This window comes from Calidifontibacillus erzurumensis (assembly GCF_013303125.1).
Classification (GTDB): domain Bacteria; phylum Bacillota; class Bacilli; order Bacillales; family Bacillaceae_J; genus Calidifontibacillus; species Calidifontibacillus erzurumensis.
Genome location: NZ_JABTTE010000006.1, coordinates 1 through 115343 on the forward strand (window position 1 = coordinate 1; position 115343 = coordinate 115343).

107 protein-coding genes, 2 pseudogenes, 2 riboswitches and 1 other annotated feature are annotated in these 115343 nt (G+C 36.1%); of the genes and pseudogenes, 36 read left to right on the top strand and 73 right to left on the bottom strand.

What is annotated here, in order from left to right; translation table 11 throughout:
- The 3 genes and pseudogenes from HR057_RS16965 to HR057_RS06355 form a co-directional block, all read left to right on the top strand.
- A pseudogene (locus HR057_RS16965) lies at positions 1 to 200 on the top strand (YVTN family beta-propeller repeat-containing protein); the annotation flags it as partial.
- A 123-nt stretch (positions 201 to 323) separates the two neighbouring features.
- Positions 324 to 443: pseudogene (locus HR057_RS16970) on the top strand (YVTN family beta-propeller repeat-containing protein); the annotation flags it as partial.
- A gap of 136 nt (positions 444 to 579) precedes the next feature.
- Complete coding sequence (locus tag HR057_RS06355) at positions 580 to 864, top strand: FAD/FMN-containing dehydrogenase (protein ID WP_173730598.1); 285 nt, start codon at positions 580 to 582, stop codon at positions 862 to 864.
- Between the two features lie 521 nt (positions 865 to 1385).
- On the opposite strand, the gene HR057_RS06360 is transcribed toward HR057_RS06355, so the two are convergent.
- The 3 genes from HR057_RS06360 to HR057_RS06370 form a co-directional block, all read right to left on the bottom strand.
- The gene (locus HR057_RS06360) at positions 1386 to 2258 is read right to left on the bottom strand and encodes a hypothetical protein (protein WP_173730599.1); all 873 of its coding nucleotides are present in this window, start codon (positions 2256 to 2258) and stop codon (positions 1386 to 1388) included.
- A 54-nt stretch (positions 2259 to 2312) separates the two neighbouring features.
- The gene (locus tag HR057_RS06365) at positions 2313 to 2807 is read right to left on the bottom strand and encodes a flavodoxin domain-containing protein (protein ID WP_173730600.1); all 495 of its coding nucleotides are present in this window, start codon (positions 2805 to 2807) and stop codon (positions 2313 to 2315) included.
- Between the two features lie 277 nt (positions 2808 to 3084).
- Positions 3085 to 4197, bottom strand: a complete 1113-nt coding sequence (locus HR057_RS06370; protein WP_173730601.1) for a cupin domain-containing protein — start codon at positions 4195 to 4197, stop codon at positions 3085 to 3087.
- Positions 4198 to 4420: 223 nt separating this feature from the next.
- Here HR057_RS06370 and HR057_RS06375 point away from each other — a divergent pair, with 223 nt between their 5' ends.
- Entirely contained in the window at positions 4421 to 5176 is a 756-nt protein-coding gene (locus HR057_RS06375) for an IclR family transcriptional regulator (RefSeq protein WP_173730602.1), read from the top strand.
- A 115-nt stretch (positions 5177 to 5291) separates the two neighbouring features.
- On the opposite strand, the gene HR057_RS06380 is transcribed toward HR057_RS06375, so the two are convergent.
- Entirely contained in the window at positions 5292 to 5726 is a 435-nt protein-coding gene (locus tag HR057_RS06380) for a MaoC/PaaZ C-terminal domain-containing protein (RefSeq protein WP_173730603.1), read from the bottom strand.
- A gap of 182 nt (positions 5727 to 5908) precedes the next feature.
- Between HR057_RS06380 and HR057_RS06385 the strand changes: the two genes are divergently transcribed.
- From HR057_RS06385 to HR057_RS06405, 5 genes are all read left to right on the top strand, one after another.
- On the top strand, positions 5909 to 7282 hold the full coding sequence (locus tag HR057_RS06385; RefSeq protein WP_173730718.1) for a sigma-54 interaction domain-containing protein: 1374 nt from the start codon (positions 5909 to 5911) through the stop codon (positions 7280 to 7282).
- 203 nt (positions 7283 to 7485) lie between these two features.
- On the top strand, positions 7486 to 9033 hold the full coding sequence (locus HR057_RS06390) for an AMP-binding protein (RefSeq protein WP_230474372.1): 1548 nt from the start codon (positions 7486 to 7488) through the stop codon (positions 9031 to 9033).
- Positions 9034 to 9210: 177 nt separating this feature from the next.
- On the top strand, positions 9211 to 10002 hold the full coding sequence (locus tag HR057_RS06395; protein ID WP_173730604.1) for an enoyl-CoA hydratase: 792 nt from the start codon (positions 9211 to 9213) through the stop codon (positions 10000 to 10002).
- Positions 10003 to 10091: 89 nt separating this feature from the next.
- Positions 10092 to 11555, top strand: coding sequence for a GntP family permease (locus HR057_RS06400; protein ID WP_173730605.1), 1464 nt, complete (start codon positions 10092 to 10094; stop codon positions 11553 to 11555).
- 543 nt (positions 11556 to 12098) lie between these two features.
- On the top strand, positions 12099 to 12299 hold the full coding sequence (locus HR057_RS06405) for a YgaP family membrane protein (protein ID WP_173730606.1): 201 nt from the start codon (positions 12099 to 12101) through the stop codon (positions 12297 to 12299).
- Between the two features lie 51 nt (positions 12300 to 12350).
- Here HR057_RS06405 and HR057_RS06410 read toward each other — a convergent pair whose 3' ends face one another.
- Entirely contained in the window at positions 12351 to 12830 is a 480-nt protein-coding gene (locus HR057_RS06410) for a DinB family protein (RefSeq protein ID WP_173730607.1), read from the bottom strand.
- Complete coding sequence (locus tag HR057_RS06415; RefSeq protein WP_173730608.1) at positions 12830 to 13780, bottom strand: fumarylacetoacetate hydrolase family protein; 951 nt, start codon at positions 13778 to 13780, stop codon at positions 12830 to 12832. Before HR057_RS06415 ends, HR057_RS06410 begins: the two co-directional genes overlap by 1 nt.
- A 474-nt stretch (positions 13781 to 14254) precedes the next feature.
- Here HR057_RS06415 and ahpF point away from each other — a divergent pair, with 474 nt between their 5' ends.
- Positions 14255 to 15781, top strand: coding sequence for an alkyl hydroperoxide reductase subunit F (gene ahpF / locus HR057_RS06420; protein WP_173730609.1), 1527 nt, complete (start codon positions 14255 to 14257; stop codon positions 15779 to 15781).
- 186 nt (positions 15782 to 15967) lie between these two features.
- Here ahpF and HR057_RS06425 read toward each other — a convergent pair whose 3' ends face one another.
- From HR057_RS06425 to qhpC, 9 genes are all read right to left on the bottom strand, one after another.
- Positions 15968 to 17440 (bottom strand): aldehyde dehydrogenase family protein, encoded by a 1473-nt coding sequence (locus tag HR057_RS06425; RefSeq protein WP_173730610.1) that lies wholly within the window; start codon positions 17438 to 17440, stop codon positions 15968 to 15970.
- A 45-nt stretch (positions 17441 to 17485) separates the two neighbouring features.
- Entirely contained in the window at positions 17486 to 18205 is a 720-nt protein-coding gene (gene qhpE, locus HR057_RS06430; RefSeq protein ID WP_230474373.1) for a subtilisin-like serine protease QhpE, read from the bottom strand.
- Between the two features lie 210 nt (positions 18206 to 18415).
- Positions 18416 to 20152, bottom strand: coding sequence for an ABC transporter ATP-binding protein (locus tag HR057_RS06435; RefSeq protein WP_173730611.1), 1737 nt, complete (start codon positions 20150 to 20152; stop codon positions 18416 to 18418).
- Positions 20149 to 21141: a peptidase U32 family protein gene (locus HR057_RS06440; RefSeq protein ID WP_173730612.1), complete on the bottom strand. Its 993-nt coding sequence runs from the start codon at positions 21139 to 21141 to the stop codon at positions 20149 to 20151. Before HR057_RS06440 ends, HR057_RS06435 begins: the two co-directional genes overlap by 4 nt.
- Positions 21142 to 21244: 103 nt before the next feature.
- A complete protein-coding gene (locus tag HR057_RS06445; protein WP_173730613.1) occupies positions 21245 to 22174 on the bottom strand; it encodes a hypothetical protein in 930 nt (309 codons plus the stop codon).
- A gap of 12 nt (positions 22175 to 22186) precedes the next feature.
- The gene (locus tag HR057_RS06450; RefSeq protein ID WP_173730614.1) at positions 22187 to 23266 is read right to left on the bottom strand and encodes a YncE family protein; all 1080 of its coding nucleotides are present in this window, start codon (positions 23264 to 23266) and stop codon (positions 22187 to 22189) included.
- 32 nt (positions 23267 to 23298) lie between these two features.
- Positions 23299 to 24759 (bottom strand): quinohemoprotein amine dehydrogenase maturation protein, encoded by a 1461-nt coding sequence (gene peaB / locus HR057_RS06455; RefSeq protein ID WP_173730615.1) that lies wholly within the window; start codon positions 24757 to 24759, stop codon positions 23299 to 23301.
- A 44-nt stretch (positions 24760 to 24803) separates the two neighbouring features.
- On the bottom strand, positions 24804 to 26447 hold the full coding sequence (gene peaA, locus HR057_RS06460) for a quinohemoprotein amine dehydrogenase subunit alpha (RefSeq protein ID WP_173730616.1): 1644 nt from the start codon (positions 26445 to 26447) through the stop codon (positions 24804 to 24806).
- Positions 26448 to 26461: 14 nt separating this feature from the next.
- Positions 26462 to 26779, bottom strand: coding sequence for a quinohemoprotein amine dehydrogenase subunit gamma (qhpC, locus tag HR057_RS06465; protein ID WP_173730617.1), 318 nt, complete (start codon positions 26777 to 26779; stop codon positions 26462 to 26464).
- Positions 26780 to 26963: 184 nt separating this feature from the next.
- Here qhpC and HR057_RS06470 point away from each other — a divergent pair, with 184 nt between their 5' ends.
- Both HR057_RS06470 and HR057_RS06475 read left to right on the top strand, forming a co-directional pair.
- On the top strand, positions 26964 to 27692 hold the full coding sequence (locus tag HR057_RS06470; RefSeq protein ID WP_173730618.1) for a response regulator: 729 nt from the start codon (positions 26964 to 26966) through the stop codon (positions 27690 to 27692).
- Entirely contained in the window at positions 27664 to 29823 is a 2160-nt protein-coding gene (locus HR057_RS06475; RefSeq protein WP_173730619.1) for an ATP-binding protein, read from the top strand. Before HR057_RS06470 ends, HR057_RS06475 begins: the two co-directional genes overlap by 29 nt.
- A gap of 220 nt (positions 29824 to 30043) precedes the next feature.
- On the opposite strand, the gene wrbA is transcribed toward HR057_RS06475, so the two are convergent.
- Positions 30044 to 30673 carry an NAD(P)H:quinone oxidoreductase gene (gene wrbA, locus HR057_RS06480; RefSeq protein ID WP_173730620.1) on the bottom strand — a complete coding sequence of 210 codons (630 nt, stop codon included), beginning with the start codon at positions 30671 to 30673 and terminating at the stop codon, positions 30044 to 30046.
- Positions 30674 to 31077: 404 nt separating this feature from the next.
- Between wrbA and HR057_RS06485 the strand changes: the two genes are divergently transcribed.
- The gene (locus tag HR057_RS06485) at positions 31078 to 32217 is read left to right on the top strand and encodes an IS110 family RNA-guided transposase (protein ID WP_173730621.1); all 1140 of its coding nucleotides are present in this window, start codon (positions 31078 to 31080) and stop codon (positions 32215 to 32217) included.
- Between the two features lie 152 nt (positions 32218 to 32369).
- On the opposite strand, the gene HR057_RS06490 is transcribed toward HR057_RS06485, so the two are convergent.
- Positions 32370 to 32768, bottom strand: coding sequence for a DoxX family protein (locus HR057_RS06490; RefSeq protein WP_173730622.1), 399 nt, complete (start codon positions 32766 to 32768; stop codon positions 32370 to 32372).
- 251 nt (positions 32769 to 33019) lie between these two features.
- Here HR057_RS06490 and HR057_RS06495 point away from each other — a divergent pair, with 251 nt between their 5' ends.
- On the top strand, positions 33020 to 33634 hold the full coding sequence (locus tag HR057_RS06495; protein WP_173730623.1) for a nitroreductase family protein: 615 nt from the start codon (positions 33020 to 33022) through the stop codon (positions 33632 to 33634).
- Positions 33635 to 33736: 102 nt separating this feature from the next.
- Here HR057_RS06495 and HR057_RS06500 read toward each other — a convergent pair whose 3' ends face one another.
- Both HR057_RS06500 and HR057_RS06505 read right to left on the bottom strand, forming a co-directional pair.
- Positions 33737 to 34348 (bottom strand): trimeric intracellular cation channel family protein, encoded by a 612-nt coding sequence (locus tag HR057_RS06500; protein ID WP_173730624.1) that lies wholly within the window; start codon positions 34346 to 34348, stop codon positions 33737 to 33739.
- A 66-nt stretch (positions 34349 to 34414) separates the two neighbouring features.
- Positions 34415 to 34494, bottom strand: a riboswitch (glycine riboswitch).
- Between the two features lie 2 nt (positions 34495 to 34496).
- A riboswitch (glycine riboswitch) is annotated at positions 34497 to 34593 on the bottom strand.
- A gap of 139 nt (positions 34594 to 34732) precedes the next feature.
- Entirely contained in the window at positions 34733 to 35347 is a 615-nt protein-coding gene (locus HR057_RS06505; RefSeq protein WP_173730625.1) for a PH domain-containing protein, read from the bottom strand.
- A 611-nt stretch (positions 35348 to 35958) separates the two neighbouring features.
- Here HR057_RS06505 and HR057_RS06510 point away from each other — a divergent pair.
- Positions 35959 to 36999 carry a zinc-dependent alcohol dehydrogenase family protein gene (locus HR057_RS06510; protein WP_173730721.1) on the top strand — a complete coding sequence of 347 codons (1041 nt, stop codon included), beginning with the start codon at positions 35959 to 35961 and terminating at the stop codon, positions 36997 to 36999.
- Positions 37000 to 37104: 105 nt separating this feature from the next.
- On the opposite strand, the gene HR057_RS06515 is transcribed toward HR057_RS06510, so the two are convergent.
- The gene (locus HR057_RS06515) at positions 37105 to 37665 is read right to left on the bottom strand and encodes a phosphatidylglycerophosphatase A family protein (RefSeq protein WP_173730626.1); all 561 of its coding nucleotides are present in this window, start codon (positions 37663 to 37665) and stop codon (positions 37105 to 37107) included.
- Positions 37666 to 37861: 196 nt separating this feature from the next.
- Between HR057_RS06515 and HR057_RS06520 the strand changes: the two genes are divergently transcribed.
- From HR057_RS06520 to HR057_RS06530, 3 genes are all read left to right on the top strand, one after another.
- Positions 37862 to 38383: a 2'-5' RNA ligase family protein gene (locus tag HR057_RS06520; RefSeq protein ID WP_173730627.1), complete on the top strand. Its 522-nt coding sequence runs from the start codon at positions 37862 to 37864 to the stop codon at positions 38381 to 38383.
- Positions 38384 to 38809, top strand: a complete 426-nt coding sequence (locus HR057_RS06525) for a GNAT family N-acetyltransferase (protein WP_173730628.1) — start codon at positions 38384 to 38386, stop codon at positions 38807 to 38809. It abuts the gene before it with no gap.
- Between the two features lie 521 nt (positions 38810 to 39330).
- Positions 39331 to 40005 carry a YetF domain-containing protein gene (locus HR057_RS06530; RefSeq protein WP_173730629.1) on the top strand — a complete coding sequence of 225 codons (675 nt, stop codon included), beginning with the start codon at positions 39331 to 39333 and terminating at the stop codon, positions 40003 to 40005.
- 191 nt (positions 40006 to 40196) lie between these two features.
- On the opposite strand, the gene csaA is transcribed toward HR057_RS06530, so the two are convergent.
- From csaA to HR057_RS06590, 12 genes are all read right to left on the bottom strand, one after another.
- Positions 40197 to 40529 carry a chaperone CsaA gene (csaA, locus tag HR057_RS06535; protein ID WP_173730630.1) on the bottom strand — a complete coding sequence of 111 codons (333 nt, stop codon included), beginning with the start codon at positions 40527 to 40529 and terminating at the stop codon, positions 40197 to 40199.
- Between the two features lie 97 nt (positions 40530 to 40626).
- Positions 40627 to 40914 carry a hypothetical protein gene (locus HR057_RS06540; protein WP_173730631.1) on the bottom strand — a complete coding sequence of 96 codons (288 nt, stop codon included), beginning with the start codon at positions 40912 to 40914 and terminating at the stop codon, positions 40627 to 40629.
- Between the two features lie 209 nt (positions 40915 to 41123).
- A complete protein-coding gene (gene rbsB, locus HR057_RS06545; protein WP_173730632.1) occupies positions 41124 to 42068 on the bottom strand; it encodes a ribose ABC transporter substrate-binding protein RbsB in 945 nt (314 codons plus the stop codon).
- A gap of 37 nt (positions 42069 to 42105) precedes the next feature.
- Positions 42106 to 43047, bottom strand: coding sequence for an ABC transporter permease (locus tag HR057_RS06550; protein ID WP_173730633.1), 942 nt, complete (start codon positions 43045 to 43047; stop codon positions 42106 to 42108).
- A gap of 1 nt (position 43048) precedes the next feature.
- Positions 43049 to 44545: a sugar ABC transporter ATP-binding protein gene (locus HR057_RS06555; protein ID WP_173730634.1), complete on the bottom strand. Its 1497-nt coding sequence runs from the start codon at positions 44543 to 44545 to the stop codon at positions 43049 to 43051.
- Positions 44545 to 44940 (bottom strand): D-ribose pyranase, encoded by a 396-nt coding sequence (gene rbsD, locus HR057_RS06560; RefSeq protein WP_173730635.1) that lies wholly within the window; start codon positions 44938 to 44940, stop codon positions 44545 to 44547. The genes HR057_RS06555 and rbsD overlap by 1 nt, the downstream gene beginning before the upstream one ends.
- 62 nt (positions 44941 to 45002) lie before the next feature.
- Positions 45003 to 45902, bottom strand: a complete 900-nt coding sequence (gene rbsK / locus HR057_RS06565; protein ID WP_268990194.1) for a ribokinase — start codon at positions 45900 to 45902, stop codon at positions 45003 to 45005.
- Between the two features lie 22 nt (positions 45903 to 45924).
- The gene (locus HR057_RS06570) at positions 45925 to 46902 is read right to left on the bottom strand and encodes a LacI family DNA-binding transcriptional regulator (protein WP_173730636.1); all 978 of its coding nucleotides are present in this window, start codon (positions 46900 to 46902) and stop codon (positions 45925 to 45927) included.
- 561 nt (positions 46903 to 47463) lie between these two features.
- A complete protein-coding gene (locus tag HR057_RS06575; RefSeq protein WP_173730637.1) occupies positions 47464 to 47820 on the bottom strand; it encodes a DUF1360 domain-containing protein in 357 nt (118 codons plus the stop codon).
- A gap of 80 nt (positions 47821 to 47900) precedes the next feature.
- Positions 47901 to 48314 (bottom strand): hypothetical protein, encoded by a 414-nt coding sequence (locus HR057_RS06580; RefSeq protein WP_230474374.1) that lies wholly within the window; start codon positions 48312 to 48314, stop codon positions 47901 to 47903.
- A gap of 46 nt (positions 48315 to 48360) precedes the next feature.
- Positions 48361 to 49059: a peptidoglycan recognition protein family protein gene (locus tag HR057_RS06585; protein WP_173730638.1), complete on the bottom strand. Its 699-nt coding sequence runs from the start codon at positions 49057 to 49059 to the stop codon at positions 48361 to 48363.
- Positions 49043 to 49249 (bottom strand): hypothetical protein, encoded by a 207-nt coding sequence (locus HR057_RS06590; protein WP_173730639.1) that lies wholly within the window; start codon positions 49247 to 49249, stop codon positions 49043 to 49045. Before HR057_RS06590 ends, HR057_RS06585 begins: the two co-directional genes overlap by 17 nt.
- A 193-nt stretch (positions 49250 to 49442) precedes the next feature.
- Between HR057_RS06590 and HR057_RS06595 the strand changes: the two genes are divergently transcribed.
- Complete coding sequence (locus HR057_RS06595; protein ID WP_173730640.1) at positions 49443 to 50057, top strand: CotY/CotZ family spore coat protein; 615 nt, start codon at positions 49443 to 49445, stop codon at positions 50055 to 50057.
- Between the two features lie 183 nt (positions 50058 to 50240).
- On the top strand, positions 50241 to 50804 hold the full coding sequence (locus HR057_RS06600; protein WP_173730641.1) for a CotY/CotZ family spore coat protein: 564 nt from the start codon (positions 50241 to 50243) through the stop codon (positions 50802 to 50804).
- 146 nt (positions 50805 to 50950) lie between these two features.
- On the opposite strand, the gene HR057_RS06605 is transcribed toward HR057_RS06600, so the two are convergent.
- The 7 genes from HR057_RS06605 to mgtE all read right to left on the bottom strand — a co-directional run bounded on the left by HR057_RS06605 (position 50951) and on the right by mgtE (position 60643).
- A complete protein-coding gene (locus HR057_RS06605; RefSeq protein WP_173730642.1) occupies positions 50951 to 51616 on the bottom strand; it encodes a DUF2642 domain-containing protein in 666 nt (221 codons plus the stop codon).
- Positions 51617 to 51635: 19 nt separating this feature from the next.
- Positions 51636 to 52985, bottom strand: coding sequence for an arsenic transporter (locus tag HR057_RS06610; protein WP_173730643.1), 1350 nt, complete (start codon positions 52983 to 52985; stop codon positions 51636 to 51638).
- Positions 52986 to 53100: 115 nt separating this feature from the next.
- A complete protein-coding gene (locus HR057_RS06615) occupies positions 53101 to 53868 on the bottom strand; it encodes a hypothetical protein (RefSeq protein WP_173730644.1) in 768 nt (255 codons plus the stop codon).
- A 167-nt stretch (positions 53869 to 54035) separates the two neighbouring features.
- Complete coding sequence (locus HR057_RS17305; RefSeq protein ID WP_173730645.1) at positions 54036 to 55889, bottom strand: CotO family spore coat protein; 1854 nt, start codon at positions 55887 to 55889, stop codon at positions 54036 to 54038.
- Between the two features lie 424 nt (positions 55890 to 56313).
- On the bottom strand, positions 56314 to 57087 hold the full coding sequence (gene fabI, locus HR057_RS06625) for an enoyl-ACP reductase FabI (protein ID WP_173730646.1): 774 nt from the start codon (positions 57085 to 57087) through the stop codon (positions 56314 to 56316).
- A 265-nt stretch (positions 57088 to 57352) separates the two neighbouring features.
- On the bottom strand, positions 57353 to 59194 hold the full coding sequence (locus HR057_RS06630; protein WP_173730724.1) for a monovalent cation:proton antiporter family protein: 1842 nt from the start codon (positions 59192 to 59194) through the stop codon (positions 57353 to 57355).
- A gap of 84 nt (positions 59195 to 59278) precedes the next feature.
- The gene (gene mgtE / locus HR057_RS06635; protein WP_173730647.1) at positions 59279 to 60643 is read right to left on the bottom strand and encodes a magnesium transporter; all 1365 of its coding nucleotides are present in this window, start codon (positions 60641 to 60643) and stop codon (positions 59279 to 59281) included.
- A 171-nt stretch (positions 60644 to 60814) separates the two neighbouring features.
- Here mgtE and HR057_RS06640 point away from each other — a divergent pair, with 171 nt between their 5' ends.
- Together HR057_RS06640 and prpE are read left to right on the top strand one after the other, a co-directional pair.
- Positions 60815 to 61999: an FtsW/RodA/SpoVE family cell cycle protein gene (locus HR057_RS06640; RefSeq protein ID WP_173730648.1), complete on the top strand. Its 1185-nt coding sequence runs from the start codon at positions 60815 to 60817 to the stop codon at positions 61997 to 61999.
- Positions 62000 to 62080: 81 nt separating this feature from the next.
- The gene (gene prpE, locus HR057_RS06645; protein WP_173730725.1) at positions 62081 to 62821 is read left to right on the top strand and encodes a bis(5'-nucleosyl)-tetraphosphatase PrpE; all 741 of its coding nucleotides are present in this window, start codon (positions 62081 to 62083) and stop codon (positions 62819 to 62821) included.
- A gap of 96 nt (positions 62822 to 62917) precedes the next feature.
- Here the strand turns inward: prpE and HR057_RS06650 are convergent, their stop codons facing one another.
- The gene (locus tag HR057_RS06650) at positions 62918 to 63808 is read right to left on the bottom strand and encodes an RluA family pseudouridine synthase (RefSeq protein WP_407926119.1); all 891 of its coding nucleotides are present in this window, start codon (positions 63806 to 63808) and stop codon (positions 62918 to 62920) included.
- 501 nt (positions 63809 to 64309) lie between these two features.
- The gene (locus tag HR057_RS06655; RefSeq protein WP_173730650.1) at positions 64310 to 65143 is read right to left on the bottom strand and encodes an NAD kinase; all 834 of its coding nucleotides are present in this window, start codon (positions 65141 to 65143) and stop codon (positions 64310 to 64312) included.
- Between the two features lie 141 nt (positions 65144 to 65284).
- Between HR057_RS06655 and HR057_RS06660 the strand changes: the two genes are divergently transcribed.
- Positions 65285 to 65881, top strand: coding sequence for a CYTH domain-containing protein (locus HR057_RS06660; protein ID WP_173730651.1), 597 nt, complete (start codon positions 65285 to 65287; stop codon positions 65879 to 65881).
- On the top strand, positions 65878 to 66534 hold the full coding sequence (locus tag HR057_RS06665) for a lytic transglycosylase domain-containing protein (protein WP_173730652.1): 657 nt from the start codon (positions 65878 to 65880) through the stop codon (positions 66532 to 66534). Before HR057_RS06660 ends, HR057_RS06665 begins: the two co-directional genes overlap by 4 nt.
- Positions 66535 to 66579: 45 nt before the next feature.
- On the opposite strand, the gene pssA is transcribed toward HR057_RS06665, so the two are convergent.
- A complete protein-coding gene (pssA, locus tag HR057_RS06670; RefSeq protein WP_173730653.1) occupies positions 66580 to 67278 on the bottom strand; it encodes a CDP-diacylglycerol--serine O-phosphatidyltransferase in 699 nt (232 codons plus the stop codon).
- Between the two features lie 255 nt (positions 67279 to 67533).
- Here pssA and HR057_RS06675 point away from each other — a divergent pair, with 255 nt between their 5' ends.
- A complete protein-coding gene (locus HR057_RS06675) occupies positions 67534 to 68388 on the top strand; it encodes a ClpXP adapter SpxH family protein (RefSeq protein ID WP_173730726.1) in 855 nt (284 codons plus the stop codon).
- 609 nt (positions 68389 to 68997) lie between these two features.
- On the opposite strand, the gene pepF is transcribed toward HR057_RS06675, so the two are convergent.
- From pepF to mecA, 5 genes are all read right to left on the bottom strand, one after another.
- Positions 68998 to 70815, bottom strand: a complete 1818-nt coding sequence (gene pepF, locus HR057_RS06680) for an oligoendopeptidase F (RefSeq protein WP_173730654.1) — start codon at positions 70813 to 70815, stop codon at positions 68998 to 69000.
- Positions 70816 to 70901: 86 nt separating this feature from the next.
- Entirely contained in the window at positions 70902 to 71624 is a 723-nt protein-coding gene (locus HR057_RS06685) for an AAA family ATPase (protein WP_173730655.1), read from the bottom strand.
- A 110-nt stretch (positions 71625 to 71734) separates the two neighbouring features.
- Positions 71735 to 72934 carry a competence protein CoiA gene (locus HR057_RS06690; RefSeq protein ID WP_173730656.1) on the bottom strand — a complete coding sequence of 400 codons (1200 nt, stop codon included), beginning with the start codon at positions 72932 to 72934 and terminating at the stop codon, positions 71735 to 71737.
- Between the two features lie 68 nt (positions 72935 to 73002).
- A complete protein-coding gene (gene cls / locus HR057_RS06695; RefSeq protein ID WP_173730657.1) occupies positions 73003 to 74517 on the bottom strand; it encodes a cardiolipin synthase in 1515 nt (504 codons plus the stop codon).
- Between the two features lie 124 nt (positions 74518 to 74641).
- Positions 74642 to 75343, bottom strand: a complete 702-nt coding sequence (gene mecA, locus HR057_RS06700; protein WP_173730658.1) for an adaptor protein MecA — start codon at positions 75341 to 75343, stop codon at positions 74642 to 74644.
- Positions 75344 to 75625: 282 nt separating this feature from the next.
- On the opposite strand from mecA, the gene HR057_RS06705 reads away from it, so the two are divergent.
- Positions 75626 to 76291, top strand: coding sequence for a TerC family protein (locus tag HR057_RS06705; RefSeq protein ID WP_173730659.1), 666 nt, complete (start codon positions 75626 to 75628; stop codon positions 76289 to 76291).
- A gap of 8 nt (positions 76292 to 76299) precedes the next feature.
- Here HR057_RS06705 and spxA read toward each other — a convergent pair whose 3' ends face one another.
- Positions 76300 to 76695 carry a transcriptional regulator SpxA gene (gene spxA / locus HR057_RS06710; protein WP_173730660.1) on the bottom strand — a complete coding sequence of 132 codons (396 nt, stop codon included), beginning with the start codon at positions 76693 to 76695 and terminating at the stop codon, positions 76300 to 76302.
- Positions 76696 to 77008: 313 nt separating this feature from the next.
- Here spxA and HR057_RS06715 point away from each other — a divergent pair, with 313 nt between their 5' ends.
- The gene (locus HR057_RS06715; protein ID WP_173730661.1) at positions 77009 to 77191 is read left to right on the top strand and encodes a hypothetical protein; all 183 of its coding nucleotides are present in this window, start codon (positions 77009 to 77011) and stop codon (positions 77189 to 77191) included.
- A gap of 191 nt (positions 77192 to 77382) precedes the next feature.
- Here the strand turns inward: HR057_RS06715 and HR057_RS06720 are convergent, their stop codons facing one another.
- The 6 genes from HR057_RS06720 to HR057_RS06745 form a co-directional block, all read right to left on the bottom strand.
- Positions 77383 to 78675 carry a putative glycoside hydrolase gene (locus HR057_RS06720; protein ID WP_173730662.1) on the bottom strand — a complete coding sequence of 431 codons (1293 nt, stop codon included), beginning with the start codon at positions 78673 to 78675 and terminating at the stop codon, positions 77383 to 77385.
- A 138-nt stretch (positions 78676 to 78813) separates the two neighbouring features.
- Entirely contained in the window at positions 78814 to 79731 is a 918-nt protein-coding gene (locus HR057_RS06725) for an ABC transporter ATP-binding protein (protein ID WP_374724181.1), read from the bottom strand.
- Positions 79732 to 79779: 48 nt separating this feature from the next.
- Positions 79780 to 80790 carry an ABC transporter ATP-binding protein gene (locus HR057_RS06730; RefSeq protein WP_173730664.1) on the bottom strand — a complete coding sequence of 337 codons (1011 nt, stop codon included), beginning with the start codon at positions 80788 to 80790 and terminating at the stop codon, positions 79780 to 79782.
- A gap of 12 nt (positions 80791 to 80802) precedes the next feature.
- The gene (gene opp3C, locus HR057_RS06735) at positions 80803 to 81774 is read right to left on the bottom strand and encodes an oligopeptide ABC transporter permease (RefSeq protein WP_374724182.1); all 972 of its coding nucleotides are present in this window, start codon (positions 81772 to 81774) and stop codon (positions 80803 to 80805) included.
- Complete coding sequence (gene opp3b, locus HR057_RS06740; RefSeq protein WP_173730666.1) at positions 81723 to 82652, bottom strand: oligopeptide ABC transporter permease; 930 nt, start codon at positions 82650 to 82652, stop codon at positions 81723 to 81725. Before opp3b ends, opp3C begins: the two co-directional genes overlap by 52 nt.
- A gap of 42 nt (positions 82653 to 82694) precedes the next feature.
- Positions 82695 to 84326: a peptide ABC transporter substrate-binding protein gene (locus HR057_RS06745; RefSeq protein WP_230474376.1), complete on the bottom strand. Its 1632-nt coding sequence runs from the start codon at positions 84324 to 84326 to the stop codon at positions 82695 to 82697.
- Positions 84327 to 84478: 152 nt separating this feature from the next.
- Positions 84479 to 84651: a binding site (T-box leader), on the top strand.
- A gap of 149 nt (positions 84652 to 84800) precedes the next feature.
- Between HR057_RS06745 and trpS the strand changes: the two genes are divergently transcribed.
- Positions 84801 to 85787 carry a tryptophan--tRNA ligase gene (gene trpS / locus HR057_RS06750; protein ID WP_173730668.1) on the top strand — a complete coding sequence of 329 codons (987 nt, stop codon included), beginning with the start codon at positions 84801 to 84803 and terminating at the stop codon, positions 85785 to 85787.
- A 100-nt stretch (positions 85788 to 85887) separates the two neighbouring features.
- Here trpS and HR057_RS06755 read toward each other — a convergent pair whose 3' ends face one another.
- Both HR057_RS06755 and HR057_RS06760 read right to left on the bottom strand, forming a co-directional pair.
- A complete protein-coding gene (locus tag HR057_RS06755) occupies positions 85888 to 86631 on the bottom strand; it encodes a YjbA family protein (protein WP_173730669.1) in 744 nt (247 codons plus the stop codon).
- Positions 86632 to 86709: 78 nt separating this feature from the next.
- Positions 86710 to 86922, bottom strand: coding sequence for a hypothetical protein (locus HR057_RS06760; RefSeq protein ID WP_173730670.1), 213 nt, complete (start codon positions 86920 to 86922; stop codon positions 86710 to 86712).
- Between the two features lie 232 nt (positions 86923 to 87154).
- On the opposite strand from HR057_RS06760, the gene HR057_RS06765 reads away from it, so the two are divergent.
- The gene (locus HR057_RS06765; RefSeq protein ID WP_173730671.1) at positions 87155 to 88213 is read left to right on the top strand and encodes an LCP family protein; all 1059 of its coding nucleotides are present in this window, start codon (positions 87155 to 87157) and stop codon (positions 88211 to 88213) included.
- A 29-nt stretch (positions 88214 to 88242) separates the two neighbouring features.
- Here the strand turns inward: HR057_RS06765 and fabF are convergent, their stop codons facing one another.
- The 5 genes from fabF to HR057_RS06790 all read right to left on the bottom strand — a co-directional run bounded on the left by fabF (position 88243) and on the right by HR057_RS06790 (position 92789).
- On the bottom strand, positions 88243 to 89481 hold the full coding sequence (gene fabF / locus HR057_RS06770) for a beta-ketoacyl-ACP synthase II (RefSeq protein ID WP_173730672.1): 1239 nt from the start codon (positions 89479 to 89481) through the stop codon (positions 88243 to 88245).
- 69 nt (positions 89482 to 89550) lie between these two features.
- Positions 89551 to 90483, bottom strand: a complete 933-nt coding sequence (locus HR057_RS06775; RefSeq protein WP_173730673.1) for a beta-ketoacyl-ACP synthase III — start codon at positions 90481 to 90483, stop codon at positions 89551 to 89553.
- Positions 90484 to 90594: 111 nt separating this feature from the next.
- The gene (locus tag HR057_RS06780; RefSeq protein ID WP_173730674.1) at positions 90595 to 90780 is read right to left on the bottom strand and encodes a ComZ family protein; all 186 of its coding nucleotides are present in this window, start codon (positions 90778 to 90780) and stop codon (positions 90595 to 90597) included.
- A 20-nt stretch (positions 90781 to 90800) separates the two neighbouring features.
- Entirely contained in the window at positions 90801 to 91754 is a 954-nt protein-coding gene (locus HR057_RS06785) for a BMP family ABC transporter substrate-binding protein (protein WP_173730675.1), read from the bottom strand.
- 105 nt (positions 91755 to 91859) lie between these two features.
- Complete coding sequence (locus HR057_RS06790; RefSeq protein ID WP_173730676.1) at positions 91860 to 92789, bottom strand: NAD-dependent epimerase/dehydratase family protein; 930 nt, start codon at positions 92787 to 92789, stop codon at positions 91860 to 91862.
- A 656-nt stretch (positions 92790 to 93445) separates the two neighbouring features.
- Between HR057_RS06790 and HR057_RS06795 the strand changes: the two genes are divergently transcribed.
- Positions 93446 to 93760, top strand: a complete 315-nt coding sequence (locus HR057_RS06795) for a DUF3997 domain-containing protein (RefSeq protein WP_173730677.1) — start codon at positions 93446 to 93448, stop codon at positions 93758 to 93760.
- 90 nt (positions 93761 to 93850) lie between these two features.
- Positions 93851 to 94039 carry a YjzD family protein gene (locus HR057_RS06800; protein ID WP_173730678.1) on the top strand — a complete coding sequence of 63 codons (189 nt, stop codon included), beginning with the start codon at positions 93851 to 93853 and terminating at the stop codon, positions 94037 to 94039.
- Between the two features lie 110 nt (positions 94040 to 94149).
- On the opposite strand, the gene clpB is transcribed toward HR057_RS06800, so the two are convergent.
- The 9 genes from clpB to argC all read right to left on the bottom strand — a co-directional run bounded on the left by clpB (position 94150) and on the right by argC (position 107397).
- Complete coding sequence (gene clpB, locus HR057_RS06805) at positions 94150 to 96768, bottom strand: ATP-dependent chaperone ClpB (protein WP_173730679.1); 2619 nt, start codon at positions 96766 to 96768, stop codon at positions 94150 to 94152.
- A gap of 249 nt (positions 96769 to 97017) precedes the next feature.
- Positions 97018 to 97200 carry a YjzC family protein gene (locus tag HR057_RS06810; protein ID WP_173730680.1) on the bottom strand — a complete coding sequence of 61 codons (183 nt, stop codon included), beginning with the start codon at positions 97198 to 97200 and terminating at the stop codon, positions 97018 to 97020.
- A 604-nt stretch (positions 97201 to 97804) separates the two neighbouring features.
- Positions 97805 to 98764, bottom strand: a complete 960-nt coding sequence (gene argF, locus HR057_RS06815) for an ornithine carbamoyltransferase (RefSeq protein WP_173730681.1) — start codon at positions 98762 to 98764, stop codon at positions 97805 to 97807.
- The gene (locus tag HR057_RS06820) at positions 98765 to 101902 is read right to left on the bottom strand and encodes a carbamoyl phosphate synthase large subunit (protein ID WP_173730682.1); all 3138 of its coding nucleotides are present in this window, start codon (positions 101900 to 101902) and stop codon (positions 98765 to 98767) included.
- On the bottom strand, positions 101895 to 102980 hold the full coding sequence (locus HR057_RS06825; protein WP_173730683.1) for a carbamoyl phosphate synthase small subunit: 1086 nt from the start codon (positions 102978 to 102980) through the stop codon (positions 101895 to 101897). Before HR057_RS06825 ends, HR057_RS06820 begins: the two co-directional genes overlap by 8 nt.
- Before the next feature lie 98 nt (positions 102981 to 103078).
- Positions 103079 to 104236: an acetylornithine transaminase gene (locus HR057_RS06830; RefSeq protein ID WP_173730684.1), complete on the bottom strand. Its 1158-nt coding sequence runs from the start codon at positions 104234 to 104236 to the stop codon at positions 103079 to 103081.
- A gap of 18 nt (positions 104237 to 104254) precedes the next feature.
- Positions 104255 to 105034: an acetylglutamate kinase gene (gene argB, locus HR057_RS06835; protein ID WP_173730685.1), complete on the bottom strand. Its 780-nt coding sequence runs from the start codon at positions 105032 to 105034 to the stop codon at positions 104255 to 104257.
- Between the two features lie 51 nt (positions 105035 to 105085).
- Positions 105086 to 106318 (bottom strand): bifunctional glutamate N-acetyltransferase/amino-acid acetyltransferase ArgJ, encoded by a 1233-nt coding sequence (gene argJ, locus HR057_RS06840; RefSeq protein ID WP_173730686.1) that lies wholly within the window; start codon positions 106316 to 106318, stop codon positions 105086 to 105088.
- A 41-nt stretch (positions 106319 to 106359) separates the two neighbouring features.
- Positions 106360 to 107397 carry an N-acetyl-gamma-glutamyl-phosphate reductase gene (argC, locus tag HR057_RS06845; RefSeq protein ID WP_173730687.1) on the bottom strand — a complete coding sequence of 346 codons (1038 nt, stop codon included), beginning with the start codon at positions 107395 to 107397 and terminating at the stop codon, positions 106360 to 106362.
- Positions 107398 to 107675: 278 nt separating this feature from the next.
- On the opposite strand from argC, the gene HR057_RS06850 reads away from it, so the two are divergent.
- Positions 107676 to 108374 (top strand): Crp/Fnr family transcriptional regulator, encoded by a 699-nt coding sequence (locus HR057_RS06850; protein ID WP_173730688.1) that lies wholly within the window; start codon positions 107676 to 107678, stop codon positions 108372 to 108374.
- Between the two features lie 204 nt (positions 108375 to 108578).
- Entirely contained in the window at positions 108579 to 109274 is a 696-nt protein-coding gene (locus tag HR057_RS06855; RefSeq protein ID WP_374724183.1) for a Crp/Fnr family transcriptional regulator, read from the top strand.
- Positions 109275 to 109425: 151 nt separating this feature from the next.
- Here the strand turns inward: HR057_RS06855 and HR057_RS06860 are convergent, their stop codons facing one another.
- The 3 genes from HR057_RS06860 to HR057_RS06870 form a co-directional block, all read right to left on the bottom strand.
- Positions 109426 to 110748 carry a short-chain fatty acid transporter gene (locus HR057_RS06860; RefSeq protein WP_173730690.1) on the bottom strand — a complete coding sequence of 441 codons (1323 nt, stop codon included), beginning with the start codon at positions 110746 to 110748 and terminating at the stop codon, positions 109426 to 109428.
- 161 nt (positions 110749 to 110909) lie between these two features.
- Positions 110910 to 111281 carry a VOC family protein gene (locus HR057_RS06865; protein WP_173730691.1) on the bottom strand — a complete coding sequence of 124 codons (372 nt, stop codon included), beginning with the start codon at positions 111279 to 111281 and terminating at the stop codon, positions 110910 to 110912.
- 227 nt (positions 111282 to 111508) lie between these two features.
- Complete coding sequence (locus HR057_RS06870) at positions 111509 to 112639, bottom strand: TIGR04053 family radical SAM/SPASM domain-containing protein (RefSeq protein WP_173730692.1); 1131 nt, start codon at positions 112637 to 112639, stop codon at positions 111509 to 111511.
- Positions 112640 to 112848: 209 nt separating this feature from the next.
- On the opposite strand from HR057_RS06870, the gene HR057_RS06875 reads away from it, so the two are divergent.
- The 3 genes from HR057_RS06875 to HR057_RS06885 all read left to right on the top strand — a co-directional run bounded on the left by HR057_RS06875 (position 112849) and on the right by HR057_RS06885 (position 115279).
- The gene (locus HR057_RS06875) at positions 112849 to 113550 is read left to right on the top strand and encodes a Crp/Fnr family transcriptional regulator (RefSeq protein ID WP_173730693.1); all 702 of its coding nucleotides are present in this window, start codon (positions 112849 to 112851) and stop codon (positions 113548 to 113550) included.
- 147 nt (positions 113551 to 113697) lie between these two features.
- Positions 113698 to 114948 (top strand): heme-copper oxidase family protein, encoded by a 1251-nt coding sequence (locus HR057_RS06880; protein WP_173730694.1) that lies wholly within the window; start codon positions 113698 to 113700, stop codon positions 114946 to 114948.
- Between the two features lie 19 nt (positions 114949 to 114967).
- Entirely contained in the window at positions 114968 to 115279 is a 312-nt protein-coding gene (locus HR057_RS06885; protein WP_173730695.1) for a metal-sulfur cluster assembly factor, read from the top strand.
- Positions 115280 to 115343: the final 64 nt, after the last annotated feature.

Consider the following 115343-nt stretch of genomic DNA (forward strand, 5'->3'; position numbering starts at 1 on the left):
GAGAAAAAATTAAAGTCGGATCAACCCCTGTTACAACCGGAATTAAATTTGATGGAAAAACTTTAGTTGTCACATTAAAGAGTGAAAACAGCTTCGCAATTGTTAATTTAGCCAATGACGTAGTTACAAAGGTTGAGGTAAGTGTTGGCCCTGCACAAGTTTTTATCCAAACAGATAATGAAGTATGCCTTTATTGCTAACCAAGGAACTGCAGAAAACCCATCAAATTTAGTAACAAGAGTTGATTTAGAAAGCAAAACAGTTACTGCAACGATCGATACAGGAAAAGGAACACAAGGGTTGTTGTTAGACCTGACAATAAATTTGTTTACGTAACAAATATGTTAGATAATACAGCTAGAGTTATAGATAACGAACAGAATAAATTAATCAAAACCGTTGAGAGTGGTGAAATTCCAAACGGAATTGCCATTATACCATAACAAGCAAAAAAACCGGCTCTCTTGCATTGTTTTCTTTGTGAGCCACCATTTTTTTTTAAAAAAGTCACATAATCTGCAAAATTTCTTGAAATATACGAGCTATAATTTGGATAAATAAAAAAGGAGGTCGATGACTATGGGAAATAAGAAAGTAATGGTTGGAATCTTAACAGTAGGTCTTGCATTTGGCACTGTTAGTACTGTCGCACTAGCAAGCGTTCCTCCATCTAAAGAATCTATACAAGAACTTTTCCGAGACAGTATTCCATCATTTGAAGAGATGCTGCCTTTCATGAAAAAAATGCATCCAAATTTAACTGATGAACAATTAGAGAATATGTATAAATCTTGCCATGGTGAAGGTGGAATGATGAGAAACCCTAATGCTATACCACGGCAAACGAACGTGATTAATCTTTAAGGAATTACTATTATAAAAAAATGAAAGGCTCCAATTACCTTTCATTTTTTTGATTATCTATTTATCTACCTAATTAATAATACTAAAGGGTTTGAAATAATTATCCAATTTTTCTTTAACTGTTTTCAGGATGAAGCAATTCAAAGATGTTGTGACAAAACATTAATGACTATGATACAGGAGTCATTAAAGAAGGCGAATTTTCAACTTTTTGAAAGAAAAAGTCGTGCTCCATATACTTTACAGCTATAGGAAACAAACGATTATCAAATAATTGAATGAAAACCTTTATATTGAAATTTCCGCATACTGGAGTTGAGTTCGATGTAGTGTCCCAATAGTCATTACTAAGTCAAGTTCTCTCTTCTGTTAAGGACACATCATTTACCATTCGCATTATTCCGAAAGAAAACTTCATGTCTCGTTTTTTTTTTTTGTAATTTCACTTAAATTTTAAGAACTTTTTAGAAATCAATTTATTACATGAAAACCTTTTAAAGAGCAGGAAAACGGTCTCCATACTATATTTCAACCACCCGCTCATTCACATTTTTCCACACCAATATAACGCACCATATTGAAATTAAATTAATCAATGGAATTACTATGACCGCCGGACCTCCTGACGTTCCAAGTAAGGACATCCCGATAATTTTTGAAGATAGAGCAACCATTAACAATGCTAAAAAATGAATGTAAACCGGTGCGAGCAAAAAACCTAAAGGCTTTTCTTTCAACAACAAAACACCGGATATAAAACCTAAAGGCAACAAGAGCGCTAAATCTAATCCCTGTACTACTAGGGTAGTATAATGTTCTACCTGTGGAGGAAACATTCCTTCCAATAAAGGCGGGACCACTACCCCTAACCATAATAGTCCCATCATGACTGAAGTAAAGATCAGAAAAGCACCAACTACTTTCATTGCTCGGCTTTTATTAAAGTGGGAACATAATGTACTGAAGTCAAACGAAAAAAGTGTCAATGCTAATGCAAAAAAGCTAAAAGAAGTTAAGGCAACATATATAAGGAAGAAATTATTGTACATTCCCATCAACATATATAAAAGATAGGTAACAAAAAAATAACCGAGTGTACCTCCAAGTAAGATTTTTCCTCTAAGCATCCCTTTTCTTGTTAATAAAAGAGAAAGGATCAACAAAGGAACCCCAATGCACAAGGTAACTACGTCCTGTGCGATACCTTGTGGAGCCATTTCTTGCGACATATGCTGATAAATCCCTTTCCCATAAATCATGATCGACTGTCCCCGGATCGTTTCATATTCATACGGACCAGGACCTTGATTAGAAAATATCCCAGCTAAAGTGGCAGCCATTGAAAATAAAACGATACAAATGACAAGAATGCTTATTGCCTTTATATTCCTCATTTTTAATCACTTCCATTTAAAGGGATTTGTCCTTACTTTTTTTAAGAACTGTAATTACACTTCACAAAGACATTCTTTGTTAAATTGATTAGCAAATTCTTTAATTACATCGACATCCAGCTTCGAAATATCTTCACTTGCACCACTCACTTTTTTAATAATTTGTCTTTGTAAGAAATTCATTTTAGAGAAAATTAACTCTCCGCCGAACAACCCACCAGCAATTGCATGGTTTCTCAACACTTCCGGAAAAGCCTTATTAAACTGGTGAATAGCAATTTCTCCTTCATTCATGCAACAAAGGAAAAGGGCGATTTTTTTAGATAATAATATATGAAGATTTTTAGCAATAAAGTTTTTCTCTTTACGAGAAATTAAACCACCATGAATGGAAGCCCCAATTATAATGGCATCATATTGTGATAAGTCAGGATGTCTATTCACATTTAAATCTACAATTTCTACGTCACCCTCAACGAAGTCACTTAAAATATGTGCAGCTTTTTCAGTAGTGCCATGAGAGGAAACAAAAACAATTAATACTTTCATTTCAATCTCCCCCTTCTTCATTTCAAAAGCACTTATCTATAGGACTATTGTACTGAAAATTTTTGCATTTCACGTGGCTTTTCGTGAGAAATAATTGACTTATATGTGAACTTTTAACAATACAAAAAGGGCATTTCTATCTGATTATCCCTATTTGCCAATACTGTAAAATCGTAAAACATAGAAAAACCCCTTAAGGAAAACAGATTTGTTTCTGTCTACCTTAAGGGGTTCCCCCTCAAATACTATATTGTTTCTAAACAAAAAATCTATATAATTAAAGAGTTTTTGGTTTGAATTCACTTTTAATTTCTTGGCGACCGTTACCTGTATCTAACGCTTCAGATCTTTCTAAATTAAATTTCTCCATAATAGGCAAATCACTTGTTGAGAACAAGAAAGTATCTTCGTAAGCAACATGTTCATGTAATGCCCAGTTCGGAATTACGAAGTAATCGCCTTCAGTCCACTCAAATTTTACACCATCGATAACACTGTATCCAGAACCTTTAAATACGTTGTAAATAACAGCATGTGTATGACGGTGCGCTTTTGTATGGAAGCCTTTTGGAAGTTTTTGCATCCAAGTCGCCATCGTCGGGTTAGCTGTTTCTCCATTTGATGGGTTATAGTATTCTACCGCATAACCATCGTAAGGATCTGGCTCAAAACGGCTTAACCCTTCGATCGCTGCAAGTGTACCTTCCCAACGATAACAGCCAACTGGTGCAATATGTGAATGACGATCTGAAATCGGTCGTACAACTCCGCCTTCATAACGTTGAGATCCAAAGTCGTCAGGCAGTGATGGTTGTTCTAATAAATCTGGATAATGATCGAAGAAAGTACCACCAATAGAATAAACCATCGGAATATCAAGAATATCCATCCAGATCATCGGTTTATCTCCAACATGTTCATGACCATGCCATAGTCCACCTGGCGTAATTAAGAAACTTCCTTCTTTCATAAAAATCCGTTGCCCTTGAACGATTGTATATGCTCCTTCACCATGTGTGACAAACCGTTGAGCATTTTGCCAATGGCGATGTGAAGGCGCTTTCTCACCTGGTAATAGCAATTGTACCGCTGCATAAAGCGTTTGTGTCGTAGATGCCCAGCCCCATGGTTGACGATACTTTAGGCCTGGATTTTGAAGATAAATGGCCCGTCTTTCCCCACCACGTTCAGGTGTGAAAATATTAGCAGCCTCCATTAATTTTTTTTGTAAAACTTCACCTTTCCACAAATATGCTTCTGCCTGTGGCTTCGGACGATGATGCATTAATTCTGGAATCGCTTCCCATAAAGGACCTAAATCATATTTCTCTAATTCCTGGTTGAAATCTTTAACTTCTTTTGTTTGTAAAAAATCAAATTTCTCCGCCATTTTATCCCAACTCCCTATTATCTAATTAGATAACAATGTTCACTATTATGATAGCAAACTATTCTGACAATTGTCAACATTTCTCTTTAGTAAATTTAATAATTAACTATTTTCAAAGAATTTTGTATAAACTATGCTATACTTTTATTACATTTATAGGTAACATAGTTTACAGAATGTTGATTGAACGTTTAAGGTTTTTTGTTCAACAGGAGGATTATGAATGGAAGTTATTAAAAGTAATACTACAATTCAAGCTTTACAAACCGGAATAGGAATTTTAGAAGTGATCGCAAAACATGATAAACCACTTAAGTTTTCTGAAATTGCCGAGCTTACAAATATTTCAAAGAGCAACCTTTATAAATATTTAAATACATTTATCCAATTAGGCTTTCTTTATCGCGATCAAGACAAAGGTACGTATGAACTTGGAAGTAAATTAATCGAATTTGGGATGATTGCAGCTGACCGGGAAAATGTCGTTGAAAGAATTACACCTTATTTAAGAGAAATTAGTAAACATTCATCTTGTACGGTTACTTATTCCATTTGGACCTCAAATGGGCCAATGATCATTAACATATTTAACAGCTTTCAAGGGATTAACATAGGGGCACAAGTAGGAACGATATTGCCAATTACGTCGGCGGCAGGAAAAATCTTTTTAGCTTTTCATGATCATGACATCATTAAAGAATGGAAAGAAGCTGAATTTAAAAAACTTTCCCCTGCCGAAAAGGAAAAACTAGAAAATGAATTAGAGCATATTCGCAGAAGTGAATTTTCTTTTGCAAAGGAACCAATTATCGCATCAGTCTCGTCCGTTTCTTTTCCAGTGTTAAACTTTAAAAATAATTTATTGGGAGCAGTGGCAGTCGTGGGTTTTAGCGAACAAATTTCTGATGATGAAAATGATGAATTAAATGTTTTTATAAAGGAAATGAGAAGGAAAATAAACGATATTTTTGGGCATTGAATGACCTAGTTCAGACCTATCCTTGATTAAATGTAATTTCTGGGTATCTAAAACAAAAAACCAAAAGAAATAGGAATCCGTAGTGGAACCCTATTCTTTTGGTTTTAGGGTTTCTTTAAGGTCTTTTATTTATTAACATTTTCATTTGATTAACTGCCACTGTTGCACCTGTTTGCTTTTTAATATCCACTTTTATTGTAATAATTCCTGTTTTTTCATCCTTTTCTAAAATATCTATAACCTCAGTTTCTAAATGAATGGTATCACCAATAAAAGTAGGTTTTACAAATCGAACCCTTTCCATCCCATAAAAGGCAACAACAACCCCTTTTTCAAAATGTAACAAGCCTGTTGATACCGATAAAATTAGCATTCCGTGAGCAATCCGTTGCTTATATATTGTATTTGCTGCATATTCTTTATCTGTATGTAGAGGAAACCAATCCCCACTAAATGCTGAGAACATCACTAAGTCGGCCTCTGTTATCGTACGTGAATTTGAAATCCATCTCTCTCCCACTTCATAATCTTCCAGATACTTATTAAACATTGAATTTCCTCCTTCCAAGTTTTATATCATTTTTGATGCAAGAGTTGTTCCAAAATTTTATTATTTAAAGAATATTTGTAATTTTCTTAATCAAGAGATACGATAATATAGAAAATTCCTTTTATTGAAAACACTATTAAAAATCCTACTTGTATATAAAGAATATATGAATAGGAGGATCAATATTGAATGCAGAAGAGATTTTTAATACTAAATTGTTAGATATCTTGTTTGCAAGTACAAATTATGGAACTGTCATTGTCAATAGCAGCGGAATCATTCAGTATATGAGTAATAACTATTGTAAATTTTTAGGGGTTGAACGATCCGAAGTGATTGGTAAGCACGTGACCGATATAATTGAAAATACAAGGATGCATCTTGTTGCACGAACAGGTAAGTCTGAAATGGCTGATTTACAGTTTCTAAGAGGAAATTTTGTAATAGCTAATCGATTACCAATTATTTTAAATAATGAAATAATCGGTGCAATTGGGTACATTATTTTTCGTGATATTGAAGATTGGAACAAAACGCATATCCATATTAAAGAATTACTTTCAAAACACAATTACTTTAGAAATGAGCAAAGTATCACAAAGGGAGTAAAGTATACTTTAAGCAATTTTATTGGAGAATCACTAGAAATTAAAAAAATAAAAGAAAAAATTAAAAAGATAGCTAGTGGTGATATTTCTGTTTTAATTAGAGGGGAAAGCGGAACAGGCAAAGAAATAGTTGCCCATTGCATACACCAGTATAGTAATCGCAGTGATAAACCTTTTATAAAAGTAAATTGTGGTGCAATTCCAGAACAATTAATAGAATCAGAGCTTTTTGGGTATGCAGAAGGTGCATTTACTGGTGCAAAAAGGGGTGGGAAAAAAGGGAAATTTGAACTAGCTGATGGCGGAACTATTTTCCTCGATGAAATTGGTGATATGCCTTTACATATGCAAGTTAAGTTATTACGAGTTTTACAAGAAAAGGAAATTGAACCAGTAGGTGCACTTCACCCTAAAAAAGTAGATGTCAGAGTGATTGCAGCAACAAATTGCCCTTTGGAAAAATTGATTGAAAAAAAACAATTTCGTGAAGACTTATACTATAGAATTAACGCAATCCAAATATTCATTCCCCCTTTACGGGATAGAACTGAAGATATCCCTTTACTTGCTAATTATTTTTTAAAGAAATATACAGTACGAATTGGGAAACGAATTACTAGTATTGATTCCGATGTTTTTTCATTATTGGAGAAATATGATTGGCCTGGTAATATCCGAGAGCTTGAAAATGTAATTTATGCAAGTGTTCACCTCACAAATGATGAAATATTAAGAATAGAAGCTTTACCAGACTATTTAAAAAGCTTTAATAATAAGAAATTTGATGATAAAAGGTTAAAGGATATAGTAGAGGAAACAGAAAAAAGGGTCATTGAAAAGACATTAAAGAAATTTAATTTTGATAAAAAAAAGGCCGCAAAATCTCTTGGATTAGGCATTTCTACACTTTATGACAAAATTAAAAAATACCAAATAATAGACCAATAAATAAATCCAGAAATTCAGAATACATTCCGAATTTCCGGATTTATTTTTTTGGACATCTTTTCACTAATTTCCGGAAATCAAGAAAATTTATAAATATTTAACTTTTGCGTTAAATCATAAAATTATAAACTTTTATTGTTTTTTTGTCTTGGTACAGAAATTGCTTAATACATAAAGTGAAATATTAAAAAGGGGGAATTTCATTGGATATTAGTATTATTACAAGAAAGATGGCAAATGATTTTAAAACTGAAAATGCCAGTAAAATAGCGATAAAAGAAGAGGTAGGAAGATCATGGACCTATAAAGATCTCCACCTAATATCAAATTCATACGCCAATAAACTTTTAGAAATTGGAGTTGAAAAAGGAGATCGAGTCGGTATTTTACTATATAACTGTCTTGAATATTTTGCCCTATATTTTGCAATTGCCAAAATTGGTGCAATTGCTGTCCGGCTTAATTTTAGACTTACATGTTCAGAACTAGAATATGCATTAAACGATTCACAGACAAAAATCCTCTGCTTCCATTCAAATTTAGCAAAGCAGCTTGAGCCTATTTATAATCAAGTTTCTGTTGAACGGTATTTTTGTCTACAAAAAAATCAAGATGATGATATTCCTAATTGGTCTGAGCCTTGGAGTGTCTTAGAAAGTGGTCCAGTTGACGAAATTACTAAAAATAACATTAATATGAATGATCCAGTTATGTTGATGTACACTTCTGGAACAACAGGAAGACCTAAAGGCGCAATTTGGACCCATGGAACAACACTTTGGTTTTCGAGTATTCAAGTAATGAAATGGAAATTCACTGGACAAGAAATTGGAATGACAACAGGACCATTATATCATGTTGGAGCAATGGAAGATATTGCACTTCCTATATTGCTAATGGGCGGCACAGTAATCATTACTAAAAGCCAAGGGTTTGAGATTAAAAGAATCCTTGATGTTATTGAACACGAAAATGTTACAGACTGCTTCCTATTTCCATTTATGATTTATGAAATGCTAAATTTATCTGATATTGATGATTATAAATTAAAATCTTTAAAAACGATTTATACCGGTGGTGACCCATTAATGCCATGGGCATTAGAAACATTAAAGAAAAAATTCCCTCATCTTGGGGTAGTTCAAGTCTATGGGTTAACAGAAGGTCAGCCAATTGCTGCTTCCCTTGATCCACAGGATGCTTTTAAAAAAGGACATACTGTTGGAAAACCGATGCCACTAACAGAAATTAAAATCATCGATGAGAATGGGGAACAACTTCCACCAGGCGAAGTTGGTGAGATTGCTATTAAAAGTCCAGGAGTTTCAGAGGGATACTGGAAGAATACTGCGGCTACATTAGAAACCTTTGTTAACGGTTGGTGCAAAACTGGTGATTTAGGGAAATTTGACGAGGAAGGATATCTAACAATTGCCGGAAGAAAGAAAGACATGATCAGAAGTGGTGGAGAAAATATTTATGCAGCAGAGATTGAAGATGTTTTGTATCGTCATGATTCTATAAAAGATGTTGCTATAATTGGAATTCCAGATCCAAAGTACATTGAGGCTGTATGTGCTGTCATAGTGAAAAAAGAAGGATCGCAACTTACCGAAGAAGAAGTGATCGATTACTGTAAAAAATATCTTGCCAGTTACAAAAAGCCTAAAAAGGTTGTTTTTGTGAATGAATTACCACGAACTCCATCAGGAAAGGTTCAGAAGTTCATTCTCCGAAAGCAATATAGTTGAGTTATTTAACTTTTATACAGCGGAGTTCTTCTACTTCTAAAAGTGACGAGTTCAATGCAAATTAGAATTTCAGATAGATACAAGAAGCAGCTATAAAAAAGATATTGCCCCTCCCCTCCTTCAAGTTTTGGTATTTATTTATTTTTAAAAAATTAAAAGCTAGGAGAATGATTGAAGATGAGTAATGTTTCAGTTGTTTCATGGTCCAAACAGAATAATATTGCAACCATTATTATTAATAATCCCCCTGTTAATGTGCTTAGTGCTCATGTTGTAGAACAATTATCTATTGCCGCCGACGAAATTGAAAAAGATTCAGAAGTAAAGGTCGTTATTCTTACAGGCGCTGGAGATCGAGCATTTATGGCAGGAGGAAATATAAAAGAATTTCCAGCTTGGATGGGAAAAGGAGTTGAAGAGGCAAAACAAAAATCTCTTTGGCTTCAAGAACCTTTAAATAAAATTGAAAATATTTCTTGTCCAACAATTGCTGCAATTAACGGAGTTGCTTTAGGTGGAGGCTGTGAGCTTGCGTTATGTTGCGATATTCGAATTGCAGAGGAACATGTTTTCATTGGGCTTCCTGAAATAAAACTGGGATTATTTCCAGGAGCTGGAGGAACACAAAGACTTCCAAGATTAATTGGAAAAGCGAAAGCAAAGGAAATGATTTTTACGGGTGAGCCATTATCTGCAGAAGAAGCAAAACAGATTGGTCTTGTAAATCATGTTGTACCAAAAGGAAAGTCTTTAGAAAAAGCATTGGAACTTGCTAATGTAATTAATAATTACTCTTTACCATCATTAATTTTAGCTAAACGTTCTATTGATGAAGGGTATGAAAAAATACTTAATGATGGACTCTTAATTGAAGCTGAAAATTTTGGCCGTGTATTTCAGACGAAAGATGTTAAGGAAGGTGTAGAAGCCTTTATACAAAAAAGAAATCCTAATTTTATAGATAAATAATTTTTTGAAATGAAAGCGCTTTATTATTTGTTAAGATAATTGTTTTTTTGAGGATATACAACTACCCAAATAAGCAAGGGGGAGAATACATGGATGTATTAATAATTATCCTAGCACTTGGATTACTTATGTTTTTAGCTTTTCGTGGTTTTTCAGTTATTCTTTTTGCACCATTGTGCGCATTATTCGCGGTTTTCTTAACCGATCCTACCCATGTTCTACCTTATTTTTCTAATATTTATATGGTAAAGCTGGTTGACTTTGTTAGGCTGTATTTCCCAGTTTTTATACTTGGTGCTTTATTTGGAAAATTAGTTGAAATAAGCGGTGTTGCTAAAAGTATTGCAAAAATAATTGTTCAATTTATCGGACCGAAACAAGCAATACTAGCGATCGTATTAATGGGTGCCATCTTAACCTATAGCGGGGTAAGTTTATTTGTTGCAGTATTCGCTATCTATCCATTTGCAAATCAGCTTTTTCGTGAAGCAAATATTCCAAAACGGTTAATTCCAGCAACTATTGCGGTTAGTGCTTTTACTTTTTCTATGGATGCACTTCCTGGGTCTCCACAAATCCAGAATGTTATTCCAACGACATTTTTTAACACAAATATATATGCTGCTCCGTTGTTGGGGTCTATTGGTGCTATTTTTATCGCAACCTTCAGCCTATTATATTTGAATCATTGTAGAAAAAAAGCAGCCAAAATTGGCGAAGGATATTTCGGAATTGGGGATAAAGCTATAAATAAAGAAGCTGAGGCTGAATTAGCGGCAACTAGCATAGCTGCTATGGAATCAACAATGCCTTCTGAAAGTATTGCCGGAAATAAGATTACTAGAAGAGATTGGCTTGCGTTTATCCCCCTGCTCATAGTGGGAGTAATGAATAAGTTTTTTACCGAATATATTCCTGTCTGGTATGCTAATGGATTTGATTTTGCTGCTATTGGACTAGAGACATATGGAAGTGTCAATATGTCCCAGGTAATTGGAATTTGGTCGGTTGAGTTGGCTCTAATTATGGGAATATTAGCGACAATTTTAGTGAATGTTCAAGCTGCTAAACTAAATTTTAAATCATGCATGCAAGTAGGAATAAGCGGTTCATTGCTTGCAACAATGAATACAGCATCAGAATATGGTTTTGGCGGTATTATTGCAGCATTACCGGGATTTTCTGCTATACAGGACTTTTTAACAGGATTCTTTTCCAACCCCCTCTTAAATGGAGCGATTATGACAAACGTTTTATGTGGTATCACCGGTTCAGGTTCTGGTGGATTAAGTATCTCTTTAGGGCTGATGGCAGATACGTATATTCAAGCAGCTCAAGAATATGGTATTCCATTGGAAGTATTACATCGTGTACTTGCCATGTCAGCAGGAGGCTTTGATACATTGCCACATAACGGTGCTGTGATAACCCTCCTTCTTGTTTGTGGTCTTACTCATCGTCAAGCTTATAAAGATATTTTTGCAATTACTGTCATAAAGACACTTGCAGTATTCTTTATTATTGGTGTTTTCAGCTTGTTTGCAATTGTATAAAGGAAATGCAGGACTCAATTATGAAAATGGATCTTTAATAGATCTTTTACTTGAGATGAAATACAGATGTTAGGAGTTGAATGAAGCCAATTTCCAGCGGAATTAATAGACCTTTTTCTAATCAAAAAAGAGAAAACCACAGCCTGAAAAAAGCCAAAATAAAGAGAGTGGAGAATTAATTTTTACTCCACTTTCTTTTTCTTTTCCTGAGAAACTGGAAGGTGCCTTTTACTTTTAGAATATTTTGGACAATGAAGCGATTATAAACTCAACAATATATCAACCGAAATTCTACGAAACAATTAATTGGACGAGCACTAAAAAATTAAAAGAAATCCTTAAAGCAGTCAGTTTAAATACCAATTAAATTATTGCCACCATTTCCGCATCAATTAAGCATTTTTTTGTTGCTTGCTTTCAAATTATGATTGAATGTTTTTCCATTCTTCCTTAAAAAATTCCAATTAACTTTTGATTTTTTGTCACGATTTAAACAAGAAAGTTCTAGAAAAAATAGTAAAATATTGGCAGGGAGGTGAGCTTATGAAAGCGAATGTTGGTCCTGTAGATAGATTGGTTCGAATTATTCTTGGATTAATCTTGTTATCATTATTATTTATTTTAGATGGTACCATAAAATACATTGGCCTAGTAGGAATTGTCTTATTGATTACAGCATTTATAAAGTTTTGTCCACTTTATCCAATCTTTAAAATTAACACAAATAAAGACGCGAAAATGTAAGTGAAAAAGGTCAACTCATAAAGCAGTTGACCTTTTTCACATAAAAATTTCTTATTGTAATTTTGATAAATTCCGTTGAATCTGACCAAAATGTTTGCTGACATGTTCTACAATTAAATGATCAACAATAAAAGAGATCGGCTTTGTTCCGAAATTAGGATTACGACTTGGAGATTCGATCGCTAAAGTTGCCTCATCTAGCCCACCTAATTTTTCTTCAACTAATGGGCGCAATGCTTTTAATTCATTCACTACATCTGAAACAGCACGAGCTTCCGTATTAGTAACAGCTGCAAGCCGTCCTGCATGTGTAAAATGTCTTCCCCATTCTGTTCCTGGGGCAGCTTTAATATTTTCGATTTCACCGATCCAATATGGAACTGCTTCAGCTACATGGCAAATAATTTGCATAATTGACCATTCTTCTGGTGTTGGATTTTTGCGAATAATATCTTCTGATAGATTTTCAACGGTTTCTATGATTTTATCTAATGATTTTTGCACAGATTGAATTGATTCTTGAATCGTCATTAGCATTTCACCTCAACCGCCACTTTTTTTACTTTATTTTCAAGTACCCCGATCTTATCAATCTCAATTCTCACTATGTCCCCATCTTTTAAGAACACTTGTGGTTCCATTGCAAATCCTACCCCACCAGGTGTTCCAGTTAGAATGACATCTCCAGGTTCTAATGTCATTAAATTTGATAAAAACTCTACTAAATATGGAACATCGAATACAAGATTTGCAGTATTTGTGCGCTGTCTTTCCTCACCGTTAACTGTTAAAACCATCTCCAAACCAGATGGGTTTGTCAATTCATCTGTTGTTACAAGCCATGGACCCATAGGTGCGCTGCCTTCAACCGTTTTCCCTTGCAACCATTGAAGTGTTCTACGTTGAATATCTCGGTACGTCACATCATTAACAATCGTATAGCCAGCTACATAATCAAGTGCTTCCGCGCGAGAAACATTTCTTGCCCTTTTGCCAATGACAAAAGCAAATTCTGCTTCATAGTCCAATTGTTCAGAAATTGGGAAAAATGGAATATCATCTTCTGGACCAATAACTGTATTCGCAAACTTAGCAAATATAACTGGAAATTCAGGCAATTCCCGTTTCATTTCTAAAATATGTTCACGGTAATTATGTCCAACGCAAATCATTTTGCCAGGTTGCGGTACAGGTGCTTCAACCTTTACATCATTTTTTGCAAAAACAAGCTTCCGTCCTTTATATTCATTATTTTCACAAGCGAATTTAATTGCTTCTTTAGCATATTCCATGCTTTCTTTTCCACCTTGTAAAAATCCAGTCATATCGCTAGGAACGAAAGCTTCTGCGATTTGTTTTGCTCGGATTTTTCCTTGGGAATCTAGTAAAGCTTCAAAAGCAGCATGTAAATCAACAATATTCTCATTTGTTACTGCGCCAATTCTAGATACTCCTACAGCATTAAAAGTAATTAATTTCAATTTTCCTAATCCCCCTTCAAAAGATTTATTATCTTTTGCTCACAAATAGAAAACATTATTCACTATTTCGAAAACGATAATTACTTATAAGATAAAACACTATATAGATTATTGTCAATAATTATATTTTTTATATTTTAAGTATATTTTGTTAAATGAGTTAAGTATTTTATTTAAACAACGTTCACTATTTATGTGCTTTTTATTAATTAAAAGTGTTTATCCTACTAGTTTCTTTTTTTGAACGAAATTTTAAGCAATGAACGTCAATCTCTTACTAAGTTTTATTCAACATCACGGAAAGAATTCTTTGATGTATGAATGCCATTACACTTTGGGAACAGTTAAAAAGTAAACAAAAAAATTTGTTTGCGGAAACAATTGACAAAAAAATCTTTTTATATGATAATAATTATAGTTTTAGAATTATTTTAAATAAGAAGTAAATTTCTTTTCAATAAGGAGTGCAATAGGATGTTAGATGCAGAAATTAAAGCTCAGTTATCGCAATATTTACAGCTAATGGAAAATGATATCGTTATTAAATTAAGTGTAGGAAATGATCATACTTCTAAAGATATGACAGCTTTAGTTGAAGAATTAGCTGCTATGTCTTCTAAAATAAAAGTTGAAAAAACAACATTGGAAAGAACGCCTAGTTTTAGCATAAACCGCATCAATGAAGATACTGGAATTACATTTGCAGGTATTCCTCTTGGACATGAATTTACTTCATTAGTATTAGCTCTATTACAAGTAAGTGGTCGAGCACCAAAAGTGGATGAGAAAACACTCGATCGAGTGAAAAGCTTGCAAGGAACCTATCGTTTTGAAACTTATGCAAGTCTAAGCTGCCACAACTGCCCAGATGTTGTACAAGCATTGAATGTGATGAGCCTAGTAAATCCAAACATTACCCATACGATGATTGACGGTTCAGTCTTTAAAGAAGAAGTAGAAAGCAAAAATATTATGGCTGTGCCAACTGTTCATTTAAATGGAGAATTTTTTAGCAGTGGACGAATGTCTCTAGAAGAAATTTTAGCTAAACTAGGAAGTACAGAAGATCTTTCTGATTTTGCTGAAAAAGAACCATATGATGTCCTTATTATCGGAGGCGGCCCTGCAGGTGCTAGTGCTGCTATTTATTCAGCAAGGAAAGGTATTCGTACAGGAATTGTGGCTGATCGCTTTGGCGGACAAATTTTGGATACACTCGGTATTGAAAACTTTATCAGTGTCAATTACACGGAAGGCCCGAAACTTGCTGCTAGTCTTGAAGAACATGTCAAACAATATGATGTTGATATTATGAATTTGCAGCGTGCCACCCATCTAGAAAAGAAAGATGATTTTATTGAGATAACATTGGAAAACGGTGCAGTATTAAAAAGTAAAACAGTTATCCTATCAACCGGTGCACGTTGGCGGAACCTAGGTGTTCCTGGTGAAGCTGAATTTAGAAATAAAGGTGTTGCCTATTGTGCACACTGTGACGGTCCACTCTTTGAAGGAAAACATGTAGCGGTCATTGGTGGAGGAAATTCAGGGGTAGAAGCAGCGATTGATTTAGCTGGAATTGTAAAACATGTTACCCTTTTTGCACGATCAGGCTTAAAAGCAGATCCTGTTCTAAAAGAACGTATACGTAGTCTTCCTAACGTAACGATTATCGAAAACACGAAAATTAAAGAAATTACCGGAACAAATAAAGTAAACGGTATTGACTATATCGATTGTGATACAAATGAAACTCGACATTTAGATGTTGAAGGGGTTTTTGTACAAATCGGTCATGTACCAAATACCGAATGGTTACAGAACATCGTAGAACTTAATGAACACGGAGAAATTAAAATCGGAAAGAACGGTGCTACGAATATTCCAGGGGTTTTTGCAGCAGGAGATTGCACCGATACCCCATACAAGCAAATCATTATTTCAATGGGTTCAGGTGCCATTGCCGCTTTAGGAGCATTTGATTACCTTATCCGAAATTAATGGTATCTCCTTAAAAATAAATGCAAAAAGTGAGGGAGAATTCAGAAATCATGAACTTGATTTCTAAATTTCTCCCTTTTTTATTAAGTGTTCTACAACAATCTTTTCAATTATTAATAATTTTGTTTAATGCTTCTATATTGGTTATTAATAGATTGATAGATCATTTATACTTTCATTCCAATTTTATAAACCATACCAATTCAATGCTTGCGGACTTAAATCAACCCAGACGTGCTTTGTCTCTGTATACATATTCATAGCTTCCATGCCTAATTCACGGCCGAATCCGCTTTGTTTTGTACCTCCAAATGGAGCTGCACTGTCAAGCATACTGAATGTATTGACATACACTGTACCTGCTTTTAATCCTCTTGCCATACGGAAAACCCGTTTAATGTCCTTCGTCCATACACCGGAAGCAAGGCCATAAATTGTATCATTAGCTTTAATTAAAGCATCTTCTTCATCTTTAAAGCGGATGACAGAAACAACTGGTCCAAAAATTTCTTCGCGGGCAATTGTCATTTCATTGGATACGTTTTCAAAAATGGTTGGTGTAAAGTAGTTTCCATTTAATCCGATATCAGGACGACTTCCGCCAATGACAAGTTTCGCTCCTTCATCTAGTCCAAGTTGTACATATTTTTCAATTTTGCCAAGATGTTCTGCAGAAATTTGAGGTCCCATCTGTGTTGTTGGATCTAATGGGTTCCCTACACGAATTGATTTTGCCTTGTCAACAAATGCCTGCATAAATTTATCATAGACAGATTCTTGAACAAAAAGCCGAGACCCGGCAGCACAAACTTGACCTTGAGCAAAATAGATGCCAAATAGTGATCCATTGACCGCATCTTCAATATTTGCATCATCAAAAATAATATTTGGAGATTTTCCACCTAATTCTAACGATACAGGTTTTAGATTTTTGCTTGCAGCTTGCATGATTAATTTTCCAGTATCGGTAGAACCAGTAAATGCAATTTTATCGACTCCTGGGTGTGAAGCTAAAGCTTCCCCGGCAATATGTCCATAACCATTTACGACATTGATGACACCGTCAGGAATACCTGCTTCTTGGAATAATCTTGCTAACTCTAGCACACTAATTGGCGTTTCTTCTGACGGCTTAATAACAATTGTATTCCCCGCTGCTAGTGCAGGCGCAAGCTTCCACATCGTCAACATAATTGGGAAATTCCATGGTACGATTGCACCAATTACTCCCAACGGCTCACGAATGGTAATATTCAAACGGTTTTTAGGTGAGCTTAATGTTTCGCCTTGAATTTTATTAGCAAGTCCTGCATAAAATTCTAAAACATCAATAGAAGCTGGGATCGCAATATGTTTTGTTTCATTAATCGTAAGACCATTATCTCTTGATTCTAATTCTGCTAAATAATCTAAATTTTCCCATAATTTTTGGGCTGCTTTATATAATAATCGGCCGCGGTCACTTGGAGCCATTTCAGACCATGGTCCACTTTCAAAAGCTCTTCTAGCAGCTTTAACTGCTAAATCAACATCTTCCGCACCAGCTTCAGCAATAATTCCGTTTAGTTCACCATTTGCTGGATTATAAGATTTAAAAGTTTTCCCAGAAATAGAATCAACCCATCGTCCATCAATAAATAATTTGTATTCTTTTACCATATATCTTCCCCCATTTCAAATATCTGTATAAATTTATTACTCATTTCAAAAGTTATGATTGATACTAGAATAGACATGTTCCCATAATTCACGGGACGTCCATGTCGGATTTTCCTCAAAGATGAGTGCCAAGTGGGCGGTAAAATGCGCTGCCGCAAAACTGTGGCCGTGCATATTATAGAGCTGCGCATTCCCTTTTAATTCACGAGGAAAACCGCAAGCTATGAATGTATTGTTATGATCTATAGCCCATTCGTCCCGTTTAACTTCACCTGCCTGAACGGCAAAAACGCCAGGATAGACACCAGGATAAATAATTCCGCGGCTTCGGTCGATTGCAGAAACAATCGCTATATTTTTTTCGCAAGCAGCTTTACAAGCAGTTCTTATCATCTCATAATCTTGGTCGAGGCCAAGACTTAAATGGATAATTTGCACGTTGTTTTCGATAGACCACTCAATGGCTTCAGCCAAAACGGACGGATAAGCCGCTAATTTATCATCAAATATTTTTACTCCAATTAGATCAGCATCTTTTGCAATGCCTTTGATCGCAGCAGCAACAGCTGTGCCATGCCCAAGTCTATCGCGGAAGTCATGATGATATTCAATATACCGCTCTCGGTTCACTCGTATTTGTATACCGTCTTTGACTCCTTGGACATGAGAATGATATTGGTTGATTCCACTATCTATGACAGCAATCGTTACACCTCTACCTGTATAGAAACTATTCATTTTATGCACATTTTTTGTTTCAAGCAAAATTTTTGCACCTCCCTACTCTTTTTCCTCTTTGTTTCATTGCTTACGTGCAAAAACTGCTTTTCATATTGAAAAAATAAAAAGTTTAATTTATATTTTGGTGCCATTCACCTCCTTAAAAAGCAGCAATATTTTCGTACAGATCCGCTATCAGTTCTCCATTCGCTTGTATATATTCCACAGTAGAAAATCATCCAAGCCCAATGGTTTTCAACTTTTTATCAACTCTCGATAGAACATGGAACGGTTTTCAAGAATATGATGTGTTCCTTGCTCGACTATTTTTCCATTATTAAATAGAAAGATTTGATCCATCATCTTCATAGCTGCAAGGCGATGCGAAATGATTAATATACCTTTACAATTAGAACTCTCTCTCATCCATTCTTTTAACCTTTGAAACAACTGACGTTCGGCAAGCTGATCGATACCGGATGTTGCTTCATCTAAAATGAGTAGAACAGGATTTTTTAGAAGCGCTCTTGCAATGGCAAGCCGCTGTTTTTCACCGCCGGATAACATCATTCCCTTTTGGCCAACATAAGCATCAAATTGGTCCGGGAGTGATTGAATAACTTCCAATATGCCGGCGCATTTACAACAAGCTTCAATTTCCGCATGTGTAAGCTTCTTTCTTTCATCTTCTGAAAAACCAATGAAAAGATTATCCATAATGGTTCCACTTAACATTTCCTGTTCTTGAGAAACGATTACAATTTCTTTCCGCAACCGATGAATGGGAATCCGGTTTATATCTTCACCACAAAAACGGATGACACCACTCGTAATCGGCGTTAACCTTACCAATGCATCGACTAAAGTCGTTTTACCAGACCCGCTTGCACCTATTAAAGCTGTCATCGTATCCGGCTGCATTGTAAAAGTCACGTCATCTAAAATTCGCCCTTTAAAAACTTGATCAAACTCAAGTAAAAAATGAACCGGTTCATTTTGTTTAGCAGGCATCACATTTGGCATATCCGTCTCTTTTTCCGAGTTAAAAACAAATTCGTAAATTCGATCGATTGAAGCACGTACCCGTTGAAGACGTAAATATAAACTTGCTAAACTTTGAATTGGACTGTAGAAACGTCCTAAATAGGTTGTAAAAGCTAACAAGCTGCCTAGAGACATCGTATCTTGAATGACCTTTGTTCCGCCTACTAAAAACACAAGCCCTGTTGAAATACCGATTGCCATACGCGGGATTCCTTCTGCTAAACTATGAATGATTGAAAGTGTAACAGTCTCTCGATTTAAGCCGGCTATCTTTTGATCTAACTTCATCTCTTGCTCATGTTCTGCTTGTGATAACTTAATAAGCCTAATATTAGTAAAAGTTTCAATCATATGGGCTTGAATATGACTATGATGTTCTCGAATTTTTTTCGTTCTCCTAATAATTTTCGGACGAAAATAGATGAGAGACCCTAGAAGGATTGGGATAAAAACGAGTGCATACAATAACAATTTCCAATCTAAATAAATGAGCATACCAGTAATAAAGAATAGCGTTAGCAAATTTACAATGAATTGCAAGGCGCCGTCTGTTACAAAACTTTGAATTTCGTTTAAATCACCATTTAATCTTGTAGTTATGTCACCAACCTTATTTCGAACGAAAAAATCATAAACATTTCTTTGTATTCGTTGAAAAAAGTGGACCCTTAAAGACTTCAAAATTGATAAAGTTACTTTTAAATAAATATAACTATTCACTGCCTGCAGGATGACACCTATAACCATCATTCCTACACCAATCAAAAGAACAGCTTTCAATTCATACTTTTTATTTAAAAATACATCATCAATTAAAACCTTTGACAAAAATGGATATGACAAGGTTAAAGCTGTGCTAATAATTGAAACGATAATAATGAATACAATAATGAACCTGTAAGGTTTAAAGAATGGAACAATCCATTTAAGAGAATGCAAAGTCTTCATCGGTAATAACACATATATCCTGATTGACAATGCTCAGGAGTTTTTCGAATTCGTTTCGCTTTTGCTTTAACCTCTTCATCTTCCATTCCTGCCCGTACGGATTTAACGATGGAACTTACTAGCTGAACACTGGCAAGCTTTCTATAGGAATCTGCTTCTCTGCCGACAATTTTTAGAGAATCAATGCCTAAGCGATAAATATCCGGCAAGGCGCATAATCCACACGGTCCAAGTGGAATTCCGTGGTTTGATACAGAACAACCGCAGCTATGTGTATACCAAACATAGTCTTCATAATCTTTCAAATGGCGTCCAAGTGCAGTTTGTTCATGAAAATTCAGTTGCTTGCCTTTGGAAGACATAAATTGGTATTCCCAATTCGTTGTCGAGCAAAAAGCCCCAACCTGATTATGAGTTGTAAAACAAAAGCCTTCTTCATAAATACAGCCGTCATTTAAAATAAAAATTTCATATTCAAGTTCTCTTCCGCCCTCATCAATGATTTCTTTCATTTCATGGAGCGAAAGGCTCCTTGGGAAAACAATTCTAGATGCGCCCAATTCACGATACAGATGAATACTGGAACTATTGATCGGTGTTGCCAAACTGCTCACATGAATGGTTGCATCAGGAAAGCGATCTTTTATTGCAATCATTAATCCAATGTCTGAGACAATAAACCCGTCTGTTCCTGCTTGTAAAGCCCTGTGAACAATTTCCAATAATATCGGGTATTGGACTTCTACATAATACGGTGCATTCAATGTCATAAAGACTTCCACCCCGTACGTATGGGCACGATCTACTAAACTTGCAAATTCTTCGAAGCTTGGGATGCTTGCTTGGGGAGCTCTGCGATTCATCCAAATACCGCTTGTAAAGGAAGTCACCCATTCATACGGAATAAAACCGACATAAAATTCTTCTGCCCCACTAGAAACAAGCATATCTACTTCCTCAAGTCTACTGATGGGCGCCAACACTTTCATCTTCCTCCCCCTTTCCTTTGATATATAGTCGTTTATTTTTCAAGGACAATTGTTGGAAAAATCAACAAGCAAATGAGCACTTCAATTTCATAAAGTCCACGAACTAAACAGGAATTTTCGGACTGACGACGATCCGGTTGACGTTTTTTTCTTTTGCCCATTGAAGACCTTTGACTATTAATTCCATTGTTTGTTGATAAAAGACGGAATTTCCTTTTTGGAAATTCCTCGTTGGAATTGTACCAAGTTTTTCTTTTTTTAATACGAGTTCCACTTGATAATGCCGGCATTGCTGTTTGCACTTGATTTCACCTTTAAACTTTTCTTCTTTTGGCTTATGGAGTGTGCCGACGATACATGACCTGCCTGAAGCAATACACCCAAATCCTAAATGAAGGGAAGAAGAAAAATCTTCTTCCAACGGACTTTCCATTTTTTGAATTAAATTATCAAATTCAATTCGGTTCACACGATTTTTCTTTAGAAAATTTTTGAAATACGAAACAGATACGGCTGATGATTGCAAAACAGATTTTGCTTTTTGCGGTGCATCTTCCCTGTCGTATAGGTGGGCAACTCTTGGATCGCGAATCATTTTATTTAACAGACGACCGATCACCGGTTGAAAATTTGAGTAATTTTGTTTCACTTCATATAAAACGCCCCAGTCATTGACAACAATTTCAATCATTTTTTTATCCCTAACCGCCTCTTCGTGGAGAACAGCAAACAACTGCTTCAACTCATTCAAACCTCTTTCAGTGACATAAGGGGTGACAAACGTAAATGAATACCCCAAATCAACTGCTTTCTCATATGCTTTTATCACTTCTTCAGGCTTTGGAAGCCGGTATTGGCAAAATTCAGACCCAAAGTAGAGACGGGTAAATACAGGCGAATTATAATAAGACCTTAATGCTTTTTGAACATTCGCAAATGTTTCCCGTTCGACATCTGTAAAATCATTAAAATCCGATAGTTGATCTAAAACTTTTAGTTGATCGGAAGACTGAACCGCAAGTGAAAATTCCATATCTCATTTCTCCTATTGTTGAATTTGAATGACACGAACATCCATTGTATCGGTTGAAAGCTCAATCGTTTCCTTCAGTTCTAAAGTTTCAGCATCGTAAAAACTAATATCCGGCCCTGCTCCTGAAACATATAACGTTTTTCCATCACCGCTTAAATTAAATCCATATGAAGTTCCCGGTACATTCGGAACGACTTTCTCATACTTTCCTGTTTCCAAGTTGGCTTTTGCAATAAAATTCATACCAAGGTAAGCTGTTTTTCGATCTTTAGTCATCGCACCTGAGAAAACGCCGATCATTTCATTAAATTCTACTTCTTTATATTCACCTGTTTCTAAATCAAAAAGAATGACCCCTTCTGTTACTTCACCAGTTTCCGGATAAAATTTGTAATTCGTTGCAAGAGCTACGTCATGATTGTCTTCTCCTCGCACCCAGAAATATAAATAGTTTCCAATTCCATCTTTAGGATCTGCATTCATCACTGGTGTATGAAGTTTTAATTCATCTTTTTCAATGTCATACACATAAATGTCTTTCGCCCAAACAAGGAGCTTTTTCCCATCTTTGAAAAATTGCAGCGTGTGCGTACCCCATGGCACCTTAATCTCTTTAACGACCTCTTTGGTTTTAACATCCATTACTTGAATAACCGGTTCAAGCGCTTTTAATTCAGTTTTTTCTACTTTCGAGCGCATTAACGTTGCATACAACTTCTCCCCAGTTGGATCAATAGCTAACCCATAGATCCGTGCCACATAATCTTTCGTACTAAAAGTCAATGTATCAATCACTTTATTTTCTCTCGTGTCAACAACAGCGACCTTTGTTCTTCCTTCACTGTTAATGTATAAAGTGCGGCCGTCCTTCGTCCAAGTCATATCCCGGTTAGGGCCTTTAATCGGTATTTCTGTTACCTTTTTTGTGACCGGGTCAACTGCAAAAGTTACGTCTAACCCACCAATGTATAACATTTCTTTTGTACTTTCCGCTTTTCCAAATGGTCCAGATGCCAAAAAAAGCAAACTGGCAATGACGAGAATAAGAAAAAACTTTTTCAATAAATGAAAATAGGTGCTGCTATAATTCATCCATTTGTTACCTCCTTTTCTTTGTTATTTTCCTAACTTGTGTGGCAAGAAGATGTAAGACCTGCAATACGATCAATAAAAGTAGGGTTTTCTTTCATAATTCGGACATATGTTTTAAGCCCGATTTTGTACCACTTTTTCATCCACTGACAGTAATGAAGATTAGGAGATGTTATTTCTCCCATCCTTTCTAAAGCTTCGTAATAGCACCCTCCAGAACATGTATGCTTTAATGCACATGATGAACATGTTGTTTTATTGTCAACATGAAGGGAACTTAATAATTCAGCCTGGAAATTTCTATTGATGCCTTGGTAAATATCACCGATTTTATACTCCTTTTGTTCATTAAAGCGATGGCATAAAAATAATTCACCAGAGGGGCTGACTGCCATAAATCCAATGCCTGCCCCACATGCATAACCTTTATTTATACCAAAGTGCAGCTCAACAAGAATATTGGAAAGATTTGAGAAACCTAAATATCGGTTATTGTTTGCTGCTTGTACGTAATCTTCTGCCAACTGTTCAAAATCATCAAGCAAACGCCATAATTCAGGTGAGTTTAAAACAAAAGCTTCATCTGCCGCTGATACAGGAGCAAAGCCAACTTCATGAAAACCAATGTCTAAAAAGTGGTAAAATAAATCTTTTACAGACGGAAACCCTTTATTGACAGTAACTCTTACTGCTACAGGTTTTTTCGGACGCATTTCAATTAATTTTTTGGCATTTTTTAAGACAATATCATAAGAACCTGCACCATTATTAAAAATGCGGAACTGATCTTGCCATTCTTTAGGTCCATCCATACTAACGGTGACGCCAACATGATTTTCTGTTAAAAATTTAATGCGTTCGTCATTCAATAACGTTCCGTTTGTAGTCATTGAAAAATCGATCGTTTTTTGAACCTTTTCGGACATCTTTCTTCCATATTCAACGATTCTTTTGATAAGAGGCCAATTCATCGTAGGCTCCCCACCAAAAAGAACGACCGAAATTCTTGGCTCATCTCCGCTTTGTTGAATTAAAAAATCGATCGCTTTTTCTGCTGTTTCAATACTCATTAGCTTCATCGGTTTTCCGTAGTTGCCTCCGCCGGCATAGCAATAGGTACAACTCAAATTGCATTCATTAATAAGATGAAAAACTAATGTTTGCAAAGGAATTTTTTCGACATTGGGGATCCCAGGCGTTAGACTATGGATCCCTTTGACGTCGTTTTCGATAAGAATTTCCATCTGAACTAATTCATCAATCGCTTGTTCAATAGCCCTTTCATCAATAGTATCTTTGATTTTGGACAGGAGCTCTTGCCTAGTGATTGTGTCTTGCTGCTGAAACATATTTAACACGCTTGCACTAATTTGATCTAATTCGGTAATGACACCACTTAATCCATGGTAAATATACATTTTTCCATCTACATGAAAAGTAAGTGCATTCGAAAGTTTTAAGATGCTTTCCTTCGCAATGTTTGTCGGCTGCACTCCATACACTTCCCCTCTTTTACTTAAAAGAAATTAAAAACAAATTATTTAACATAGACAAAATCAGGGATTGTAACGAGTAAGAATGTTTCACCTACTAATTTTTCTCCGCTATGTGGATCTACATAGGTTGCAACAACCGTTACATTTCCAGCATTATTCGTATTCCATTCCCGCTTAATATTTGGTCCTCCATCACTTGGAATAAATAGACCAGTATTTTCATTAATGGAACCTACGTACTTAACATCTTCATCTTCAATTCCCATTAACTTGTATTCTTGCAACTTCCATTTCGCATTCACCGGCCCAAGCTCGATATCATCTTCCGTATTGGCCTTTCCATCCTTACCATTTGCATAAGCAATCGCTTCAAATTGAACACTTTGTTTTCTGCCGTCATATGCCAATCGTGCAAGCCCATATTCCGGTGTAACTTTCACGTAATCTACTTTTTGATAGAAGTTAATGGAAGCCGCACCTTTTTGATCAACGAATGAAATTTCTCCAGTCGGAATATCCGTATTTGCAGGTGCCTTAACTTTTAATTGCACTTCGTCATTATTTTGTTTTACAACTTCCACGATTTCGAGACCATTCGTTGTTTGGAAGTTTTCTTTTTTCAAATTTTGAGGGAAATCTGTTCCAAAAACAGTAATCGTTTGTTCAGTACCTTTTTTAATAGACTTTGGCCATACCGCAAGAACTTGCGGTTGTCCTTTTTTGTAATACGTTTCTTTTGCGTAAATTCCCATGTCATTTACACGATTCCATTGTCCTGTGATAATCTCCCCGTCTCCTTGTACATTAAAAACACCACGGATTTTTTCATTTTCGTTGCCTAAGCTGCTCCGGAGCGAATATCCGGTAAACATTCTCACATTGCCTTCATAATTTGTTGCTTTACCTGCTAGATTTAAAGTTCTTTTTTCATAATAAAGATCATCTTTAGCAGTGATTGTTGCATCACCTGAATACAACCCGGTGCTTGGGCTATAGCCGATGATTTTCCATTCACCTGTAATATCATATTTTTTTCCGTTTTCTTTCCAATTTTTCCATGCTTCCGTTTCCATTGGATTTGTTTTCGCTAAATAATCAGCAATTTTGTCTGCATTTCCGATCCAATCGATGGCCCTCATTTGGTAAACCATTGATGGATTCATACCGATATGAAAATCTTTCAGTTTTTTCCACTCATCTTCGGTCCGATATTGTGCAAGGACTCTTGCGCCGGCATGACATTGTACACAGCTTTCTTGCATGAGCTCATTTTCCATTGGAGCTTCCACGATCGAGCCTGTATCTGTTAACCAGTACATAATTTTTTCAGTTTCCTCAGGTGCAAGACCGTTTTTTTCGCTTAATTCAGCAACAATCCTTGCAGCCTCTTCACTTGAAAGTTCCACTCCCCATGTTCTTTGCATCCGCAATATCGTTTGTTCCCAGCCTTCAGGTGTTTTTCTTATATCGCTAATTCGTGCAATTTTTCCATTTTCATCGACGGCATGGCAAGTTAAACAGGCTTTTTGAAATGTTTCGCTCCAATCTCCTACATTTTTGGATGCTGCTTTTTGCACTACATTTTCCCCTGTTGCAGTCTCTTTAGTGGAGCTATTTGTACATGCACTTAGAGTAACAATAACTATAGCTAATAGGATGAATATCCAGCTCTTTTTACCTCCCATTCCATTTCCTCCTCTTACTCATCAACAAATTTTAATTTCTGCCAATCGCGAACGGCTGCCGGACAGGCTTGGTGCCATTCTGGATATTTATTCATACCGTCAGGCACCTGGGCCGCCCACCAGCAGTCCCCGTAACAACCATATAAATCCCTCTCCATTGGCTGACAGCCACCTGCCACACCTAAACCTGAATTATCAGCTTCCCAGCCGGGATCGAACACTGTCGTACAACCAAAAGGAAGCTGCAGTCCTTGCACGTCCATTTTTTCGTTTTCCTCAATTTTTCTTAACATTTTTTTCCCTTTACGATTCAATGGTTGAAGATGCTCCATTTTGCCTCTCCTTTCATACACATGTATTTTTCCGTTATTTTAAAGGTAAATATTTAAAATATTTAAAAATTAAAGTAAAAATAAAGTAAATTCTTAATTTTTTTAAATTTTTATGCAAATATCTTTAAAAACTAAGTGGACGAGCATACAATGAAGGTAAGCATTTGTCAAAAGGGGGATGATTATGGAGAAACGTTCGGTCCTTGTCATTGATGATGAAGAGGAAATCCGTGAACTAATAGAAATGTATCTTGTAAAAGAAGGGTTTCATTATCTTGAAGCAAAAAATGGGAAAGAAGCTATCGAACAAATTCGGGAAAATTCACCTGATTTAATTTTATTAGATATATCCCTTCCGGATTCAAGCGGCTTCGACATCTGTCCCCATATAAAAAAAATGACAGACGCTCCGGTTCTGATGGTAAGTTGTAGAGACTCTGAAATAGATAAGGTTCTCGGATTAACAGTTGGCGGCGATGATTACATTAGTAAACCTTTCAGTCCTAATGAACTTGTAGCACGAATAAAAGCTCATTTACGAAGAATTGAGCAAATGCGAAGCAATCATGCGGTAGACCATGTAGACAAAGATGAAATACTTTCTTCTAAATCGATCACGATTAATAGAAAACAATTTGATTGCTTTGTGAAAGGAAAAAAAGTATTTTTATCTGCCAAGGAGTTCAAGCTTTTGGAATTTTTTATGATGCATCCATTTCAAGTTTTTAATACGGACCATTTAATTGAGAGGATTTGGGGGTTCAATTCAGATATTGATTGTAAAACAGTGAGTGTCCATATCGGAAACATTCGTAAAAAAATCGGAGACAGTCCGAAAAATCCGACGATTATTTTGACTATAAGAGGAGCAGGTTACAAATTCAATGAAGAAGTTATTAAACAATCTGTATAAAAAATGTGAACGATTTTTCCCAAAAACTTACCGCGCCCATATCTTGCTCTCTTTTTTATTTTTATCATTTATTCCACTCCTAATAGTAGGCGTTTATACGTATCATGGTGTTCAAAGGGTTGTTATAAATACGAGTTCTGATATTCAGCAAGCCATTATTAAAGATATTATTCAACTTCATCAGTCACATTTGAACACGCAAGCTGGACTCATTCAGCAAAAAATTGAAGAAGCGAAAAAGAAAGTTTTAATTGGCCGAAGAATGGCTGAAGATATATTTTTGAATAATAACCTACCCATTGAATCAGAGCTCAATTTAATTAAAGAAAAAGAAGGGTATTATTGGACAAAACCGTCTCAATATGAATCGAATGTTATCATCAGCTCCCGGACGAAAGTTACAGAAAGTTTGCTAGAAGATTTATCAAAAACAGCTTATCTTGAAACATTCTTTAGAGAAACGGTTTCTTCAACATCACATATTGCTGCCATGTATATTATTTTAGCGGACTCGGCATCAAGAATTTATCCACCTTTAGATTTTCCCCAAGAAATAAAGGATGGATATTTTAAACCAGATATTGATTTTACAAAAGAATTATTCTACAAAATAGCTGTTGATTCGAATGAAAATGAAGCACCAGCCGTTTCCATCACCGATCTTTATCAAGATATTACACATCGGAATCGAGTATTTACATTGTCAACACCGCTAATAGTTAATGATAAAAAAATTGGAATTATTGGCGTCGATATTACGATTCCAAGTGTACTAAACCACATTCTCAATTTTAAATTCCGAGAAAAAGATGCTTATGCAGTTTTAATGAATGAGAATCTGAAATTTATTGCCTATCAAAAAGAAGCAATGAACGACCTAAACTTTTTTACCTTTGATTTCCGCGAGACAATATATAATAGCGAGAAACCATTTACTTCTATATTAAATAACGAAGAAAAATATATTTTGATTTCTCCAATCAAAGGTACAACTTGGAAACTGATATATGTCATTCCAAAAAGAGAAATTATTTCAGCTGTGACTGAAATAACGAATGAACATATTGAAGCAAACAGCAATCAATTTTATCAGCAATATACATCTTTTGTTGTAATTATTTTTATAATTATTTTGATATTAACATTTAGGTTATGGCAATATGCTATAAAACCATTACAACATTTATTATTTGGCATTCAAGCCTTAACGGCAGGAAAGTTAAATACGACGATTATGGTAGACAATCTAAAGGAATTCAAGGCAGTGAGCCAAGCATTTAACCGGATGACCGTTGCGCTGAATCATTTAATGAATGAATATATCGATTTGACCAACGATTTAGAGAAAAAAGTAAAAGAACGAACAAAACAACTAGAGCTTGCAAATCAATCTCTTTCCGAAAAAAATGCGTTATTAAAATCAATTGATGAATCCCGGCGGGAATTGTTTTCAAACATTTCCCATGATTTAAAAACACCGATCACTATTTGCATCGGTTATTTGGAAGCGATCAAAGACAAAATGATTCCGGAAGAAAAAATTGATATTTATTTAAACAAAATTTATCGACATTTAAACTCACTTCAACATTTATCAAGAGGACTTCTTGAGTTAAGTACGATTGAATCAAAAAAAAATTCGTACAATTTTCAGCTGACCAATCCTACTGAATATTTTAGAAATCTGTTAAGCCATTATGATGGTAATAAGGCAAATAGACTTCATACCATGGTCGAAGATTCATTATCACCGATCATGGCCGATCCGGAATATTTAAAAAGAGCCATCTATAATCTGATCGATAATGCTATTAAATACTCTTCTAATGATGACTTGCCTGTAGAAATAAAAGTATTTGAAGAAAATGATCATCTATTTTTTGAAATAAAAGATTATGGAATCGGTATACCAGAAACTGAAATTCCATTTATATTTGAAAGATTTTATCGTGTTGATAAATCGCGGAACTCGACGATTCCAGGCAATGGTCTTGGACTAGCCATTGTTAAAGAAATTGTAGAGGAGCATCGAGGTAAAATTAAAGTCAAAAGCGAACTTAATAAAGGAAGTGTTTTTACAATTTCATTGCCAACCGAAAAAATGAAGAAGTTGGAAAGCAAAAAGAATTAAAAATATGGAAGCGCGCGATTCACTGAATGTCCACCACATAAAAAAAGAAGCTGGGGCCTGTTTCAAGCCCCAGCAAATTTTTGCAACTGTTTTTATTAGCAAATACCTATATGAATTAAATATTCGTACGTTTCTTATTTATGTGATATAAAATTGCAGAAGATGCCATTCAATCCTCTATTGCAAACTTTTTTATCGAAAAAACGAAACAGCTTCTACCCTAGCTTCTCACAGGTTCTTTTTGGTTTGCTGTTTTCACCCAATTGGCAACTGTTACTGTACGCTTCGCTTGATGTTTAACGGCTTCTTTAACATCTTCGATCATTTTTCCGTTTTGGTCAATTGTTACACTTGTTCCATATGGGTTGCCGCCAGCCGTAAATGCTGATTGATCAGTGAAACCTGGTGCTGCAACAATAGCTCCCCAATGATACATCGATGTATATAGGGATAAAATAGTTGCTTCCTGTCCCCCATTAGGATTTTGAGCACTAGCCATTGCACTAACAACTTTGTTCACAAGTTTCCCATTAAACCAAAGACCACCAGTAGTATCTAAAAATTGTTTCATTTGTGATGGCATATTTCCAAAACGAGATGGCACGCTGAAAATTATCGCATCAGCCCATTCCAAATCTTCCAATTTCACTTCAGGGACATCTTTTGTTGCTTCGATATGAGCTTTCCATGCTGGATTTTGATCGATAACTTCCTGTGGTGCAAGTTCAGGTACTTTTAACACTTTCACTTCAGCACCAATTTCTTTCGCTCCTTCTTCCGCCCATTTTGCTAATTGGTAGTTCGTACCAGTCATACTATAATAAATGACAGCTAATTTTACATTTGACATGTTCCATTCTCCTTTTCATTTTTTACAATTCATTTTGCTTCGCCAATAGTATTTCTTACAATTGATTTCCTGATTCGTCATAACATAAAAAGAATAAGTGAAAATTCTATTAATCTGTAATTCTCAAATTCAAGATTTTTTAAAATAAACATTCATGGCCGTTTTGGCCACAACCCCGAATGAAAATAAATATCTCTCGTCCATAATGTAGATAACACAACAGTGAGTATATGACGTGCATTTTAATGGTGGTTTTAACCCTGTAAAATAAACTGTTGGAGTGGATTTGCCGCACAACCCAATGTGAGCTCCCTTGAATGGTGGGATGACTACGTACAGAAAAATGATGAACTTACAAATCCACTCCACTGTTGTGGAATCTAAAAAGAAAGGTTGAGAGGTGTATGGATGTATTATTTAAACGATGTGCAGGTTTAGATGTGCATTCTGAATCCATTGTTGCTTGTGTTCTTATTGAGAATGAGAACAGTGAGATTACTAAAGAAATTGAAACCTTCGGGACGTTAACAAAAGATTTGTTTCACCTATTAAAGTGGCTGGAAGACCATAAAGTCTCACATATCGCCATGGAAAGTACAGGCATTTATTGGAAGCCTGTTTACAATATCCTTGAAGATTTCTTCGATATTACTTTGGCAAATGCTCAACGAATTAAGAACGTCCCAGGTAGAAAAACAGATGTTTCGGATGCAGAATGGATTGCAAAATTATTGAGACACGGACTTATTGAAAAAAGCTTCGTTCCGCCAGAAGATATCCGTCAACTTCGTGACTTAACACGATATCGGAAGAAATTAATGAATCATATCACTGCAGAAAAAAATCGAATTCAAAAAGTCCTAGAAGCATCAAATATTAAACTAGCAACAGTCATTTCAGATGTGTTTGGAGCTTCCGGAAGAAAACTTCTGGCACACCTAATTTCACAAGGGTATATTGATGAAGCTGATGTAGAACAAAAAATTCATAAGCGGATGGTCCATAAGAAAAAGCAAGTGACGGATTCCTTATTTGGTACTTTAAATGATCACCAATTATTTTTAATTAAACAATCATGGGATCATATTGTGTACTTAGAAAAATCTATTCAGGAAATTGACGAACGAATAGATCAAATACTGATCAATTATCAAGAGGAAATAGATCTTTTAGATAGCATTCCAGGAGTTAATCGTGAAGTAGCTACTGTCCTTATTGCAGAAATGGGCGTCAATATGGAGCAGTTCCCGACTGCAAAACATTTAGCCTCATGGGCTGGACTAGCTCCTGGAAATCATGAAAGTGCTGGAAAAAGAAAAAGTACCAAAACAGTAAAAGGCAATCCGCATATGAAATCCGTGTTATGTGAAGCAGCTTGGGCAGCATCTAGAAGTAGAAATACATTATTAGCAGCTAAATATTGGTCTTTAGCTTCAAAAAGGGGAAAGAAAAAAGCACTCATCGCGATCGGCCGACGAATGCTTTCCATTGCCTATCGAATATTGATCGATAAGGCTCCCTATAAAGAAATGTTAACAAATTAATTAGTTTTGACCAATTTTAGGAAAGATATACGAGAAACCGTAAATAACGGTAGCTCTGCTTTCCTATTGCCAAAATTAGTCTATCAATATTATTAACAAAAGATTTTGGCTTTATTCCCATTGATTTGTGGAGAACCTAAGTAATTTTATTTTCACAGAAAAAATGCATCTAAAGCATACCGACCAGGACCAATTAATGCTATCCCAATCGCAACAGCTATCAAAGTAAGGTTGTATTCATATCCATTCGCTGTGATCCAAAGCCCGTTAGGACCATGGACTTTAATAATAGCAACGACCATTGTTCCTGCAATTAATACTCCTGCAAATGGAGTTAACAATCCTAAAGCAAATAAAGCTCCACCGATAAACTCTGTTAGCCCTGCGAGAACAGCCATCGTTGTTCCAGGTTTCATTCCAATCGATTCAAACCACCCTCCTGTTCCTTTAATTCCATAACCACCAAACCAACCGAACAATTTTTGAGCTCCATGTCCGATAAATAGAATACCAATGACTAATCGGATGATTAACAAACCAAAATCCACCAATTTTAATTCCCCCTATTTATTTTATCTCGAATTCGAGATATGATTATAAAAAAAATTTCGAGGCCTCGTTTATTTTATAATTAATTATTTTTTCTCAAATTAATTTATCTCGATTTCATGATATTATCATAAACGACATTTCAATTGGTGTCAATCATTTTTATTTCGATTTAAAAATGTTATAATATGTATATCTCTAATTTGAGATTCTTTATATAAAAATATTCATACATAAAAGGAGAACAACTATTATGGAATTTGTAGAATTGGCCAAAAGTAGACGTTCAGCAATAAATTTTCAATCAGATGTGAAAATCACTGTTTCTGAGTTACAAGAAATTTTCGAAATCGTTAAAACTCACCCATCTTCTTATAATCTTCAAACAACCCATTATTATGTTGCCACATCTGAGGAAAAGAAAGCACAAGTGAAAGCCGCTTCATTTAATCAACATAAAACATTAAGTGCTTCAGCAACCATTATTGTTTGTGGGGATCGTGAAGGATACAAAAAAGCCCCTGACTTATACGAAAGCATGAAGTTACTTGGAATTATCGATGAATGTGAATATAAAGAAACGATTGAAACAATCAAAAACCTTTATGAAAATAACCCTACATTGATTGAAGAAGATAATATTCGAAATGCTTGTTTATCTGCGATGCTTTTCATGCTAGCTGCCAAAGACAAAGGATGGGATACTTGCCCGATGCACGTTAAAAATGTCGATTTGATAAAAAATATCTATAACATCCCTGAAAACCACGAGCCTGTTCTAATGATTACAATAGGAAAATCCGATGAAAAAATTAGACCAAGAGGGTATCGGAAACCGATTGGAGAATTTGTTCATTTCGTTGATTAATGTTAAAAAAGTCTAAGATTTCCTTTGATCATCAAACAATTTTAGGTTAAAAACTTAATATCTATTAAAAAAGCTGGGGTTCCATTACCCCAGCATTTACTTTTAGTTTTCTTGTAATTTCGTAACTGTTCTTATAGGCAAACACCAGCCTAAACGATATGACATAACACGCAAAACGAGAATGACACCAAATAGTATGTAAAGCTGATATGGCTTTTCTGCCCAGCCCATACCGATGATAAACCCGGCAAGCATTGCCCAGAATAAATAAACTTCTTTTTGAAACACGATTGGTTTTTGCTGGGCGAGTACATCACGAATGATCCCCCCACCAGCACCTGTAATTGCTGCGGAAAACATAATTGCAAGAATAGGAAGATCATTGGAATAAGCATGCATTCCACCTTGAACTGCAAATGCAGAAAGACCAATTGCATCAAAGAGATTCCATTTTTTCATGCGATGAACAGTTTCTGCCGGCAATAGAAAAACAATCGTAATAGTTATGAGTGCAATGATAAATAGTGGAGTCTGCTGCCATAAATTTTCAATAGGAATGCCGATCAATAAATTCCGGACCGCACCACCGCCAAAGGCAGTAATCATCCCTAATGCATAAGTTCCAATGATGTCGTATTTTACTTCCATGGCAATAATAGCTCCGCTTATTGCAAATGCGATCGTTCCAATAACATTTAAAACATCCCAAACCATAAAAAACCTCCTACCATTAAGTAAAACATCAGCAAGTTACAGTACTCCCGCCGCATGCGGATTGTTTCTCTGTCCTTGTACCTGAGAGTTTTACCTCATGTTAGAAGGTGTTACCCCTTTGGTGGCTTTGATGCGCTCTCCAGAGATGCGTCCTACAGTAGTCCTTTTACCTGAGAGATTCATCTTCCAATGAAGATTTGCCCCTTCGGCGACGCACTATGTACGTTCTCTCCCACTGCAGTCTTTCGCCCAATTCATCGTATTCAATTTTTTACATTAATAAAATGTAATGGATAACAACTTGTTCTGTCAATACAAATTTATGAATGGGATGTTTATATAGTAAGGCTCTTTCAAATCTTATACACCCGTCCATTGAGAAAATCAGTTATTAATATATTTTTCAAATACATCGCCAAAATCTTTAACGATATATTTTTTCTTGCTTTCTGAAAGAACATTAAAGACATATTCATTGATTTCCTTAAACTCTTCAGACACACGTCGGTCTCCCACAGGTGCTCGACCTAATACGTTGACTGCCATGTTTAAACTTTCATTCGTATAATTGATATAACTATCATTTTCAAACTGAATTTCTGAGATTTTAACTAATGCTTTATATAAATCTTTTAATTCATCAAGATGTTTTTTATGCACATCTATTGAGAAGTCTTCCGAACCGATCCTAAATTTTATTTCAATATCTAAATCAATAGTTCCCGCTGTTTCAAGGGCAACATTCGAAATATAATTGCGATAATAATCATAACGGCGAAGCATACGCTTTTTGCTGACAGCACTAGTACCATCCACATGAATAAGAGCTCTATTTGTAAAGCAATATTCATCTGATTTTGATTTGATTAGAAAATAAATCTTTTCATCATCTTCATGCATGACGAAATCATCAGCTTCAACCTTGTCGTAATCTTGAGGTTTAATGACACTCCCAATATCACTCAATCCTAGGGCATCCGCAGCAATTTTTTTGAACATTTGTTTCATCCTTTCTCTAATAAAATTCACCCACATTAATATTAACGTATGAAATAACAAAAAAGATTCAATTATTTTGAATTTCCTTAAAATATACAGCAAAAAAACTTATCTATCTTATACTATGGTATCATCGGTTAATGGTTGGCATGTATATATCTTAGCGGAATAAAATGCTAAAATACCTAAAATCGCAAAGAATACAAAGATCATAAACACTATTAATAATATTTTATGTAACTTTTTCATTGATCCTTTTTCATTGATCCCCTCCCATTGTTTACAGTAAAATACATCCATTTCCATTGCATGTACTGTAGGCCACACTTGCTTTAACAATAACTGCCGCCGAATAAATTTATTACATACATAAAATGTAATTTTCTATACTTGGTTTATTTAAATTATGAGACGGTAATAATCATTATCATTTTTGAAAAAATTGTCGAAATTTTCTTTCTATTATTTGTCCAATTTTCATTTATAATAAAACTGTAATATTTTGTAAGCCTCTTTTTTGTAAGGGCTTACATTTATTTCATTTTTAAATGGAGGGGATTTTAATGAAAACTCAAGAAATGGGTGAAGTTGTAAAAACAAACCAAAGAATGATGAAAGCACTTGTCTACCGAGGACCGGGCATGAAAGAATGGACCGACGTCCCAATGCCGACGATCCAAAAACCAACGGATGCAATTGTAAAAATTGTCAAAACAACTATTTGCGGAACGGATCTTCATATTTTAAAAGGAGACGTACCAACTTGTGAAAGTGGACGAATTCTAGGACATGAAGGTGTAGGTATCATTGAAGAAGTTGGCTCTGGCGTTCAAAATTTCAAACGTGGAGACAAAGTACTCATTTCTTGTATTACCTCTTGTGGTAAATGTGAGAATTGCAAAAAAGGTCTGTATGCCCATTGTGAAGATGGTGGTTGGATTTTAGGTCACACGATTGATGGAACACAAGCAGAATATGTGCGAATCCCATATGCTGATACAAGTTTACACCCTGTCCCTCCTACTGTTGATGAAGAAGCTATGGTGATGTTAAGTGACATTTTGCCGACAGGCTTTGAAATTGGTGTTCTAAATGGTCGTGTGAAACCAGGAGATACAATTGCTATTATCGGAGCAGGTCCAGTTGGTTTGTCAGCGTTGTTAACTTCACAATTTTACTCCCCATCCGAAATTATTATGGTTGACTTAGACGATAATCGTCTACAAGTATCAGAAAAACTAGGTGCTACAAAATTAATTAACAGTTCCGATGGAAAAGCTATCGAAAAAATTATGGAAATAACCGGCGGCAAAGGTGTAGATGTTGCTATAGAAGCAGTCGGTATTCCAGCAACGTTTGATATTTGCCAAGAAATTGTGAAACCGGGTGGAACGATTGCCAATGTAGGGGTTCATGGAAAAAGCGTAGAACTCCATATCGAAAAACTTTGGATACAAAATATTACTTTAACAACCGGTCTTGTCAGCACCAATTCCACACCTATGTTGTTAAAAGCAGTGGCAGCTAAAAAAATAGAGCCTCTTCAATTAGTTACACACCGTTTCCATATAAATGACATTTTAGAAGCCTACAATGTTTTTGAAAATGCTGCAAAAGAACAAGCGATTAAGGTTATCATTTCAAATGAATAAATAGAAGTAGAGACGGTATGTTTGTTCGATGAAATGAATGGAACAAACGAACCGTCTCTTTTTTCCTTCTTCACTAATCTAAGCAATTAAATAATGAGGAAGGATTTACCCTATATTTTCTTCATAATCCTTGTCGATTTCTTTTAATGCCATATCTTCTTCTACTTCTTCAATATCACGCATTTGATGGGCAATTCGAGAAGCAGCGCAAGCACATACGCTAGCAACAAGATCATCTAAAAACGTATGTACACCTTTTCCAGATTTTGTATCCAAATTTTTAATAATACCTATTTTATTTTTATCCAAAAAGCCGTACGTTGTCACTGCAATACTTCCATAAGTAAGAACAGCACCTAAACCAAGTGTTTCATCAATACCAAATAACCCCTCATCATTTTCAACGATAGATTGCAGAGGCTCTGACAACATTTTTTTCTCTGCAAGTCGATCCAGTTCCACTCCAACTAAGATCGCATGTTGAACTTCCCGCTTTCTAAGCACCCGTTCCACTGAAAAAATACAATCTTCAAGGGTTAATCCATGATTAAACGGCAATTGCATTTTATAAACAATCTTAGCCATGTCTTCAACTGTAACCCCGCGTTCTTCCAGAAGTTTTTTAGTAGCTTTTTGAACATCACGGCTATGTACTCTTTTTGCCATTCCTAGTTTATCTCCTCTCAAAAACATAATAGTAACATTATACACTATCAATTTGTAAAATTGAGGATACCATGACGATCCTTTTTATTAAGCTTCTCTTTTTTCAAAAAATCAAAATCCTGCAAGTATTAAATAATTTGAATTTTTGCTATAATAATACAGTATTGAACTAAGATTATAAAGGAGGAAGCATCCTATGAAATATGGCATTGTCATTTTTCCATCGAAAAAGCTTCAAGATTACGCAAATTCTTTTCGTAAACGGTACGATCCTCATATTGCTTTAATTCCTCCACATGTAACATTAGTGAATCCATTTGAATTACCGGATGAAATGGTTAAAGAATTCATCCAAAAATTGCACCAAGTTGCAGCAAGCATCAAGCCGTTTTCCCTAGAAGTTTATAAAGTAAAAACTTTTCATCCTGCCGTAAATAAAATTTATCTTGCCATTAAGAAAACCGATGAGATTTTAGATCTACATCGCAAACTCAATACTGACATATTAGCAAATAATGAAAAAACAGAAAGCTTTGTCCCTCACATTACGATTGGACAAAAACTTTCAAATCGGGAACATTCTGATATCGTTGGACAGCTTACGATGATGGAAGTCTCCCATTCTGAAATCGTTGACCGTTTTCATCTATTATATCAATTGGAAAATGATCAGTGGACGACATATGAAACATTTCATCTTGGAAAGGAATGTCAATAAGTGTTTGTAAAAATTGTAACTACAGAAAAAGAACTAGAAGATGCTTATTTCATTCGTAAAAAAGTGTTTGTTGAAGAACAAAATGTGCCAGTGGAAATTGAAATTGATGAATTTGAAAACGATGCAACCCATTTTGTATTGTATGATGGAAATAAGCCTATTGGAGCTGGAAGGGTGCGACAATTAGGCGATACATTAAAAGTTGAAAGAATTTGCGTACTTGATACTTACCGTCATAAAGGCTGTGGAAAACTAATTATGGATAAAGCAGAGGAAGTGGCGAGGGATAAAGCTATCAAAAAGCTAAAATTGAATGCCCAATCCCACGCTGAACGATTTTATCAAAAGCTAGGTTACGAAACCGTTTCAGATGTTTTTATGGAAGCAGGAATTCCCCATGTTACTATGATTAAAACGATCAGTTAATCAATTGCCAATGGCATTGACGAGGTTTCCCATCATTGCCATTGGCGATTTTACTTTTTACGTTCCATTCGAGTATTTCTATGAATATGTTCCATTCCTTTTTTAGCTTCGTTTATTTTTCCAATAATATTTTTTTCGATCCTGTCAATCGGCAATTATATAAAATAGTGGTACTAAATCCCTTCTTATTTTCTTTTTAATCTCCTACTTCCTCATGCCTAATGTTTTATTTAAGTTTTCCAAGGCTTCATATAATAAATTTTTTTCACTACCTGCAATTGTATACATTTTGTCCGCTTTTTTCACAAGAAGACATCCATTCTAACAGAGTTTTTATTACATTTACACTTAACCGTCAAATTCCAGTAATAATGACAATTTTATCGGCAATTGAATGCCCTTTATGACATAAATTTTGTATATTTCCACAGTCAGTACCCACTATACTTTTTTGCTCATAATTTCTGTCGAGACGCACACGCTAAGTGAGAAAGTAATAATTTTAATGCAGGTGAGCTTAAATGGGATACTTATATACTGGCATCGAGCTTGTCATCGGATTTATTGCACTTTTCGTTTTGACAAAAATGCTAGGAAAAACGCAAATCACGCAAATTACAACGTTCGACTTTATTTCTGCGCTTGTGCTTGGGGAATTGGTTGGAAATGCATTATACGATGATAAAACACATTTTGGTAAAATTTTGTTCAGCATTTTTTTATGGGGGATGCTAATTTATATTATTGAATTCATTACACAAAAATTTAAAAGTACAAGAAAGCTTCTTGAAGGTGAACCTACGATTATCATTCGTAAAGGGAAAATCGACCGTCAAGCAATGAAAAAGAGTAAGTTAGATATTAACCAGTTGCAGCATCTTCTTCGGGCAAAAGATGTTTTTTCTATACAAGATGTTGAATATGCCATATTAGAAACGGATGGAAAAGTTAGTGTATTAAAAAAGTCAGATGCTGCGTCTTTAACTAGAAAAGATATGAAGCTGCCACCTGAAGAAACTTCTATACCAATTACAATTATTATTGATGGGGAATTATTAAAAGATAATCTGAAGCAAACAGGCCATAACAGCCAATGGCTTGAAAAACAGTTGCACGCTCATGGAATTTCAAAAATAAAGGACGTCCTCTATGCCGAATATAAAGAAGGTGAACCTCTTTATGTGCAAAAGTTCTGAACGATCGCTCTAAGTGCCAGCCCATTGCTCTTCCCCATTTAATGAAAACGAATCCCTTGGACGTTTTGTCAAATGTAGCCCACATCTCTGCCGGAAAGTATTGCTATAGGGCTGACACATCAAGTGGGCTGTCTCATTGAATTGTCTGCCATTGGTGAAACAGCTGATGGTGGGTGCTCAATTTCTCATTTCTAACCGATCGGGGTGCCGTTCGGTGCATTTTCATCGGGTTGAAGGAGAATCACATCTCCTTTTTCCGGGATGCCTCCAAGAACTAAAACTTCCGATTTAAAGCCAGCAATTCTTCGGGGCGGAAAATTAACAACACCGACAACTTGACGGCCGATTAATTTTTCTGGCGTGTATCGTTTCGTAATTTGTGCACTTGTTCGTTTAATGCCAATTTCTTCTCCAAAGTCAATTTCCATCTTAATTGCTGGTACTCTTGCCTCTGGAAAAGGTTCCGCTTTTAAAACTGTTCCAATTCTAATATCTAACTTTTGAAAGTCTTCAATTGTCGCCATTTTCATAATCCCTCCATCTTTTACTAATTATTATTTTAACGTAGTAATTGGAAATGTCCAAAAAAAATCCCTCACTATATACCTAGTGAAGGATTTTTTACACTTTATCATTAAAGTTTTGGCCTTTACCTGTAATTTCAGCTTCCACATCTTGTATTGTAGATTGTGCGATTTTTTGCTTTGTCTTTTCTCTCTTTTTCACCGCATAGTTTTTTACAGGTTTTGCTGCATAATATTTTTCTGTAAATTCAGGATTGTTCTTTAATTTTGCATCTAAATTAACTTTTTGTGCCCGTTTTACTGTAAATGGCGATCCATCTTTTCTTATCACTCGGTTCGCATATTGTTGATATTGCTCGTGATTCATTGGCAATATATACCCCAACCTTGCCACCTCCTTTAACGTTTATAAGCCCTCTCCTTACATCATACTTTCTGCCTCAAAACAATTGACAGAGTCATATAAAAATTGATTTGCTTCCTTTTTATTAATATCGGTAAATTTATTGAATTTTTTATACAATTAAACAAAAAAGGCACGAAATCAAATATGATCTCGTACCTTTAATTACATCAGTAAATCATTCATTTTACTTATTTTTTAACTAATTCAAGGTCAACTGGAATGAACGGTTCAACTTGTTCACCTTTTACAACCGATACTGCAGTTGCCACACCTTTTTCACCGATTAAGGCAGGTTTTTGGGCAACGGTTGCAGCCATCCGTCCATCTTCAACAGCTTTCACAGCATCTTCAGTAGCATCAAATCCAACAACTAAAACATTTTCTACGCCAGCTGCTTTTAGAGCTTCTAATGCTCCTAAAGCCATTTCATCATTATGAGCGAAAACCGCTTGAATGTCTTTATTGCTTTGTAAAATATTTTCCATAACTGTTAAACCTTTAGCACGGTCAAAGTCAGCCGCTTGCTTTGCAACAACTTCAATTCCTTCAACGCCATCTACTGCGCTATGGAAGCCTTCTCCGCGCTCGCGGGCAGCTGAAGAACCTGGAATACCTTCAAGCTCTACAATTTTACCTTTATTTCCAAGCTTTTCTAAAATGAATTCACCAGCCATTTTTCCACCGGCAACGTTGTCAGAAGCAATGTGAGACACAACTTCTCCGCCGTCTGCACTTCTATCAACCGTAATAACAGGAATGCCTGCACTATTTGCAGATTCAATTGCTGCTACAATCGCTGCAGAATCAGTAGGATTGATGACTAACACATCTACACCTTGTTGAATTAAATCTTCAATATCACTAGTTTGCTTAGCAGGGTCGTTTTGGGCATCAACTGTTGTAATTTCAACACCTTGTTTTTCTGCTTCAGCTTCTGCACCTTCTTTAAGAGAAACGAAGAATGGATTGTTTAAAGTAGAAATAGAAAATCCAATTTTAATTGATTCGTCTTGAGCAGGAGCTTCATTATTCCCTTCGGATTGTTGATTAGAACCTGGAGCTTGTGTTGAACAACCAACAGCAATCATTAAGCTTAACGCAGCCATCAAGAAAACTTTTAACCAATTTCTCATATAAAATTCCTCCCATCAATTTTATTAAAATTAAAGTTTAAGCAGATTTTTTTCGATCCAACAATACTGCTAAAAGGATGACACCTCCTTTAATTACCTGTTGGTAAAAGGATGAAACATTTAATAGGTTCAAACCATTATTTAAAACCCCAATAATGAGGGCACCTATTAACGTACCAAAAATCCAACCGCGACCACCTGATAGGCTTGTACCACCTAAAACAACAGCAGCAATGGCATCTAATTCATAAGCTGAACCAGCTGTCGGTTGAGCGGAATTTAACCTTGAAGTTAAAATAATTCCAGCAAGCGCAGATAAAAGACCTGTAATGGTGTAAACCCAAACCTTTACGCGATTTGCTTTGATCCCCGACAAAATGGCAGCCTCTTCATTACCGCCGATTGCATAAACTCTGCGGCCAAATGTTGTTTTCTTTAATAGAAAGTAGAGGATCGCATAACTTGCAATCATCCAAACGACAGGTACAGGGATGCCAAAGAAATAACCTCTTCCCATGAGCTCAAAAGAATAACTATTTGAAAGACCTGTAATTGGTTTTCCATCTGTATAAACAAGAGTTAAACCTCGGAAAATCGTCATTGTTGCCAGTGTGGCAATAAACGGTGCAACTTTACCTTTCGTAATGATAAGTCCGTTGAAAGCACCCATTAAAGCACCTGCAAGTAAACCGATTAACATCGCTAAAATTGGATCCGTGCCTCCAGCAATAAAGCCAGCTGTCAACGCTGCTGATAAAGCTAGGATGGAACCAACTGACAAATCAATTCCGCCTGTTAAAATAACAAAGGTCATTCCAAAAGCAATAAGTGCGTTTATGGATACTTGCCGCAACACATTAAAAATATTATTTAAAGATAAAAAATTTGGACTAAGGAATGAGAGAATAATTGTTATTGCAAATAACCCGAGTAAAGGACCGAGCTTTTGTAAAATATCTGACATTCTTGAATTGTTCATTCTATTTACCTCCAGTAGCCGCTTGCATAATTTTCTCTTGAGTAGCTTCGCGGCGGTCGAAAATAGCAGTAATTTTTCCTTCATGAATGACCATAATACGATCACTCATCCCAAGGATTTCAGGCAATTCGGATGAAACCATAATAATGGCGACCCCTTGTTCCGTTAATTCATTCATAATTTGATAAATTTCTTTTTTCGCTCCAACATCAACGCCGCGTGTTGGTTCATCCAAAATTAATATTTTCGGACGAATTCCAAGCCATTTTCCAATCACTATTTTTTGTTGATTACCACCGCTTAATGATTTCACCGCTTGCTCCTGGCTTGACGTTTTTACGCGGAATTTATTAATCATGTCTTGAACAAACTCATGTTCCTTTTTCGCTGAAATAAGTCCATTTGTTGAAATTATTTTCAGGTTTGGAAGGGAGAGGTTTTCACGGACAGACAATCCTAGTACTAACCCTTCATCTTTTCGGTCTTCGGTCACAAAGCCGATCCCCGCTTTTATGGCATCATAAGGATTGTGGATTTGAACTTCCTCTCCATCGATAAATACTTTTCCTTGTTGTTTCGGTCTATAACCAAACAGGGCTTCCATAATCTCCGTCCGGCCAGCACCCATAAGGCCGGCCACACCAAGAATTTCTCCTTTGCGGAGGGAAAAACTAATATTTTCAAATACTCCTTTACTTGTTAATCCTTCAACTTTCAGCCTTTCATCACTAGGATTAACACTTCTGTCCGGATAACGTTCCCCAAGCTCCCTTCCTACCATCATCTGAACGACTTCATCAAAATTTGTTTCTTTAATTTTTTTCGTTCCAATAAATTGACCATCACGAAGGATCGAAATGCGGTCACAAATTTCAAAAATTTCTTCCATACGGTGGGAAATATAGACTATACCAACACCTTGGCTTTTTAAACTATTGATCACTTTAAAAAGAGTCTCGATTTCCCGATCAGTTAAAGCCGCCGTTGGCTCATCCATGATAAGAACTTCCGTATTCGCTGCCACAGCTCTTGCGATTTCAATCATTTGTTGCTGCCCTACAGATAGTTTTCCTGCTTCTGCATCAGGGTCTATCGAAATACCGAGCCGATTCATATATTCTGTCGTTTTTTCTTTCATTTCTTTCGTCTTTAAGACTCCAAATCCGTTTGTTAATTCTTTTCCTAAAAACATGTTTTCGCTTACTGTTAGCTGAGGGATGATGTTCAACTCTTGATGGATGACGGCAATCCCTGCTTTTTCTGCTTCTTTCGGATTTGAAAAATGAACTTCTTTCCCTTTTACATGAACCGTTCCTGCATCTCGTTCATAAATCCCTGTTAAAATTTTTATAAGGGTTGACTTTCCTGCCCCATTTTCTCCCATTAAAGCATGGATTTCTCCCGGCAATACTTCAAAATCAACATTTTCCAAAACTCTATTTCCTGAAAACGCTTTGCTAATATTTCTCATTTCAACAAGGGGTTGGACTGCATTCATTAAAAGATCACCCCGGCATGGAGAATAATATTTGCATAAGGAGTTATTTCACCTGTACGTATAACAGCCTTTGCATTTTTTGTTAATTGCTTAAACTGCTCGTGGTCAACATACGTTTTTTCAACATTTGGTAAAAGTTTCGTGATTTCATTATGAACGTTGGCATTGTACTTCTTTATTTCACTAGCCAATGTTATTTTTTCGATTTCCATATCATCAATGACCGCTGCCAAAGTTTCTATAAAGGTAGGATTTCCAAGAGTTAGTGAAATATCAATCCGTTTTACAACATCCGGAATTGGCAGTCCACAATCAGCGATCACAATCGTATCGGTATGCCCCAATTTTGCTAATACACTGGCAATTGAACTATTTAAAATTCCTTTTTTCTTCATCGTTGAAGCACCCTTTCATGTTGTATCCAAAAAATTGTAGTAAGCTCGATTCATCAGTATCATTATTTTTTGTTAGAATTCAAAAATTTTTCTACTTCCGCTTTTGTTGGCATACCGGTTTGCGCCCCAAGTTTAGTTACGCTTAAAGCTCCAACAATATTGGCAAAACGGCAAGCTTCCTCAAGAGTTTTCCCTTCTGTTAATGCGACTGCTAATGCACCATTAAACGAATCCCCTGCACCTGTTGTATCAACAACATCAACGCTTATACCATCGATTGTGCATTCTTGGCCGTTGTCAAAATACGATACTCCTTTAGAGCCTTTTGTAATAATGCATTTTTTCATTATGTCGTTCTTTTTGTTTTCATCAAGTCCATTTAGCAATTGAACGACTTCATGCTCATTCGGCGTAATATAATCAATCTTTTTTAACGCTTGTTCACATATTTTCATGAATGGAGCAGGATTTAAAATAACTGTTAAACCATGTTCTTTTCCGAGTTCAACCGCTTTTTCAACTGTTGCCATAGGAATTTCAAGTTGAAGCAACATCGTACTGCACTCTTTAATAACATCCTCTAACTTTTCTAATTTGTCCGGTGTCATCCGATAGTTAGCACCTGGCACGACAATGATCGAATTATCGTTTTCTGCAAGCGTGATGGATGCAATACCGGTCTTTTCATCTGTAACCGGTTCCACATTGTCGACATTAATACCTTGTTTTCTTAAATGATCGATCAGCTCTTGGCCAAATAAATCTTGGCCAACGCAGCCGATCATAGTAACACTGGCGCCAAGCCTTGCACAAGCAACGGCTTGATTTGCTCCTTTTCCACCGGGGATCGTTAAAAACGACGTGCCAAGAACTGTTTCACCTGGTTTTGGAAAAATATCAGAACGGGTGACTAAATCCATATTTATGCTGCCGATTACAACAATTTTATTATTTTTTTTCAAAATACATACACTCCTCACAACTTTATCTCGTTGATTTTCGCTCCACTAATCTTACAGGAAATGTATAAGTGCTTTTTGGCAATGGTTTTTCTTCAATAATACCTAATAACATTTTTGCAGCTGTTGAACCGATTTCATAAATCGGCTGTGACATCGTCGTTAATTCAGGCGTTGTAATTTCAGAAAGAGCAATGCCGTCAAAACCGATGACAGATAATTGTTCTGGAATCTTTTTCCCTACTTCTTCTGCTGCTTTTAATACACCAATCGCCATAATGTCATTGCCGGCAAAAACGCCGTCAATATCCGGATAAATTGTTAATAATTCTATCATCGCCTGCTTTGTTTTCTGAATTTGAAAGTCGCCATTAACAATTAATTCAGGGTTAAATAACGAAAGATTTTGAAGTTCATCAATGTAACCGCGGCAACGTTCATCCGCAGTCAAAATTCCAATCGATCCGCGAACATGAGCAATTTTCTTGCACCCTTTATTTAGTAAGAAACGGGTTGCCATTTTTGCACCTTCGTAGTTATCAACTCCGACATACGGTGTTGAATCATCAATAGCCCGGTCAAGTGCGACGATTGGTACACCCAATCCTTCAATATGCTCTTGCTTAAGTGTGCTAGTTACAATGATGAATCCATCTATATATTTTTGCTTCAGAACTTCAATATATTCCTGTTCTTTGTCAATTTGGTTGTCTGAATTGCACAATACGAGCGTATACCCAGCTTGCTTTGTCACATCCTCAACGGCTCTTGCCAACTGAGGAAAAAATGGGTTTGTAATATCAGGCACAATTAAGCCGATCATTTTCGATTGTTTTTTAAACAAGCTTCTTGCAACAGCATTCGGTTTATAATTTAATTTTTCTATTGCATCCATCACTCTTTTTCTTGTATCTTCATTAACATACCCGCTATTATTGAGAACTCTGGAAACGGTTGCAACAGAAACTCCTGCTTCTTTAGCAACATCTCTTATTGTAGACAAGTTTATCACCTGTATGTTTTCATGTAATTTTGATGTAACCCGTTACACAATTTTAGTATAGGTCTTTTCATAATACTCGTCAATCTGTTTTGAAAAATAAAAATCCATAAACCGATTGAAGACAAGCACGCTTTATCGATTTATGGATTATTATCATTAATAAAAACTCAAATAAGAAAGTGTGAATGAAAAAAGGGGAAAATGATCAAATCGTAGTCCTTGGTTTCTATTAGAGTACAATAATATTAGGGTGAATTTTCACTCCCAATTCTCATCGTTAACTCCCTCACGATGCTCATCATTTATGATGAATTTTTCCTTTTAGAACCGCAACCACAGCCGCTTTTTTTTATCTTTCTTGGAGGTGTTTTTTTCGCGATGGTAGATATTTTTGCATTAGTTTTTTTCATTTGACAACCTCCCTTGCGCAATACATTGAATAGTATAATATATTCAACGTAGAAACGATTGTCACGGCTCGGTGCCCACACTTTTTTCCTCTCTTCGTCTTTAATTGAACATCAACGGCAGGGTGTTTTTCACCTATTTACACACTTTCCTCTACTCGTCTATAATTCTTTGAACGACGGTTTCTATAATGGAAGCACATCCTGCAATAGCTAAAATACATATAATCATTGTAAAAAAATGAGGAGCGAATAAATACCCAGTATATAGACCAGCTGCACTCCAAACACCTGTACACCAGTGGCAGCTTAACAATTCACCAATAAAGCGCCTTAATCCTTTCCCTTTAATTTCTATATATGTTTCAACCGTACCATCTTCTAATTTTTCTTCAACTTCACGATGAAAAGGCCGGCGAATAAAATTCGTAATTTTATCATAAACGAGTAGCCTTGTAAGTCGAAATGAAGCCAAACTTAATAAAAGTAACTCATGAACATTTTCTATCATAATAACCCCCTATGAAGAATCCATCAAAATATTGAAAAAACGACTATTCGAAAGAATAGCCGTTTTATTTGCCAAATTTGTTAGAAGAAAAATGGGAAATAAAACCCGCCTATTGAAAAAAATGGGAATCTGCGTCTTCTAAATCTGCGGAAGCGCCGAGGATAGTAGCCAAACCATGGATAACCGCCATACCAAGGATTACCACCATACCAGCCTTGCCATCCACCGCCATAACGGTAGGACAAGTCTAGATCTTGATTTTCATCTTCTTCAACCGTTTCATCATAATAAACTCCCCGATCCATTCCGTCACCGTCAGGAACGAGCATATATACGTTTTCATCATCACTTCCGTCAATAATTCCTTCTAACATCTGTCCATCAGTTGTTTGCATTTGCACAAGATGGTGCATATACCGTCTGCAAAAGTCTTTCCAATCATGCTGATGTTGTTGTTGTGGCATTCCGTAAGGCATTTGATAATATTGATACATTTTTTATCCTCCTTAGGCAAATTTCAATCATATCGTATGCACATGCCTAAAAAGGTGTTCTTCCTAATTTGATTTTCTCAAATATTCTTCTCAAGACTAGCGCTTCTGCCCAAAGCGGCAAACTTGATTCAATTTGTTTCTTCCAATCCTCACTGGAAATTAAGCGTTCCTTATATAGCCAATCAATCGCTGATTTTTTCCATTGGGGGGCATTTACATAAGATTGATCGCTTAACTCTTGAATTTTCCTAGACTGTACTTCATTTAAAAACCATTGTTTTGTAATTCCTGTACCGGGACATGATTTTGGAGAATATTCACGATGGAAAACAATATCTTTTTCTGTTAAGTTAAACTTTTGAAGCAATACTCGAACAGCGGCAATGATCGCATCCAATTGTTTTCCTTCCAACGTTTCTTCCCCTTGATCAAAATTTCCGATCATTTCAAACATAATTCCACCCTTATTATGACCGCTGATTCCTGCTGGATCTAATTCTAAGGAACGGCCATCCCAAATCAATCCATCCGGCGACACAGTAAAATGCTGGCCAATGTCCCGCCATCCCCTTGTATTCGTATGATATTGCCACATGGAAGCAATTGTGGCTTCCCCTCTATAGTCCGTTTTCCTAGGTTTCCACGTATGATGGATTTGCAAATGGGTAATTTTTCTGCGAATAGATAAAGTATTGATAAATGCTTGAAACTCAGCGATCGAATAACTTTTAAACCTTCTTGTCATCCGCTTGTAGAGCCCCTTTCAATTTTAAAAATAAACGTTGGTAAACAGCGGCTTGGGCCCAAAAAGGCAACGGCTCTTCGATTTTCTTTTTCCAATCCTCGGATGACAATAATCCTTCTTCATAAAGCCAATCAACCGCTTTCTTTTTCCATTCCGGTGTATTTAATGGATAACCATTGTTCCCTTCCATTTTTTTTCATCCTTTTCTTTTAAGATTATGAATGTTTCCATACTACAAATATATGAAATTATGAAAAAAGGGGCCCTCATCTAATGAAAAACCACATTTCCTAATTAAATAGACAATTCCCCAAACAGCTTTTCCAAATACACATATTTTAATTAGAGACATATATTCGTCTACTTTAGTAAGGGGGATTTAAATGAGGATAAAAAAGCCTAGGAAAAAATTTAAAAAAATGTTCGAAGATGAATTCCACCATGAATTCGAAGAAAAGTTTGAAGATGAAATAAAAGATGATCATGAGGAAGCTTTTCATCACCACGATAAGCACGAGGAAGATGAGGATTGCGTCTGTAGTATAGTCAAAAAAATTCATAAAGCACAATCGGCTGTCAAAGAATCAGACTGCAGAGTTAGCTGTGAGACATCGATTCAACAGCTTCTTTCACCAGCCCCAAAAGCCAATACCATCCCTTTCACATTAACATGTGATTGCGACTTATTTATCGCAAAAGCTCCAGTATATAGTCGTAAAGAAAATTTCAAATTGATTTCAAGTCCGTTTTTTAGAGTAAAAAAAGTAAACCACAACTGTTGTGCCGTTCTTGAATTATTGTTGCCAACAAAGGATGGGAAAACAGCTGAAGGTGTTTTCAAACATGATGATCATCATTCGGATCATTCCGATTTCGATGGTTTTGTTGGAACTGGTGCTTGCATAACAGTCGACTTGCATTGTTTCTGTAATATAACTTGTTTTAAACCGACCATAGTTCATACAAGGCATCATTTTTTCAATGGGCATCACGATTGATCAAAAGTTTTAAAGGTGAGCTAATTTTGCTCACTTTTTCTTTATCCTTAGATGGGTAAACGATTTACTAATTAATATTCCTAAAAAAATAGACGAAAACCCACACACTACATTTACCCATACATATTCTGTTAGAGACGATAGTCAAAAACAACAAAAAAATCAAAAGGAGAGGTTGAGGGTATGAGTTGTGGAAAAGGGAACCATCATCATCCAATATCTTCAGGTAACTGCGTATGTGATGTTGTTCGTGCAATTGCTGATGCCCAAAATGAAGTGGAGGAAAATGTTTGTGATGTAAGCTGCGAAAGATCTATTGAAAGTTTATTAGACCCTGCAGCAGCTAATGATTTAAATACAGTGCCATTCATTCTTTATGGGAAGGATTTAAATCCATTCAAAGGTTTTGGTATCGATTTCAAACGTACGAAACATAATCTTCATGATCCAGAGTTTGAATGCATTGAAAGCTATATTTTCCGGGTAAAAACTGTCGATGACGATTGCTGTGCAGTTCTTGAACTATTAGCCTTCGCTGACGATGGCGGAAGAGGAGATAGTGGAAGAGGAGATAGCGGAAGAAGCGAAAGCGGAAGAGGAGGCCACAGACATCGCGATGACGACAGTCCATGCGATCAAATAGACCAACAAAAATTAGAAAATTTAGTGGCAACAGGTATTTGCATTACTGTAGATCTTTCTTGCTTCTGCGCAATTACTTGCCTTCCAGCCGTATCCCTACCATAAAAAAATGGCTTTCGCATCAGATTGGAGCCATTGCTCCAACTGATGCAAAATTTCCATAGCTGCTATGAATCTAATGAAAAAACAGTTGTTTTCATTCATATAAAAAAGGAGACTGCCGTTATCCGTAGTCTCCTAACTATATCTGATCAAGGTAAGTGTATCGTTTTTATATGCCTTAAATTAACAAATGATGGAGTTTGCCTGGCGGTAATCAGTTTTACAATGTTATTTTCAATGACTTTTAATTGTCCAATTTTGTTATCATCCTGTCCAAGGTCAAGGATTACAATTTGATTTTTTAATTTTTTCAACTGTTCTTCAAATGTTCTAGCAAGGGTTAATTTTGTTGGCTGAATTGGAAAATGTTCCTTAGAAAGAGCGTAAGGTGCTTCTTGGTTGTGGTATGGAATGAACCACTTTATATGTTGAAGAGATACATAAACCGTTTTAAAAACCGGTGAATAAAACACTACATAGTTGGTCATCACACTAACAATATATCCGTGGATCGTTCGGTTATTTGCAATATGAATCTCGGAAAAAATCCCTCTCGCACTATTTAACATTTTTCGAAAAGAAATGTTTTCATTTAAACTTTTATCGAGCTTTCCTTCAAATGGTCTTATATCGGTCGTATCATCATCTTTTAAATAGATTTTTTGAATATGGTTGCATGGAATATATAAAAAATCTTTGCCGTTATATAAAACGATAACATCTACACCGATTGTAACTAATAATCCTATATGGACAATATTTCCAGAAACTTCAACTACTATTTGTTTCGTTGCTATTTCTTTTAATAAATCCAATCATCCTCCCCACCTTTTTCTATAAAAATAACCATTCGAACCAAAAATATAAACATAGTAAACTTACAATTAAACCGATTGGTACAACTAATAACGTAACTTTTACATATTGGCTCCAAGTAAACGGAATTCCGTGTTTTCGTATTGTAAACATCCAAATTAATGTTGCCAAAGTGCCGATTGGTGTTAATAAAGCACCAATATCACTGCCTATCACAGCAGCCAAATAAGAGATTTGTAAAGTATTTAAGTCAATATTCATATCTATTAATGTCAAAGTGCCTATCATAACAGCCGGTAAATTGTTAAAAAGATTAGACATAACTGTTAGAAGCATCCCCATCGTTAAGCTTGCATGAAACGGATCGCTTGCAACAGTTTCTTCTAAAAGATCGACCAAAAAATTTGTTAAACCGACATTTCTTAATCCGTATACTAATACATACATGCCAAACGCGAAAATAAAGATATGCCAAGGAGTGTTTTTAATAATATCACTTATACCTTCACGAGTTTTATACATCCGAATAGCAGCAAGGAGCACAGCACCAATGACTGCAACCCATTCAATCGGAATCCCCAGTGGAGAAAATAGGAAGAAGCTGCCTCTTGTAATAATCACAATTGAAATACAAATTTTAAAAAGTTGCCAATCGACCGTACTATCATTTTTTAACTCTTGATGCGGACGATCGAAAAAATTGGAGTGGCTGCTGAAATGATTTGGAATGACTGAAATATTTCGTGGAATATCTTTCTTAAAGTACCAATACAACAAGAGAGCAATTGTCATAATTCCTATCATGGAGGGAACAAACATCATTTTTACATATCCATTTATATCTAAACCGACAATTTTTAATGCAATTAAATTGGCAATATTGCTGACAGCAATCGGAGCACTAGCTGCTGTAGCAATGATAGCACCAGATAAAAGGAATGGAATTTTTTGATAGGTTTTTAAATTTAATATATTCATCATTTGGATCAAAATTGGAGTTGTAATTAATATGCTGCCATCATTATTAAAAAATAATGTCATTAAAAAACATAAAGCGATGATATATATATAGAGCAACAGCCCTGAACCGTTCGCTCTTTTAACGATATGAAGTGCAACCCATCGAAAAAATCCAATACTTTCTAAAACGATGGACATGACAATCGTTGATAGAATTGTTATCACTGCCCCGCTAATCATATTGGCAATCGTTACAACATCTGTTAGAGGAACAATTCCTACCATTAATACAATGGCTGCACCGATTGCTGTTGGGATCGTTTCATTGATCCCCTTCGGTCTCCACATAATAAAAAAGACCGTTAAAGCAAAAACGATGAGCATAACCGTATTTTGAAAATTATGCATTTATTTTCGCCTTCTTTGTCAATAACTCCATTCGTATTTCCCCTCCTTATATTTTTTCCTTTGATTTTAAATGAGTGCACTGACACCAAGAATCAATGCACTCTTTCCACATTCGTTATCTTCTTTTCTTGCGGTCTTGTATTTTCTTTTTCGCAAGCAAAATAGATTCATCATTTTTTTGGTTGTTTTCATTATTTTGTGATTTTGTTTTCTGGCGTACGCTTTTTACATGAAATTGGTTCACTCTTAACACTTCATCACGAAAAACTAATGTTAATAGTTGGTCTTTCACATCAACTAAAACGCCTTCCACAGCATCAGGACCACGATTAATCATTACAAAGTTATATTTCAATTTCTTAAACAAGCGATGCAATGAATTGACTTCTATAAAAGTCGGCTGAGCGATTTCTGTTGTATTGTCGTTTTCTTCTCCTTCATGTTCCTCATCTTCTTTTGCCTTTGGCTTATATTTCACACTGACGCCTTTCACATGCTCAAGATTGTAATAAATGACACCTTCTTTGTCATGATAAAGGACTAAGTATTCATCCGTTACCCCGAGCAACAGCCCTTTTCTTGATTCCGGTCCGCCTAAATTGATTTTGACCTCATGATCTTCTAGGTTTTCAAGCAGCTTATGGAAACGGTCTTCGTTATCATCAACATCAGGAATGTCTTCAATCATAACTGGCTTAGAGTCAGCAACAACATTTTTAATATGTTTTGTCTTATAATAAATAAAACCATCTTTCTTATTGAAAAGTTTTATATAATCATCGTGGACAGCTAATAATACTCCATGCCAAGATTCAGGACCGTCTTTGAAAGACTTTACCTCTTTTCCGATCATTGTTGATAAAAAAGAATTATCAATTTCCATTTTTATTATCCTCCCTCATTTTTCTTGTACTAACATTCCATTTGCACTAAAGGTACATTCGTACTTTATCTATATGTGACCTATTAGAAATTGGTATGAAGCAATCACCTATTTTGAAAAAGAAGAACAAAAAAAAAAAAACAGACTACATTTTTGCAGCCTGTTTATTAAAAACTTTTTCGGTTTATTTCAAGAATGTCATCAATTTTCACTTCAACTCGAAAAGGTTTTTTCCGTTGGGCAATGATGACGTTGCCGTTTGCGTATCCGGCTATAACACCTTGGTAAGTATTTGCTTTAGTTCTTATTTCACATTTTACTTTTGGTACTATAACTGGAAGATTAACAAGATATTCCACTTTTTCTCGGATAGACATTTCTTTGAATCGTTTTGGTTTATTCTTTCCTTGGTCAGGTTCCAAGTTTATGGCTTGTTGCTCAACATTGTCCACACTGTTTTCTGTTACGGATGGAGCCTGTTCTATATTTTGTGCCAATTGTATTCCATGTCGTAATTCCGACAATTTTTGAGCATTGATGATTGGAAGCGAGCGCTCCGTATGTTTTATAGTAGCTCTTTTTCCTTTCTCAAAGCTTGACCTAATACCGTAAGTTGAAATCATACGCCGTTTTAACGCTGCTGCCTCATTTTCTTTAGAATTTTCCTCTTCTTGAGTTTCCGGTATTTCTGTATGGTTAGCCTGTGGACTCATTAAGTGAACAGGTTTTCCTTCAACTACATCTTGTAAGCCTGGCAGTTTTTCTTTCAGTAAGTCTTTTAAAGTTTCTGGTTTTCTTTTATTTTTGACTGGTTTTTCTATCGGTTTAACAACCGGAGTTGATGGATTGATTATTTTTTCTTCTACTGGTACTACTTGTTTCGGTTCGAACTTATTTTCTATCGGTGCTTCATGTGTCTCCAATTTTTTCTCAAATTTTTCTTCTACCATAGGAATAACTGGTTCAAAATGAGTCTTCACTTTTTCTACTTCTGGGGCAACATGAGTCGCAAAATAATTATCCAATTTTTCTTGTGGTTCAATGATCAATTTTTCTTCGATCGGTGCAGCATTGGAATCTACGGTATTCTTCATTATTTCTACTGCTGGTGCAGCATGAGATTCTACCTTGCCCTTTAATTTTTCTACTGCTGGTGCAGCATGAGATTCTACCTTGCCCTTCAATTTTTCTACTGCTGGTGCAGTATGAAATTCTTCGTTGCTCTTCAATTTTTCTACTGCTGGTGCAGCATGAAATTCTACCTTGTTCTTCAATTTTTCTACTGTTGGTTCAACGTGATATTCTACGTTACTCTTTAATTCTTCTACTGTTGGTTCAACGTGATATTCTACGTTGCTCTTCAATTTTTCTACTGCTGGTTCAACGTGATATTCTACGTTGCTCTTCAACTTTTCTTCGACCGGTGCAACATGGGATTCTACATGATTCTTTACTTTGTCTTCAACCGGTGTAATAACCATTTCGAGGTTATTTTTCACTTGATCTTCTACTGGTGGAAAGAACAATTTCGATTTGTTATTAACAGTTTCTTCCTTTTGTTCGTCATCTACTGATTTTCCTTTGTCGATTGAATTTGGTATTATGATTCTTCCTCTTTTTACTAATACTTTTTTTGTTCGCTTCTTTATTTTATTTAAATTCTTTTTAGGAACCTCCACTTTTTCTTCAAAGGTATTTTCCGTTACTTCGGATGTTCCTGTTTTTTGCAGAACTACCTTTTGTTCATTTTCTTCGATTAAATCTTTTTTTGGTATCGTTTGTTCTTCGATAATTTGGTTTTTTTTTACGTGTGATTCTATATCTGAAATATCCACAGCTGTGCTTGATGATTGAACGGTTTCACTTACTTTTTCCGCTACTTCTTCGGTCAGCTCTCGTTTCTTTCTTGGACTGACTTTGACAACACATGATTGCTGCATTTTAAGTTTGACAGGTGGATAAGCAGGCTGGGTTATATACATCAGAGGATTATTCACCGTATCTCCAATTTTTCTTTCCACTTTGCTCCCCCCTTACTCACTCGTTTCGTACCTAGTTTATGCAGCACCCATGATGAATGTGCCCATAATTTTTCCATGACGAATAATTAGTAGAATTGTTTTGGACAAATCATATATTTTTAATTGAAACCTATAAAACAAGGAGTTGAGAAATTTCTTTTCTATCAAGCTGATTAGGGGAATTCATCATGAAGCATTTTAGTTTAAATATCTTACAATATTTTTTTAACATAAAACGAAAAATTAATAATGGGGCATTAGAAGGAAGTATGAAAGGAAAATAGGTAAAAAAATGAATGGGATGGTGGCATTTGCCCTAAACTCCTAAATATAACGCACTAATTTTTAAAAAAAAGAAAAACAGCAAATTAGAGAATTCACTGTTTTTCCGTTGCTTTTAAAAAAGCCATTCCTTATCCCATTATTAAAAGCCAATAATATGATATCCGGAGTCAACATGGATATTTTCCCCGGTAATTCCTCTTGAAAGATCGCTAAATAAGAATAATGCAGTGTCACCAACTTCTTCTTGAGTTGTCGTACGGCGCAATGGTGCTTTTTCTTCGATTTCCTTTAAAATGACATTAAAATCACTAACACCTTTTGCTGAGAGCGTTCTAATTGGTCCAGCGGAAATTGAATTGACACGGATGCCATGCTTTCCAAGGTCGTTTGCTAAATATTTAACACTCGCATCTAAAGAAGCTTTCGCCACACCCATGACATTGTAATTCGTCATGACGCGTTCGCCGCCTAGATACGTTAATGTTACAATGCTTCCGCCTTCAGGCATTAAATCTTTAGCAACTTTTGCAACCGCTGTTAGTGAATAAGAACTAATATTATGGGCGAGTAAAAATCCTTCACGGGTTGTATTCATATAATCGCCTTTTAACTCTTCCGTTTTAGCAAAAGCAATGCAATGGGCAACACCATGAATTACTCCAACTTTTTCTTTGATTTGTGCAAAAGCTTGTTCAATACTTTCATCACTCGTTACATCACATGGCAATACGAGTGAATCTTCTTGATCCAATGTTTCTACTAATTCACGTACACTTTTTTCCAAACGTTCACCGGCATATGTAAATACGAGCCTTGCTCCAGCCTTATGTAAAGATTGAGCGATTCCCCAAGCGATGCTTCGCTTATTGGCAACACCCATAATGACATATGTACGACCTTGTAAAGAAATCATTCGTTCTTCCTCCCTTTTCAAACTTTTCAATCTTTTTAGTGCAAACAATTTTTTTAATCATCCCATTAAGTTTGGTAATAAAGGAAAATTATTGGGCCAAAAGATGGCCCAATATACTTCCATCCATTGTATTTGTTCTTATAAAAATACAATTTTTCCATTTTACATTATATCATATCTCTATCCGGTCTATAGTAATTTTTAGCAATTTGAACTTCTATTAATAGTTTAAAAACCACTCATAATTTTTTACAAACTTCATCCGTCAATTACCATACTCAAACACTCGTCGCAACTCTTCCACATATTCTTTTGAACCAGTGACGATTAAACGGTCATCTAGCTGCAGTTCTGTATCACCATGCGGAACAATCGAATCTTTGCCGCGGAAAATCCGAACAAAAATAACATCTCCTAAAAAAGGAAAATTGCGAAGCAAAATTCCCGCATAACGCGGATTTTTCATATTAATTTGATACAAGGCGTTTTCTTCTGTAGTCAAAATATTGATAAGGCTTGGCGATTCTATCATCGCTTTTAACAATGTTTTCGTTGAGAAAATAACAGAAAACACGTCAATATTATGATTTCTTAATTTCTTTTCAAAATCAGGTGATTCTGCTCTTGCAATTACGCGGTCAATTCCGTATTGTTCTTTCGCATAAATAGCTATATCCGCATTCGTTTGATCATCACTTGTAAATACGACTAAAACGTCAACATTAAAAACATGATTTTTTTCTAGTATATCGATAGAATAATCTTCAATTTCTACAATATGAAATAGCGAACTTGAATGAAGATTTTCAATTTTTTCCTGTTTTACGTGATAAATAAACGTCTCATAATGGTCAGGTGATAATTGGCGTGTGACCGGTAATGTCGTTTGATTAGCACCGATAAATCCGACTTTTATTTTAGGAACGGAAATATGGTGGTTAGGGAAAAATTTTCGAAACATGATCGGCGATAAAATGCTTGAAATGACAGCAACTAAAATAAGTGCATCTGATTCTTGGGAGGAGAGTATTTCCATCCGTTCCCCAATGGTCGCTGCAGCAATGACAAGCGATAAAGTAGATGTTAATAAAAATCCAGAGGCTAAAACTGTGTTCCAATCAAACCATTTTCTCATTACAATAGCAGGCAAGATTTTTGAAACAAACAACGCAGCTAATAAAAGTGGGATTAATAATAAAATTTTAGCATCGCTAAACAATTCCCATAAATTTAACCGAACTCCAACCATTACAAAAAAGATTGGGATCAAAAATCCATACCCAAATGAATCAAGTTTATGAACCATGTCTTGATTCGGCGAGAGAAGCGAAACAAGAACCCCTGCAAGGAACGCACCTAAAATATTTTCTGCACCAAGCGTTTCTGATAAGCCTACCAAAAGAATAATCAAGGCAAAAACAGCGCGCATATCAATTTGGATCGTTCCTTTTGCCATCGTTTCCAAAAATGATTGGTGCCTGAAATATTTTCCAACAAAATAAAGAAGCACACCAGCACCAAATAAAATTAGTAAAAGCCACATATTTCCTTGATCTTCGCCATACATGGAAACGAAAACAGCAAGCAGCACCATCGTGACTAAATCAGCAATGACGGCTACTAACAAAATCGTTTGCCCGATCGATGTTTGCATTATTTGTGCTTCTTTTAATGTCGGAACAACTACACCTAAAGAAATCGTCGAAATAATTAAAGTCATAAATAAAGCATTTTTCACAAATCCTGTCCAAACAAACAATAGTGACAAACCATAAGCCAAAATAAAAATGCCAATAAAATATATGGATGCAACCTTAAAAGTATTTACATTTTTATTTTCTTTTTGTTTGCCAGAAGCAAATACTGAAAAATCAATTTCGACTCCGCTTAAAAACATTAAAAAGATAATACCTAATAATGAAAGGGTTTCTAGCCACATATCAGAATGGACTAAATTAAAACCACTTTCTCCAATGATTAGACCAACTATGATTTCTGCAACCACGACTGGAATCATATTTAATTTCAGTCGATGCAACAAAATTGGCGTAAGAAAAGCGGCCAAGAGGACTATGGCCAATGATGAAACAGACGCATGCGCTTCGATAAACGAACACCTCCATCGTTTTTTTGGTGGTTGGTTTTATAATAAGTCTTGCTGTTTAGGTCGTTAGTGAGGTGCAAACCCTTATTAAACTAAATAATTCATTAATAGGGTTGCGAGTCCAAAGTAAATTAGAATGCTAATGATATCATTTAATGTTGTAATAAATGGTCCAGATGCAACTGCAGGATCGATTTTAAATTTATGCATGACTAATGGAATTAAGGCACCGGTCATCGTTGAAACGGTCAGCGTACAAAAAATCGCAGTACCGACTAACAATCCTAAATAGAAGTTATGTTGCCATACATCTACAATAAGCATAACAAGAATCCCGCATACAAATCCAATGATAAGCCCTGTACCAATTTCTTTTTGCAGCAATTGCACTTTGCTATTATGATCACTTTCTCCAAGGGCTATTCCACGGACAGCTATAGCAAGCGCCTGCGTTCCAGTATTTCCGGCCATACCGGCAATCAGCGGGATAAAGACAGCCAAAATAGATACTTTATTTAAAGTTTCCTCAAATCGTCCGATTAAGCTAGCTGTAAACATGCCGAGAAGTAATAAAATAATGAGCCAAGGGAGCCGCTTTTTTGCTGCTGAAAAAGCTGAATAACCATTGCCTTCCCCATCTGGTACACCAGCAAGTTTTGAATAGTCCTCTGATGCTTCTTCTTCGATAACATCCATAATATCGTCAACTGTTATGATTCCTAATAAATGTCTTTGATAGTCAAGAACGGGCAGAGCTACAAAGTCATAGTCCATCATCATCCGTGCAACGTTTTCTTGGTCTTCACTGACAGAAACGTAAACGACGCGATCATTCATCACTTCAGAAACGAGCTTGTTGTCATCAGCAATGATTAAATCTCTCAAAGACAATACACCAACAAGCCTTTTTTCATCATCGACAACATAGATATAATAGATTGTTTCTGCATCTGGGGCTTCCGATTTTAAGATTTTCATTGCTTCGCGGATCGTTTTATTAGCGGAGATTGCCACAAATTCCGTTGTCATAATGCTTCCAGCAGTTTTTTCTTCATAATGAAGCAAATCTTTAATTTCTTTAGCAGCTTCATCATCCATGATAGTCAAATAGCTTACGACTTGGTCTTTTTCAAGTTCATTTAATACATCGACCGCATCATCGGCATACATTTGGGCAAGCATTTCTGCAACATAGGAAGGGGCCATTTCATGAAGTATTTTTTCCTGGTCTTCGCTGTCGAGATTATGAAACAATTCCGCCATTTCAGCCGGTGACAAATATGTATAAATTTGTTTTCTAATATCCTCTTCCTGGCTTACGAAAAATTTTGCTTGATCGTATGGATGAACTTCAAGAAATTCTTTTCGAAAAGCATCGATATCATTTTTTTGAATAGCATTCATTAATAAAGAAGCAAATTCCTCATCCATTTTCTTTTTCGTATCTGGCATACCGCTCACCCCTACCTTTTATTATGTAGATTTTCCACACGACCCATAAAACCTTTTTTATCGTAAAATGGTACCTATTATTTGTCAAACCTTTTCTAATCCTTTTCAAGTCGCTTGAATTTCGTTAAGATAGGATAGGGAAGAAAGCATCAATAGAAAGGAACTATTGTTATGGAAAGTGAAAAGGAAAAAGCTCCTTATCAGAAGATAGATGTAGCTCTTATTATTATTGTTTTATTATTAGGTACAGTCAGTTTAATAGCCATTTATAGTATTCAACCATCTCTTCCGGCCAAACTGCAAAATTACAATTTTGTAGGGAAACAAGTCCTTTGGTATTTTATTGGTTTTATTGCCATTGCTTTAACAATGATTATTGATTTTGACCGTTTTAAAAATTTCTCTTGGTATTTGTATGGTTTTGGTCTCATTCTTTTACTTGGACTGGAAGTGTTAGGACCATCGAAAATTGCTCCAGTTATCAATGGTGCTGTCAGCTGGTATGTTCTTCCTGTTGTCGGAAACCTACAGCCAGCGGAATTAATGAAAATATTTTTAATTATTTTGTTAAGCCAAGTAATTGTAAAACATAATGAAACATATCCTGACGACCGCACGATCAGAGAAGACTTGATTTTGTTAGGAAAAATCCTAGGGATCACAGCTGTACCGTTGTTATTAATTTTAAAACAACCAGATTTAGGAACAGCCATCGTAATTTCTGCAATCGTCGGCTCACTTCTGATTGTCTCTGGAATCAAGTGGCGGGTATTAGCCGGTATTGCAGTAAGTGGATTACTCATGATTGGGTTATTAGTTTTTATATATTTTGTCAACCCGGATTTTATAAAAACATACGTTCTTAAAGAGCACCAATTAAACCGCTTCTATGGATGGCTTGCACCTCATGAGTTTGCAAGTAACTATGGATTCCAGTTGGTTAAATCACTGCTCGCTATCGGTTCCGGGCAGCTGCAAGGGAAAGGTCTAATGAACGGCCAAGTATATTTTCCTGAAGCGCATACCGACTTCATATTTGCAGTCATTGGTGAGCAATTTGGATTTATTGGAGCGAGCATTGTAGTTTCTTTGTTCTTCTTATTAATATACAGAATGATTCATACAGCGCTTGAAAGTCATGATCCTTATGGAAGTTATTTATGTACCGGAGTCATTGGTATGATCACATTCCAAGTGTTTCAAAATATTGGTATGACCATTCAGTTAATGCCTATTACCGGTATTACCCTCCCTTTTATCAGCTATGGGGGTAGTTCACTGCTCACGAGTATGATAGCTGTAGGAATCGTGTTAAATGTTCGTTCTCGTACACGAAAGTATATGTTTGGAAACTAGCGGCAATATTTTTAAAGACTGTGAAATCGGCAATGATGCCGATTTCTATTTTTATTCATGAGACACAAGAAAGGGGGCCTTATATTGTTTGATATTATCGGTGATATTCATGGCTGCTTTCAAGAATTCGTGGAATTAACAAAGAAGCTGGGATACAAATGGGATGAAGGTTTTCCGGTTCATCCGCAAAAAAGAAAGCTCGTGTTTGTCGGTGATTTAACAGATCGCGGTCCAGAATCGATAAAAATGATGGAAATGGTTTATACCCTTGTCATCGAAAAAAATTCAGCTTTCTATGTCCCTGGAAACCATTGCGATAAATTATATCGTTTTTTCTTAGGGAGAAATGTGCAAATCAAACATGGGTTGGAAACAACCGTTGCTGAATATAATAATCTCTCAGAAAAAGAAAAAACAAAAGTCCGCTCCCATTTTATGAAACTTTTTGAACAAGCACCATTATATTTAGAGCTCGACGATGGTAAATTAGTTGTTGCCCATGCTGGCATACGTCAAGATTATATTGGCAAAACTGGCAATAAAGTAAAAACTTTTGTTTTATATGGTGATATTACAGGCGAAACAAATCCGGATGGTACGCCTGTCAGAAGAGATTGGGCGAAACATTATAAAGGTGATGCGTGGATCGTTTATGGCCATACACCTGTTGAAAAGCCTCGGCAAATAAATAAAACATGGAATATTGACACAGGATGTGTTTTTGGCGGAATGCTAACAGCCCTACGCTATCCTGAGATGGAAACCGTTTCCGTTCCATCAACAATGCCAAAAGTTCCAGAAAAATTTAGGCAATTCGATTAAAGCCGGTGCCGTAGACGGTACCAGAGACGGTACACCAGAGGGGTCTGGCACCACACCGCAGATAAAAAAAAGCGCCTTTTATAGCGCTTTTGCTATTTATGTTATTAAATTTTTCATATCTTCTGGAAGTGGTGTTGAAAATTCTAATTCTTTTCCAAGCAGCGGGTGGTAAAAACGAACATATTTACTATGCAATGCTTGTCTTTCAATCCAATCTTTTTTTCCTCCATATAGATCATCCCCTACTAATGGATGTCCAATATGGGACATGTGAACCCGGATTTGGTGCGTTCGTCCGGTTTCCAGTTTTAGAGAGACAAGTGTCCGATCTTTCAATCGTTTTATGACACGATAATGTGTAATTGCATCCTGTCCGTCATTTCTTACAACCCGCTCGATAATGCTCTCTTCTTTTCGTCCTATTGGAGCATCAATCGTTCCACTATCATATTCTACCAATCCGTGAACGACCGCTTCATATGTCCGCTCAATCCGTTTATTTTTTTGTTCCAATGAAAATAATGAATGGACAAAGCGATTTTTGGCTATGATCATTAAGCCTGACGTATCTTTATCTAATCGGTTCACGATATGAACCGTAGATTGTAATCCTATTTTTTCATAATAATGAATAAGCGCATTAGCCAATGTCCCTTTTGGATGTTCCCGGGATGGAATGGATGGCATAAAGGGCGGTTTATTTATGATAAGTATAAAGGAATCTTCATAAATAATATCGAGTGGGATATCTTCGCCTTTCATCCCACAACTAGGGGTTTCCGGCGGAAATTGAACGGCCAAACAGTCCCCTTCCTCAAGCACTGCACGAACCGTGACAGGATGGCCATTCAACAAAATCGTGCCCCCTTTAAATTTAATATCAGTAAGGGCACGTCTAGAAATTCCTTTTTCCTCAAGTAAAAACTCTCTTATAAGCATACCAGCATGCTCTTTTTCTATCGTCCATTTCAATTGAAATGCGTTCACATCAACCACCATATCTTTTTTTTATGATGCCATCCTTTCTTAGAGGGTGTTTTTTACTACCCACAGTTTAGTAAATTTGTTGTTTTTTCAATACGAACCCACTTGCCCTTGGGTAATAAATTAGAGTTGGGCGGCCACGTTGCGCTATTCTTTTCTGATATAAAAATCAAGATGTTTTTTTCAAACATTCGGACGATCAAGATGACAATCGCCATCCCTTGTCCGAAACAGATTCAACCCTAACTAACCAATTGGGCTATACCTCTCAAATTCCTTAGGGTAAAAGCTTTCCTCAAATAAGATAAAAGATCTCTAGCTCCACTACTTTTTTCCTCGGATAAAATACAATCGCTTTCCGACTTAGCGTTTAAAAATAGTTTGGTACAACTTGCACGGTTACCCAGAAATATAGAAAAATACAAAAACTCATATTTCAAAAGCGATCCCCAAGACCTAGGGGGCTAACCAGAAACCAGAAATATAGTAAATGCAATAATTCTTTCATCGTTTATTTATTTCATCCGGTAAAAATTTCGGTCTTTCATCTCCTACGAACGAATCACGAACCCGATTCCAAAACGGAAATGGACGATAGCGGGCAAATCTTACTTTTTGATCAGCAACACGGCATTGGATAGACTTAACATCATTATGTAAAATTGTTTTGTGATCGACTGTAACTAAAAGATCAGTTTCTTTCTTTGGTCGTAGTAATAATGTATGATGGGCAGGCAAAATCAAAGGCGACCCAATTGTTCGGAAAACGCGGTTATTAATTGACGCCATTTCCGTTACTTGAATCGCTTCAATCGATGGATGGATGATCGCACCGCCTAATGCTTTATTATAAGCGGTACTGCCCGATGGAGTTGATACGCATAGTCCATCGCCACGGAATGTTTCAAATTTCTGTCCCTTAATTTCAACATCAATAACGAGTGAACCTTCTGTCGCTCTAATAGTAGCTTCATTTAGTGCCAAATACAGCGTCTCTTTCCCTCCGTCAATATGGCGGACAATCGTTTCAAGAATTGGGTATTCCACGACAGAAAACGGAGTGCGCGCTAATTCAATGACCAGCTTTTCTATTTCAGATGGAACCCAATCGGCATAAAACCCAAGATGCCCTGTATGGACACCAACAAAAGCTGTTTTGTCTAATCGGTGCTGATATTGATGAAAAGCATAAAGGAAGGTACCGTCACCACCAATGGATATGACAATATCTGGCTCCTTTTCATCAAAGATTAGATTGAAATCCAATAAATAGTTTTTCATTTTCATCTTCAATGCATTTGAGGTTTGATCCCCTCTAGACGTAATCGCAAATTTCATAACAACCGACTTCCATTCCTTTTATAATTATAGTAATAGTTTATCACATAATGTGCTTCATTTTAATTCCATTGATTTTAATACAGATATCTATCATAATATTATATGTATGCTATCATCCTTATTTTTAGGAGTTTTTTTATGAGTCAAGAGATTGAGATTGAATTTAAAAATTTACTTACAAAAACTGAATTTGAAGCATTCAAAACTTCTTTCAATATTACAGATGATGATTTCATCACCCAAGAAAACCATTATTTTGATACGCCTAACTTTTTACTCAAATCACGACAATCCGCTCTTAGAATTCGAAAAAAACAAGATGTCTATTTTCTTACACTTAAACAGCCTCATAAAGAAGGTCTACTTGAAACGCATCAAAAAATAACGGAAGAAGAAGCAAAATTGCTTTTATCTAACAAAGCTGAAGTGTTCATAGACGGCGAAGTGAAAGAAGCGATTCTCAAGCTAGACATTGATCCACAAGCAATTACTTATTTAGGAACATTAAAAACGAATCGTGCAGAAATCCGCGATGGCGAAAATCTGCTAGTTCTTGACCATAGTTTTTATTTAAATCATGAAGATTATGAGCTAGAATATGAAGTTCAAAATAAAGAAACAGGCAAAGAAAGATTTTTAGCACTTCTACAGCAGCACAACGTCCCTTTAAGACCTGCTAAAAATAAAATATTGAGATTTTTCGAAACAAAAGCTAAAGAGGAAGAGAAATCATGAAAATCGATGCCAATCAACTGAAAACATTAATGGAAATACAAGCATTAAGAAGTTTTAATTATTCATCAAAATCAATAGATGTCCAATCTGATCCTTTTTCGGACTTTTTGCAATTAGAAATTGCGAAATTGCAGACGAAATTGCCATCAGATGAACAAAATATTAGCAAAAGGTCTCAATCTTTAACGCCGCTAGTTTTAGAAGAATTACAAGCCTTAACACCAAACTTTCATATACATAAATATACTCTTCCACCTGCAGAAAAAAGAGACCTTTCTACCGCCTATGACAGCATCATAGAAGAAGCTGCAGCAAAGTATGGCGTAGATGCCAGTTTGATCAAAGCTGTCATTAAACATGAGTCAAATTTTAATCCTCTAGCCAAAAGCAAGGCTGGAGCAGCCGGTTTGATGCAGTTGATGCCGGCAACTGCAAAAGGTCTCGGTGTAAAAAATGTTTATGATCCAAAAGAAAACATTGAAGCGGGAACAAAATATTTAAGAAAAATGTTGGACAAGTATAATGGGAATGTTGAGCTTGCTCTTGCCGCCTATAATGCCGGTCCAGGCAATGTAGATAAATATAATGGGATCCCTCCTTTTAAAGAAACGATCGCCTATGTTAAAAAAGTAACGAATACCTACTTTTCTTAATACAAAACGCCTTTCCTAGACTTGGCTCTAGGAAAGGCGATTTTTTTAATCAAGATCATCCCTTTTATTTTTTCCCTTCATAAAACGATAAGCTAAGTAAGCAATATAAAGCGGTGCGGCTATATAAATAAGATAGGGAAATTTAATATAAGTTCCTTTATAAATCACATATAAAAGGCAGCCAATAAATAAAGTTACAATCGTGCCGTATTTCGGCAAAGGAACTTCTTTTAAACTTGGAATGCGAATGCGGCTAACCATTAAAAAGCATAGAGCGGTAAACACAACTGAAATGATAATATTTGGGATATAATTTCCAAATAACGTTAATAAAGCCAATATCCCGCCAGCTGCTGTGATCGGTACGCCAATAAAATAATGCAAAGATGATTTCGTTGAGCTTATATTAAACCTTGCTAATCGATAGGCTCCGAACAATGGAAATAAACCCGCAACGATGAAACCTAATAATCCGAATTGAAAAAAATATGTATAATATACTAAAAATGATGGCGCTACCCCAAAGGTAACAATGTCAGCAAGGGAATCCAATTCTTTTCCTAAAGAACTATCAGCTTTTAGCATTCTAGCTAATCTTCCGTCCATACTATCAAGCATCATACCAATTAAAATTAAAATTGCAGCATTGTTAAACTCCCCGTTCGCCGCAAAACCAATCGACAAAAAACCGCAATAAAGATTTCCTAATGTAAACATATTTGGAATCGATTTCGTTATTCGCATAAATGGTGTCACACCTCATCATTTGAAGAATCAATTTCACATATGATTTGTTTTGCTTCATAAATATTGAATCCTAAAAACAATCATTTTGCAACTTAATTTAATGATTCTTTTCCACTTCTTTACTAATAGAGGCAAATAGTTCAAAAGCACAATATTTGCCGGAACCATGCGTCGTTGCTAAAATAAAAGTAATATTTCCTGAACAGAAAGGAGATCTTCATGGTTTTTAACGGTTCGGGTGCCAGCAAGGAAATGAAAAAATGTTGCTGGAACAATATAATTGCCAAACAGGTAGAAATTTATGTTTTTATCGATCCCCTTTGCCCTGAATGCTGGGCACTGGAGCCATTATTAAAAAAATTGATAATTGAATATGGAGATAAATTTTGTATTCGACACGTATTAACTGGACGGTTAACATCTCTAAATATTTCAAAAAAAGCTCCATCAGAAATTGCGAAAAATTGGGAGCGCACAGCTAGTAAATCCGGAATGTCCTGTGATGGCGATGTTTGGTATGAAGACCCGATTTCTAAACCTATTACAGCTTTATTAGCAATTAAAGCCGCTGAACTGCAAGGAAAAAGGGCCGGTATGCGTTTTTTAAGAAAACTGCAAGAATGCCTATTCCTTGAGAAACAAAATATTACGAAAAAAGATGTATTAATTTCCATTGCTAAAGAAGCAGGTTTAGATGTTGAAGAATTCAGTAAAGATCTTCTCTCAGAAACATCCTGTAAGGCCCTTCAATGTGATTTGAAAATTACACGGGAAATGGAAGTTGAAGAAAGTCCAACTCTTGTTTTTTTTAATAATGAAAAAATTGAAGAAGAAGGCATTAAACTTTCCGGTTCTTTCCCATATGAAATATATGTTCAAGTGTTAGAGGAAATTTTGCAAAGAAAACCGATTGCAAAATCCCCTCCCCCGTTGGAAGAATTTTTGGCTCATTTCAAATTTGTGGCTACGAAAGAAATTGCTGTCGTTTACAATTTAACTTGTCAAGAAGTAGAGAAAAAAATGAAGAAGTATCTTTTAAATCAAATCGTTGAGCGTGTACCAGTGAAGTATGGGACGTTTTGGCGGTACATCAAAGACAGAGATTAAGCCAATGAACTTCTGCCCTTCTATAATATTAATACAAGAGAACCAGCCATATAAAAATAAAAAGAAGGTTAGATCAGTCTAACCTTCTTTTTATGTCTTATTCGACAGGGGGGTGGGAGAAAGTTTCACGGTCAAACAAAGGGGTTATGTTTGTTTGTGATTAACTTTACGAATTTATAATAACAAGTTCTTTTTCCTGTGACAACGAGATTGTTAATACTTTCACAAAACTGTCACTTTTCTTTTCCAATAATTTTCATAAATTAGACAAGGTTTTTCATCCAATGTCTGTTCATGAATGAAAAGAAAAGTGCATACGCTGATATCGGAGGTGGAATTGTGAACAAAATTTTACTCGCCATAGGCGTGCTCCTCATTTTCGCAAGTTTTTGCTTTTATTTACTTGGATTAATGAGAATTTTTCCATTTTTTTATACTGCTATTCCGCTCTTTTTATCAATTTTTTTTACCGTTCAAATTTGGAATAACCGCAACCGCTTCCGGATGCGACCAAGAAGGAAAAGTTCCCAACATTAAATGAAAAATAAAGAGACATTCGTGCAAACAGTTTCTTTTCACGAATGTCCCTCTATTTACAGCATCTTATTTTTAGCTTAACAATTGTTCCATTTCCGTTAATTTTTCATCAAACATTTTTAACGCTTCTTTGATTGGTTCGCTTGATGTCATATCAACACCGGCACGTTTTAAAATTTCAATCGGATAATCAGAACTACCCGCTTTCAAAAACTCCTCAATGTACCTGTCAACAGCAGGTTTGCCTTCCTCTAAAATTTGCTTCGCTAATGCACTAGCTGCGCTGAATCCTGTAGCATATTGATATACATAATAATTGTAATAAAAATGAGGAATTCTAGCCCATTCCAACCCGATTTCTTTATCGATAACAATGCCATCTCCAAAATATTTTTTATTTAAATCATAATACAACGAAGTTAAGAGTTCAGCCGTTAATGCCTCTCCTTGAGCGGCTTTTTCATGAATGAGATGCTCAAATTCAGCAAACATCGTTTGACGGAACACAGTACCGCGGAAGCCTTCTAAATAATGATTTAAAATGTAAAGTTTTTTCTGCTTATCTGTTTCATTTTTTAATAGATAATCATTTAATAACGCTTCATTGCACGTAGAAGCCACTTCAGCTACGAAAATCGAATAATTCGCATATGGATACGGCTGTGTTTTACGAGTATAGTAGCTGTGAACTGAATGGCCTAATTCATGGGCAAGTGTAAACAAGTTATTTACATTATCTTGCCAATTCAATAAAATATACGGATTTGTGCCATAAGCCCCTGAAGAATACGCTCCGCTTCTTTTGCCTTCATTTTCATGAACATCAATCCAACGGTTGTCAAATGCTTCTTGCAAAATTTGCTGATATTCTTCCCCGAGTGGCGCCAATCCTTTGATAACCAATTCCTTTGCTTCTGGGTACGTGATTTCCATTTTCACGTCTTTTACGAGCGGTGTGTAAAGATCATACATATGGAGCTCATCTACACCAAGTACTTTTTTCCGTAATGCCACGTAACGATGCAATAAGTGCAAATGATCGCTCACAGTCTCAACTAATGTATCATAGACGCTTTCAGGAATGTTGTTGCTGTCTAGGGCAGCTTCACGCGCTGATTTATAACGGCGCACGCGAGCAAAAAAGTTATCTTTCTTTATATTTCCGCTTAATGTGCTTGCAAATGTATTTTTAAATTTTCCGTATGTTTCATATACAGCTTTAAAAGCATCTTCCCGCACTCTTCTGTCTGAGCTTTCAAGGAAGCGAAGATAACGGCCATGGGTAACTTCGACTTCTTCCCCGTTTTCATCAATGATGGCAGGAAATTTCATATCAGCATTATTCAACATACCAAATGTATTGCTTGGGCTTCCCATTACTTCTGAAGCTTGTGCGAGAATTGCTTCTTCATTTTCTGAAAGAATATGTGGACGCATACGGTTTAATTCATCCAAAACATGTTCATATAATTTCAAATCTTCATGTTCATTTAAGAATGATTTTAACTTTTGTTCATCCATCGCTAAAATTTCTGGATCAATAAACGAAAAACTGCTGCTCGCTTCTGTGTATAAATTTTCAGCGCGGGCATTCAAACTTTGATAAAAAGAGTTTGTTGTATCTTGGTCATAGCGCATGTGGGCATACGTATAAAGCTTGCCCAATCTTTTTGAGATTTCATATTGTGTATGTAAAGCTTGATACAATGTTTCCGCTGATTCACTTAATTTGCCGCGGTATTGTTCAATTGTAGGAATCATATTTTTGATCTCTTTAAATTCTATCTCCCAATCATCGTCTGTAGGAAAGATATCTTCCAAGCGCCATGTATCTTCAACCGGGATTTCGCTTCGTTTTGGCAATGACTTTGCTTTTTTTTCTTCAGCCATTTTACAAACCTCCAAATGAAAAATTTTCCTCTAATCTAGTATATCCTAACATCTTTTATATATAAAAATTTATTCACTCGAGATTGCTATTCATCTTTCAACAATTCAGACAATACTTTTTCCCGATTTTGCAAAAAATATTTCGTTATCAAATAATGATTCGTCTCCTCATAGGAAACCTCACGAATTTCTTCATCATCAAAACTATAAATTTGTGAATTTGGAAATCCTAACAAAATCGGCGAATGAGTAGCAATTATAAACTGAACATTTTCGCTTGATACTAAATTATGGATAATCCTTAAAAACGTTAATTGTCGTGCCGGAGATAGGGCGGCTTCCGGCTCATCTAATAGATAGATAGCTTTTCCCTTAAATCGATTTTTAAATAATGATAAAAACGATTCACCATGAGATTGTTCATGAAGGGATTTTCCACCATAATCTTTAAAACCAGTTGTATCAATTTCATCCATGTAAGTTGCAAAATGATAAAATGTTTCCGCGCGAAAAAAGAAACCATTTGTTATTTTCGGAAGCCAAGATAATCGAACAAAGTCTCTTAAAGAAGATTGTGATGAATAAACTTCATACGTATTATGACGGCTTCCACCAGCGGTATGAAACCCTGCCACATCCGCAATAGCTTCCAGCAACGTAGACTTGCCAGTCCCATTTTCCCCGACAAAAAAAGTAACCAGACTATTAATTTGAATATAGTCTAAATTTTTTATAGCTGGGATAGAAAAGGGATATTGTTTATAATTTGGAATTTTTTCATGGAGAATCGTAACTCTTCGTAAAAACATATTTATCATCCTTAAAAGGTTTCATAAAATACAAAGAATTTACCATTAATTATATTAAATTCTGTTTTTTTATATGTTTCAACTTTCTATTTTGTTTTTTCCCTTAACGGTCATTTATCTTTCCTATATTTTTCAAGATTGTTTAGTCTTTTCCATACATCACGATCAAGCTGACATGCATTTTCCACATTTTGCGGGATGATTATTTCTGTTTCCTTTTGAAAAAGCGTCATGCTTCCCGTTCGCTTTAACACCCCAAGCTTTTCAAGCTTTTGTAAATATTCCAATATTGCAAATGAGTAGTGGCTATCTTTAATAAACGGCAATTGGCGAATAACAAAAAAACCTTTCCTCACTTCTTCCTTAAAACGATGAAAAATGGTATGAAATGATATGGTCTCCCCTCTTCTAGATGGAATAATAAATTTTACTAATATCCACCCTTGCCAAAGAATCGCTTCTGTTTGCATCCAAATCATTGATTTAACGGGTATTCCAGCTTCACCAGGTAGTAAGCTAATAGGACAACCATTTTCGTAAAAAAATCTTTTATAACAGGTCGAAAGATATAAATGCGTATTCGTACGAAACCGCTGTTTTAAAGATAGCCAACTCTCCTTACATTCAAAATTTCTTCCTTGCTTCCATTGAAAAAGTTGGGAAAAATTTATTTTGCATGCAGGAACGATTTCGGTTGATGCTGTAAAAGTCGTTGAACTGAATGGGAATAAGTTAGAAAGGATCGTAAATAGATTCGTAATTGGGCAATAATAGATTAATAGAGGTTGATGATGTAAGAAGTTTGCCATAGATAAGTCGAATGTGGAAAGTTTAATTGATAGATGCGAAACTTTTTTCAGCCGCGTCCTACCTGCAATCCAAATGGGGGTGATATGGTTTTGAAGATATAGGGCGGTGCGCTTTTTTAGAAGTTGTAAATCAATCTTTGAACATTGGTATTCGATAGCATAAGTTTTATTTTTCCACTGGAAGAACAAATCCGGACGCTGTTTAATTTCGGGGATATACTTTTCAAGTTCAACATGAAATCCTTGGTTTTGAAACCATTCATAAAGCTTGATTTTCCCTTGTAAATGGTAATCCGATTCCCGTTCAAATTCCTGCCCGCAATTCGTATTGTGAGCGTGTGCAAAATGCCAAATTCTTTTCGTTCCTGTCTTTAATATCACTTTTTCTTTGCAAACGGGGCAAATAAAATTCTCATTTTTCTTTAGTTCTTCTAATTCCACTTTGTTCTTAACCTTAACGAGCGAGATGATTCGTCCGTCTTCCGTTTGGGCTAATAACAATTAAACCACTCCTTTCATCGCAACATAATTCGACGAAAAGAGTGGTTTTCCTGCATGTATAAAAAATTTTATAATAACGGCGAAAATAAGCGGGCAAAAGACTCGTTCAACCGTTGGAGTATCGGTCGGTTTATATAGTCTTCAAGATGAACTTCTTTTGAATTTTCAATATCATTTAAGAAATCACGAACAAGCGTCTCTGTGCTTTTTGTTTTATATAAAAATGCATTTACTTCAAAATTTAAATGGAAGCTGCGCATATCCATATTAGCTGTACCAATCGATGCCAACTCGCAGTCAACTATAATGACTTTACTATGTAAGAAGCCGTTTTGGTATTCAAAAACTCGAACGCCTGCTTCCAGAAGTTCTTTATAGTACGATCTAGAACCGTAAAAAACTAGACGTTTATCCGGTTTGCCGGGCAATATTACTCGAACATCAATTCCCGATAAAGCAGCAACCCTTAAAGCTGATAAAATATCATCATCTGGAATAAAATATGGTGACTCAATCCAAATCGATTTTTTTGCAGAAGTTATCATTGCAAAAAATACACTTTTTATGACATTCCAAGTATTGTCGGGTCCACCAGACAGAAGCTGTACCCCTCCGAATTCTTCATCCTCTACAAGATTCGGCGATAAATAAACCGGCGTTAGCAATGTTTTGCCTGTTGTGTAGTACCAGTCTTGCAAAAAAATCAGCTGCAAACTTCTGACTGCTTCCCCTCGCACATAAAGGTGCGTATCTCTCCAAAAACCAAAGTATTCATTTTTCCCTAAATACTCATCACCTATGTTTAAACCGCCGACAAACCCGACATTGCCATCGACAACAACGATTTTCCTGTGATTTCGAAAGTTAATTTGGCTGTTCAAGCTTGGCAAATGAACCGGAGAAAATGGTTCAATTTCAACGCCAGCCTCTTTCAAATCGGAAATATAAGAAGAGGATAATTTCCAAGAGCCAACCGCATCATATAAAAAACGAACTTCGATGCCCGCTTTTGCTTTTTCCATCAATATTTCTTTAATTTCATTGCCGATATTGTCATCACGTACAATATAAAATTCCAAATGGATGTGGTGGGTTGCATTTTTCATTGCTTCAATCAATGCATTAAACGTTTGTTCTCCATTTGTTAACACTTTTGTTTCGGTATAAAAGGAAATTGGACTTTTTCCAATACGGTGAGCAAGGCGAAATAAGTTTTTTTGATGTTCTCCCATCTGATTTAGCTCTTTTTCGTTGATTTGTCTGTTCCCTTCTATTTTTGCAAAAGCTTGCTCATCGAGCCATGCTTTTTTTTCATATTTCTTTTTGTTTCTTCGATAATTCTGGCCAAACAACAAGTAAAAAATAAAACCTATAATTGGGAATACTGCCAATACAACCATCCAAGCAATGGTCGTCCGCGGATTTCGATTTTCCAAAAAAATAAAGAATCCTATAAATAAGGCAGAAATAGAAATAATGATACTGACCGTTCCTAATAGCCAGCCTTCCCAATAGTTTTTCGTTAACACAAGCACCGTTGTTAAGCCAATTAAAAAAATGCCAATTTGCATTCTTTTTTTCATAAGAAGATAACTCCTTACTACATATTATCCCATCAATTATAACGGAAATTTGTAAACTTTCCCATTAACTTTCGTAACAATAAAATGAAAAAACGGCTTCACCTGCGTGAAACCGAGAATATTGTTAGCTAATTAATGGAAAATGTTGTTTAATTTGCTGTAAAGCGTTTTGATGCATAATTTCTTTTCCGTATTCTTGGACGCGATGAATCGTTAATTTTGATTCAAATCCAAACTCAAGTATTTGAGCCAATCTGTCGTCTTCTTTTCCTTCTTCAAGGATTTCTTCATCAAATCCAATATATAAGTAGTATCTTCCTTCAAAGTGATACAAGCTGCTAGTCAAGCCTTCCGTATCAATATGATGGCTTAATCGAATGACGTCTTCAAAATCATGGAAGCCAATGAGGAAATGGATTGAATCTTCTGTAAAATCCTCATCTTCAAATGGAAAAACATCATATTGATCTTCAGGAGATTGATCTAAATCATCATCGACTAAGAAATTCTCGAAGTTTCCACCAACAGTTATATCAATATGTTTATCATTTCCAATTGGCAATTCAAGTTTTTGACCATCTTTTGACAATTGGGCTTTTGTCACAACAACTTCCAAGCCTTTTTCAAGTGCCTGCACTTGAATCCATAAAGGTCCATCTATTTTGAATTCTTCGCGATTGTTAACTTCATCCATCATTTCCCAGAATAATTCTTCACTTTTTTCACGGTTAAACCATATTTCATCACGATCAAATCCTCGATCTTCAATATCTCTGTATGTTACATAAAACTTTACAGTGTTTTCATTAATTCTTTCGATTTCCATTATTCTCTCTCCCTTCTAAACGAGATAAATTTGTGAAGGGACTACCTACCCCCGAGCTGTCGCTCTTCAAATGATAGTTATAATCTAAGATGCCCATAATATTTAAAATGTAACCTTGTACCTCTATTTTATGATAAAAAGAACTATAAGGGAAATAAAAAATTCGAATTAAGAAAAAACAGACTCACGTCCTTTCAGATAAATGAAATTCGAGAGGTTTTAGTTATAAATTGTATAAGCCTTGCATAAATTTAAGACTGAATGGACGAGGAGGCAATCACTTTGGATCTAGAATTTTTAACACAAATCATAATGATCATTGGGATTGATATCATTTTAGGAGGGGATAATGCGATTGTCATTGCGCTCGCCTGCCGCAATCTGCCTGTTGCAAAGCGGAACAAAGCTATTGTTCTCGGTACAGCTCTAGCCATCATCGTTCGCGTTTGTCTCACGATTATGGCTGTTACATTATTAATGATTCCTTATTTACAGCTTATAGGCGGTCTATTCCTCCTCTATATTGCCTACAATTTGCTGACAGAAGAGGGCGATGATATGAATAAAATTAGAGGAGGTACAACGACTTTCCAAGCTGTGAGAACCATCGTCTTAGCAGACATCGTGATGGGATTTGACAATGTACTCGCTGTAGCGGGTGCTTCCGGCGGCAAAATTATTCTAGTGATTTTCGGTTTGTTAATATCGATCCCAATCATCGTCTGGGGCAGTAAGATTATTTTAAAGATTATGGAAAGATTCCCAGTTGTTATTTACATCGGTGCAGCTATTCTTGCCTTAACTGCAGGAAAAATGATCGCAAACGAGGAACGAATAAAACCGCTTTTAGAAACGATTCATTACTCAAATTATATAATCCCTTCATTTGCAATTATGTTTGTCCTTTTAGCAGGATGGTTAAAAAAAACTTCTACGAAAAATGCGTAGAAGTTTTTTTAATTTACTAAACGTTGTGCTTCGCGTAATTGATACGTCCGGACTCGTCTTGGCAAGAAACGGCGAATTTCGTCCTCATTATAACCAACTTGTAAACGCTTTTCATCGATGATAATTGGCCGTCTTAATAAACCCGGGTTTTCACTGATCAATTTAAACAAATCTTGCAATGGCATAGTTTCCAAATCAACATTAAGTTCTTGAAAAATTTTCGATCTAGTTGAGATAATTTCATCCGTTCCATTCTCAGTCATTCTCAAAATTTGCTTTGCTTCTTCAATCGTTAGCGGTTCTGAAAAAATGTTTCTTTCTTTATAAGGTATTCCGTGTTCTTCAAGCCATGCTTTTGCTTTCCGGCAGGATGTACAACTAGGTGAAGTAAATAATGTAACCATACTTCATCACTCCAATCCATTTTAAAATATTTATTTAAACATTGACTATTACTTTAAAATTATTTTAATTTAGCTTCACTATCATTATACAATAAAACTTATAAGAAATATATAGTTTTATAAATATTTGTTTCATTTTATTGAACAATTTTTTTTACGTTTTTAGACCATCAATGGTTTCAAAAAAGATGAAAAAAATCCAAAAAATTTTTATAGAAACTCCTTTGAAAACAATTTATTGCTTCCTCTTTTCTTTTGGAGATAGATTTAATAAAATATATTAGGTAGGACTGAAAACTTGGGGGTAATGACTGTGATTGAATATTTTGTTGATTTTGCTATTATCGCTGCTTTAATTATTGGAATTACTGCCTTAAATGGTGTCATCACACATAATATTGGCTATCGTTTATTTGGCGGAGGAAAACGCGATTTGCATGTTGAACAAACAAAGAAAACTCAAGCTGGCTGGAAATTGGTTGGCGGAAGAAAATAATATAAAGTATAAAAGGCGGTTGATGAAACCGCCTTTTTTGGTGTGTAAAAATGTTAAAAGCATAATCAACGGCCATTCTTCAATTTCGATAATAATGCATAAGTTCAGACATAAAGGACGACCGAAAGTTTCCTCACAACAATGGTTTTCTTTCATCAAAAACCTACACGAAAATCTTCCAATACAAGAAATTATTTATTTAGCGGCGTATAATCGACACCGACCGTATACGTATTGGCTGCATCCCAAAGTAAAAACTCATTGATCCCATTCTCATTTAGCGCTTTAATTTGTGCTTCAACTTCTTCCTTTCCATAGTTCCTATAATTTCCTTTTCCTAAATAAGAGGCAGTAAAATCTTGAATCCAAGGTCTAGAAATCGGCCGGCTTTCCAATGTACTCAATTTTTCATTTTCAACTTTTGCATAAGCTGTAACTAGTCTATATGGTTCAAGATCAGGCTTCGCGATACCAAAATAAGAAGTCCAATGACTCGGATAAATCATCGAAGAAATAACATCAACATGTTCAGAGATTTTCGTGAAATTTTGTCCAATTCCAGGTGCTTCAGGAAGAGTTGCCGTATATCCGAAAATATCGACCGAAACATCGACATCATAAGGTTTTAATTGCTCCTTGGCATAGGCAACAAAATCAGTGACTGCTTGAACACGTTTTTGAATATTGTCCATTTCTATTTCTTTGTAAGCACCCATGCTATAAGTTAAAATTTGATCTCTCTTTTCAAATCCTTCTGGAAAGCGAACATAATCAAATTGGATTTCTTTAAACCCTAATTTGGCTGCAGCAATAGCAACCTCTACATTATGATCCCATACTTCCTTTAAGAAAGGATTGACAAATGATTCTTTACGATTATTTTTCCATACAGCTCCATTTTGTAAAAAAGATAAATTCGGTTTTTTGTTTGCGAGTACTGTATCTTTAAATACAACAATTCTCGCTATTGGATAAATTTGTTTTTCTTCTAATAATTCCAAAAGTTCCCGAGGATTTTTAATATATGGCTTGCCGATTTCAGCTAGCGGGGAATTTGGTTCTGGTACATACGTTAAATTTCCCCAATCATCTTTTATATCAATAACAACCGCGTTTAATTCTGTATTGTCTATTAAATGAATGATGTCAGCAAACTTTTTTCCAGAGGCCGATAACTTCCTCGAAGGATTGTTCCTTACATCAAGGAAATTGCTGTATCCACCGGCAGTATGAGCAGTCATATATACTCCTCTAACAGCATCGGGATATGTAAAATTTAAACCCGTATTATATTTAAATCTCGGTAAGTTCCTTGGCAAATCTATTTGCACTTCTTGAATTTGTTTTTTGGCATGAAAATTCGCCAAACGAACTTCCCCTGCATCAACATTTAAACTTGAAGATAAAACAATTAATAATGAACCAAGTAATAGAAAAAAAGAATATTCTTTTAATTTTTTTGCCCTTCTTGCCGATTTCTCCATAAAGTTGCTCCAATCCCATTTTATTCTGTTCTAATTATAATTCATTTTTTTATGAGATTCACCGCAATTCGACAAATTTCAATGATTTCTTTATTGTTTGCTTCGTTAGTAATATATATTCAGTCCCATTTTTGTTATTCACTGATATAGATGACAAAGAACGATGTGACCTTCTTTCACTTCTGTCCATTCAGGCTCCAAACGAACACAAATTTCTTTTTTTACAGGGCAGCGTGGATGAAACCGGCATCCTGTTGGTGGATCGATGGGGCTTGGAATTTCCCCTTTTAAAATAATTTTTTCTCTCGTCCTCTCGAGCCGGGGATCAGGAAGTGGGATAGCAGATAACAACGCTTTCGTGTATGGATGAAGCGGCTGTTCATATAGTTCCTCACTTTCAGCAAGTTCAACTAACTTTCCTAAATACATGACACCTACACGGTCGCTAATATATTTCACCATCGCCAAATCATGGGCTATGAATAAATACGTTAATCCGCGCTGTTCTTGAAGTTCCTTCAGCAAATTAACAATTTGAGCTTGTATGGATGCATCCAATGCTGATATCGGTTCATCAGCAATAATAAAATCTGGTTCAAGAGCAAGCGCACGGGCAATACCGATCCGTTGGCGCTGCCCACCGGAAAACTCGTGTGGATACCGGTTTCGATCTTCCGGTTTTAATCCGACAATCTCCAAGAGTTGGTCTATTTTTTCCTGACGTTCTTTTTTGTTTTTCACTAGTTGATGTATATCCAAACCTTCAGCAATGATATCGGAAACAGTCATGCGCGGATTTAAAGATGAATAAGGGTCTTGAAAAATCATCTGCATTTTACGATATAATAGTTTTTCCTTTTCTTTGCTTTTTCTTGCATGAATGTTTTCACCTTGAAAGAAGATTTCACCGGCAGTTGTTTCATATAAACGCATTAATAAGCGGCCAATTGTTGATTTTCCACAGCCAGACTCTCCAACAAGCCCAAACGTTTCTCCTTTGTAAATATCAAAGGATACATTAGAAACGGCTGTGAGGCGTTGTTTTTTATTTATCATAAAATGTTTTGTCACATTTTTTACTTCTACTAATTTTTCCCCCAATGATTAAACCTCCTTAGGCAAGTTTTCGTATGGAGCATGAGCGGCTTTTACATCTTGGAGCCAACAAGCAGCCATACTTGTAACGGAATATTTCGTTGGATGCGGCATCTTTTGCCCACAAATGTCCAGTGCATAAGCACAACGTGGTGCAAAAGGGCAACCTGAAGGTGGAGAAAGCAAATCAGGAGGCCTCCCGGGAATACTATAAAGTTTTTCTTTTTTCATATGGAGCTTCGGAACAGACATTAAAAGCCCCCATGTATAAGGATGTTTAGGCTCATAAAAAATTTCTTCGACAGTGCCAGATTCAACGACCATCCCGCCGTACATGACAACAACACGGTCAGCCATACTTGCCACAACACCTAAATCATGGGTAATTAAAATGATGGAAGTCTTTTGTCTTTCTTGGATTTTTTTCATTAAATCAAGAATTTGCGCTTGTACAGTTACATCTAATGCTGTTGTAGGCTCATCAGCTATTAAAATTTTCGGATTGCATAAAAGTGCCATCGCAATCATAATGCGCTGCCGCATTCCACCAGAAAATTGATGTGGGTATTGGTTGAAACGTGTTTCGGCATTCGCAATCCCAACTTGTTTCATCTGTTCAATTGCCCGTAATTTTGCTTCAAATTTGCTATAGTTTAAATGCTTCCGAATACCTTCTGTTAGCTGTTTTCCAATGGTCATTGTCGGGTTTAAAGCACTCATCGGATCTTGGAAAACCATTGAAATTTTTGATCCGCGGTATAATTGCATTTCTTTTTCTCTTAACTCGAGCAAGTTTTTTCCTTCAAAAAGAATTTCTCCATGTGTAATCCGCGCTTTTGCAGGTGGTAAAATGCGCATGATGCTTCTTGTGGTGACTGATTTGCCTGAACCTGATTCTCCTACTATTGCTAATGTTTCCCCTTCATTTAGTTCAAAATTAACGCCGCGCAGTGCTTTCACTTCGCCAGCATATGTATGAAAAGAAACATGCAAATCTTTCACTTTTAATATTGGGTTCAAGCGCCTCACCTCCTAATTCCGCATGCGTGGATCTAACACATCGCGAAGCCCGTCGCCAAGCAAGTTAAAACTAATCATAAGCATGCTGATAATAACGGTCGGAATAACCATCATATGCGGATAAATTTTCATCAACCGAAAGCCATCGTTCACAAGCGTTCCTAAAGAAGCGATCGGTGGACGTAGTCCTAAACCGATAAAACTTAAAAATGCTTCCGTAAAAATTGCACCTGGGATCGTAAACATCGTTGTAATAATAATGGCACCTAAAGTATTTGGAATTAAGTGATTTAAAAGCAGTCTTTTACTTGTGGCACCTAATGTTTTTGCTGCCAAAACGTATTCTTGTTCTTTTAATTTCAACACTTGTGCGCGGACAATCCGGGCCATGCCAACCCAACCTGTCATCACCATCGCCAATGTGATCGACATAATTCCTGGCTTTAATACTAAAATGAATAAAATGATAATAATTAAACTTGGAATGCCGACCAAAATTTCAATAATACGCTGCATGAAATTGTCAATTCGGCCCCCATAATAAGCAGAAATTCCCCCGTAAGTTACACCAATAACACAATCAATAATAGCTGCCAAAATGGCAATATAAAGAGAAATGCGCGCACCATGCCATGTCCTCGCCCATAAATCCCTCCCGAGTTCATCTGTACCGAACCAATAATATTCGTTAATCCCTCTCTTTTCATATTGGTCCACTCCAAAAATATCTTTGCCATCAAATCCTAAAAACGGAAAATGTTCTAAAATTGGCATTTTCGGAGGCAAGTTGGCATGTTCAAGATTTTGTTCCACTTGTGAATGAGTACTTAAATAAGGGCCTATCAACGCTAACACGGAAATAATGGCAATGACAACAATCCCTGTCATGGCGGCTTTATTCTTTTTCAGATAAAACCAAGCATTCGTCTTCATTATTCTTCTTTCCCTCCAGATAAACGAATTCTTGGATCGATCAAGCCATATAATAAATCAATAATTAAAATGATGATTATAAATAAAGCTCCATAAAGCAATGTTGTCGCCATAATAACAGGATAGTCGTTTGTCATAATTGAAAGAACAAACTGTTCACCGAGCCCCGGGATCGCAAATATTTTTTCGATCACTAATGAACCCGTTATAATATTGACTGCCATCGGACCAAGGATCGTCACTACTGGAATGATGGCATTTGGCAACATATGTTTAAAAATAATCGCTTTGTTGCTTAATCCTTTTGCTTTTGCTGTTAAAATATAATCTTCTTCAAGCACTTCTAGCATTTCTGTCCTTATAAAACGGGCTACTTGGGCAATGACGAAAACCGCTAACGAAATTGTAGGAAGAATGGTATATTCATAGCCTTCCCAAAAAGCTGCAGGGAACAATTTCCACTTTACACTCAACCAATATTGTAAGATGCTTGCGAACACGAAAGATGGAATGGACAATCCTAATACAGCCAGTACCATCGACGCTAAATCCAGCGCTGTATGATGGTAAATAGCTGCAATGATCCCTAACAATAAACCGACAACAGTTCCGATCAACAATGCTTGACTTCCTAATAAAACAGAGGCAAGCAGGCGTTCTCCAATAATAGTCGTAACTGGACGTCCATCATATTGAAAAGAAATGCCAAAATCCCCTTGAACAATATTGGCAAGGTAACGGACGTATTGAATCACAACTGGTTGATCTAGACCATACCGCTCTTTCAACATTTCAATCTGTTCTTCTCCTAGTTTTTCGTCATTAAAAGGAGATCCAGGTAGTGTGTGCATTAGAAAAAAAGTAACGGTTACAATGAGCCAAAACGTAACGAACATATAAATCATTCGTTTTAGAAAATAGCGAAACAAATATTTTCCACCACCTAAACATGCGCTAGTGCGTCCGAATAGTTAGTATTTTTTATCAAAAAAAACCCATTTTAAACTGTAGGCAGGGCCAAAAGGATGCTCGATAAAGTTTTTGACATATTTTTTTTGCAAAACGGCATGTCCACCTTGAAATAACGGGGCAATGACGGCGTCATCTTTCAAAACGATGACTTCTAAATTTTGCAAACTTTCAAACCGGGCTGCCAATGAATGATAATTGGAAATGGCCTCTTCAATCACTTTGTCGTACTCGGGATTTTCATAATTTGTTTTATTATTTCCTCCATCCGTTACCCATAAATCCATAAAGGTCAGCGGATCTTGATAATCAGGTCCCCATCCTGCAAGTTGAATATCATAATTGATCGCATGGTCTAGAGCGAGCCTTTGTTTAAACGGCTGCACATTAATGGAAATTGTTAAACCCGGAAGATTGGTTTCCAGTTCATTTTTTATGAATTCTGCAATTTTCTTCGTTTGATCTTGATCGCTAATTAATAATTCCCACGTTACTTTTGGCGAACCGGCTTCCTTCCAATAACGTTTTGCCTCATCTACATCATAAGAAACAAGATTGCCGTATTTTGCACGAAAGTCTTCGCCGCTCGTAGGGTGGAAAGCAAAACCTTCAGGAAAGAAATAGTCTGCTTTAACGGAACCATTTTTCAATAAGTTTTCTACTAATTGTTCTTTATTTATAGCACGTTGGATGGCTTTTCGTTGAAGAAGCGGAATGCGGTCAACATTAAATTTTAAAAACCACATTGACGGATCTCTTTTTGTATAAAAATCGGGATGGTTTTGATAATAGTCAATAAATGCTGCATGAACACTAGCGCGATCGACTTGTCCTGTTTCAAATAAATTTGTTTCACTCGCTGCATCCTTCATCACTTTGTAATGAATTTTTTCAAGCTTCACTGTATCTCGATCCCAATAAGTGCGATTTTTTTCAAAAGTCCAGCCGGATGTCGTCCATTTAGACATGAAAAATGGGCCGTTATAAAGCATTTTATCTGGATAAAGGGCGTATTCAGAACCCGTTTTTTTAACGAATGATTCTTTTTGCGGAAAAAATGTTGGAAATGCCGTTAAATATAGAAAATAGGGAACAGGAATATCAAGGGTCACTTGCAGCGTTTTATCATTAAGAGCTTTTACACCAAGTACATCTACTTTTCCAAATAAAGGGTTTCCTTTTGTCATAATTGCTTCAGCATTTTGAATTGGTTTAAACAGATAAGCATATGGAGAAAGCGTTTTAGGATGAATGGCTTTTTTCCATGCAAAAATAAAATCATGTGCAGTAACTGGTGAACCATCGCTCCACTTTGCTTTTTCATGAAGGTGAAAAGTAAGTACTCGACCGTCCTCGCTTTTTTCCAAAGCTTTCGCTACTCCAGGCACGAGCTTTTGATCTGGTCCAAGCCGGTAAAGCCCTTCAAACACTTGGTTCATTGCTGTAAAGGAAGCACTATCATCCGCTTCCGTCGTATCCATTGTAGGCAAATCAGCCGAAGATAAAAGATTGAGAACTTGCTCTTCTTTCTCTACTTGCTCTCTTCCAAAATTTTTCTCTCCTGCTTGACCGCAGGCACCAGCTACCACGCTTAATAGAAGCGACAAAATGATTAGTAAAAGCCAGTTTTTCATCATAAACCTCCGCCTCAACTTCAATTAATCATAGCTTCTCCAATTTTTTCTATTTCATTCTGTCGCAAGTAGGATGACCAAAAATGTTGTGAATTCCTTGATTTTTAGAAGAGCGTTTACTATAATTAATTTTAAATTTTAATTAAATATCGATGATTGCAATGATAAAAGAAAAGTACATTTCTGGATGCTTTTAGAGAGCTTGTGGTTGGTGGGAACAAGCAGCGGAAAGATTTGGAATGGGCTTTTGGAGCAACTATATTTTTAAAGTGATTCTATTTACATAGAATAAGAAGGGTGGCACCACGGTCCATTCGTCCCTTGTTTGCGGGCGAATGGACTTTTTTATACTCTAAATAGCATAAATCGTTAACGGTCCTAAAGTATAAAAAAAACATCGTAATTTGCCATTTTGTGTAAATTACATGTTTTTCTTGATGTAAATACATAGATTTAGTAGGAGGAATTGAAACAATGGCAATAATCTTTTCGGGTATTCAACCGAGCGGTACATTAACAATTGGAAATTATCTTGGCGCAATGAAGCATTTTGTTGATCTACAAGAAGACAATACCTGTTATTTCTGCATTGTTGATGAACATGCGATCACCGTACCGCAAGATCCTAAAGAATTACAAAAAAATATCCGCAGTTTGGCGGCACTTTATATTGCTGTCGGTATCGATCCAACAAAATCAACATTATTTATTCAATCTGAAGTGCCGGCACATGCACAGCTAGGTTGGATTATGCAATGCATCAGCTATATCGGTGAACTAGAAAGAATGACTCAATTTAAAGATAAATCTGCTGGCAAAGAAGCAGTTTCAGCAGGACTTTTAACATATCCACCTCTTATGGTCGCAGATATCCTATTATATAACACTGAAATTGTCCCGGTCGGCGAAGATCAAAAACAGCATATCGAATTAACCCGTGACCTAGCTGAACGTTTTAACAAAAAATATGCCGAAATTTTTACTATTCCAGAAGCTAGAATTCCGAAAGTTGGCGCAAGGATTATGTCTCTACAAGATCCTACGAAAAAGATGAGCAAATCTGATGCCAATACAAAAGCGTTCATTTCGATGTTAGATACAGAGAAACAGATCGAAAAGAAAATTAAAAGCGCCGTAACCGATTCAGAAGGCATCATTAAATATGATAAAGAAAATAAACCTGGCATTTCCAACTTACTTACGATTTACTCTATTTGTGCAAATAAAACTATTGAAGAACTTGAAAAAGAATATGAAGGAAAAGGATATGGCGTATTTAAAGCCGATGTGGCTCAAGCAGTCATCCAAACTTTAAAACCGATTCAAGAAAGATATTATGAATTAATTGAATCAAAAGAGCTAGATGACTATTTAGATCTCGGAGCTGAAAAAGCAAATACGGTTGCTTCAAAAATGTTAAAGAAAGTTGAAAAAGCGATGGGTTTAGGTAGAAGCCGGTAGTAAAAACAAAAATCCGCTATCAAAAATATTAAGGCAATTGGAGAAATTTCACTTTTCGCCAATTGCCTTTTCTTATATTTAAATAACCCCTTCATAATCATTAATTGACTTTCGTCCCTTGTTCTAAATCCCACAATTTTTCAAAGAAAGGCTGCCCTTTCACAAGTCGTTCACATAAATGTTCATGTCTTGACGACCAGCCTTCTTTCGTTTCTTCGTACAATTTATTCCAAACGTATTCAAAATCATGCTTTTGAATCTCTTCGTACATTGACGGATTCCATTCTGTATACCAATAACGAATTTCTGCTGCATTTCCAGTTGTACGCAATTGATCAAGTGCCATGAATAACAATTGTTTTAATTGCCTTTCTTTTCTAGTAAGACCTTTCATTAATTTCGGATCAGGTGATAAAATATGATATTCTTTTTTAGACTTTGCTTTAAATTCATAAATAGTCGGTTCAACATTTTCAACGATGTCATAAACTAATTGCTCTTGTCTTGGGATAAGTCTGCTTTTTCTAATTGGGATATGGTAACCTAAAGTATCGACTGCCAAAATGCCCATACCATCGGTAACAACGAAACAATAATCAAGCTGAACCCTTTCATGATTACGTCGAGCATAACTTTTTTGATAAACATCTTCCAACAGCTGTTGCGGCAAATCTGACATATCATTTTCGATATAGTCAAATAATTTTTTTTCAACTTTTATTAACGGTACTTGATCAAGAAGCTCGACGGTATCTTCTTTTCTCCATTCATGAAAATGACATACATTATAACCATTTTCCTCTCCTTCAAACCAATTTACCCATACATCGTGCAGATAAAGCATGTTTTACCCCTCACTTCACACTCATTGTTAACCATCAGTATAGGCAGATGATGTGAAAAATATTCCAGTTAATGAAATTTATTCATTTTTTTCGAATGGAGAATAGATGCTAAAATATATAAATAGAAGACCTATTATTAATAAGTAACACTCAATTTTTTTGCTAATAAATAATAAATAATCCGTGAAAGAATAGCCGATCGGAATGAGGTTCAAATATCCGATGATCGTCACCCCTCCGGCTACTGCTAGTCCAAAACCAGTTAAAAAAATAAATAGCCGGAATACCAACGTTTCCGTCCTCCTTTTGCTTGTCCCTATTACATATTTATGAGAAGAGGAAAAAAGTATGAAAATAAAAACTAGAAGAAATTATATTGATTTTATGTTAATATTGTAAATGAGTGTCGAATCTAGTAATCTATAAACCTAAAGGTTACTTCCTCTGTAAAAAAAGTGTTTACGAATTCATAAAATGGGAGTAAATTAGTTGTTGTGTATTTAAGGAGAGGTGAACATAGCAATGTCTTCATCGCGATTTGAGCGTAGAAGGAATATAGAACAACAAAGACAAGCATTGAAAAGAAGAAGAAAGAAAAAAAATCGATTGAGAATAAGCCTCATTCTATTAACATTTTTTATAGCGATAATTGGTTATGGGGTTTTTCAATATTATAGCGGCTATATTTCAGCTTCTGGTGAAAATGAATTGCCATTCAATAACGGAAAAAAAGAAGATAAAGAAAACAATGACTTCAACGGTGTGAAAGATTTAGAAAAAACGAATGTCCTCATTTTGGGAGTAGATTCGACTTCAGGGGAAGGTCGAACAGACACAATCATGATTGCCCAATATGATCCGGATACAGGTTCTGCAAAACTTGCATCTATTATGCGCGATTCTTACGTTTCAATCCCAGGACATCGTGATAATAAAATAAATCAAGCTTACCACTATGGCGGCCCTGAGTTAGTGCGTCAAACGATTAAAGAAAACTTCGGAATCGATGTTGAGTATTATGCCGTTGTCAATTTTGACGGTTTTGCTCAAGTGGTCGATGTATTATCGCCAAATGGTGTAGAAATTGATGTTGAAAAAAGAATGAAGTATACGGACAGAGCGGGAGGACTATATATCGACTTCCAACCAGGTGTACAACGATTAAATGGACAAAAGTTGTTAGAATATGCCCGATTCCGACATGATGCGGAAAGTGATTTTGGGCGAGTCCGCAGACAACAGCAAGTGATTGCGGCTGTTAAAGATGAGATTATTAGCTTCAATGGCATTGCCAAACTTCCGAAAATGATAGGTACCATTCAACCATACATTGATACAAATATAAGCTCGAAAAAAATGCTTGCACTAGGAACGAGCTTTTTAACAAATCCAAAAGATATTGAAACAATTCGTATTCCTATTGATGGTTCATATCAAAACAAAAGTTACAAACATGCCGGAGCGGTTTTGGAAATGGACATTGAAGAAAATAAACAAGCCTTACAAGATTTTTTCTCAACAAAACAAGTCGTTTCCGAAAAAGTGAGCATCAATGAAGTTGCTGTCGATAATATCCAATAAAAAAAGCTAGCTTTCCGCTAGCTTTTTTATTATTCATATTTTTTAAAGATAAGGGAAACATTATGTCCGCCGAATCCTAATGAGTTGGATAATACAGCATTGACTGGCTGCTTCCGCATTTGGTTAGGAACGTAATCTAAATCACATTCTGGATCTGGTGTTTCTAAATTCATTGTTGGAGGAATGATGCCATCAGCAATCGCTTTAACTGAGAAGATGGCTTCTACCGCACCAGCAGCTCCAAGCAAATGTCCTGTAACAGACTTCGTAGAGCTGACTGCCAGCTTATAAGCATGTTCTCCAAACGCTTCTTTGATCGCCATCGTTTCATATTTATCATTATAGTCTGTGCTTGTCCCATGGGCATTAATATAATCAATATCTTCAGGATTTAATCCAGCATCTTTCAGAGCTTGCTTCATCGCTCTTACGCCGCCTTCTCCGCCAGGAGCTGGTGCTGTAATATGATAAGCATCCCCTGTTGCACTATAGCCGACAATTTCCGCATATATTCTAGCCCCGCGCGCTAACGCTGATTCCAAAGATTCTAAAACTAGAATACCGGCACCTTCACCCATGACAAATCCATCCCGGTTCAAATCAAACGGACGGCTAGCCGTTTTCGGATCCGGATTTGTAGACAGCGCTTTAGCCATGCAAAAGCCTGCGAAAGCCATATTTGTAATAGGTGCTTCCGTACCACCAGTAATCATAATGTCAGCATCTCCACGCTGAATCACTTTAAAAGCATCACCAATTGAATTAGCTCCAGAAGCACAAGCTGTTGTTGTACACGCATTTACACCTTTTGCCCCTAAAACAATCGATACTTGACCTGCTGCCATATCTGCGATCATCATAGGTACATAGAAAGGACTTACGCGGCGATAGCCTTTTTCAAGAAAAATTTTATGCTGCTCTTCATGAGTTTCCATTCCGCCGATACCGGAACCAATCCAAACACCAACTCTAGGTGCAATTTCATCCGTAATTTCTAAGTTAGCATCTTTTACAGCCATCAAAGAAGCCGCCACAGCATATTGAGTGAAACGATCCATTTTGCGTGCTTCTTTTTTATCCATAAAATCTTCTGGTTTAAAATCATTTATTTCAGCTGCTACTTTAGCAGGGAATAAATCTTTATTCACCCTTGTTACTTCACCAATTCCTGATACGCCTGAAATAACATTATTCCAAGTTGTTTCTACATCTAGGCCGCAGGGCGTTACAGCACCAAGGCCAGTTACTACTACGCGCCTTTTTTCCATTCCGCAATGCCACCTTTCACTTAAAAATTTTCTATTTTATTATAATTCTAGTTAATATTATCCTGCTAGTTATTTGCCCCATTTTAGAGCAATAGCACCCCAAGTTAATCCTCCGCCAAAACCTACCATTACGATAATATCATCATCTTTTATTTTACCATTTTCTAATTCTTCCACAAGCGCGATCGGAATGGAAGATGAAGATGTATTTCCATACTTTGCGACCGTCTTGGACATTTTTTCTTCAGGCAACTCAAGTCTCTGTCTTGCCGCTTCCATAATGCGAATATTCGCCTGATGTGGCACTAAGAAATCGACATCCTCTTTCGTTAAACCTGCTTTTTCAATTACGTTGATGGCAGACTCGCCCATTTGACGGACAGCAAATTTAAACACTTCGCGCCCGTTCATGATAATATACTCATCTTGGTAAAGGTGTTTTCCTCCCGAACCGTCAGCACCTAATTCGAAAGCAAGAATTCCTCTACCTTCTGACACAGGTGCCATCACAGCTGCAGCAGCTCCATCACCAAATAATACAGCTGTATTGCGGTCATTCCAATCAATAATTTTTGAAAGCTTTTCCACACCGATGACAAGCACATTTTTATACGCACCTGTTTTAATAAATTGCTGTGCTGTCACCATTGCATACATAAATCCGGCACATGCAGCACTAATATCCATCGCTGCCGCATTTATTGCACCTAATTTCTCTTGGACCATGCAAGCAACTGAAGGAAATGGATAGTCAGGTGTTACAGTTGCCACTAAAATTAATTCAATATCTTCAGCTGTAATTCCAGCATCTTTTAATGCCTTTTCTGCAGCAAAATAAGCCATATCAGAAGAATCAATGTTATCAGGTGCAATTCTTCTTTCTTTTATTCCTGTACGTGTTTGAATCCATTCATCTGAAGTATCCATGATCTTTTCTAAATCAGCATTTGTTACAATCTTTTCAGGAAGGTATCGACCAATCCCAATAATTCCAGCATTCACTTTACGCAGCTCCTTTGCTTTTTTACATACATTATATGTATTGTTATCAAATATTATGACTTGGTACTAATTTTAAAGGGGTCAACTCTTTCCGTCAACCCCTCTATTTGCTTAATTATTTTTTGCTTCGCTTGCACCAAGCTCATAAGCATCATTCATCGCTTTTAATAATAAATTAAGCATCGGTTGCATCATTTCCATTTGTACTTCCAATCCTTTTTCTTTTAACAACTCTTGTGCTTCCGGTAAATATTTCATCGCTATTTGCATAAATTTCATATTTCTTTCTTGATTCATTTCATTCACCTCTCTATCATTTATAAATGACTTGGAAGTTTCCCTGTTAATTTATATAATTCAATTGCTTTGTTGATTTCAACCATAAAATCTTTAGGAACCTCTGAGCTAAACTTTCCTAAAGAAATCACACCATCTTGAAAATCATAAGATTTAATACCATGTTCAAAATTTCCTGTCATATATTCAGCTGCGACTTTTTCATAAAGTTTTCCTATATCTTGAATGGTGCTTGTCAGCACGGTTGCTTCTCCTAAATCCGACTGATCAGATATATAGCCAATTGCATAATGGCCATCTTGTTTAATTGCTTCGATAACAGGGATGTTAAAAGCATCACCTGCTGGATAATAAACATCTACACCAGATGCTTCCATTTCCTTATAGATTTTAAGCGCTTTTTTTTCATTTCCCCAACTTTTTGTATAACGTACATTAATGTTTATATCAGGTTTTTGATATTTGGCTCCTTCAATAAATCCTTGTACCTCCGGTTGCCAATCAAAAGCGGCAATCACACCAATTCGATTTGTTTTACTCATTTTTGCAGCAATCATTCCGCCGAAAAACCCCATGGCATGTGATTCAAACTGCAAGCTTGTCACATTATCAGCTGTAAAAGTTCCATTAAAATAAATGAAGTCTAAATCCGGGAATTGAGTATGTAAATCTTTGAAAAGCGGCCCGTATTCACTACCATGACCAAAAATGAGCGTAACACCTTTGTCTTCAAAATCTGTTATAGCTTCCTTAACAGCACTTTTCGTCTTAACATTTTCTTTATAAAATACATCGGCATTTAAAGCTGATTGTATCTTCAATAACCCCTTGTAACCTTCACTTCCCCACACTGGTTCATTAATCGTTTCAGGCAAAAGCAAACCTACTTTTGGTTTTGCTAAATTTTTGACTGGTTGTCCACATGCACTCACTAAAAGAGCAACTGCAAACAGTACAAAAAGAAGCTTCTTCAAAAAATCAGCCCCTCCCTATTTCTCTCTAACATTACTATTTTACTATTCAATGACAAAGATGTAAAAGAATTATCAATAAATATGCTGAACAACTATTTGTTTAACTTATAAAAGTCCTAATTTTCTTAAACGTTCCAAATGCTGATAGTGGTTTTTCTGTTGTAAAAGCCCTGTCTCAATCGATGTTTTTATATACTCGCTTAATGTATTATAAGGATCTTGATTGATTTTTACTGCTTCAACGTAACGGTCTTCACCAACCAAACTTGAATCGGATTTAATATCATTTATTAATAAACGGAAAGCTTTTTGCCATTGATCTTTTTTGTTGCTATACACAACGGTTGCTTTATTTTCAAGCGAATGGAATTGGTCGATATTTATTAAAATTTCTATTAGATCATCTATAAAAATGGCATCTTCTTGAATCGGATCAAGCGTTGGAGCAGTATTTCCTTCAATAAGCTGTTGAAAAGTCATTGATGGCGGCTGCCATGGTCCATAAATGGTAGGCAGTCTTAAAATAAAATAAGTAAATCCCTCATTGCTAGAGCTGAAAGTTTCAATTTCTTGTTCCAGATCTAGCTTAAGTTGACCGATCGCATTGCGGGGTTCTTTTATAAGAAAAGGATCACCACCATGAAGGTTAACATTTTCTTTAAAAACTTCAAAAGAAGACAAATAGACAAATTTACTATGTTGTTCCGCACAAAACTTCATGATTTTCTGTAATGTCGATTTTCCGACTGAAATTTTTTCACAAACATTTTCATCTTGAACATCCTGTTCATACATGCAATCATAGATGGCATCAACAGTATCAGCAACTTCCGGCAAATGCACGTCTTCAATTCGTTTATTTACAAAATAAAATTGACTATTCCGGACAATTTCCGAAAGCTTCTGTTCTTTGATCAAATCAGAACCGTCAGCACATATATCTATACCGACTACTTGATAGCCTTCATCCAAAAGCCGCTTCGTAAGCGAAAAACCTATAAAACCTAATGTCCCGATTACAATGGCTGTTTTCATAAAAATGCCTCCAAAGTTTTTATTACATACGTATGCACGTCGAGAGAAAAAAGAATTAAATTCAACAATTACAGTAATCCTTCTAATTTTTCAAATAAATGAGCAATGATGTGTTTCTGAATAAATGGAATGAAAAAGCTTCATTCACTGACGTTTTTATAAAGATATATTCTATTCTCAACAAAAATATTGGTCCGCATATCCTCTTTTTCCTTCCCACCATAAAAAGTATTTTTACTCATGTAAAAGATTCAATATTTTTATTTCCTTTTCATTGGAACATTGACAGAAAATGCATATTCACAACAACGTTGGTCATTTTTGAAAAAACACAATAAACATTGTTGGATTTTTATAATCTCATTCGATCGTCCGTCCGATGGAATTATTTGTATATTACTATAAAGTTTCAAATTTGTATTATTTTACAATTATTGTTTTTGTACCTTTTTTTCACCTTTAATTGGATTGGTATATTTTGGATATGGAATCCAGTCACAATTTCCATTTATTAATGCGGAACAGTAGGATATAGTTGGATTACCATTACTTGGTAAAATATTAAAATGTAACATAATGGAAGGGTTCAAAAGTTTAATAAAAGGAAGAGAAGAAAAATATGGAATTCTATCCATTTTTTAATAGGGTGTCAAGGTTTGGTCGATTTTGTTATCGAGCTACCTGGGGGGTATTCGATTATAAAAATGTCAGGCCATGAAGTTAAAATTTCACCTAGAATAAATGATGTTGTGTTTGAGGAGCCCACTATTCCTCCGAAGGTAATTGAAGTTGCATGGAATGATGAGCATATTATCTCTAAGCAACTAAATTTAGTAGAAGATCCAAAAAGTAATAATGGATACAAGATTCCGGATGAAAAACACCTTTTTATTGGATCATTGAGCTTAAATCGAATAAAGTTTTTGGTCCCTTCATCTTATTCTTGTATATTATACTTAAATGTGTGTTAAATTTTAAAAAAGCAAATGCATTTACCTATATTTTTTGGTTAACATATGGTAATATTAAAAAAGAATGTCTTTATATGAGGTGATTTTTAGATGCGTATTTTATGGACGGTTTTTTGGACATTTTTATTAAGCCAAATGCTTGTCTACGTTGTCAGCAGCATGACTGGCAGTACATATGACTTCATGCAAGGTGTATTTCTAACAGCAGTCTTTTCAATTATTATTATCTTCCTTGGTGAAGCTGGCGTTCCAAACGAACCACATGAATCCCATCATTAATGGTTCGTAATCAAGTACTTTTTATCGATCGGATAAACCTCTATATTTCACTTATGTTGAAATTAGAGAAAAGAGGCTGAATTTTAACATTCAGCCTCTTTCGTTTTCAATCAATTTGATCCTTTATTTACATTTATTTTTAACTCACCATTTTCTACATCAATGGTTACATTTGATCCATCTGTTATATTTCCGGCGATAATTTCCCTTGCCACTTTTGTTTCAATAAAGCGTTGAATAAATCGTTTTAATGGCCGTGCTCCATATACTGGATCAAAACCTTCTTTTGCAATATACATTTTCAATTTATCAGTAAGTGTCATTTTAATATGGCGGTCCTCAAGTCGCTTTTCAAGCTCCTTAATAAGCTTTTCAACAATGCCAGTAATTTCATTAATCGAAAGAGGTTTAAACAAAATCGTTTCATCTACACGATTTAAAAATTCTGGACGGAAATGCTGACGTAAAAGCCCCAGTACCTTCTCCCGTACTTCTTCAGAAATCGTTCCATCATTGTTGAATCCTTCTAAAAGATACGTTGAGCCGATGTTTGATGTCATGATAATGACCGAGTTTTTAAAATCTACGACACGGCCTTTTGAATCAGTAACCCTTCCATCATCAAGCATTTGTAATAAAATATTAAACACTTCTGGATGGGCTTTTTCGATTTCATCCAACAAAATAACTGAATACGGTTTTCTTCTGACGGCTTCTGTTAATTGACCTCCCTCTTCATATCCCACATAGCCTGGTGGTGCACCGATTAGTCTAGATACAGCATGCTTTTCCATATATTCCGACATATCGATGCGAATGAGCTGTTCTTCACTATCAAATAAACTTTCAGCTAAAGCTTTTGCTAGCTCTGTTTTCCCGACACCGGTTGGACCTAAGAAAATAAATGAACCAATTGGACGATTCGGATCTTTAATGCCAGCTCGCGCTCTTATAACTGCATCGCTGACAAGTTGCACCGCTTCATCTTGACCAATGACCCGCTCGTGCAAAATTTGTTCTAAACGAAGAAGTTTTTCCCTTTCTCCTTCCACAAGTCTTGAAACTGGAATTCCTGTCCAGCGCGCCACAATAGAAGCTACTTCCTCTTCTGTAACCTCTTCACGTAAAAGCCGACCGTTTTTTTCAGTCTCTGCCAACTTTTGTTCTTTTTCTTTCAACTGTTTTTCCAAAGCAGGGATTCGTCCATGCCTTAATTCAGCTGCTTTATTTAAATCATACTTCGCCTCTGCATCTTCAAGCTCTCTTCTTGCTTTTTCAATTTGTTCGCGAAGCTGTTGAATCTCTTGCAATCCTTTTTTCTCTTCTTCCCACTTTAATTTCATTCGCTGTGCTTTTTCTTTTAAATTAGCCAAATCTTTCCTTAAATTTTCCAACCTTTCCAAACTTGCTTGATCTTTTTCTTTGCTAAGTGCTGCTTCTTCTATTTCCATTTGCATAATTTTTCGCATCACTTCATCTAATTCTGTTGGCATCGAATCAATTTCAGTCCGGATCATTGCGCACGCTTCATCAATAAGGTCAATGGCTTTATCCGGCAAAAAGCGCTCTGTAATGTAACGGTCTGACAAGACGGCTGCTGTGACAAGCGCTCGGTCATGAATGTTCACACCATGATGGATTTCAAATCGTTCTTTTAAACCTCTTAAAATAGAAATCGTATCTTCAACAGTAGGTTCTTCAACAAGCACTTGTTGGAATCTTCGTTCAAGAGCAGGATCTTTTTCAATATACTTCCGATGCTCATCTAATGTTGTTGCACCGATACAGTGCAGCTCACCGCGAGCTAGCATCGGTTTTAACATATTTCCAGCATCCATTGCCCCTTCAGCTTTTCCTGCGCCTACAATTGTATGCAATTCATCAATGAATAGTAAAATTCGGCCGTTGCTTTTTTTCACTTCATTTAAAACGGCTTTTAACCTCTCCTCGAATTCACCACGGTATTTCGCACCGGCAACAAGGGCGCTCATATCTAAGGCAAAAATGGTTTTGTCCTTTAATCCTTCCGGAACATCTTTTCTAACGATCCGCTGAGCAAGCCCTTCAACGATAGCCGTTTTCCCAACCCCTGGCTCTCCAATCAAGACTGGGTTATTCTTCGTTTTTCGGGACAATATCCGGATTACCCGTCTAATTTCAGCATCGCGTCCGATGACCGGGTCAACTTTCCCTTTTTTTACTTCCTCCACTAAGTCACGTCCATATTTTTTTAATGCATCATATGTAACTTCCGGCGTCGGACTTGTCACCCTTTGATTTCCTCGTATATCTGCCAAAGCTTTTAACAATGAAGAACGGTTAAGCCCTACTTGCTTAAAAATTTTAGCCGTCTCTGTATTTGGCTTTTCATCCGTCATGCTAAGAAGCAAATGTTCAACTGAAATATATTCATCTTTTAACCTTTTCGCTTCATCTTCAGCACGGACTAATAACGCTTGCAGCCTCTGTGTAATATAGACGCTCCCAGATTCAACGCCAGAACCTGATACTTGCGGTATCTTCTTTAACGCTGTTTCCACAAGAGCTAATACGGTCTGTGTGTTGATATTTAACTTTTGTAAGATACTATTTGTAAGCCCTTCTTCCTGAGTAAGCATGGCTTGCAAAACATGCTCGACATCGACTTGCTGATGCCCTTTTCGCACTGCAAGTGACTGTGCATTAACAAGAGCTTCCCTCGTTTTTTCCGTCATTTTGTTCATGTCCATGAAAACCACTCCACTTCCCTTTAAGGAATTGTTTGACCATTTTTGACCTATATATATTATAGGATGTTTTTTTGGTAAAATACAAGTGGAACGAGTGTATTGTTACAAAAGTTCAACAAAATTTTAGAAATACAGGAATTTCATCTCATACAAAAGGGAAATTCACTCCCCCAGATTGTACAAGCTAAAAACCTTACCTCTCAAAAAACCCGCCTTGAATGTGTTCAGGCGGGTTTAAAAGCAGTAATTTTATTTAAATTTACTTTTATACGTCCATACGCGGTTATGATTTGAGTTTTCTGGGAAAGTATCCCCTGCTTCAAGCTTTACCATTTTCGGATTTTTAACCATAGAGCCTGTTTCACCAATTTCTACGTAAACACCGTTATTTGGTGCTTTTTGGCCGGCTCGAAAATGCCGTGGTTGTCCCATCGTAAAAACCTCCTTCTATTGAAAGGATCACTCTTATTATTTCCGATCCGAAAAAACTCATGAATGAAACAAAATGTTAAATTTCCACATTTAGCACTTCGATAAATAAGTCAGTATTATTAATTTTGATATAACCATTTTTCTTAAAAAATCCTAAGATAATTGTTGAGCGAATCCTATTTAAATTTAGATTAAGCAATAAACAGCAACGCATTCACATAAAAACCATTAATATTTATTTTTAATTACAAGTTTTTTTCGTATAGATTTTTGCTATAAGGGAATAAGTGAGAGATAATAAGTGAAAAGAGCAAAAAAGTTCATCCATTGTGGCAAGGTAGTCAAAAACATAGTAATTTTAAAGAACAAATTTGTGTGGTAACTTCACATTCCTCTTGCCAACCAAAAGTAAAGAATGACAAAATGAATGATTACTTAATGTATCGCTATAATTACCAAGGGTAACCTTAAAATACACATCATTCCCAGATTTATTATTTATTATAGAAAAATTTGGTACAGTTTAACAATCTTTATTGAAAAGAGCCAATTACTTTACGAAGCAAAAAAGGCTGGTTTTGAATCCAGCCTTTTTTCATATCAATTATTTAATTAATAAACCTAAAATTAATGCTTTTTGAACATGAAGGCGATTGCCTGCTTCTTGCACTACAACAGAATGAGGACCATCGATAATATCTGCTGTCACTTCTTCACCACGGTGTGCTGGGAGGCAATGCATGAACGAATAATCAGGTTTCGCATATTTCATTAATTCTTCATTCACTTGGTATGGTTGAAGTTTAGCAATTCTCTCAGCTGCTTCATCTTCGAATCCCATACTAGTCCAAACATCTGTGTAGACGAAATCTGCATCTTTCACTGCTTCAATTGGATCATTGACAACTTCAAGAACACTTCCAGTTTCTTTAGCAATTTGTTTAGCAATTGCTACAACTTCAGGCTTCGGTTCATATTCTTTCGGGCAAGCGACCACACAATCAAGCCCTACTTTCGCAGAACCGATCATTAATGAATGGGCAACATTGTTGCCATCCCCTACATAAACTAATTTTTGTCCTTTGAAAGTTCCCTTTAATTCATAAACAGTCATTAAATCAGCCAATGCCTGACATGGATGGAAATCATCTGTTAACGCATTAATGACCGGAATGGAAGCATGTTTTGCCAATTCAACAACTCTTTCATGTTCAAATGTTCGAATCATAATGATATCAATATATTCTGATAAAACTTCAGCTGTATCAGAAATTGGTTCTCCTCTTCCTAATTGAGTATCTTGTCTATTTAAAAAGATCGCATGCCCACCTAACTGAGTCATGCCAGCCTCAAAGGAAACACGGGTACGTGTTGATGATTTCTCAAAAATCATAGCCATTGTTTTTCCTTTTAATATGTCTAACGTTTGACCTGCTTTATGCAATTTTTTTAATTCGATTCCAGCTTTAATAATATCTATTATTTCTTCTTGTGTTAAATCAATTAATGTTAACAAATCTTCTACATGTAATTTTGGAATTGGAATATTTGTTGTTAAACTCATTTAAACCACTTCTTTCGTTTTAGATTTTGCCAACCAATCTTGAATGGATGTGACTGTAAAATTAGTTTCCTTATTTCCGATTAAAAAGCCTTCTACGGTTTCCCATTCAGTAAAGACGTGTATGCGATATTTGATAGCCAATTGTCTTTTTTCGATTTCTTCTTCTGTTTTTTGTTTAGACAGGCTAATAAGGGCAAGTGCTTCTGGCTTTTGCACCCATTTTTTGTAATCAACGCCAGTCGCTACAACTAAGCCTGCATTACGAATGCGTTGGCTAATTTCCTCTACATATTCAGGATTTAGGTTGCTTTCGTCAATAAAGACTTCATTTTTATTATTGGCTTTTTGCTCGTTCCAATGGAATACTTTATAAAATGCTTCTTCTTTCGTTTCAGCAATAGCAATTCCTTCACCGGTAGATTTCATTTCAGGTCCTAATACTGGATCAAGTCCTGCCAACTTAATTGTTGAGAACACTGGGTATTTAATCGTTATATAAGGGCGATCAGGCAATAGCCCTTTTTGATCAGTTATTTCATTTAAATATTTCCCAAGCAATAATTTTGTCGCAATTTGTATGACAGGCACTCCTGTTACTTTACTTAAAATTGGCACCGTACGGCTTGCACGAGGATTTACTTCCAATACATAGACGTTGCCGTTAGCTATGACAAATTGAATATTCATAATTCCTTTAAAATTTAATTCTGCAGCAATCCGCTTTGAATATTCAACAATACACTCTTTTTCAATTTCAGAAATGGAAATTGACGGTAAAACCGCTGTGCTATCCCCGGAATGAACACCAGCTTTTTCAATATGTTCAATAATTGCTGGAATTAAAATTTCTTTTCCATCAGTTAATACATCCACTTCTGCTTCTTTACCAGCAACGTAAGCATCAAGTAATATCGGAAATACTTTATCTTCTTGGTTATTGATTAGTTGTTTCAATTCTTGTTCATTATTTAAAATAATCATCCCTTGTCCGCCAATGACATACGATGGTCTTAACAGCAATGGGAATCCAATTTTTTCTGCTTTTTCTAATAAATCATTCACATTGTAAGCTGTTTCTCCAGGAATATGAGGAACATCGACTTTTCTTAACAATTGATAGAACCGATCACGATCTTCAAGCTGATCAATGACGTCTTCAGTTGTACCAAGAATGTTCACACCAGCTTTTTCCAATGCTGCCACTAAATTAATTGCTGTTTGCCCGCCAAATTGAACGATTACATCATTTGTTTCTTCTACTTCGAGAACATTTAAAACATCTTCCAATGTCAACGGTTCAAAATATAATCGGTCAGCCATTTCATAATCTGTGCTCACCGTTTCCGGGTTATTATTGATCATAATCGTTTCATAGCCTTCTTCTTGAAGAGCTAATACACCGTGAACAGAGCTGTAGTCAAATTCAATTCCTTGGCCGATACGAATTGGTCCGGAACCGATGATGCAAACTTTTTTCTTATCGCTCTTTTCAACTTCACATTCACCAAAATAACTTGAATAATAATATGGCGTATTCGCTTCAAATTCAGCTGCACAAGTATCAACCATCTTATAGCTGGCTCTAATATTGAAACGTTTCCTTACATTTCTTACTTCCAACTCATCCACATTCCAGACAGAAGCTAAGTAGGAATCAGAGAATCCATATTTTTTTATTCTTTTCATAAAATCTTCTGTCAGTGTATCAATTGTAGATGCTTCAATTTCTTGTTCCATTTTTACTAATCGGTCAAAACAAGAGAGGAAAAAGCTATTAATTTTTGTCTCTTGTTCAATTTGCTTTATTTCAACGCCTCGTCTTAATAGTTCCAAAATGGCAAAGAAGCGGCGATCATCTGCATTTTTTACGATTTGCCAAAGCTCGTTTTCGTCCATTTTCGTAATAGATTTATGTTTTAATCCAATTGCCCCAATTTCTAATGAGCGAATTCCTTTTTGCAAGGCACTTTCCAAATTGCGGTCAATGGCCATCACTTCACCGGTTGCTTTCATTTGCGTGCCAAGCAAACGGTTGGCGCTTGGAAATTTGTCAAATGGCCAACGTGGAAATTTGACAACGACATAGTCGACTGTTGGCTCAAAGCTGGCATACGTATGCCCTGTTACAGGATTTAATAATTCATCTAATGTATAGCCGAGGCTTAATTTTGCAGCAATCCTGGCAATTGGATAACCGGTAGCTTTAGATGCTAGTGCTGAAGAGCGGCTCACCCTCGGATTAACTTCAATTAAATAATAGTTTTTGCTGTATGGGTCTAATGCAAATTGAATATTGCATCCTCCAATAATGCCGAGCGCTCGGATTATTTTAATGGAGGCAGAACGCAGCATTTGATATTCCATATCCGTTAATGTCTGCGCCGGAGCTACAACAATTGAATCACCGGTATGAATGCCTACAGGATCGATGTTTTCCATACTACAAATCGTAATGCATGTATCAGCAGAATCCCGCATTACTTCATATTCAATCTCTTTATAGCCGGCAATGCTTTTTTCAACTAAACATTGAGTGATCGGACTCGCATCGAGACCACTGCGGACAAGATCAACGAATGTATCTAAATCATAAGCAATCCCACCGCCAAAGCCTCCCAATGTATAGGCTGGACGGACGATGATTGGAAAACCTACTTTTTCAGCGAATTGTACGGCACCATCAATATTTTCTACAATTTCGCTTTCTGGGACAGGCTCGCCTAATTCATGCATAAGGGCGCGAAACGCTTCACGGTCTTCCCCTTTTTGGATGGAATCAATCGGTGTTCCTAAAAGCTCTACATTATATTTTTCTAATATCCCTTTTTCATGCAGTGAAAGAGCTAAGTTTAAGCCCGTTTGCCCCCCTAGCGTTGCCAAGATGCCATCAGGTTGTTCTTTTTGAATAATTTTTTCGATACTTTCAACAGTTAAAGGTTCAAAATATACAGCATCTGCATTCACTTCGTCGGTCATAATTGTTGCCGGATTATTATTGACAAGAACAACGCGCAAGCCTTCTTCTTTCAATGCTAAACATGCTTGTGTGCCGGCATAATCAAACTCGGCTGCCTGCCCGATGACAATCGGTCCTGAACCGATTACAAGTACTGTCTTGATGTGATTAGATTTAGGCATATACTTTTTCTCTCCTTACACTATTCATCAAGCTGACAAAATCATCGAAAATCCATGCGCTGTCGCTCGGTCCAGGATGTGCTTCAGGATGAAACTGCACCGAGATCACTGGAAGGTGAAGATGAGTCATACCTTCTACCGATTTATCATTTACATTCAAATATCGAATTCTAAATCCCGTTCCTTTTAAACTGTCTTCATCAACGACAAAAGTATGGTTTTGCGATGTCATAAACACTTTTTTCTGATCTAAATCCATCACAGGCTGATTGCCCCCACGATGGCCGAATTTCAATTTTTTCGTATTTCCACCAAAAGCGAGCGCCACTAACTGATGACCAAGGCAAATCGCTAAAGTCGGGTAATTTTGAACAAGTTTCTTGATTACAGGCAAGTGGAACTCCATTTGTTTTGGATCTCCAGGTCCGTTTGATAACATAATTCCATCCGGTCTCATGGCCTGAATCGTTTCATATGGCGTGTTGTAAGGTACAACCGTAACTTTGCAGCCAGCTTCCATTAATGAAGTTAAAATCGATTTTTTATAGCCGAAATCGACTAAAACAACATGATAAGAACCATCACCATATGATTGGATTTCCTTCGTTGAAACTTCGCTGATAAGCATTTTTTCTTCAATCGTCTGATAGTTTTCAAACGTTGCCTGTTCTGGATGTGAAACCATTTGTCCACCCATAACCCCTTGCGTACGAATTCTTCTGACGACAGCTCGCGTATCGATGTGGGCTAAAAGCGGGATATTCCATTTTTGTATATATTCTTGAAACGTATGAACCGCTTCATAATGATGGTTTCCGTCACTTGATTCGCAAATGATAACGCCGGAAACTTGCGGTTTTACACTTTCAAAATCCGTTTCGTTAATACCATAGTTCCCGATAAGTGGATACGTAAACACGACAATTTGTCCTTTAAATGAAGGGTCTGTAAGTACTTCTTGATAACCCGTCATACCTGTAAAAAACACGACTTCCCCTTCAACTGGCTTTTCTGGCACTTGACCGATCCAAGATCCCTCAAATTGATCGCCATTTTCTAAAACAAGATAACCTTTCACTATTTTACACCCCAACGACGAATATTTATTTAAATTTAAGTATTTTTATTCACTACGGACAAAAAATTTCCTAGCCCTTTCGAAAGCTAGGACATTTATTACAATCCAACTTTTGCGAATGACTGAAGAGATTGTTTTAATATTTGGACTGCTTGATCGATTTCCTCAAAGGAAACAGTAAGTGGAGGTAACAAGCGAATCACTTTTGGTCCTGCCGTTAATACGAGTAACCCTTGCTTATGAATTTCTTCGATGAAAGGACTTACATCTTGATCACATTCAATGCCAAGCAACAATCCTTTTCCTTTCACCTGCTTAACGAACGGAATGTTATCCAGCTCTGTATTAAGTTTCGTTAAGAAATATTCACTTTTTTCACGAACTTGTTGTAAAAATTCCGCTTGGAAAATTTCTTCCAACGTTGCTTTTGCTGCAGCCATCGCAAGCGGCGTTCCTCCGAATGTCGAACCGTGTGTGCCCGGACTAAACGTATCTTTTAAATGAGCTTTGCCGATCATCGCTCCAACTGGAAATCCGCTTCCAAGCCCCTTAGCCACCGTAATGATATCAGGGGAAAGGTCTGCATGTTGGTAAGCAAATGCTTTTCCAGTTCTTCCAATACCCGTTTGGACTTCGTCTATGATGAATAACGCCCCATATTTTTCACACAATTGCTGGCATTTTTTTAGGAAAGCATCTTCTCCGGGGTTAACGCCTCCTTCACCTTGAATAACTTCAAGCATAACGGCGGCAATCTCATCGTTCATTGCCTCTTCAATTGCATTTTCATCATTGTATGGTAGATAAATAAATTCTTGAAGCAACGGTCCAAAACCGGAATGAATTTTCTCCTGACCGGTTGCAGTCATCGTTGCAAATGTACGTCCATGGAATGACTGCTTAAATGTAATGATTTTATGGCGGCCGGTATGTTTTCTTGCAATTTTAATGGCCGCTTCATTTGCTTCAGCACCGCTATTGCAGAAAAATACGTAATCGCCTACGGAATGTTCTGTTAATAGTTTTGCAACACCTTCTTGGTGACTTGCTTGAAAAAGATTGGACACATGCCATACTTTATTTAACTGCTCTTCAATGGCTTTCTGTACTTTTGGAGGACGATGCCCTAAATTGCATACGGCAATGCCAGCAATAAAGTCCAAATATTCTTTTCCATTTTTATCGATAACTTTTGTTCCTTTTCCTTCAACAATTTCTATATCCCAACGAGCATAGTTTGGAAATAATGCGCTCATTCTTTCACCTTCTATATATTAAATTGAAAGAATATTTTCTTTCACAATTTTTGTTCCGATAATTTGACCATCATGCACAATTCTTGCATCTTTGCCATTTACTATAATGACTTCTTTAATATTCCCTGTTAATGAATCAATGGCAGCTTTTACTTTTGGCAACATGCCACCATAAATTGTCCCATCTTCAATCATTTCTTCAATTTCTTCTGGCGTCGTTTTCTCAATCAATTTTCCATCTTTCAAAATTCCAGGTACATCAGTTACAAATAAAAGTTGCTCTGCACCAATTGCTTTAGCGATCGCTCCAGCAGCTGTATCAGCATTAATATTGTACCTTTGATCAGCATCATCAACACCGATTGGCGCAATAACTGGAACGAATCCGATCGATATGAGTTCCAGCAGAAACTGAGCGTTAACTTGTTCGATTTCTCCGACATAGCCAAGCTGTTCGAAATTAATCGGTTTTGCTTTTAACAGCTGCCCATCAACACCTGCTAAACCAATTGTTTTAACGCCAGTTTTTTGAAGACGGCCTACAATTGATGTGTTTACTTTACCTGCTAGAACCATTTCAACGACTTCCATCACTTCTGCTGTCGTTTTTCTTAGGCCGTCAACAAATACAGATTCAATATTTAATGAAGCTAGCATTTCGCCGATAGCAGGTCCTCCACCATGGACGATTACCGGCTTTTTGCCTAATTTTATTAAATCGGCAATACTTTCAAAAAATTTATCACTAAGTTGTTCAAGCGTACTGCCGCCACATTTTATTAATACGATATCATTCAAGATTAGCCCTTCCTTTCCAAGAAAAGTAGCTAGAAATTTATCTATAAAAAATTATGATCGATAACTAGCGTTAATCCTTACATAATCATAAGATAGGTCGCATCCCCAAGCCTTACCACGGCCCTCTCCAAGATGGAGATGTACTTTTATAACGACTTCATCCCCTTTTAAATAATTAGTAGCATCCTCTTCAGAAAATGCGATTGGCTGGCTTTCTTTCAACATTTGAATGTCACCAATAAATACATCAACTTTCGTCGGATCCACTTCAACTCCTGCATAACCGACCGCGGCAATAATCCGACCCCAGTTTGCATCCGCACCATGGACAGCCGTTTTTACTAATGAAGAGCCTACGATGCTTTTCGCAATTTTTCCAGCATCTTCATCAGATAGCGCACCTTCAACTTGTACTTCAACAAGCTTCGTTGCTCCTTCTCCATCTCTTGCAATTGCTTTTGCCAAATCTTCGCAAACTTTTTGCAAAGCTCCATAAAAGAGGTCCCAATCAGGATGTGCAGGTGTCAGCGTCTCATTTTCCGCCAAACCATTCGCCATGACAAGCACCATATCATTTGTTGACGTATCGCCGTCAACTGTAATCCTGTTAAATGTTTTGTTCGTAATAGACCGCAAAGCCTCTTGCAAAACATCTGATTCAACCAGTGCATCTGTCGTTACAAACCCAAGCATCGTTGCCATGTTAGGATGAATCATTCCAGAACCTTTCGCAGCACCGGCAACTGTGACTGTCTTGCCGTCCACTTCAATTTCATAACATGTTGTTTTCGGAACAAGGTCAGTTGTCATGATTGCTTTGCTAAAAAGTTCGCCACCTTCTATTGATGAAACAGGTTCTAGAGCCTTGATTCCTGAAAGCATTTGATCCATTGGCATCAATTCACCGATAACGCCGGTTGATGCAACAGCTACATAATGCTCTGGAAGCGAAAACTTCGCTGCTGTTTCTTTCCGAATTGTATAGGCATCTTTTTCACCCTGCTCACCAGTGCATGCATTTGCATTTCCGCTATTGCAAATAATAGCTTGAATTTTTCCTTCTGACTTGATGCTCTCTTTCGTTACTTTTAGAGGAGCTGCTTGAAATTTATTTAATGTATAAACAGCAGCAGCACTCGCAGGTACATCACTAATAATGATGCCTACATCCAATTTGTCTTTTTTACGTATATTGGCGCAAACACCTGTTGCTTTAAAGCCTTTTGGACTTGTAATTCCACCGTTATTGACTTTCTTAATAAGTCCGTTTTTTCCTTCGATCATCACTGTTGGTCTCTCCTTAAAAATAAATGCTAAATTATTTATTACGGATAAACTGGGATAAAATTCAAACCGGTTCTCTCATCTAATCCCATCATAATGTTAAAGTTTTGAATGGCCTGACCGGCAGCACCTTTTACTAAATTATCAATAACAGAAACAACCGTTATTCTTCCTGTTCTTTCATCATATGCTAAACCAATGTCGCAATAATTGGAACCATAAACTTCTTTGGTTGAAGGGAATACCCCTTTTGGCCGTACTCTTACAAAAGGTTTTTCATGATAAGCCTCATAATAAATTTCCAAAAGTTGCTCTGTTGAAAACTCGGATTTTGCTTTCGCATACATCGTTGCCATGATGCCCCTTGTCATTGGGACTAAATGTGTGCTAAAAGTAATTGGCTGAACGGCTTCATTCCATCGCCTTAATGTTTGTTCAATTTCTGGAATATGTTGGTGCTGGTTAACCTTGTATATTTTAAAATTATCGTTCAATTCCGCAAAATGAGTTGCAGCTGATGGTGACCGTCCCGCACCAGAAACGCCTGATTTTGCATCTATTATAAGTGTATCTAATGCAATGAGATCTTGTTGAAGCAACGGAGCGAGCCCAAGAGTTACAGCTGTCGGATAGCAGCCGGGATTCGCTAATATCTCAGCGTTTTGAATCTCTTCTTTAAACCACTCTGGCAGTCCGTACACCGCTTCCTCTAAAATTTCATTTGGAGCTGCGTCCTTTTTATACCACCGTTCATAATCTTCACTATTTTTCAAACGCAAGTCTCCGGATAAATCAATCACCTTTAGACCTTGCTCTTTTAACTGCGGTGTCAGTTTACTAGATATGCCTGAAGGCGTTGCTAAAAAAACGAGGTCAACTTTCTTGGCCATTTCTTCTGGATTAATATCTACTAAGTTATCATTCCAAATATCGTGTAAATGTGGATATGATTCACTATATTTCAACCCTTGCTGAGAAGATGAATGCAATGTAACAATTTCAGCTTCAGGATGATGATTTAATAATCGTATTAATTCTGCTCCCCCATAACCGGTTGCTCCCACAATTGCTACTTTCATCGTTAACCTCCGCTCGAACAATTTTTAAAATTTAGTATTAATTATATAATTGCATAAAAATAAAATCAAATGTATTTTTATTAATTTTTCATTATTTTTTATTCACGAATAATTTCAATGATGCATGAAATTAAGGAGTTTTAGTGAAAAATATCACACCAAAATAATCAAATGAAAATTATAATCAGAAGAGAAGAGAGACACGTGATGAATAATTGATTGTAGATATAAGGAAAGTTTGTTTACTGTTTGTTTATTTTGGGAGGAGGTTCGAAGCGATGTACTTAGAATTTTTAAAGGGGATTATTTTTTTTAAAGACTTGCCAGAACATATTATTCATGCGCTAAGTACAAAGGTAAAAACAGCTAGTTTCAAGAAGGGTGAATATATTTTTCATGAATCAGACGAAGCGAAAGCAATTTTCTTTGTAAAGAGCGGACTTGTGAAAATTAAGAAAATTAATTCACAGGGGAAAGAACTAATTGTTTGCTTAAAACGTGCAGGTGATATTTTTGCCGAAGCATCATTGTTTTGCGAACCAAACACCCTTTACCCTGGTACTGCGCAAACAATTTCTGATACTGAAGTTTTGTATTTATTAACATCTGATTTGGAAGAAGTTATCGCAATGAATCCAGAACTCTCTGTAGAGATGATCCGGTTTATGGGTGCTCAGCTTCGTTCGTTTACCTCCGTTTTGCGTGATATTGCATTATTAGATGTGTATGGAAAAACAGTAAAAACGATCGAACGATTAGCCCGCGAATTCGGAAGCAAAACAGCAAAAGGTGTTAAAATCGAAATCCCATTATCAGTTTCCGAACTGGCCAATATCATAGGCTCAACCCGTGAAAGTGTAAGCCGGGTGCTATCGAAACTAAGAGAACAAGATTTAGTTTCAATGGATGAAAAAAATATTATTATTAATAATTGGTGCGATTTTTGCCAAATGTTCGTTGAAACCGCTGAATATTGATAAGAAAAAATGGAATCCTATGGAAAAGGCGGAACCAAATGATTCCGTCTTTTTCTAACTAATTTTATATAAATAATTATAGACAGTGGTAATACGGTTAATTATTGACTTCAATACCTTTTTCCTTTTAACTATTATTATGTATTATGCACGAAATTTTGGCGAATTTTGCCGAAAGGTGGTTTTCCTATGTTAGAACACCCATTGAAAAAAGAGAATCAAATTCCGGAAAACTTAAAAGAACTATTAAATTCGTCTGATCATACGATGAATATACAAAAAGGAACATTTTTGTTTCAAGAAGGTATGCCAGCAAATGAACTTTACATTTTACGCTCAGGTCGAGTACAAATAAGCAAAATTTCTCAAGATGGCAAAGAATTAACGTTGCGCATTTGTACTGCTGGTGATATTATCGGCGAACTCACTCTTTTTACGAATGAAGCAAAATACCTTCTGAATGCAAAAGTTCTTGAGAGCGGTGAGGTTGCTGTTATTAAAAAAGAATTTTTAGAACAGCAACTTTTAGAAAACAGTGCCCTCGCTTATGAATTTATGAAATGGATGAGCGACCACTTCAGGAGAACTCAAACAAAATTCCGCGATCTTGTTCTTCATGGAAAAAAAGGAGCCCTCTATTCCACATTAATTAGAATGACGAACAGCTATGGTGTTAAACGGGATGATGGCAGCATTTTAATCAATATCCCATTAACAAACCAAGAGCTTGCCAACTTCTGTGGTACTTCACGTGAAAGTGTAAACCGAATGCTCAGTGACCTTAGAAAAGATAATATTATTTCTATTAATAAAGGAAAAATTACAATTCATGACTTAAATTATTTAAAACGTGAAATCAACTGCGAAGATTGCCCACCAGAACTGTGTAACATTGATTAATTTAGAGTTTCGCAATCAGCTAAAGATAAATTCATTTTAACGCAACCATTCATATATGAAAGTGAAGAACATCACTCTAGGGCAAAATATGTAAATAAAAAAGAGCGAATTCCGCTCTTTTTTATTCTCAATGAAATTATTTGAATTACATTTATAATAGTAAGAGACCAATAGCAATAGGAATAAAGCTATATATTAGAATCATTACACAAAATCCCATAATATCACGAATATGCAACCCTGCAATTGCTAATGCAGGCAATGCCCAGAATGGTTGAATCATATTTGTCCAAGCATCTCCCCATGCAACACCCATTGCAGTTTTCGCGATATCTGCATGAATGGCTAAAGCCGCATCGATCATAATTGGTCCTTGAACAGCCCACTGTCCACCACCAGATGGAACAAATATGTTGATGATCCCGCTGCTTAAGAATGAAAAGAAAGGTAAAGTATGCTCGTTTGAAAATGTAAGGAACCATGATGCAATTTGCTCGGAAAGTCCCGATAAAGTAACCATTCCCATAATCCCGGCATAGAACGGGAATTGAATGATGATCCCTCCTGCATTTTTTACCCCGTTTGTCACTGTATTTAAGAATTGCTTCGGTGTTTTGTGCAATAGAATTCCTAAAATCAAGAAAATAAAGTTTACGATATTGATATTTAAATCGAAGCCTTTTGTAACAAAATGATACACGATAAAGCACAAACCTAATATTCCCATCAACATTGAAACAGTTACACTATTTTCAATTTTTTCTGCTGGAGTGGATGGAATGGCCTCTTCTTTTTTAGGAACGGTTTCATCAGGAAATACCCAATGCGAGCGATCTTCGGTTAACGTATTAGAGCTATTCATTAAGAAGCGGTTAAATATTGGAAGTGTTATAACTAAAGCTGCTACAATAAAAAGATTGGTTGGACTAAAAAGTGTTTCGCTTACTGGAATAACTCCCATTTGTTCTTCCAAAAAGTGTCCAGGGGTTGCCACTGTCAATGGAATAGATCCTGAAAATCCTCCATGCCAAACTAAAAATCCACTATAAGCCCCTGCTACTAAAATACGAAAGTCGGCAGATGGTACTTGTCTTGCCACATGGATGGCAAACAGTGCTCCCACAACAAGTCCAAATCCGTAGTTGATTAAACAAGCAATTGATGCGACGAAAGTTACAAGCATGACCGCATGCGCCGGTGTTTTCGCTAATCTACTTAGCCTTACAAGAAAATTTTTAATAACAGGTGCGTTAGCTAGTACATACCCGGTAACTACAACTAAAGTCATTTGCATCGTAAAAGCAAGTAAATCCCAAAATCCTTTACCCCAATACGAAACCATATCTACCGGTCCGTTATTAGTAAACAAAATTCCCAACACAAAAACTATGAAAGTAAGAATAATAGCAAAGATGAAAGCATCTGGGAGAAAACGTTGTACTAAACGGACAAAAAAGTTTGTTAGCGTTTTCATTTTCCTCACTCCTTTCTTATTAACCAATATGTTTTCAACTGCTGAAATATTCCTTTAAACCATTCGCCAAATTTACAGTTAAAAAAAAGTAGTTCGGTTAGGAGTTTTTTAATAATTCACCTAAACTGAACTACTTTTATGAATACATTTTAATTTCATCATTATCTATGTTGATCTACTAAAATTTGATTGCCATCTGGGTCTTCAATGATAAAATAAGCAGGACCTTCGCTTGTTTCATCTGCTTCAGTTAAAAATTTAATACCTTTTTCTTTCAGTTCTTTTTGAATCTCCCGAATGTCTGTAAATGAATCAAGGTTCTGAGCATTTTGATCCCAGCCTGGATTAAAGGTAAGGATGTTCTTTTCAAACATTCCTTGAAACAGCCCAATCACGCAATTTTCATTCTTCATTATTAACCAATTTTGTGTAATTTCTCCTCCAAAAACTTCAAATCCAAGTTTTTCATAAAACGATTTTGAAATATGAATATCTTTAACACTTAAGCTTACAGAAAATGCACCAAGTTTCAATTAATATCATCCTTTTCTAAAGCGTTTTCAAAACCTACATGGACATTATAATCTTTTCACGCTGAACAAGCAAAGTGGACAATTAATGGTTATTTTTTATCCTTTATAAATTAACAGCAAATTGGGAGTGTAATTCTAAAACAAGCAAAATGCGAGAAAAAGCAAAAATAGCGAATTGGAAAACACATCGCTTTCACAATTCGCTTTATTAGAGGAACTTTGTTATATTAATTTGTTACATTTTCTTCTTGCTTTTTACGCAATGCCTTTGGAATGTAAATACAGAATGGTTCGCTTTCCAAATAATCTCCCGTCATGGCATAAGCCCTTGATCTTGAACCGCCACAGACAAAACGGAATTCACAAACACCACATTTTCCTTTATATAAATTAGGATTACGCAATGATTTGAAAATCGGTGATTCGCGATAAATTTCAGCGAGCGGTGTTTCACGTACATTTCCAGCTTTTACTGGTAATAAACCACTTGGATAAACATCGCCGATATGTGAAATAAAGACAAATCCATTGCCGTCATTTACACCTTTTGGAGCTCGGCCTAAGCCATCAATTGAACCGGTTGCCCCTTTCATAAGAGCATCTTCATAGTTGATTTGATCATTGTTGGCCAACTTTTCTCTCATTTTGTTTTGGATGACAACACGGCGATAATGTTGAGCAGCTGTTGTTTTAATATCAAATTTCACACGTTTGCTTAATTGGTAGAGCCAGTTGAACACTTTTTCATGTTCAACAGGGGAAATCATATCTGACTCTTGCCCCCTGCCGGTAGGCACAAGGAAAAATACGCTCCAAAGAACACAATCCAAATCTTCAACAAGCTTGGCCATATCATCTAAAACATCTATATTGTATCTTGAAATTGTCGTATTGATTTGGATTGGAATTTCTAATTCATGTAAATATTTAATAGCATTCATAGTTAAATCAAATGAGCCGCTTACACCGCGGAAGTGATCGTGAATTTCAGCCGTCGGACCGTCAATGCTGAACGCCCATCTTGAAAGTCCCACTTCTTTAGCTTTTTGAATCGCTTCTTTTGTAACATTTGGTGTTGCACTAGGTGTCATCGAAACGCGGACACCTTTCTTAATCGCATACTCCGCTAAATCATACACATCTTCGCGCATGAGCGGATCGCCGCCTGTAAATACAAGCATTGGATTGTTCATATCATAAATTTGATCTATGAGTTTTTTTCCTTCTTCAAATGTTAACTCTCGCGGATCACGATGATATTGCGCTTCTGCCCGGCAATGCAAACATTTTAGTTGACAAGCTCTTGTCAACTCCCATATAACAATAAACGGATCTTTATCATAATCACGATTAAACACGTGAATCACTCCTTTTCCGTAACAACTCTGGTTCCATTGTACAGCTTATAGCGGCTTGTATATGTGATATTTATCACACTTCATTTTTTCTTTTCCTTTAACCATAGACAATATTCACAAATTATTTAAATTATATATATTTTTTATTCAACCTAACTTTGTTAAAATATTATCAAATTAGTTACATGTATGGAATAGAAGGTGAAAATATGATCCCTCCATTATCTGTAAAACAGTTGTTACATAATGTTCCAATTTTCAGGGAACTAACAGATGAAGAGTTGCAATCCATTATCGATATTTCGCAAACAAGACAATTTGATTCAAAAATTCATGTATTTATGCAAGGCGACGTTCAAGACCGGGTGTTTTTTATTCATCACGGAAAAGTTAAAATATATAAAACTGACTTTAATGGCCGCGAACAAATTGTCTCAATATTAAAAGATGGCGACATGTTCCCGCATGTAGGATTTTTCCGCAAAGGTGTATACCCCGCCCATGCTGAAGTTATTGAACCAACAACATTGATTGTAATCCCTATATCTAAATTTGAAGAAATTTTGATAAAATATCCGGAAGTAAGTATTAAAGTGTTTAGAGTACTGGGCGAAAAAATTATTGATTTGCAAAATCGGCTCGAAGAACAAATTTTATCGAACACATACGAACAAATCATTAAACTACTGCTTCGCTTAGCAGATTCCCACGGTAAAAAAATCGATGAAGATGAAAATAAATATTTAATTACTACTCATTTTACAAATCGCGAATTAGCCAATATGATTGGAAGCTCAAGAGAAACAGTTAGCCGCACGTTAAATCAACTTAAGAAAAAACATTTTATTGAATCAGATCCAGATGGACTATTTATCCTTGATGTAGAAAAATTAAAAGACGAATTGTATTAGGATTGCCGTTTCGGCAATCTTTTTTTTAGCTTTAAAAATAGTGATTGATATCACTTTATACTTAGTGATTTATATCACTTTAAACTCCATTGAAAATGGTTATCATAAAGATGTGAACACAACATTGACTTGTTGGAGGTAAGCACCATGAACATGATGCCAGGTCTTGCAAAGACCGAAACAAATATAAAACTTCCTTTTTCATTTATCATATATAGTTTAGTCGCTTTCTCAGCTTCCCAAATTATTTTAGCTTTCAGCGGCGACTTTATGGCAAATGGAGCTTTCCGCATCCCTACCTTATGGATGGTTGCCCATTTCTTATTGTTAGGATGGGCGGTAATGGTTGCAATGGGTGCGATGTACCAGCTCGTTCCTGTTGCTTTTTTAACACCAATTTGGAATGAAACGTTTGGATTTATCCAATTTGCTGTTACTGCTATAGGAATTACAAGTTTTGCATTGTCATTAGCCTTTTTTCCGAAACTCACAATGGTTGCAAGTCTTTTAACAGTTTTCGGAATTTTAATGTTCCTTTTTCAAATGGCAATGACCATGAAAAAACAAGCCGAAAAAAATATAATGACATTATTTGTCGGCACTGCATTAGGATGTTTGCTCTTAACCATTTTGTTAGGAATGGTTCTAGCTGCAAGCGTAAGCGGCCATTTACCACTGTCAAATCATTTGGCAGTTTTAAAAAGCCATATCTTACTTGGGGTGGCCGGTTGGTTTACATTATTAATTTTTGGTTTTTCATATAAAATGGTGCCGATGTTTTCCTTATCCCATGGATTTTCAATGAAATTAAGCAAGCCGATTTATATCATATACATGATTGGTTTGCTCTCGGCAATTATTTCGTTTTGGACGAATATAACACCTGCCTTTCAACTAGGAATGTTGCTGTTATTTGTTTCATTTACGATGTTTGTTTGGAACATGCGGGAAATTATCAATAAACGGTTGAAAAAAAATTTGGATAAACCGTTTATATTCTCATTAATCGCTATTATCATCGGCTGGATCATCCATTTAGTTGCTTTCATAGCATCGTTTATTTCAATGTCACCTTTTGTATTTGGAGTAATCATTTATCTGTATATTTTAGGTTGGATCGTCTTCAGCATTATGGGCTATCTATATAAAATTGTTCCATTTTTATGGTGGACCCATAAATATAGCAAAGAAATGGGAAAACCAAATGTTCCTACTTTAAAACAACTGATGAACGAAAAGCTTGGGGTTATTCTTTTCATCATAAGTTTACAATGTTTTTTAGGGTTTGTCGTTGCATTTTCATATAAGCTTTCATCTTTTTACACAATTATCCAATGCATATTCGCCATCACGGCAGTTGTTTTTAGCTCAACAGTCGTGAATATTCTAAGAAAATAACTTAAGGAGGTTTTTCCCTATGAACAAAAATGAATTAAAGGAAAAAATTTTGAAGGAATTGGAAACTGTCATTGACCCGGAGCTTGGTTTAAATATTGTTGATTTAGGACTCATTTACGATATTAAAATCGATGACGAAAATAATGTCGATATAAAAATGACGTTGACAACACCTGGCTGCCCATTGCATGACAGCATCACAAGCGGGGCCCGCTATGTGCTTGAAGCGATGGAAGAAACAAATCAAGTGAATGTACAGCTTGTTTGGGAGCCTGCATGGACACCTGAGCGTATGAGCGACCGTGCCAAAGAATGGCTAGGTGCAAGATAATAACATTCGCATCTTCTAAATAAAAGTCAATTGGTAGGAGTTTATTCATAGAAAAAAATTTCTC

Coding starts and splice junctions, on each gene's coding strand:
- peaA (WP_173730616.1), bottom strand. CDS start 26,447: ATGGGAGGTAAAAAGAGCTGGATATTCATCCTATTAGCTATAGTTATT.
- HR057_RS06755 (WP_173730669.1), bottom strand. CDS start 86,631: ATGCTTTATCTGCACGATGTATGGGTAAATTGGTTTGAAGGAGAGGAA.
- HR057_RS06405 (WP_173730606.1), top strand. CDS start 12,099: ATGAAAGCGAATGTTGGTCCTGTAGATAGATTGGTTCGAATTATTCTT.
- pssA (WP_173730653.1), bottom strand. CDS start 67,278: ATGCGAATAACGAAATCGATTCCAAATATGTTTACATTAGGAAATCTT.
- HR057_RS06610 (WP_173730643.1), bottom strand. CDS start 52,985: ATGCATAATTTTCAAAATACGGTTATGCTCATCGTTTTTGCTTTAACG.
- HR057_RS06655 (WP_173730650.1), bottom strand. CDS start 65,143: ATGAAATTTGCGATTACGTCTAGAGGGGATCAAACCTCAAATGCATTG.
- rbsD (WP_173730635.1), bottom strand. CDS start 44,940: ATGAAGAAAAAAGGAATTTTAAATAGTTCAATTGCCAGTGTATTAGCA.
- mgtE (WP_173730647.1), bottom strand. CDS start 60,643: ATGCCAGATACGAAAAAGAAAATGGATGAGGAATTTGCTTCTTTATTA.
- HR057_RS06370 (WP_173730601.1), bottom strand. CDS start 4,197: ATGGCGGAGAAATTTGATTTTTTACAAACAAAAGAAGTTAAAGATTTC.
- HR057_RS06585 (WP_173730638.1), bottom strand. CDS start 49,059: ATGACAAGAAGGTTTAAAAGTTATTCGATCGCTGAGTTTCAAGCATTT.
- csaA (WP_173730630.1), bottom strand. CDS start 40,529: ATGGCGACAATTGAAGACTTTCAAAAGTTAGATATTAGAATTGGAACA.
- HR057_RS06640 (WP_173730648.1), top strand. CDS start 60,815: ATGGAAAGTGAAAAGGAAAAAGCTCCTTATCAGAAGATAGATGTAGCT.
- HR057_RS06355 (WP_173730598.1), top strand. CDS start 580: ATGGGAAATAAGAAAGTAATGGTTGGAATCTTAACAGTAGGTCTTGCA.
- HR057_RS06665 (WP_173730652.1), top strand. CDS start 65,878: ATGAAAATCGATGCCAATCAACTGAAAACATTAATGGAAATACAAGCA.
- HR057_RS06725 (WP_374724181.1), bottom strand. CDS start 79,731: ATGATAAATAAAAAACAACGCCTCACAGCCGTTTCTAATGTATCCTTT.
- wrbA (WP_173730620.1), bottom strand. CDS start 30,673: ATGTCAAATGTAAAATTAGCTGTCATTTATTATAGTATGACTGGTACG.
- HR057_RS06495 (WP_173730623.1), top strand. CDS start 33,020: ATGGAATTTGTAGAATTGGCCAAAAGTAGACGTTCAGCAATAAATTTT.
- argF (WP_173730681.1), bottom strand. CDS start 98,764: ATGAGTTTAACAACAAATATTCCAATTCCAAAATTACATGTAGAAGAT.
- HR057_RS06720 (WP_173730662.1), bottom strand. CDS start 78,675: ATGGAGAAATCGGCAAGAAGGGCAAAAAAATTAAAAGAATATTCTTTT.
- HR057_RS06515 (WP_173730626.1), bottom strand. CDS start 37,665: ATGGCAAAAAGAGTACATAGCCGTGATGTTCAAAAAGCTACTAAAAAA.
- HR057_RS06435 (WP_173730611.1), bottom strand. CDS start 20,152: ATGAAGACTTTGCATTCTCTTAAATGGATTGTTCCATTCTTTAAACCT.
- HR057_RS06520 (WP_173730627.1), top strand. CDS start 37,862: ATGAAATATGGCATTGTCATTTTTCCATCGAAAAAGCTTCAAGATTAC.
- HR057_RS06450 (WP_173730614.1), bottom strand. CDS start 23,266: ATGAATTATAGCAGCACCTATTTTCATTTATTGAAAAAGTTTTTTCTT.
- HR057_RS06885 (WP_173730695.1), top strand. CDS start 114,968: ATGAACAAAAATGAATTAAAGGAAAAAATTTTGAAGGAATTGGAAACT.
- HR057_RS06780 (WP_173730674.1), bottom strand. CDS start 90,780: ATGAATCAAGAAAGAAATATGAAATTTATGCAAATAGCGATGAAATAT.
- HR057_RS06380 (WP_173730603.1), bottom strand. CDS start 5,726: ATGTTTAATAAGTATCTGGAAGATTATGAAGTGGGAGAGAGATGGATT.
- HR057_RS06375 (WP_173730602.1), top strand. CDS start 4,421: ATGGAAGTTATTAAAAGTAATACTACAATTCAAGCTTTACAAACCGGA.
- HR057_RS06590 (WP_173730639.1), bottom strand. CDS start 49,249: ATGGAAGGGAACAATGGTTATCCATTAAATACACCGGAATGGAAAAAG.
- HR057_RS06600 (WP_173730641.1), top strand. CDS start 50,241: ATGAGTTGTGGAAAAGGGAACCATCATCATCCAATATCTTCAGGTAAC.
- HR057_RS06485 (WP_173730621.1), top strand. CDS start 31,078: ATGGATGTATTATTTAAACGATGTGCAGGTTTAGATGTGCATTCTGAA.
- HR057_RS06765 (WP_173730671.1), top strand. CDS start 87,155: ATGTCTTCATCGCGATTTGAGCGTAGAAGGAATATAGAACAACAAAGA.
- HR057_RS06395 (WP_173730604.1), top strand. CDS start 9,211: ATGAGTAATGTTTCAGTTGTTTCATGGTCCAAACAGAATAATATTGCA.
- HR057_RS06745 (WP_230474376.1), bottom strand. CDS start 84,326: ATGAAAAACTGGCTTTTACTAATCATTTTGTCGCTTCTATTAAGCGTG.
- HR057_RS06580 (WP_230474374.1), bottom strand. CDS start 48,314: ATGTATCAATATTATCAAATGCCTTACGGAATGCCACAACAACAACAT.
- HR057_RS06810 (WP_173730680.1), bottom strand. CDS start 97,200: ATGGGACAACCACGGCATTTTCGAGCCGGCCAAAAAGCACCAAATAAC.
- rbsB (WP_173730632.1), bottom strand. CDS start 42,068: ATGAGAAATTGGTTAAAAGTTTTCTTGATGGCTGCGTTAAGCTTAATG.
- HR057_RS06400 (WP_173730605.1), top strand. CDS start 10,092: ATGGATGTATTAATAATTATCCTAGCACTTGGATTACTTATGTTTTTA.
- HR057_RS06555 (WP_173730634.1), bottom strand. CDS start 44,545: ATGAATGCAGTCCAACCCCTTGTTGAAATGAGAAATATTAGCAAAGCG.
- HR057_RS06440 (WP_173730612.1), bottom strand. CDS start 21,141: ATGAAAGTGTTGGCGCCCATCAGTAGACTTGAGGAAGTAGATATGCTT.
- HR057_RS06530 (WP_173730629.1), top strand. CDS start 39,331: ATGGGATACTTATATACTGGCATCGAGCTTGTCATCGGATTTATTGCA.
- HR057_RS06615 (WP_173730644.1), bottom strand. CDS start 53,868: ATGGAAATTGATAATTCTTTTTTATCAACAATGATCGGAAAAGAGGTA.
- argJ (WP_173730686.1), bottom strand. CDS start 106,318: ATGATCGAAGGAAAAAACGGACTTATTAAGAAAGTCAATAACGGTGGA.
- HR057_RS06500 (WP_173730624.1), bottom strand. CDS start 34,348: ATGGTTTGGGATGTTTTAAATGTTATTGGAACGATCGCATTTGCAATA.
- HR057_RS06425 (WP_173730610.1), bottom strand. CDS start 17,440: ATGGTAAAAGAATACAAATTATTTATTGATGGACGATGGGTTGATTCT.
- HR057_RS06360 (WP_173730599.1), bottom strand. CDS start 2,258: ATGAGGAATATAAAGGCAATAAGCATTCTTGTCATTTGTATCGTTTTA.
- mecA (WP_173730658.1), bottom strand. CDS start 75,343: ATGGAAATCGAAAGAATTAATGAAAACACTGTAAAGTTTTATGTAACA.
- HR057_RS06875 (WP_173730693.1), top strand. CDS start 112,849: ATGATCCCTCCATTATCTGTAAAACAGTTGTTACATAATGTTCCAATT.
- HR057_RS06660 (WP_173730651.1), top strand. CDS start 65,285: ATGAGTCAAGAGATTGAGATTGAATTTAAAAATTTACTTACAAAAACT.
- HR057_RS06475 (WP_173730619.1), top strand. CDS start 27,664: ATGAAGAAGTTATTAAACAATCTGTATAAAAAATGTGAACGATTTTTC.
- HR057_RS06510 (WP_173730721.1), top strand. CDS start 35,959: ATGAAAGCACTTGTCTACCGAGGACCGGGCATGAAAGAATGGACCGAC.
- HR057_RS06790 (WP_173730676.1), bottom strand. CDS start 92,789: ATGAAAACAGCCATTGTAATCGGGACATTAGGTTTTATAGGTTTTTCG.
- HR057_RS06860 (WP_173730690.1), bottom strand. CDS start 110,748: ATGAAAACGCTAACAAACTTTTTTGTCCGTTTAGTACAACGTTTTCTC.
- argC (WP_173730687.1), bottom strand. CDS start 107,397: ATGAAAGTAGCAATTGTGGGAGCAACCGGTTATGGGGGAGCAGAATTA.
- HR057_RS06880 (WP_173730694.1), top strand. CDS start 113,698: ATGAACATGATGCCAGGTCTTGCAAAGACCGAAACAAATATAAAACTT.
- HR057_RS06830 (WP_173730684.1), bottom strand. CDS start 104,236: ATGAGCGCATTATTTCCAAACTATGCTCGTTGGGATATAGAAATTGTT.
- HR057_RS06470 (WP_173730618.1), top strand. CDS start 26,964: ATGGAGAAACGTTCGGTCCTTGTCATTGATGATGAAGAGGAAATCCGT.
- HR057_RS06575 (WP_173730637.1), bottom strand. CDS start 47,820: ATGATAGAAAATGTTCATGAGTTACTTTTATTAAGTTTGGCTTCATTT.
- HR057_RS06685 (WP_173730655.1), bottom strand. CDS start 71,624: ATGTTTTTACGAAGAGTTACGATTCTCCATGAAAAAATTCCAAATTAT.
- qhpC (WP_173730617.1), bottom strand. CDS start 26,779: ATGGAGCATCTTCAACCATTGAATCGTAAAGGGAAAAAAATGTTAAGA.
- fabI (WP_173730646.1), bottom strand. CDS start 57,087: ATGATTTCTTTACAAGGTCGTACATATGTCATTATGGGTGTTGCCAAT.
- HR057_RS06505 (WP_173730625.1), bottom strand. CDS start 35,347: ATGTTCAAAAAAATTGCTGCGGATGCCCTAGGATTGAGTGATATTGGG.
- HR057_RS06850 (WP_173730688.1), top strand. CDS start 107,676: ATGTACTTAGAATTTTTAAAGGGGATTATTTTTTTTAAAGACTTGCCA.
- fabF (WP_173730672.1), bottom strand. CDS start 89,481: ATGGAAAAAAGGCGCGTAGTAGTAACTGGCCTTGGTGCTGTAACGCCC.
- HR057_RS06800 (WP_173730678.1), top strand. CDS start 93,851: ATGCGTATTTTATGGACGGTTTTTTGGACATTTTTATTAAGCCAAATG.
- HR057_RS06595 (WP_173730640.1), top strand. CDS start 49,443: ATGAGGATAAAAAAGCCTAGGAAAAAATTTAAAAAAATGTTCGAAGAT.
- HR057_RS06410 (WP_173730607.1), bottom strand. CDS start 12,830: ATGACGATTCAAGAATCAATTCAATCTGTGCAAAAATCATTAGATAAA.
- cls (WP_173730657.1), bottom strand. CDS start 74,517: ATGAAAAAAAGAATGCAAATTGGCATTTTTTTAATTGGCTTAACAACG.
- HR057_RS06550 (WP_173730633.1), bottom strand. CDS start 43,047: ATGAACAATTCAAGAATGTCAGATATTTTACAAAAGCTCGGTCCTTTA.
- clpB (WP_173730679.1), bottom strand. CDS start 96,768: ATGGACATGAACAAAATGACGGAAAAAACGAGGGAAGCTCTTGTTAAT.
- pepF (WP_173730654.1), bottom strand. CDS start 70,815: ATGGCTGAAGAAAAAAAAGCAAAGTCATTGCCAAAACGAAGCGAAATC.
- ahpF (WP_173730609.1), top strand. CDS start 14,255: ATGTTAGATGCAGAAATTAAAGCTCAGTTATCGCAATATTTACAGCTA.
- spxA (WP_173730660.1), bottom strand. CDS start 76,695: ATGGTTACATTATTTACTTCACCTAGTTGTACATCCTGCCGGAAAGCA.
- HR057_RS06820 (WP_173730682.1), bottom strand. CDS start 101,902: ATGCCTAAATCTAATCACATCAAGACAGTACTTGTAATCGGTTCAGGA.
- trpS (WP_173730668.1), top strand. CDS start 84,801: ATGGCAATAATCTTTTCGGGTATTCAACCGAGCGGTACATTAACAATT.
- HR057_RS06675 (WP_173730726.1), top strand. CDS start 67,534: ATGAAAAAATGTTGCTGGAACAATATAATTGCCAAACAGGTAGAAATT.
- HR057_RS06445 (WP_173730613.1), bottom strand. CDS start 22,174: ATGGAATTTTCACTTGCGGTTCAGTCTTCCGATCAACTAAAAGTTTTA.
- HR057_RS06365 (WP_173730600.1), bottom strand. CDS start 2,807: ATGAAAGTATTAATTGTTTTTGTTTCCTCTCATGGCACTACTGAAAAA.